The 108467-nt window shown below is 71.7% G+C and carries 108 protein-coding genes, 3 tRNA genes and 1 riboswitch (1 of these 112 running past the window's edge); of the genes, 61 read left to right on the top strand and 50 right to left on the bottom strand.

Features of this window, described 5'->3' with window-relative positions; translation table 11 throughout:
* Positions 1-171: 171 nt before the first annotated feature.
* On the bottom strand, positions 172-765 hold the full coding sequence (locus tag HNQ09_RS04870) for a hypothetical protein (RefSeq protein ID WP_246363159.1): 594 nt from the start codon (positions 763-765) through the stop codon (positions 172-174).
* Positions 766-798: 33 nt separating this feature from the next.
* Here HNQ09_RS04870 and HNQ09_RS04875 point away from each other — a divergent pair, with 33 nt between their 5' ends.
* A complete protein-coding gene (locus tag HNQ09_RS04875) occupies positions 799-1176 on the top strand; it encodes a VOC family protein (protein ID WP_184026273.1) in 378 nt (125 codons plus the stop codon).
* Between the two features lie 89 nt (positions 1177-1265).
* On the opposite strand, the gene HNQ09_RS04880 is transcribed toward HNQ09_RS04875, so the two are convergent.
* Positions 1266-2381 carry an AI-2E family transporter gene (locus HNQ09_RS04880; RefSeq protein ID WP_184026276.1) on the bottom strand — a complete coding sequence of 372 codons (1116 nt, stop codon included), beginning with the start codon at positions 2379-2381 and terminating at the stop codon, positions 1266-1268.
* 271 nt (positions 2382-2652) lie between these two features.
* Here HNQ09_RS04880 and cysS point away from each other — a divergent pair, with 271 nt between their 5' ends.
* From cysS to HNQ09_RS04895, 3 genes are all read left to right on the top strand, one after another.
* Positions 2653-4134 carry a cysteine--tRNA ligase gene (cysS, locus tag HNQ09_RS04885; protein ID WP_184026279.1) on the top strand — a complete coding sequence of 494 codons (1482 nt, stop codon included), beginning with the start codon at positions 2653-2655 and terminating at the stop codon, positions 4132-4134.
* 117 nt (positions 4135-4251) lie between these two features.
* Entirely contained in the window at positions 4252-4833 is a 582-nt protein-coding gene (locus tag HNQ09_RS04890; protein ID WP_184026282.1) for a YcjF family protein, read from the top strand.
* 411 nt (positions 4834-5244) lie between these two features.
* The gene (locus HNQ09_RS04895) at positions 5245-6759 is read left to right on the top strand and encodes a glycine--tRNA ligase (protein WP_184026285.1); all 1515 of its coding nucleotides are present in this window, start codon (positions 5245-5247) and stop codon (positions 6757-6759) included.
* Between the two features lie 95 nt (positions 6760-6854).
* Here HNQ09_RS04895 and HNQ09_RS04900 read toward each other — a convergent pair whose 3' ends face one another.
* The 4 genes from HNQ09_RS04900 to HNQ09_RS04915 all read right to left on the bottom strand — a co-directional run bounded on the left by HNQ09_RS04900 (position 6855) and on the right by HNQ09_RS04915 (position 10305).
* Positions 6855-8273: an alpha/beta hydrolase gene (locus HNQ09_RS04900; RefSeq protein WP_184026287.1), complete on the bottom strand. Its 1419-nt coding sequence runs from the start codon at positions 8271-8273 to the stop codon at positions 6855-6857.
* A 140-nt stretch (positions 8274-8413) separates the two neighbouring features.
* Positions 8414-9121 (bottom strand): phage holin family protein, encoded by a 708-nt coding sequence (locus HNQ09_RS04905; RefSeq protein ID WP_184026290.1) that lies wholly within the window; start codon positions 9119-9121, stop codon positions 8414-8416.
* Positions 9122-9125: 4 nt separating this feature from the next.
* Entirely contained in the window at positions 9126-9716 is a 591-nt protein-coding gene (locus HNQ09_RS04910) for a mismatch-specific DNA-glycosylase (protein ID WP_184026293.1), read from the bottom strand.
* Positions 9709-10305, bottom strand: a complete 597-nt coding sequence (locus tag HNQ09_RS04915) for a sulfite oxidase-like oxidoreductase (RefSeq protein WP_184026295.1) — start codon at positions 10303-10305, stop codon at positions 9709-9711. Before HNQ09_RS04915 ends, HNQ09_RS04910 begins: the two co-directional genes overlap by 8 nt.
* Before the next feature lie 232 nt (positions 10306-10537).
* On the opposite strand from HNQ09_RS04915, the gene HNQ09_RS04920 reads away from it, so the two are divergent.
* Positions 10538-11467: a DUF4032 domain-containing protein gene (locus HNQ09_RS04920; protein ID WP_184026897.1), complete on the top strand. Its 930-nt coding sequence runs from the start codon at positions 10538-10540 to the stop codon at positions 11465-11467.
* A gap of 56 nt (positions 11468-11523) precedes the next feature.
* On the opposite strand, the gene HNQ09_RS04925 is transcribed toward HNQ09_RS04920, so the two are convergent.
* Positions 11524-12882, bottom strand: a complete 1359-nt coding sequence (locus HNQ09_RS04925) for a M17 family metallopeptidase (protein ID WP_184026298.1) — start codon at positions 12880-12882, stop codon at positions 11524-11526.
* 99 nt (positions 12883-12981) lie between these two features.
* Between HNQ09_RS04925 and HNQ09_RS04930 the strand changes: the two genes are divergently transcribed.
* The 4 genes from HNQ09_RS04930 (at position 12982) to HNQ09_RS04945 (ending at position 17754) form a co-directional block, all read left to right on the top strand.
* Positions 12982-13434 (top strand): MarR family winged helix-turn-helix transcriptional regulator, encoded by a 453-nt coding sequence (locus HNQ09_RS04930; RefSeq protein ID WP_343057617.1) that lies wholly within the window; start codon positions 12982-12984, stop codon positions 13432-13434.
* Positions 13431-15503 (top strand): MDR family MFS transporter, encoded by a 2073-nt coding sequence (locus tag HNQ09_RS04935; protein WP_184026301.1) that lies wholly within the window; start codon positions 13431-13433, stop codon positions 15501-15503. The genes HNQ09_RS04930 and HNQ09_RS04935 overlap by 4 nt, the downstream gene beginning before the upstream one ends.
* A gap of 294 nt (positions 15504-15797) precedes the next feature.
* Complete coding sequence (locus HNQ09_RS04940) at positions 15798-16130, top strand: Asp23/Gls24 family envelope stress response protein (protein ID WP_184026303.1); 333 nt, start codon at positions 15798-15800, stop codon at positions 16128-16130.
* A gap of 52 nt (positions 16131-16182) precedes the next feature.
* Positions 16183-17754 carry a DAK2 domain-containing protein gene (locus tag HNQ09_RS04945; protein ID WP_184026901.1) on the top strand — a complete coding sequence of 524 codons (1572 nt, stop codon included), beginning with the start codon at positions 16183-16185 and terminating at the stop codon, positions 17752-17754.
* A 129-nt stretch (positions 17755-17883) separates the two neighbouring features.
* Here the strand turns inward: HNQ09_RS04945 and HNQ09_RS04950 are convergent, their stop codons facing one another.
* Together HNQ09_RS04950 and HNQ09_RS04955 are read right to left on the bottom strand one after the other, a co-directional pair.
* Complete coding sequence (locus HNQ09_RS04950) at positions 17884-18069, bottom strand: hypothetical protein (RefSeq protein ID WP_184026306.1); 186 nt, start codon at positions 18067-18069, stop codon at positions 17884-17886.
* A gap of 30 nt (positions 18070-18099) precedes the next feature.
* Positions 18100-19113 (bottom strand): acetamidase/formamidase family protein, encoded by a 1014-nt coding sequence (locus tag HNQ09_RS04955; protein ID WP_184026309.1) that lies wholly within the window; start codon positions 19111-19113, stop codon positions 18100-18102.
* Between the two features lie 44 nt (positions 19114-19157).
* On the opposite strand from HNQ09_RS04955, the gene murF reads away from it, so the two are divergent.
* The gene (murF, locus tag HNQ09_RS04960; protein ID WP_184026312.1) at positions 19158-20462 is read left to right on the top strand and encodes a UDP-N-acetylmuramoyl-tripeptide--D-alanyl-D-alanine ligase; all 1305 of its coding nucleotides are present in this window, start codon (positions 19158-19160) and stop codon (positions 20460-20462) included.
* Here murF and HNQ09_RS04965 read toward each other — a convergent pair.
* Positions 20417-20875 carry a hypothetical protein gene (locus HNQ09_RS04965; RefSeq protein WP_184026314.1) on the bottom strand — a complete coding sequence of 153 codons (459 nt, stop codon included), beginning with the start codon at positions 20873-20875 and terminating at the stop codon, positions 20417-20419. The two genes, murF and HNQ09_RS04965, sit on opposite strands and share 46 nt — an antisense overlap.
* 33 nt (positions 20876-20908) lie before the next feature.
* Here HNQ09_RS04965 and HNQ09_RS04970 point away from each other — a divergent pair, with 33 nt between their 5' ends.
* From HNQ09_RS04970 to rpsI, 14 genes are all read left to right on the top strand, one after another.
* Positions 20909-21643: a hypothetical protein gene (locus tag HNQ09_RS04970; protein WP_184026316.1), complete on the top strand. Its 735-nt coding sequence runs from the start codon at positions 20909-20911 to the stop codon at positions 21641-21643.
* A 266-nt stretch (positions 21644-21909) separates the two neighbouring features.
* Complete coding sequence (gene pilM / locus HNQ09_RS04975; RefSeq protein WP_184026319.1) at positions 21910-23085, top strand: type IV pilus assembly protein PilM; 1176 nt, start codon at positions 21910-21912, stop codon at positions 23083-23085.
* Positions 23078-23791: a fimbrial assembly protein gene (locus HNQ09_RS04980; protein WP_184026322.1), complete on the top strand. Its 714-nt coding sequence runs from the start codon at positions 23078-23080 to the stop codon at positions 23789-23791. Before pilM ends, HNQ09_RS04980 begins: the two co-directional genes overlap by 8 nt.
* Positions 23781-24428, top strand: a complete 648-nt coding sequence (locus HNQ09_RS04985) for a type IV pilus inner membrane component PilO (protein ID WP_184026324.1) — start codon at positions 23781-23783, stop codon at positions 24426-24428. The genes HNQ09_RS04980 and HNQ09_RS04985 overlap by 11 nt, the downstream gene beginning before the upstream one ends.
* On the top strand, positions 24425-25774 hold the full coding sequence (locus HNQ09_RS04990; protein ID WP_184026327.1) for a hypothetical protein: 1350 nt from the start codon (positions 24425-24427) through the stop codon (positions 25772-25774). The genes HNQ09_RS04985 and HNQ09_RS04990 overlap by 4 nt, the downstream gene beginning before the upstream one ends.
* Positions 25771-27996, top strand: coding sequence for a type II secretion system protein GspD (locus HNQ09_RS18780; RefSeq protein ID WP_246363160.1), 2226 nt, complete (start codon positions 25771-25773; stop codon positions 27994-27996). Before HNQ09_RS04990 ends, HNQ09_RS18780 begins: the two co-directional genes overlap by 4 nt.
* A gap of 162 nt (positions 27997-28158) precedes the next feature.
* On the top strand, positions 28159-29307 hold the full coding sequence (gene aroC / locus HNQ09_RS05005; RefSeq protein WP_184026329.1) for a chorismate synthase: 1149 nt from the start codon (positions 28159-28161) through the stop codon (positions 29305-29307).
* A 76-nt stretch (positions 29308-29383) separates the two neighbouring features.
* Positions 29384-30037 carry a shikimate kinase gene (locus HNQ09_RS05010; protein WP_380002793.1) on the top strand — a complete coding sequence of 218 codons (654 nt, stop codon included), beginning with the start codon at positions 29384-29386 and terminating at the stop codon, positions 30035-30037.
* A complete protein-coding gene (gene aroB, locus HNQ09_RS05015) occupies positions 30024-31079 on the top strand; it encodes a 3-dehydroquinate synthase (RefSeq protein ID WP_184026334.1) in 1056 nt (351 codons plus the stop codon). The genes HNQ09_RS05010 and aroB overlap by 14 nt, the downstream gene beginning before the upstream one ends.
* A 25-nt stretch (positions 31080-31104) precedes the next feature.
* The gene (gene aroQ, locus HNQ09_RS05020; RefSeq protein ID WP_184026337.1) at positions 31105-31536 is read left to right on the top strand and encodes a type II 3-dehydroquinate dehydratase; all 432 of its coding nucleotides are present in this window, start codon (positions 31105-31107) and stop codon (positions 31534-31536) included.
* Complete coding sequence (locus HNQ09_RS05025; protein WP_184026339.1) at positions 31533-32348, top strand: alpha/beta hydrolase-fold protein; 816 nt, start codon at positions 31533-31535, stop codon at positions 32346-32348. The genes aroQ and HNQ09_RS05025 overlap by 4 nt, the downstream gene beginning before the upstream one ends.
* Before the next feature lie 13 nt (positions 32349-32361).
* Positions 32362-32700: a PDDEXK-like family protein gene (locus HNQ09_RS05030; protein ID WP_184026342.1), complete on the top strand. Its 339-nt coding sequence runs from the start codon at positions 32362-32364 to the stop codon at positions 32698-32700.
* 242 nt (positions 32701-32942) lie between these two features.
* Positions 32943-33368 carry a 50S ribosomal protein L13 gene (gene rplM / locus HNQ09_RS05035; RefSeq protein ID WP_184026345.1) on the top strand — a complete coding sequence of 142 codons (426 nt, stop codon included), beginning with the start codon at positions 32943-32945 and terminating at the stop codon, positions 33366-33368.
* A gap of 2 nt (positions 33369-33370) precedes the next feature.
* Positions 33371-33772, top strand: coding sequence for a 30S ribosomal protein S9 (gene rpsI, locus HNQ09_RS05040; protein ID WP_221269636.1), 402 nt, complete (start codon positions 33371-33373; stop codon positions 33770-33772).
* 69 nt (positions 33773-33841) lie between these two features.
* On the opposite strand, the gene HNQ09_RS05045 is transcribed toward rpsI, so the two are convergent.
* The gene (locus HNQ09_RS05045; RefSeq protein WP_184026348.1) at positions 33842-34318 is read right to left on the bottom strand and encodes an NfeD family protein; all 477 of its coding nucleotides are present in this window, start codon (positions 34316-34318) and stop codon (positions 33842-33844) included.
* Positions 34319-34324: 6 nt separating this feature from the next.
* Entirely contained in the window at positions 34325-35302 is a 978-nt protein-coding gene (locus HNQ09_RS05050; RefSeq protein ID WP_184026351.1) for an SPFH domain-containing protein, read from the bottom strand.
* 284 nt (positions 35303-35586) lie between these two features.
* Between HNQ09_RS05050 and HNQ09_RS05055 the strand changes: the two genes are divergently transcribed.
* On the top strand, positions 35587-37020 hold the full coding sequence (locus HNQ09_RS05055; RefSeq protein WP_184026354.1) for an ATP-binding cassette domain-containing protein: 1434 nt from the start codon (positions 35587-35589) through the stop codon (positions 37018-37020).
* Here the strand turns inward: HNQ09_RS05055 and HNQ09_RS05060 are convergent.
* On the bottom strand, positions 36998-37807 hold the full coding sequence (locus HNQ09_RS05060; RefSeq protein ID WP_343057618.1) for an HAD-IIB family hydrolase: 810 nt from the start codon (positions 37805-37807) through the stop codon (positions 36998-37000). The two genes, HNQ09_RS05055 and HNQ09_RS05060, sit on opposite strands and share 23 nt — an antisense overlap.
* A gap of 101 nt (positions 37808-37908) precedes the next feature.
* Positions 37909-38391, bottom strand: a complete 483-nt coding sequence (gene rplS, locus HNQ09_RS05065) for a 50S ribosomal protein L19 (RefSeq protein ID WP_184026357.1) — start codon at positions 38389-38391, stop codon at positions 37909-37911.
* Positions 38392-38680: 289 nt separating this feature from the next.
* Between rplS and HNQ09_RS05070 the strand changes: the two genes are divergently transcribed.
* The 3 genes from HNQ09_RS05070 (at position 38681) to lipA (ending at position 41319) form a co-directional block, all read left to right on the top strand.
* Positions 38681-39463 (top strand): hypothetical protein, encoded by a 783-nt coding sequence (locus HNQ09_RS05070; RefSeq protein ID WP_380002787.1) that lies wholly within the window; start codon positions 38681-38683, stop codon positions 39461-39463.
* A gap of 140 nt (positions 39464-39603) precedes the next feature.
* Positions 39604-40320 (top strand): lipoyl(octanoyl) transferase LipB, encoded by a 717-nt coding sequence (gene lipB, locus HNQ09_RS05075; protein WP_184026363.1) that lies wholly within the window; start codon positions 39604-39606, stop codon positions 40318-40320.
* Between the two features lie 3 nt (positions 40321-40323).
* Positions 40324-41319, top strand: coding sequence for a lipoyl synthase (lipA, locus tag HNQ09_RS05080; protein ID WP_184026366.1), 996 nt, complete (start codon positions 40324-40326; stop codon positions 41317-41319).
* Positions 41320-41474: 155 nt separating this feature from the next.
* On the opposite strand, the gene HNQ09_RS05085 is transcribed toward lipA, so the two are convergent.
* Entirely contained in the window at positions 41475-44588 is a 3114-nt protein-coding gene (locus tag HNQ09_RS05085; RefSeq protein WP_221269637.1) for a DUF11 domain-containing protein, read from the bottom strand.
* 633 nt (positions 44589-45221) lie between these two features.
* Positions 45222-45298 (bottom strand) — tRNA-Ile (locus tag HNQ09_RS05090).
* Between the two features lie 178 nt (positions 45299-45476).
* Here HNQ09_RS05090 and HNQ09_RS05095 point away from each other — a divergent pair.
* The gene (locus tag HNQ09_RS05095) at positions 45477-46622 is read left to right on the top strand and encodes a sensor domain-containing diguanylate cyclase (protein WP_184026370.1); all 1146 of its coding nucleotides are present in this window, start codon (positions 45477-45479) and stop codon (positions 46620-46622) included.
* 48 nt (positions 46623-46670) lie between these two features.
* Here the strand turns inward: HNQ09_RS05095 and HNQ09_RS05100 are convergent, their stop codons facing one another.
* Positions 46671-46958: a DUF427 domain-containing protein gene (locus tag HNQ09_RS05100; RefSeq protein ID WP_184026373.1), complete on the bottom strand. Its 288-nt coding sequence runs from the start codon at positions 46956-46958 to the stop codon at positions 46671-46673.
* A gap of 83 nt (positions 46959-47041) precedes the next feature.
* On the opposite strand from HNQ09_RS05100, the gene HNQ09_RS05105 reads away from it, so the two are divergent.
* The 3 genes from HNQ09_RS05105 to HNQ09_RS05115 all read left to right on the top strand — a co-directional run bounded on the left by HNQ09_RS05105 (position 47042) and on the right by HNQ09_RS05115 (position 51898).
* Positions 47042-50128, top strand: coding sequence for an alpha-amylase family glycosyl hydrolase (locus HNQ09_RS05105; RefSeq protein WP_184026377.1), 3087 nt, complete (start codon positions 47042-47044; stop codon positions 50126-50128).
* 110 nt (positions 50129-50238) lie between these two features.
* Positions 50239-50877: a DUF47 domain-containing protein gene (locus HNQ09_RS05110; RefSeq protein ID WP_184026380.1), complete on the top strand. Its 639-nt coding sequence runs from the start codon at positions 50239-50241 to the stop codon at positions 50875-50877.
* Positions 50878-50899: 22 nt separating this feature from the next.
* The gene (locus tag HNQ09_RS05115; RefSeq protein ID WP_184026383.1) at positions 50900-51898 is read left to right on the top strand and encodes an inorganic phosphate transporter; all 999 of its coding nucleotides are present in this window, start codon (positions 50900-50902) and stop codon (positions 51896-51898) included.
* A gap of 85 nt (positions 51899-51983) precedes the next feature.
* Here the strand turns inward: HNQ09_RS05115 and HNQ09_RS05120 are convergent, their stop codons facing one another.
* The 6 genes from HNQ09_RS05120 to HNQ09_RS05145 form a co-directional block, all read right to left on the bottom strand.
* Positions 51984-53231, bottom strand: a complete 1248-nt coding sequence (locus HNQ09_RS05120; protein ID WP_184026386.1) for an acetyl-CoA hydrolase/transferase family protein — start codon at positions 53229-53231, stop codon at positions 51984-51986.
* 84 nt (positions 53232-53315) lie between these two features.
* Entirely contained in the window at positions 53316-54140 is an 825-nt protein-coding gene (locus HNQ09_RS05125; RefSeq protein WP_184026389.1) for a type III pantothenate kinase, read from the bottom strand.
* A 39-nt stretch (positions 54141-54179) separates the two neighbouring features.
* On the bottom strand, positions 54180-55313 hold the full coding sequence (locus tag HNQ09_RS05130; RefSeq protein WP_184026912.1) for a cysteine desulfurase family protein: 1134 nt from the start codon (positions 55311-55313) through the stop codon (positions 54180-54182).
* A gap of 124 nt (positions 55314-55437) precedes the next feature.
* Positions 55438-57171: a PASTA domain-containing protein gene (locus HNQ09_RS05135; protein WP_184026392.1), complete on the bottom strand. Its 1734-nt coding sequence runs from the start codon at positions 57169-57171 to the stop codon at positions 55438-55440.
* Between the two features lie 74 nt (positions 57172-57245).
* Positions 57246-57542: an AzlD domain-containing protein gene (locus HNQ09_RS05140; RefSeq protein WP_184026395.1), complete on the bottom strand. Its 297-nt coding sequence runs from the start codon at positions 57540-57542 to the stop codon at positions 57246-57248.
* Entirely contained in the window at positions 57539-58294 is a 756-nt protein-coding gene (locus HNQ09_RS05145) for an AzlC family ABC transporter permease (protein ID WP_343057619.1), read from the bottom strand. The genes HNQ09_RS05140 and HNQ09_RS05145 overlap by 4 nt, the downstream gene beginning before the upstream one ends.
* A 40-nt stretch (positions 58295-58334) precedes the next feature.
* On the opposite strand from HNQ09_RS05145, the gene HNQ09_RS05150 reads away from it, so the two are divergent.
* On the top strand, positions 58335-58808 hold the full coding sequence (locus tag HNQ09_RS05150; protein WP_184026400.1) for a TlpA family protein disulfide reductase: 474 nt from the start codon (positions 58335-58337) through the stop codon (positions 58806-58808).
* Here the strand turns inward: HNQ09_RS05150 and HNQ09_RS05155 are convergent.
* The gene (locus tag HNQ09_RS05155) at positions 58805-59959 is read right to left on the bottom strand and encodes a permease prefix domain 1-containing protein (protein WP_184026402.1); all 1155 of its coding nucleotides are present in this window, start codon (positions 59957-59959) and stop codon (positions 58805-58807) included. The genes HNQ09_RS05150 and HNQ09_RS05155 overlap by 4 nt on opposite strands.
* Entirely contained in the window at positions 59956-60285 is a 330-nt protein-coding gene (locus tag HNQ09_RS05160) for a PadR family transcriptional regulator (protein ID WP_184026404.1), read from the bottom strand. The genes HNQ09_RS05155 and HNQ09_RS05160 overlap by 4 nt, the downstream gene beginning before the upstream one ends.
* Positions 60286-60512: 227 nt before the next feature.
* Here HNQ09_RS05160 and HNQ09_RS05165 point away from each other — a divergent pair, with 227 nt between their 5' ends.
* From HNQ09_RS05165 to HNQ09_RS05180, 4 genes are all read left to right on the top strand, one after another.
* Positions 60513-61178 carry a hypothetical protein gene (locus tag HNQ09_RS05165; protein ID WP_184026407.1) on the top strand — a complete coding sequence of 222 codons (666 nt, stop codon included), beginning with the start codon at positions 60513-60515 and terminating at the stop codon, positions 61176-61178.
* Positions 61175-62173 (top strand): ADP-ribosylglycohydrolase family protein, encoded by a 999-nt coding sequence (locus HNQ09_RS05170; protein ID WP_184026409.1) that lies wholly within the window; start codon positions 61175-61177, stop codon positions 62171-62173. Before HNQ09_RS05165 ends, HNQ09_RS05170 begins: the two co-directional genes overlap by 4 nt.
* The gene (locus tag HNQ09_RS05175; protein ID WP_343057620.1) at positions 62160-62777 is read left to right on the top strand and encodes a nucleotidyltransferase family protein; all 618 of its coding nucleotides are present in this window, start codon (positions 62160-62162) and stop codon (positions 62775-62777) included. The genes HNQ09_RS05170 and HNQ09_RS05175 overlap by 14 nt, the downstream gene beginning before the upstream one ends.
* Before the next feature lie 73 nt (positions 62778-62850).
* Positions 62851-64299: an NAD-dependent succinate-semialdehyde dehydrogenase gene (locus HNQ09_RS05180; RefSeq protein ID WP_184026411.1), complete on the top strand. Its 1449-nt coding sequence runs from the start codon at positions 62851-62853 to the stop codon at positions 64297-64299.
* Positions 64300-64372: 73 nt separating this feature from the next.
* Here the strand turns inward: HNQ09_RS05180 and HNQ09_RS05185 are convergent, their stop codons facing one another.
* The 5 genes from HNQ09_RS05185 to HNQ09_RS05205 form a co-directional block, all read right to left on the bottom strand.
* The gene (locus HNQ09_RS05185) at positions 64373-65173 is read right to left on the bottom strand and encodes a MetQ/NlpA family ABC transporter substrate-binding protein (RefSeq protein WP_184026413.1); all 801 of its coding nucleotides are present in this window, start codon (positions 65171-65173) and stop codon (positions 64373-64375) included.
* Positions 65174-65244: 71 nt separating this feature from the next.
* Entirely contained in the window at positions 65245-65901 is a 657-nt protein-coding gene (locus HNQ09_RS05190; protein ID WP_184026415.1) for a methionine ABC transporter permease, read from the bottom strand.
* Positions 65898-66875, bottom strand: coding sequence for an ATP-binding cassette domain-containing protein (locus tag HNQ09_RS05195; protein WP_184026417.1), 978 nt, complete (start codon positions 66873-66875; stop codon positions 65898-65900). Before HNQ09_RS05195 ends, HNQ09_RS05190 begins: the two co-directional genes overlap by 4 nt.
* Positions 66876-66984: 109 nt before the next feature.
* Positions 66985-67116, bottom strand: a riboswitch (SAM riboswitch).
* Between the two features lie 100 nt (positions 67117-67216).
* Positions 67217-67612, bottom strand: coding sequence for a hypothetical protein (locus HNQ09_RS05200; RefSeq protein ID WP_343057621.1), 396 nt, complete (start codon positions 67610-67612; stop codon positions 67217-67219).
* A 5-nt stretch (positions 67613-67617) separates the two neighbouring features.
* Positions 67618-68118 (bottom strand): hypothetical protein, encoded by a 501-nt coding sequence (locus HNQ09_RS05205; protein ID WP_184026419.1) that lies wholly within the window; start codon positions 68116-68118, stop codon positions 67618-67620.
* Positions 68119-68253: 135 nt separating this feature from the next.
* Between HNQ09_RS05205 and HNQ09_RS05210 the strand changes: the two genes are divergently transcribed.
* Positions 68254-68982, top strand: coding sequence for an SDR family oxidoreductase (locus HNQ09_RS05210; protein ID WP_184026421.1), 729 nt, complete (start codon positions 68254-68256; stop codon positions 68980-68982).
* A gap of 71 nt (positions 68983-69053) precedes the next feature.
* Here HNQ09_RS05210 and HNQ09_RS05215 read toward each other — a convergent pair whose 3' ends face one another.
* The 4 genes from HNQ09_RS05215 to HNQ09_RS05230 all read right to left on the bottom strand — a co-directional run bounded on the left by HNQ09_RS05215 (position 69054) and on the right by HNQ09_RS05230 (position 71850).
* Positions 69054-70034, bottom strand: a complete 981-nt coding sequence (locus HNQ09_RS05215; RefSeq protein ID WP_184026423.1) for a ferritin-like domain-containing protein — start codon at positions 70032-70034, stop codon at positions 69054-69056.
* 228 nt (positions 70035-70262) lie between these two features.
* Positions 70263-70967 (bottom strand): anti-sigma factor, encoded by a 705-nt coding sequence (locus tag HNQ09_RS05220; RefSeq protein WP_184026425.1) that lies wholly within the window; start codon positions 70965-70967, stop codon positions 70263-70265.
* The gene (locus HNQ09_RS05225) at positions 70964-71560 is read right to left on the bottom strand and encodes an RNA polymerase sigma factor (RefSeq protein WP_246363161.1); all 597 of its coding nucleotides are present in this window, start codon (positions 71558-71560) and stop codon (positions 70964-70966) included. The genes HNQ09_RS05220 and HNQ09_RS05225 overlap by 4 nt, the downstream gene beginning before the upstream one ends.
* Before the next feature lie 83 nt (positions 71561-71643).
* Positions 71644-71850 carry a Sec-independent protein translocase subunit TatA/TatB gene (locus HNQ09_RS05230; RefSeq protein ID WP_184026427.1) on the bottom strand — a complete coding sequence of 69 codons (207 nt, stop codon included), beginning with the start codon at positions 71848-71850 and terminating at the stop codon, positions 71644-71646.
* 348 nt (positions 71851-72198) lie between these two features.
* Between HNQ09_RS05230 and HNQ09_RS05235 the strand changes: the two genes are divergently transcribed.
* From HNQ09_RS05235 to glmU, 5 genes are all read left to right on the top strand, one after another.
* Positions 72199-72513, top strand: coding sequence for a twin-arginine translocase TatA/TatE family subunit (locus HNQ09_RS05235; RefSeq protein WP_184026429.1), 315 nt, complete (start codon positions 72199-72201; stop codon positions 72511-72513).
* Positions 72514-72533: 20 nt separating this feature from the next.
* Entirely contained in the window at positions 72534-73310 is a 777-nt protein-coding gene (tatC, locus tag HNQ09_RS05240; RefSeq protein ID WP_184026431.1) for a twin-arginine translocase subunit TatC, read from the top strand.
* A 100-nt stretch (positions 73311-73410) separates the two neighbouring features.
* Positions 73411-74304: a prolipoprotein diacylglyceryl transferase gene (gene lgt / locus HNQ09_RS05245; protein WP_184026433.1), complete on the top strand. Its 894-nt coding sequence runs from the start codon at positions 73411-73413 to the stop codon at positions 74302-74304.
* Between the two features lie 313 nt (positions 74305-74617).
* Positions 74618-75100: a hypothetical protein gene (locus HNQ09_RS05250; RefSeq protein ID WP_184026435.1), complete on the top strand. Its 483-nt coding sequence runs from the start codon at positions 74618-74620 to the stop codon at positions 75098-75100.
* Between the two features lie 122 nt (positions 75101-75222).
* Positions 75223-76671: a bifunctional UDP-N-acetylglucosamine diphosphorylase/glucosamine-1-phosphate N-acetyltransferase GlmU gene (gene glmU / locus HNQ09_RS05255; RefSeq protein WP_184026437.1), complete on the top strand. Its 1449-nt coding sequence runs from the start codon at positions 75223-75225 to the stop codon at positions 76669-76671.
* Between the two features lie 444 nt (positions 76672-77115).
* Here the strand turns inward: glmU and HNQ09_RS05260 are convergent, their stop codons facing one another.
* From HNQ09_RS05260 to HNQ09_RS05265, 3 genes are all read right to left on the bottom strand, one after another.
* Entirely contained in the window at positions 77116-78489 is a 1374-nt protein-coding gene (locus HNQ09_RS05260; protein WP_184026440.1) for an MFS transporter, read from the bottom strand.
* Positions 78490-78595: 106 nt separating this feature from the next.
* Positions 78596-79036 carry an MFS transporter gene (locus HNQ09_RS18785; protein WP_246363162.1) on the bottom strand — a complete coding sequence of 147 codons (441 nt, stop codon included), beginning with the start codon at positions 79034-79036 and terminating at the stop codon, positions 78596-78598.
* Entirely contained in the window at positions 79000-79980 is a 981-nt protein-coding gene (locus HNQ09_RS05265) for an MFS transporter (protein ID WP_246363163.1), read from the bottom strand. Before HNQ09_RS05265 ends, HNQ09_RS18785 begins: the two co-directional genes overlap by 37 nt.
* A 118-nt stretch (positions 79981-80098) precedes the next feature.
* Between HNQ09_RS05265 and HNQ09_RS05270 the strand changes: the two genes are divergently transcribed.
* Positions 80099-80620 carry a stalk domain-containing protein gene (locus HNQ09_RS05270; protein ID WP_184026442.1) on the top strand — a complete coding sequence of 174 codons (522 nt, stop codon included), beginning with the start codon at positions 80099-80101 and terminating at the stop codon, positions 80618-80620.
* Between the two features lie 242 nt (positions 80621-80862).
* Here the strand turns inward: HNQ09_RS05270 and rnhA are convergent, their stop codons facing one another.
* Positions 80863-81423, bottom strand: a complete 561-nt coding sequence (gene rnhA / locus HNQ09_RS05275; RefSeq protein ID WP_184026444.1) for a ribonuclease HI — start codon at positions 81421-81423, stop codon at positions 80863-80865.
* A gap of 40 nt (positions 81424-81463) precedes the next feature.
* Between rnhA and HNQ09_RS05280 the strand changes: the two genes are divergently transcribed.
* The 10 genes from HNQ09_RS05280 (at position 81464) to HNQ09_RS05325 (ending at position 90334) form a co-directional block, all read left to right on the top strand.
* Positions 81464-81970 (top strand): DUF4870 domain-containing protein, encoded by a 507-nt coding sequence (locus HNQ09_RS05280; protein WP_184026446.1) that lies wholly within the window; start codon positions 81464-81466, stop codon positions 81968-81970.
* Positions 81971-82069: 99 nt separating this feature from the next.
* Positions 82070-82825 carry a PIG-L deacetylase family protein gene (locus tag HNQ09_RS05285; protein ID WP_184026448.1) on the top strand — a complete coding sequence of 252 codons (756 nt, stop codon included), beginning with the start codon at positions 82070-82072 and terminating at the stop codon, positions 82823-82825.
* Between the two features lie 74 nt (positions 82826-82899).
* Positions 82900-83451 (top strand): SRPBCC family protein, encoded by a 552-nt coding sequence (locus HNQ09_RS05290; RefSeq protein ID WP_184026450.1) that lies wholly within the window; start codon positions 82900-82902, stop codon positions 83449-83451.
* Positions 83452-83465: 14 nt separating this feature from the next.
* Positions 83466-83726, top strand: coding sequence for a hypothetical protein (locus HNQ09_RS05295; protein ID WP_184026452.1), 261 nt, complete (start codon positions 83466-83468; stop codon positions 83724-83726).
* Positions 83727-83878: 152 nt separating this feature from the next.
* Complete coding sequence (gene gnd, locus HNQ09_RS05300; protein WP_184026454.1) at positions 83879-84958, top strand: phosphogluconate dehydrogenase (NAD(+)-dependent, decarboxylating); 1080 nt, start codon at positions 83879-83881, stop codon at positions 84956-84958.
* Positions 84955-86586, top strand: a complete 1632-nt coding sequence (zwf, locus tag HNQ09_RS05305; protein WP_184026458.1) for a glucose-6-phosphate dehydrogenase — start codon at positions 84955-84957, stop codon at positions 86584-86586. Before gnd ends, zwf begins: the two co-directional genes overlap by 4 nt.
* An 87-nt stretch (positions 86587-86673) precedes the next feature.
* The gene (locus HNQ09_RS05310; RefSeq protein ID WP_184026460.1) at positions 86674-87636 is read left to right on the top strand and encodes a glucose-6-phosphate dehydrogenase assembly protein OpcA; all 963 of its coding nucleotides are present in this window, start codon (positions 86674-86676) and stop codon (positions 87634-87636) included.
* 97 nt (positions 87637-87733) lie between these two features.
* Positions 87734-88852 (top strand): tRNA epoxyqueuosine(34) reductase QueG, encoded by a 1119-nt coding sequence (queG, locus tag HNQ09_RS05315; RefSeq protein ID WP_184026463.1) that lies wholly within the window; start codon positions 87734-87736, stop codon positions 88850-88852.
* 60 nt (positions 88853-88912) lie between these two features.
* Complete coding sequence (locus HNQ09_RS05320; RefSeq protein ID WP_184026465.1) at positions 88913-89296, top strand: nuclear transport factor 2 family protein; 384 nt, start codon at positions 88913-88915, stop codon at positions 89294-89296.
* 165 nt (positions 89297-89461) lie between these two features.
* The gene (locus HNQ09_RS05325) at positions 89462-90334 is read left to right on the top strand and encodes a glutaminyl-peptide cyclotransferase (RefSeq protein WP_184026467.1); all 873 of its coding nucleotides are present in this window, start codon (positions 89462-89464) and stop codon (positions 90332-90334) included.
* A 102-nt stretch (positions 90335-90436) separates the two neighbouring features.
* Here the strand turns inward: HNQ09_RS05325 and HNQ09_RS05330 are convergent, their stop codons facing one another.
* The 5 genes from HNQ09_RS05330 to HNQ09_RS05350 all read right to left on the bottom strand — a co-directional run bounded on the left by HNQ09_RS05330 (position 90437) and on the right by HNQ09_RS05350 (position 95990).
* Entirely contained in the window at positions 90437-91762 is a 1326-nt protein-coding gene (locus HNQ09_RS05330) for a right-handed parallel beta-helix repeat-containing protein (RefSeq protein WP_246363164.1), read from the bottom strand.
* A gap of 151 nt (positions 91763-91913) precedes the next feature.
* Entirely contained in the window at positions 91914-92531 is a 618-nt protein-coding gene (gene tmk, locus HNQ09_RS05335) for a dTMP kinase (protein WP_184026469.1), read from the bottom strand.
* A gap of 97 nt (positions 92532-92628) precedes the next feature.
* Positions 92629-93489 carry a Nif3-like dinuclear metal center hexameric protein gene (locus tag HNQ09_RS05340; protein ID WP_184026483.1) on the bottom strand — a complete coding sequence of 287 codons (861 nt, stop codon included), beginning with the start codon at positions 93487-93489 and terminating at the stop codon, positions 92629-92631.
* A 24-nt stretch (positions 93490-93513) separates the two neighbouring features.
* The gene (locus HNQ09_RS05345) at positions 93514-93912 is read right to left on the bottom strand and encodes a VOC family protein (RefSeq protein ID WP_184026486.1); all 399 of its coding nucleotides are present in this window, start codon (positions 93910-93912) and stop codon (positions 93514-93516) included.
* 158 nt (positions 93913-94070) lie between these two features.
* Positions 94071-95990, bottom strand: coding sequence for an EAL domain-containing protein (locus tag HNQ09_RS05350; RefSeq protein WP_184026489.1), 1920 nt, complete (start codon positions 95988-95990; stop codon positions 94071-94073).
* A gap of 343 nt (positions 95991-96333) precedes the next feature.
* Between HNQ09_RS05350 and HNQ09_RS05355 the strand changes: the two genes are divergently transcribed.
* From HNQ09_RS05355 to HNQ09_RS05375, 5 genes are read left to right on the top strand one after another with little or no spacing between them, the layout of a single operon-like run.
* On the top strand, positions 96334-96855 hold the full coding sequence (locus HNQ09_RS05355; protein ID WP_184026491.1) for a hypothetical protein: 522 nt from the start codon (positions 96334-96336) through the stop codon (positions 96853-96855).
* On the top strand, positions 96855-97913 hold the full coding sequence (locus HNQ09_RS05360) for an AAA family ATPase (RefSeq protein WP_184026494.1): 1059 nt from the start codon (positions 96855-96857) through the stop codon (positions 97911-97913). The genes HNQ09_RS05355 and HNQ09_RS05360 overlap by 1 nt, the downstream gene beginning before the upstream one ends.
* Positions 97900-98886, top strand: a complete 987-nt coding sequence (locus tag HNQ09_RS05365) for a DUF58 domain-containing protein (RefSeq protein ID WP_184026496.1) — start codon at positions 97900-97902, stop codon at positions 98884-98886. The genes HNQ09_RS05360 and HNQ09_RS05365 overlap by 14 nt, the downstream gene beginning before the upstream one ends.
* Entirely contained in the window at positions 98883-99899 is a 1017-nt protein-coding gene (locus HNQ09_RS05370; RefSeq protein ID WP_184026499.1) for a VWA domain-containing protein, read from the top strand. Before HNQ09_RS05365 ends, HNQ09_RS05370 begins: the two co-directional genes overlap by 4 nt.
* Before the next feature lie 40 nt (positions 99900-99939).
* Positions 99940-100899 carry a VWA domain-containing protein gene (locus HNQ09_RS05375; RefSeq protein ID WP_184026502.1) on the top strand — a complete coding sequence of 320 codons (960 nt, stop codon included), beginning with the start codon at positions 99940-99942 and terminating at the stop codon, positions 100897-100899.
* 71 nt (positions 100900-100970) lie between these two features.
* Here HNQ09_RS05375 and HNQ09_RS05380 read toward each other — a convergent pair.
* From HNQ09_RS05380 to HNQ09_RS05390, 3 genes are all read right to left on the bottom strand, one after another.
* Positions 100971-101047 (bottom strand) — tRNA-Met (locus tag HNQ09_RS05380).
* 35 nt (positions 101048-101082) lie between these two features.
* Positions 101083-101158, bottom strand: a tRNA-Ala gene (locus tag HNQ09_RS05385).
* Between the two features lie 29 nt (positions 101159-101187).
* Entirely contained in the window at positions 101188-101877 is a 690-nt protein-coding gene (locus HNQ09_RS05390; RefSeq protein WP_184026506.1) for a TrmB family transcriptional regulator, read from the bottom strand.
* A 234-nt stretch (positions 101878-102111) separates the two neighbouring features.
* Between HNQ09_RS05390 and HNQ09_RS05395 the strand changes: the two genes are divergently transcribed.
* A complete protein-coding gene (locus HNQ09_RS05395; RefSeq protein ID WP_184026509.1) occupies positions 102112-102930 on the top strand; it encodes a transporter substrate-binding domain-containing protein in 819 nt (272 codons plus the stop codon).
* 98 nt (positions 102931-103028) lie between these two features.
* Positions 103029-103700, top strand: a complete 672-nt coding sequence (locus HNQ09_RS05400; protein ID WP_184026512.1) for an amino acid ABC transporter permease — start codon at positions 103029-103031, stop codon at positions 103698-103700.
* A gap of 11 nt (positions 103701-103711) precedes the next feature.
* Here HNQ09_RS05400 and HNQ09_RS05405 read toward each other — a convergent pair whose 3' ends face one another.
* The 4 genes from HNQ09_RS05405 to HNQ09_RS05420 all read right to left on the bottom strand — a co-directional run.
* Positions 103712-104614, bottom strand: a complete 903-nt coding sequence (locus tag HNQ09_RS05405; protein WP_184026515.1) for a hypothetical protein — start codon at positions 104612-104614, stop codon at positions 103712-103714.
* Positions 104615-104694: 80 nt separating this feature from the next.
* Positions 104695-106068, bottom strand: coding sequence for an MFS transporter (locus tag HNQ09_RS05410; protein WP_184026518.1), 1374 nt, complete (start codon positions 106066-106068; stop codon positions 104695-104697).
* Positions 106069-106297: 229 nt separating this feature from the next.
* Entirely contained in the window at positions 106298-107251 is a 954-nt protein-coding gene (locus HNQ09_RS05415) for a glycosyltransferase (RefSeq protein WP_184026521.1), read from the bottom strand.
* Between the two features lie 276 nt (positions 107252-107527).
* A protein-coding gene (locus HNQ09_RS05420) for a hypothetical protein (protein WP_184026523.1) crosses the window boundary here: on the bottom strand, positions 107528-108467 show its final stretch. The gene runs 1784 nt beyond the window's last position; only the last 940 of its 2724 coding nucleotides appear in the window; the start codon falls outside the window, past its right edge — the gene reads right to left on this strand; the stop codon is at positions 107528-107530.

Here is a 108467-nt window from a genome sequence, read left to right on the forward strand (position 1 = left end):
TGGCCATTCTTGACGGTGGAGACGCCACCGCACGCGGGGCAGGGTGGAGCGTTCATACTCCATTGAACTCCTGTCATGCCTCGAAATCCACCACCATTCGCCTGCATACCTTGACTTCCCCTGCATCCCGCGCTATCTTCTTCTCATCACCGCCCGAAGTGGCGGCTTTTTTTATGTCTCGTCCGGCAGCGGGAACACCAGCCGGAAGGCGGGCGCGGCCAGCGTCAGTGCCGGGCGGGCGTGGCGTAAGAAGGGGTGCAGGCCGTCCGCGTGCTCCACGGTCAGGCGAGCGGGCGTGACCTGCCCGGCGGCGCCCACACGCGTCAGCAACCAGCGGCCGCCGGGGGCCAGCGGCGGCTGCGCCAGCGTCCGCAGCGGCGCGGGGATCAGGGCGGTCGTGACAGGCAGGCGCGGGCGGCCGACCTCGAAGGCGAGCCGGGCGACCTCCGCGCCGTTTTCTCCTGTCACGTGCACCGCGCCGCGCCGGGCGCTGCCACTCCACCCGAAGCGGGCGAGGCGCTTGGGCAGGCCCCAGTTGCGCTGGCCCCCTACAGCGCTCTCGCGGGTGCTGACCCAGATCGCCTGCACCTGTGGCCGCGTGCCCGCCGGACTCGCGGCCGGGGTGAGCCACAGCAGCTCGTCGTAGGGGCCGACCGGCGACCCGGCGTAGCGCACCAGCATCAGCGCGCCGGGGGGCGTGTGGGGGCCGGGCGGGTAGAGGGCGATCAGGCCGTGTCCGGTAAGCGACCAGGGAGGCGGCGTCATGGGACGCAGGCTACGCGCTAGCCTCTCCTGGCGATGCTCAAACACGTTTCCTTCGTGACCCGCGACCTCGCGGCCACCCTCGCCTTTTACGTGCGGCTGGGCGGCGTGGTGGAAAAGGACCTGACCACCGCCGAGGGCTACCGCCGGGGCGTGGTGCGGCTGGGCCAGGACGGCGCGGGCGCGGGCCGCCTGCAATTCTTCGAGGTGCCCGGCGAGTCTCCCGCCCCGCGCGCCCACTGGGCCGAACACGTCGCCGTACACGTGCGGGGGCTGCGCGGGCTGCTGCCCACACTGCGGGAGGCGGGCGTGACCGTCTCTCGGGACCTTCAGCCCAGCCCCGGCGGGCGCGACATGGCGTTCGTACTCGACCCCGACGGGCGACAGGTGGAACTGTTGGAGCAAGGCCCGTAGCGGGTGACCTGTGGCGGGTGGAAAAAGAGAAAAAGAGGAGGTGGGAGACGCATGGAACGTCTCCCACCTCGGCTAAGCGCCGCGCGCCCCTATGGCCCCTCGGTGTAGACGCGGCTGGAGTAGTAGTACTTGTCCAGCAGCAGTTTGCCCAGCGCCACGGCGGGCACGGCCAGCAACGCGCCGGTAAAGCCCAGCAGCGCCACGCCCACCAGGATGGCGAGCAGCACCGTGACCGGGTGCAGGTCGGTGGTGCGGCCCAGCACGTAGGGACTGAGCAGGTTGCTCTCGATCTGGTTGGCCGCCACGAACACCACCACGACCAGCACCATCGGCACCCAGCCGCCGGGCAGCGCCAGCAGCAGCGCGGGCGTCGCGCCGATGATCGGTCCCAGGTACGGCACGATGTTGAAGGCTCCCGCCAGAAAGCCGATGGCGGCCGCACTCGGAATGCCGATCAGGGTGAGGCCCAAAAAGACGAACATGCCGATAAACAGCGCGATCACCAGCTGTCCACGCACGTAGCCGCCCACCGCCGTGCCGACCAGGGTGCTCAGCTCCAGCACGCGCGGCTGCCAGGGACGCGGAAAGGCCCGCAGCAGCGAGGTGTTCACCCGGCTGTAGTCCAGCATCAGGTACACGCTCAGCAGCAAGATCAAGAGAATCTGCCCCACGACCCCGCCGATGGACACCAGCCGGGTAAAGATGGTTCCAGTGGAACTCAGGGCGTTTTGCAGGATCGGGATGATGTTGGTGCCCAGGTTGCGCAGGTAGGTCTGGGCCGCTTCCGTCAGCCGCTCGCGGGCGTTGTCCAGCCCGGTCACGCCCCGCTCCTGCAACCAGCCCCCCAGGCGGTCGAGCAGCTCGCCCAGCCGCCCCACCTGCTCGGGCAGGCTTTGCAGCAGCTCGATCAGCTGCGCGGCCACCGTGACGAGCAAAGCGCCCGCCAGCGTGAAGATGCCGATAAACGCCAGCAGCACGAAAAACACGCCCAGGCCACGCTTGACCCGCCCGCGCTCCAGCCAGTTGAGCAGCGGGTTGGCGAGGTAAGCGATCAGGTACGCCACCGCCGCCGCCACGACCACCGTCCGCACCTCCGCCAGAAAGCGGTAGGCCAGGTAAAAGGCCAGCAGGAAGGCGGCCGCCCGGACCCAGGGACTGCGCCAGACGTACTGAAAGGCGTTGGGAGCTTTCGGGGGGGAAATCACCCGTGCATGATACGGAGCCGGGCGCGGGCGCAGCGGCATGGCCCCCCGGCAGGGACCCCCGCCCTTGCTTTTGCGCCCCGCCCTGTTCAGCGCCCGCGCCCCTGCTACAGTGGGGCCATGACGCCCGTGTGTTGCCTTCCCCTGCGGTAAGCAGCGCGCCCCCGCCCTGCCGCCGCGCCCCCTTTCCAAGTGGCGCGGCGGCTTTCTTGTTTCCTGCCCGGCTTGTTTCCTGCCCGGTTCCTTCCTCCCCCCGAACGTTTCAGGAGTCCCCATGACGCAGCCTCCCGCCGACCCCGCCCGCACGCCCGACCCGGGCATCCTGCTGTACGACACCCTCCAGCGCCAGAAGGTCCGCTTCGTGCCCACGGTGCCCGGAAAGGTGGGCATGTACCTGTGCGGGCCGACCGTGTACTCGGACGCGCACCTCGGGCACGCCAAGAAGGAGGTCGCCTTCGACGTGATTCGCCGCGCGCTGCTGCATTTCGGCTATCAGGTGCGTTACGTGACCAACGTGACCGACGTGGGCCACCTGCAAAACGACGCCGACGAGGGCGAGGACAAGTTGCAGGCCCGCGCCCGGCTGGAACAGCTCGAACCCATGGAGGTGGCCGACAAGTATTTCTGGTCCTTCGTGCGCGATATGGACGCCCTGAACGTCCTGAAGCCCTCCATCAACCCCCGCGCGACCGGGCACATCCCCGAACAGATCGCCCTCATCGAGGAACTGATCGAGAAGGGCCACGCCTACGAGTCGGCGGGCAGCGTGTATTTCGACGTGCGCTCGTGGCCCGAGTACGGCAAGCTCTCGGGCCGCAAGCTCGACGACCAGGAAGAAGGCACCCGCGAGGCCGTGCGCGAGGAAAAGCGTGACCCGCGCGACTTCGCCCTCTGGAAGCGGGCCGAACCCGAACACCTGATGCGCTGGGAGTCGCCCTGGAGCGTGGGCTTTCCAGGCTGGCACATCGAATGCAGCGCGATGAGCCTCAAGTACCTGGGCGAGGGCTTCGACATCCACGGCGGCGGCCTCGACCTCCAGTTCCCGCACCACGAGGCCGAGATCGCGCAGTCGGAGGCGGCGGGGCACCCCTTCGCCCGCTACTGGATGCACAACAACATGCTGACCATCGGCGGCGAGAAGATGTCCAAGAGCAAGGGCAACTTCACGACCATCCGCGACCTCCTGGAACACCACGACCCGATGGTGGTGCGCTTCTTGCTGGTGGGCAGCCACTACCGGTCGGTCACCGAGTTCTCGGAGGAAGCCTTTCAGAGCGCCCGCAGCGGCTACCGCCGCCTGACCGAGGCGCTGCATGAAGTCGAGCGCCGCCTGCCCACGGCTCCTGACCGCGACGACCCGGCGCTGCGGGAAAAGATCGCCGCGCACGTCCGCGAGTTCGAGGACGCCCTGCGCGACGACTTCAACACGCCCCGGGCGGTGGCGGCCCTTTTCGGCATGACGACCGACGTGAACGCGGCGCTGGGCGGCGGCCCGGTCGGGCGGGAGGCGCTGGCAGCGGCGCAGCGGGCCTACCGCACGCTGGGCGGGGACGTGCTGGGCCTCTTCGCGGAGGGCGGCGCCCGGCAGGACGATGAGGGCGAGGTCGTAGACGCGCTGATGGACCTGGTCCTGAGGGCCAGGCAGAACTACCGCCTGCAAAAGCAGTACGCCGAGGCCGACGAGTTGCGCGCCACACTGACCCGCGTGGGCGTGACCGTCGAGGACACCAAAGACGGGCCGCGCTGGCGGAGGTAGAGCGGGTCACCAGTCACCAGTGACCCGTCGCCAGGAAAACAGAACTTTGTGCCTGGGCTGAGGCCTTCCTCACCGGCGACTGGCGACTGGTCACTTCCCCGGCGCTACACTTCCTCCATGCTCCCCCTCGTCAAGCAGGTGCTCGACAACTTCAACTTCGACGTGGACCCGGACCTCTCCGACGGGGAAAACGTCGAGGAGGTCATCAAGAGCGCGGCGCTGCTGTCGGGCGCGATCGCGGTCGAGCCGATTCCCTTCGCGGACATGCTGCTGATCACCCCGGTGCAGGCCAAGATGGTGCTGCATATCGGCAAGATCTACGGCTTCGAGATCACGCCCGAGCGCTCGCGCGAGATCGCGCAGGAACTCGGCGCCACCGTCGCCTACGGCCTGCTGGCCCGGCAGGTCATGCGCGGCCTCGCCAAGATCGCCCTCCCGGTGATCGGCGGGTTGATCACCGCGCCCGCCGTGTACGGCTGGACCTTCGCGCTTGGCCGGGTCGCGCAAAATTACTTCGAGCGCAAACGCCAGGGCCTGCCGGCCACCCGGCGCGAGCAGGTCAAGGTCATTCAGGAGGCCAAGGCCCAGACCCGCCGGGTGCTGCCCAGCGCCCAGGATTTCAGCGACCTCGCCAGTGAACTGCGCCGCCGCGCCGACGAGAAAGGCAAGGGCGGGGGAGGACCGCGCGACCTGAACTGAAGGCTTGACCCTCGCGGCCCCTCTGCGCCACACTCTTCCCAGGCGTTGATCCGCAGGAGTACCGCGCCACGCGCCCACGAGCGAGCCTGAGACGGTGAGAGTCAGGCGGGGCCAGCAGCGACGGGAAGGGCGGCGGGGAGCTGCACAACCCACGACAAAAGTGCCCGCACCTCGGCAGACCGCCGGGCGGGAACTGGGGTGGAACCGCGTGGACTTCTCCGCGTCCCCAGACGAGCCGGAACAAGGGCCGTCTGGGGACGTTCTTTTTTCGGCCTGGACGGAGTTGCTCTGATTCCCAAAGCTCTGGGAGAGCACCAGAGCTTCGTCCATCGCCGCAACCCCGTCCTCTTTGCTTCTCGCTTCGCTCGGATGATTCGTAGGAATCATCGCTATCAAGAAAGGAGACGGAACATGCCCGCACACTCGATGGAAGAACTCGTATCCCTCTGCAAGCGCCGGGGCTTCATCTTTCAGGGGTCGGAGATCTACGGTGGCCTGCAAGGCTTTTACGACTACGGCCCCCTCGGCGTGGAGCTGAAGAACAACCTCAAGGCCGCGTGGTGGCGCACCAACGTCTACGAACGCGACGACATGGAGGGCCTCGACGCCTCCATCATCATGCACCGCATGGTGCTGCGCCACTCGGGCCACGAGGCGACCTTCAGCGACCCGATGGTGGACAACCGCAAGACCAAGAAGCGCTATCGGCTGGACCACCTGGTCAAGGACCAGAAGGCGGACGTGATCGCGCGGGTGGCCGAAGGCATCGGCGAGAGCGTGGACAACTTCCCGGCGGTGGTGGCGGCGCTGGTGGCGCAACCCGCCCGGGCCGCAGAAGTGCTGGTCGCGGCGGGCGTGCGCGACCCCTTCTCGGGCGAGGTGGGCGACTGGACCGAGCCGAAGCCTTTCAACATGATGTTCAGGACCACCATCGGCCCGACCGCCGACGAGGATTCCTTCGGCTACCTGCGCCCGGAAACCGCGCAGGGCATCTTCACCAACTTCAAGAACGTGGTGGACTCGACTTCGCGCCGCCTCCCCTTCGGCATCGCGCAGATCGGCAAGGCCTTTCGCAACGAGATCACACCGCGCAACTTCATCTTCCGGGTGCGCGAACTCGAGCAGATGGAAATCGAGTTCTTCTGCGCGCCCGGCACCGACGAGGACTGGCACCAGCACTGGCTCGACGCCCGCCTCGCGTGGTGGGAGGCCCAGGGGGTGCCGCGCGAGAAGATCCAGATTCTCGACGTGCCGAAAGAGGACCTCGCCCACTACTCCAAGCGCACCTATGACCTGATGTACGACTACCCCACGCTGGGCTACGAGGAGATCGAGGGGATCGCCAACCGCAGCGACTACGACCTCGGCTCGCACACCAAGTCGCAGGGGGAACTGGGCCTGGTCGCCCGCGTGGAGGAGAACACGGACTCTATCGCCAAACTGACCATCCCGCACCCCGAGACGAACAAGCCGGTCGTGCCCTTCGTGATCGAGCCGTCCGCCGGGGTGGACCGCGCGATGCTGGCGGTGCTGAGCGAGGCCTTCACCAAGGAGACGCTGGAGAACGGCTCCGAGCGGATTGTGCTGAAGCTCAGGCCCCACCTCGCGCCCATCAAGGTGGCGGTGATTCCGCTGGCCCGCAACCGCGAGGAGATCACGGGCGTGGCGAGGGCGATCAAGGCCGACCTCCAGAAACTGGGCCTGGGCCGCGTGCTGTACGAGGACTCGGGCAACATCGGCAAGGCCTACCGCCGCCACGACGAGGTGGGCACCCCCTACTGCGTGACCGTGGACTTCGACACCGTGGGCAAGGGCGAGGACCCCAACCTGACCGACACCGTGACCGTCCGCGACCGCGACACGCTCGCGCAGGAGCGGGTGAAGATCAGCGAGCTGGCGGGGTGGATTCGGGAACGGCTGAGGTAAGCCTTCAGCTTTCAGCGATCAGCCAGGACCCCCGTCTGCGTGTGGGGGTCTCTGGCTGTTGGGATGGTCACGCCCCGCGCGGGAAGGCCCACCTGTCAGGGCCGGGCAAGCCTCCCCAGCCACTCCAGAATCCAGCGGGCCACAGTGTCGCCCCGGGCGGCGGTGATGTCGAGGTGCGCGGCGCCGGGCAGGGTGTGGGTGGTCAAGGCGCCCAGGGTGGTCGCGGCGTAGCGGGTGTAGTCCTCGGGGCGGGTCAGGCCGCCTTCCGCCGCGAGACCCAGGATAGGGAGGGGCACTTCCGCCCCGTGCCACACGCGCAACTCCTGCTCGAAGGGGCTGCCGCGCGTGCCCAGGTTCGCCGCGTTCACGTCGAGGGTGAGGCGTTGGGGAAAGTACCACTCGGCGTAGTCGGCCAGCGGAGTCCAGTAGCGCCGCACGAAGTCGAGGGGATCGGTGGGTGCCGCCGGATCGGCCTGCCAGCCCACCGGCCGCGCGGGGTCGCGGGCCCCCAGGATGAACTCGCCCGCCCGCGCGGCGCCCAGCAAGCGGGGCAGCGGGTTGGGCAGGGTCCGGGCGTTGGTGGCCTGCCCGGTCCGCACGGCCAGAAAGGGCAGGAGGCTGTAGCGGCCCTCAAGCTGGGTCAGCCCCGCTGCCAGCGCGGTGGCCGGATAGCGGGTCAGCCCCCCGGCCGGAGCGGGGGCGCCGGGGTCCGAGGCTGCCAGCCGGGCCTGGGCGGCGGCGCGGCTGGCGAGCGTCGGGCCGAAGAAAAAAGAGTCCACGTAGGGCTGCCGGGCCAGCGCGTTCAGCCCCGGCGCCCGCACGGGCAGGGCGCGGTTGAAATACCCCTCCTCGTACTGCTGGCGGGTCAGCGGCTGGAAGGCGGCCTGTCCCGGCACCCCGTCGAGCAGCACCAGGCCGCGCAGGTCCTGCCAACCGGGCGTGCCCCCGAAGTCGTAGGCGGCGTACAGGCCCGCGAGCACCCCGCCCAGCGAGTGCCCGCCCAGGAACACGTCCGGGGTCAGCGCGCGGGCTTCGAGCACGGCGGCCCGCCAGTCGCGCAGGGTGAGGTCCAGCCCCCACCCCTGCAAAAAGCCCAGGCTGGCCGGAGTCCGGACAGGCAGGCCCCGCTGCACGATCCGGGCCAACTCCGCCGGGTCGGCCGCCGCGAGCTGGGCCTGCGGTTCGAGCAAGTTGGCGCGGCGGTCCACCGCCCACACCGCCAGCCCGGGGTCCAGCGCCGCGAGCTGCCGCGCCAGCCGGTCGAAGCTGCCCGCGCCCCCCAGAAAGCCGGGCATCAGCAGCAGCACCGCGCGGGGCCGGGCCGGGCCGTAGCGCACGGTGATGCTGGCGTTGAGGTCGGGGGGCGTGCCTGGGGCCGTCGCGCCGGGGCGCACCACCCGCTCGGCGGGCACGCGGTCCAGGGCCACTTCGGTGGCGGGAGCGGGCGGCAGACCCTGGGCACTGCCCAGCTCCAGGGCGGCACTCAGCAGGGCGAAGCGGAGACGGCGCGTCATGGCCCGCATCATCGCGCCGGAGAGGGGGCCGGGGCTATCCCGCCGCCCGGCGGGTCCAGCCGCTGGGGAGGGGGGCGGCGGCCACTCCGGCCGGGCGCGCGGCTCAGCGGCCACACCACCCACCCCCGCAGGCAGGCGGGTCAGCCGCGTTCGTCGCCGTACTTGCTTTCCAGGTAGCGGCGCTGGGCCTCCAGCGTGCGGGTGTGCTGGCCCCGGCGCTCGTGGACGACCTCGCCCATCCGGCGGCCGATCAGGTCGAGTTGCGAGACGAGCAGGCGCTCGGCCTCGGGGGTGCGGGGGGTGGCCCGGTAGGTGTGCAGCAGCTCGGGCAGGTCCTCGCGGGCGGCCTGCCGGGCGTCGAAGGCGTCGCGGCCCAGCGCCTCGTCCCCGGAGGTCAGGCGCAGGGCGTCACGGGTGGAGATGACCGCCGCGTGGAAGGCAGGCCGGGCCGCCGGGGGCAGGGCACGCTCGCCGGAACGCAGCAGCCGCAGCAAGCGGGCCTCGTCGTCGTCGGGGGTGGCCTGCGCGAGCGGCACCTCGGGGGCGGGGGCCAGCAGGCGGCGGCCCTGGACGGCGGTGCGGACCACCCCCAGGAGGGCCAGGAGCAAGGTGATCCCGATCAGCCACGCCGCCGGAGGCCAGTCCAGCGCGAGCAGGACGATAAACAGGGCCAACAGCGTCGTGACGAGGATGAAGCCGAAGAAGCCCTGCACGGCCAGCCAGCCCAGGCCCTTGGCGCGGCGGCCCAGGTCAGGCGGCAGCGTGGGGCGCGGCAGGGCGGGCCGGGTGGAGGGCCGCCAGGGATCGTCTCCGGGACGGGGAAGACGGGGGGGCACACGCGCCGACATATGGTCAGGGTACGGGGGAAGGGGCGTCGCGGTTCCCGCGCAGCTCACGGACCCGGTCCGCCAGCGCCTGCCACGGCTCCAGCCGGAAGTGGGTGTGGCCCAGCGGACTGGTCGAGGGCAGCACCCACACCTCCGCCCCCTCCAGCGGCAGGAGTTGCGGGCCGTAGGGCAGCTTGCCCGTGGGCAGGCCCAGCGTCTCGGAAGCGCCGCGCTTGGAGGTAAAGGCGACCAGAGCGGGGCGGTAGGTCCGCAGCTTGTGCCGCAGCTCGTCCGGTGCCCAGGCGCCTGCGGGCAGGGCGGCGTCCACCCCGCTGTGGCGCTTGGCGACGTCGGTCAGGCCGATCCCGTACTCCGGCACAGATGGGTACTCGCGGGGGGCAAGCTGCCGGGGCGTCAGGCCGACCTCGGCCAGCACCCGCCAGAACTTGTTCTCGGGGTTGGCGTAGTAGGCCTTCGCGCGGGCGCTGATGCGGCTGGGCGCCGTGCCGACCAGCACCAGCGTCAGCCCCGGCGCTAGCACGTCGGGCACCAGATAGTCGGCGCCCAGCGCGGCGAGGTCGGGCGCGGTGGGGTCAGTCGTCGCCGGGTCAGTCATCGTCGTAGCGCTGCTCCGCAAAGGGGTCGCCGCGCATGTGGTAGCCGTTGCGTTCCCAGAACCCAGGCGCGTCGCGGTCCATGAACTCCAGGCCGGTCAGCCACTTCGCGCTTTTCCAGAAGTACAGGTGAGGCACGACCAGCCGCAGCGGGCCGCCGTGCTCGGGCGTCAGGGCTTCGCCGCCGAAGGTGTGCGCCAGCAGGTTCTCGGGCCGGGTGAAGTCCTCCAGCGAGAGGTTGGTGGTGTACCCGCCCACCGAGTGCTGCATGACGTGGGTCGCGCCCGGCTTGAGCTGGAGGCGCGCCATCAGGTCCACCACCCGCACGCCCGTCCAGGTCGTGTCGAGCTTGCTCCAGTGGGTCACGCAGTGGATGTCGTAGGTCAGGGTGGTCTGCGGCAGAGCCAGCAGGTCGGCCCAGGTGAAGGTCTGCTCCTCGGCCAGCCCAAAGACGCGCACGACCACCTCCTCGGGGGCGTAGTGCTGCGAGGGGCCGTAGGTCAGCACCGGAAAGCGGCTGGTCAGCGTCTGCCCCGGCGGAATGCGGCCGTCCAGATCATCCGCCGGTTTCTTGAAGAATTTGCCGAGCATGGGGCATTTCAGCGCCCGGACAGGGCCGCGCGGTATGGGTGCGGGCACCTTTGGCGCCCCCCGGCCACGTTGCTAAAGAATCGCGCTAGGCCACCGGAACCCTCACCCGGTTGTCAGACCCGGGCAAGACTGGAGGTGTACTATGGACACCAAGACCGGGCGCTTCCCCACGGCGACCCGGACCTTTCTGCCCCGGCGTCCCGAGCGGCGCGAGGAGCTGGTGTCCATGAGCATGAACGAGCAAAGCAACCGCACCCGGGCCAGGCACGAGGTCGAGCGCGCCCGCTTTCTGGGGGACGTGCGCGACCTGCTGGCGATCTTGCGGCGCGAACCCAACGAACTGCTGCCCTTCGAGTGGGTGCGCCACCTCGCGCCCGAGGGCGAGCACACGCTGGGGGTGCGGGCCATTCCGGTCGAGCAGATCGCGGGGTCGGTGGACCGCTACCGTGAGTTCGACCGCCACTACCTGCCGCGCGAGCGCCACCTCGACGAGCGCTGGATCGGCGTGAGAAGCGCGCAGCTTCAGGGCAAGGAGCTGCCGCCCATTCAGGTGTACAAGGTGGGTGAGCTGTACTTCGTCAAGGACGGCAACCACCGCGTCTCGGTCGCCCGGCGCCAGGGCCAGAAGTACATCGACGCCCACGTGATCGAGCTGCACGTCACGGTCCCGCCCGACGAGGACGACACCCTGCGCGACCTGATCATCAAGGGCGAGTACGCCCGGTTTCTCAAGGAAACCAACCTCGACCGGGTCGTGCCGGGCCACCGGGAGATCCTCTTTACCACGCCGGGGCGCTACGACCGATTGATCGAGCACATCCGCACCCGCCAGTATTTCCTCGACCGCAAGCCGGGGCGCGCGGACCAGCCGCCCGTGACCTGGGAGGAGGCGGTGGAAAGCTGGTACCGCCGCCTGTACAGCCGGGTCGTCGAGAACCTGGAAAAGCACGACGTGATGTTCCGCTTTCCGGGCCGCACCGAGGCCGACCTCTACCTCTGGATCATGGACCACCGCTACTTCCTGACCCAGAAGTACGGCCACGACGTGGGCAGCGAGGAAGCCACCCGCGACTTTCGCGCCCACTACGCCCCGCCGCTGTACAAGCGCCTGCGGCAGCGGATGCGGCTGCTGCTGAAAGGCGACCTGGGTCCGGCGGGGTAGAGGGGGTGTGGGTCGCCGGGGAAAGATAGCTCTCCCCACGGCCCACACCCCGCCGCCTACATCCTTCCCAGCACGTAGCCCACCAGCGTCCCTACCCCCCAGCCGGTCGCCTGGCCGTCTTTCAGGGCGTTGCCGGCGATGTCGAGGTGTGCCCAGGGCCGGGTGACGAACTCGCGCAGGAAGAGGGCCGCCTTGATGCTGCCGCCCGCCGGGACCAGGTCGGCATTGCGCAGGTCGGCCAGCGTCTCTTTCTGAAAGGCCTTCAGGTACGGCGCGTGCAGCGGCAATTCCCAGACGAACTCGCCGCAGGCCTCGGCGCTGGCCTTCAGGCACGCCGCGAGGGAGGGGTCGGTGCTAAAGAGGCCCGCGATGTCGGTCCCCAGGGCAACCAGCTTGGCGCCGGTCAGGGTCGCCACGTCCACGATCTCGGTGGCCCCCTCGTCACAGGCGACCGCCAGCGCGTCGGCCAGGATCAGGCGGCCCTCGGCGTCGGTGTTCACGACCTCGACCGTCTTGCCGTTCGCCGCGCGGTAGATGTCGCCGGGGCGCATGGCGTGGGGGCCGACCATGTTCTCGGCGGCGGGAACGTAGGCGCGGACCTCGACCCCCTCCGGCAGCCGGTCGCGGAGCTGCGCGAGTGCGCGCATCGCGCCCAGCACGGTCGCGGCGCCCCCCATGTCCCCCTTCATGGTGGTCATCCCGGCGGCGGGCTTGATCGAGTAGCCGCCCGTGTCGAAGGTCACGCCCTTGCCGACCAGCGCGATCACCCGGCTCACCTCGCCCCGCGCCGGGAGGGTGACCCGGATCAGCCGGGGGCCGGCCTCGCTGCCCGCCGCCACCGCCGCCAGCAGGCCCATGCCGCGCGCCTCGATCTCCGCGCCGTCCCACACGGCCACGTCGGCGCCGTATGCCCCCAGCGTGCGGGCCTCGCGGGCCAGGGTGGCGGGATTGAGCAGGTTCGCCGGAGCGTTCACCAGCTCGCGGGCAAAACCCACCCCTGCCTGGAGGGCCTGCACCGAGGCGCGCTCCGGGTCGCTCAGGCCCTCCACCACGAGTTCGGCGGGACCGGGCCTCGCCTCGGCGCGGTAACGGGCGTCGCGGGAGCCTGCGGCCAGGGCGGCGAGGGTCAGCGCCTGCGCGTGGGCCGCCGCCTCTGGCGGCAGGGCCTCCACCTCCACGCTCCGGGCGCCCAGCTCGGTCGCCACCTTCACCAGCGCCGCTCCCAGCTCGCGGGCCTGGGCGGCGTCCGCCGGAGCCAGCGCCACGGCCACGTCCCCCTCTGCCCCGCGCGAGAGCAGCCGCACGGCCCCGGGCTTCAGGTCGCGGGTGACCTGCGCGGGCAGCGCCGCCTCCTCTGCCTCCCCGAGAAACTTCAGCGTGAGGTCCGCCCGGCCCAGCCCGTTGGTGAGTTGCATGGGGGGCAGTAGACCACGCGCCGCCGGGCTGGGCCAGCGCCGCAGGCAGGCCGCCGCTAGGTACTTGACTCGGGTGAACTATTCACCTAGGGTAACGCGGTGACTTCGCCTCCCTCCTCTCCCCCCACCCAGGAGCAGGTCGGGCGGTTTCTGGCGAGCATGTGGCGCTTTCACCGCAGGCTCAAGCAGGAACTCGACCCCCTCCTGACCGCCCGGCACGGCATCGACGCGCGCAAGTTCCTGATCCTGCGCGCCATCCAGGCCGGGCAGCAGTACCCGACCCTGCTGTCCGAGCACCTCCAGATTCCGGCCACGCTGCTCAGCCGCTACCTCGACCAGCTCACCAAGGGGGGCCTGATCGAGCGCCGCCTGGACGCGCAGGACTCGCGCCGCACCTGCCTGAGCCTGACCCCGGCCGGGCAGGAGGTCGTTCGCGACACCCTGGACACCGTCTACAGCCTCACGGGCGCGCGGCTGACCCAACTCGACCCCCAGATCCTGCCCGCCTTGCTGGGCGCCCTGGAACTTCTGACGCACGAGGACCCCGCATGACCGACTCCGTCCACCCGGCTCCCCCCTCGGCCGCCCCCGTTCCCGCAGCGGACACGCCGCCCACCTTTTCCGATCAGGAAAGGAAGATCACCCTGATCGGCCTGCTGGTGGTCTTCTTGCTCGCGGCGCTGAGCCAGACCATCGTCAGCACGGCCATGCCGCGCATCATCGAGGACCTGCGGGGCTTCAACCTGTATTCCTGGGTCACCACCGCCTACCTGCTCGCGAGCACCGTGATGGTGCCGATCTACGGCAAGCTGTCGGACCTGTACGGGCGCAAGCCGGTCCTGGTGTTCGGGATCGTGGTCTTTTTGATCGGCTCGGCGCTCAGCGGCCTGGCGGGCGAGCCGTTTTTCGGCAACTTCCTGGGCGGCGGCATGAACCAGCTGATCGCCTTCCGGGCGGTGGCGGGCTTCGGCGGCGCGGCGCTCTTCACGATGGCCTTCGCGATTCTGGCCGACATGTTTGCGCCCGCCGAGCGCGCCCGGTTCGGCGGTCTGTTCGGGGCCGTGTTCGGCCTCGCCAGCGTGATCGGCCCGGCGGTGGGGGGCTTTTTGACCGACCAGCTCTCCTGGCGCTGGACTTTTTACGTGAACCTGCCGCTGGGGCTGCTGGCGCTCTTTTTGATCATCGCCCGGATGCCCAAGCTGACGCACCGCATGGCGGGCAAGATCGACTACCCCGGCGCGGCCCTGATTCTCACGACCACCATTCCGCTGCTGCTGGCCCTGACCTGGGGCGGCACGACCTATCCCTGGGACAGCGCCCGCATCCTGACGCTGTTCGGGGTCAGCGCCGTCAGCCTGGTCGCCTTCTTGCTGGTCGAGGCGCGCACCCGGGACGCGATCATTCCGCTGAGCCTCTTCCGCATCCCGATGTTCTCGCTGGGCAACCTGGCTTCTTTCATCATGGGGATGGCGTTTCTGGGCGTGATTTTGTTTTTGCCGCTGTACATGCAGCTGGTGCTGGGGGTCAGCGCGACCAACAGCGGATTTTCGATGCTGCCCCTGATGGGCGGCCTGATCCTGTCGAGCATCGTGAGCGGCAGCGTCGTGGGGCGCACCGGGAAGTACAAGCCGTGGATGATCGGCGGCGGCTTGGTGCTGATGCTGGGCATCTTTTTCCTGACCCAGATCACCACGCACACCACCCTGGCCGACCTGGGCTGGCGCATGTTCATCGTGGGGCTGGGGCTGGGACCCTCCCAGAGCCTGTTCACGCTCGCCATCCAGAACGCGGTGCCGGTGGGCCAGCTGGGCATCGCCACCTCCAGTTCGCAGTTTTTCCGCCAGATCGGCTCGACCATCGGCGCGGCGGTGTTCGGCACGCTGCTGCTGAACAACCTGCACACCGAACTGCCCAAACACCTGCCCCAGGTGCCCGGCGTGCAGATGAACGCCAGCTCCTTCGACCTGGGCGCGCTGCGGGCCAGCGGCAACGGCAGCGGCCCCGAGGCGAAGATCCGGGAGGCGTTCGGCGCCCAGTACGCGCAGATAGAAAAGGCGCTGAACGGGGACCGGGCCGCCGCACAGGCCCTGGCGCACAATCCGCAACTTCCCGCCGACCTGCGGGCGCTGGTCACGGGCGGCGGCCTTCAGGCGCAGGTGCACCAGCAGCTGACGGCGCAGGCCCAGACCGTCGGCACCGTGCTGAAAACCGGCGAGCCGGGCCGCCAGGCGCTGCTGGGCAGTGACCAGACCCCGGAGGCCCTCAAGGCGCAGCTGCGCGCCCTGCCCCCCCAGGCCCTCGCCACCCCGCAGGCCGCGCAGGCCACCGCCCGGCAGGTCGAGCGGGGCATCCTCGCGCAGGAACCTGCCGCCGTGCAGCAGGCCACCCGCTCGGCGCTGGCCGAGATCAAGGCCACGCTGGAGGAGCAGGCCAGGGCGCTCGCGGCGAGGCTCACGGGCGGCATGAAAGAAGGCTTTACCGCCGCCATGACCCACATGTTCGGCACGAGCATCTGGATCATCCTGCTGGGGTTCGTGGTCACGCTGTTCGTTCCGGCGATCCCGCTGCGGGGCCGCGCCGAGCCGGTACAGGCGGCCCCGCAGGCCCAGTCCGGCAGCTGACCCCCCCGCTTGCCCCCCCAGCCCTCTCCCCGGTGGAGGGGGCTTTGTCCTATCCGCCGGAACTTGCCCGGACTTCCCGCCGTAACTGGGGCATGACCAAGCGAACGCGGAGGGGACAACGGCCAGCGGGACTTGCTCTGGGACTGGGGCTGGCTGTTGGGGTAGGCGCCGGCGTGGCGACGGCGAATCCCGTGATCGGTCTGGGGGTGGGTCTGGCCCTCGCAGTCGCGCTGGGGCGGCGGGGGCGCCAGGGCTGAGACGGCTTCCCCGACCCGCCGTATACTCGCCCTTACTGTGACTGGCTCCATCGTTGTGACTGAGGCGGCGCTCGCCTCGCTGATCGGGCTGACCGCCCACGAGATTCCGGGGGTGGTCGGCATGGCTCCCGCCAACCTCAAAGAAGGCCTCTCGCGTGTGCTGGGGCGCGCCAACGCCCGCGAAGGCGTGGTGGTGGGCCGCGAAGGCGAGGGCTACACCGCCGACCTGTACGTGGTCGTGGCCTACGGGGTGAGCATCCCGACCGTCGCGCGCAACATCACCGAGCGGGTGGAGCACGTCGCCCGCACCCAGGCGGGCATCGACCTCAAAGCCACGCGCGTCCACGCGGTGGGGGTGCAGCGTGTCTGACCTCTCCCCCACCGGGCGCGTGCGGGCACTTCAACCGCCGGACCTCGCCCGGATGCTGCGGGTGGCGACCGACTGGCTGGGGGTGTACCGCGAGCAGGTCAACGCCCTGAACGTGTACCCGGTGCCCGACGGCGACACCGGCACCAACATGCACCTCACCATGCAGTCGGTGCGGCGCGAACTCGACACCTGCGACGAATCGAGCATGGCCTCGGTCGCCCGCGCGATCAGCTACGGGGCGCTGCTGGGGGCGCGCGGCAACTCGGGCGTGATCCTCTCGCAGCTGCTCAAGGGCTTTGCCGAGGTCGTGCGCGAGAAGCAGGCGGTGGACGCCGACACCCTTGCCGCCGCCTTCCGCGCCGCCCAGAAGGCCGGGTACGGCGCGGTGATGAAGCCGGTCGAGGGCACCATCCTGACCGTCGCGCGGGGCGTGGCCGACGGGGCCAACGGCCCCCACGACCGCGACACGGTGGACTCGGTGCTGGAAGCCGCGCTGTTCGAGGGCCAGAAGTTGCTCGACCAGACGCCCGAGATGCTCCCGGCGCTCAAGCAGGCGGGCGTGATCGACTCGGGTGGGCAGGGCTACCTCTACGTGGTGCAGGGGATGCTCGCGGCCCTGCGCGGCGACGCGCTGCCCGAGGCGCCGGAAATCACCGCCTACGCCCAGCAGCAGTTCGAGACCGAGGAATTCGGCTACTGCACCGAGTTCCTGATGAGCGAGGCGAGCAAACCCATCGAGGAGATCCGCGACCTGGTGACGCCGTTTGGAGACAGCCTGCTGGTCGTCGGCGCCGAGGGCTACGTCAAGGGACACATCCACACCAACGACCCCGACGGGCTGCTGGCGACGGTGGGCCGCTACGGCCGGATGCTCAAGACCAAGGTCGAGGACATGGCCGAGCAGCACACCGAGATCCTGGGCATGGCGGGCGCCGCCGCGCGGGCCGAGGAGGAGGTGCCGCCCTCCGGGCTGGTCGCGGTGGCGAGCGGCTACGGGCTGGTCAAGCTGTTCCGCTCGCTGGGCGCGCGCATCGTCTCGGGCGGGCAGACCGCCAACCCCAGCGTGCAGGACATCGTGGACGCGGTGCGCTCGGTCAGCGCCGAGCAGGTGCTGATCCTGCCCAACAACAAGAACGTGCTGATGGCCGCCGAAAAGGCGATGGAACTGATGGAGGGCCGCGCGGTGGTCGTGCCCACCCGCACGCTGGGGCAGGGCATCGGGGCGGCGCTGGCCTTCCAGCCCGAGGGAGACGCCGAGAGCCTGCGCGCCGAGATGGAGCAGGCCGCCGCCCGCGTGACCACCTTCGAGGTGACCCGCGCGAGCCGCACGACGAACATCACGACCAAAGACGGGGTAACCCTGGACATCGCCGAAGGCGACGTGATCGGCCTGCGAGACGACGAACTGATGCAGGCGGGCGGCTCGCCGGAAGACAGCGTGCTGTTCATGCTGAACCGCAGCTACGAGGGCCAGGAGGTCGTCACCGTGTTCGGCGGGCCGCAAAGCACCCCCGAGAGCCTGGAGGCGCTGGCCGCGCGCATCCGCCAGGAGTTCCCGATGGTGGAGGCCGAGGCGCACGCGGGGGGGCCGGACCTGTACGACTATCTGGTGACGCTGGAGTAGGCAGAAGGCAAACTGCGGAGGGCAGAAGGCCAGGAGCGTCTCGGCGCCCTTGGCCTTCTGTTTTCTGCCCTCAGCGACTTCCGTAAGTGGTCCATTCTCTCAACCAGTCCATGACGGGCCTCTGGAAGGTCACCCTATACGGCCCAGTATGTAAATCAATGCCATCAGGCCGAGCATCGCCAGAACGCTCAAGACGATCAAAGTTTTTCCAATAACTTTTTGCCTATGTCCCCGTTCCTGACGCCCGAAGGTCCAGAGGACCGCCCCCAGAATCAGGGAGACGAGGCCGAATACCACCAGGATCGTAATACCCATAAATGATTTAAGATAGAGCACCGTCTTGAATCAAGTCGCGGCGCTTTCAGCGTCTGTGAACACGTCCAAAGGCAAAAAAGCGCTCACCGTGTAGTTCGGCGCGTCCACGATCTGGCTGATCTTGAGGTCCACGCAGGCGCTCGACAGGACGTAAGCCTCCTCCAGCGTCAGGCCGCGCGCCTCCAGCCGCCGCAACATGGGGCGCAGGGCAAGCCGGGCCGCCTCCATCAGGTCGGGGTGGTGGCCGGTCGTGGCGTGCCAGCGGGTGCTGCTGCCGCCGTGGGTCGGCGTGAGGAACTCGGGGGTGGAGATATTAGCTCCGCGCTCCAGCCCGAAGCGCAGCGTGACCTCTCCCGCGCACTCGATTCCGGTGCCGCTCAGCTCGCCGTCGCCCTGCGCCGCGTGCAGGTCGCCCACCGAGAACAGGGCGCCCGCGACCTCGACCGGCAGCCAGAGCGTGCTCCCCGCCACGAGTTGCCGGATGTCCATGTTGCCGCCCACCGAGCGGGGTGGGGCGGTAGGGTGCGGCCCCAGGGCGGCGGGGGCGACCCCCAGCACGCCGGGAAAGGGCGCCAGCGGCACCCGGAGGCCGGGGCGAAAGTCGGCGTGCGTTCCGGCCCGCAGGTCCCACAGGTGGGTGTAGGGCTGAAGACCCTCGGCCGCCAGCGCGGCGTCGAGCAGGCCGATCCCGTTCGGCCGGCAGCCGGTCCAGCCCCAGTCGGCCGTCCGCACCTCCCGCAGCTCGACCCGCAGGGCGTCGCCCGGCTCGGCGCCCTCCACATACACCGGGCCGGTCAGCGGGTGCCCGCGCGGGGCCTCACGCTGGGGGTAGGCGTCGGCAGCGGCGAGGGCGACGAGGGCAGCGGGGCCAGGCAGCTCGCCCGCCGCCGCCCGCCGGGCCACGTTGCCGTCGGAGGCGTCGAGGGTCCCGAAGGTGACGGTCTCGCCAGGGCGCACGTGCAGCGCCGGGGGCAGGTCGCGGTTCCAGACGGTGTGGATGGCCGCGCTGCGGGAAGCAGGGGTGCCGAGGTGGTGGTCGCTCACGCCCTCCAGGGTACGGTGCCCCACGCGGCAGGTATCCTCCGCCCATGCTCGACCCGCACGCTGCCCTGCCCTTCGCCGCCGCCGTCCACCCGGGGGCGCGCCCCGCCCGGCGCCTGACCTGGGACTCGCGCGAGGCCGGTCCCGAGGTCGCCTTCGTGGCCCTGCCCGGCGAGCGGATGCACGGCAACCGCTTCGTGGAAGCGGCGCTGGCGGCGGGCGCCCCCTTCGTGCTGACCGACCTGGACGTGGAGCGGGCGGTGCGGGTCGGTGATGCGCGGGAAGCCCTCTTTGCCTGGGCACGCTCGCAGCGGGCGCACAACCGGCTGGTCGTGGGCATCACCGGCAGCGTGGGCAAGACGACCGCCAAGAGCTACGCCGCCGCCGCCCTGGACGCCGAGTTCATGCCCGTCTACAACACCTTGCCCGCCATCGCCTGCTTCCTGATCGAGCTGGGCAGCGGCGACCGGCCCCTGGTCGTGGAGATGGGCATCGACCGCGTGGGCGAGATGGCCGAGCTGGTGGACCTCGTGCAGCCCGACGTGGGCGTGGTGACCAGCATCGGGGCGGCGCACCTGGAGCAGCTGGGCAGCCTGGAGGGGGTCGCCCGCGAGAAGGGCGTGATTCTGGAAGGAAGGCGGGGGCTGGTGGGCACCCAGGCCGCCCCCTGGTATCCCGGCCTGGACACCTACGGCTTCGGGGAGGGGGTGACCCACGCCGGGGAAGGGCTGGAGGTGACCCCACAGGGCGCCCGCTTCACCTTCCGGGGCGTGCCGGTCACGCTGCCGCTCGCCTCCCGGGTACAGGCGGAGGCGGCGGTGCTGGGGCTGGCGCTGGCGGCGGAGGCGGGGCTGCCGCTGGCCGAGGCCGCCGGGCGGCTCGCCGGGGTGCAGGTGCCGGGAGGCCGCTACCGGGTCCATCCGGGCCGCTTCACCGTGATCGACGACGCATACAACGCCTCGCCGCTGGCCGTCACCGCCGCGCTGGACGCGCTGGCCGCCTTTCCGGGCCGCCGGGTCAGCGTGCTGGGGCGAATGCTGGAACTGGGCGAGACCGAGCGCGAGCTGCACGCGCAGGTCGGTGCCCACGCGCGGGAACAGGCCGACCTGACCTACGGGGTGGGCGCCTTTGCCGCCGAACTGGGTGACCGCGCCTTTTCCACCGTTCCCGAGCTGCTCGCCGACCTGCTCGCGGAGGTGCGGGACGGGGACGTGGTGCTCGTCAAGGCCAGCCGGGGCATCTCGTGGACCTCCGAGCGGCGGGCGCAGGAGGGCGTGGGGCTGGACGTGGTGGTGGAGGCTTTGCTTCAGGCGCGTGAGGCCGAAGCGGGCGCCGGAAACGTACCCAGATAAAGGTGCGCCCGTTCCCAGACCCCGGGCGGAAAGTTCCAGGGGGCGCGGTGATCATTCGCCGCGCAGAACTCGGCCAGGGGGACCTCCAGGTCGAGCACCTCGGCCCGCCACCCGGCGTCCAGGGCCAGATAGGCGGCCCGGTGCCCGGCCAGCAACTCCGCCTCGGGCACGTAGCCCTGCGCATCAAAGGCGGTGAGACCATCCGTGACGTAGACGTGGCTCCCGCCGCAGCCTGGTGCCGGACGGATGAACCGGGGCCGGAAACCCGAGCGCGGATAGGCGTCCAGAAACGCGAAGGCGAGCACATGACACGCGCCCGCCGCGAAGAAGGGGAGGTCCGGGCGGCGCCAGCTCAGGGCCACGTCGCGCTTCTCCTCGGGGGTCCGCCGCAACGCGGTGATGGGGAACCTCATGCCCCACAGCATACTTTCCTGAACAATCGGCCCATGCGCCCCCTGCTGCTGACCCCCCTGCTGCTCCTCGCCGCCTGCGCCCCCGCGACCACCTCCCGCACGCCCGCTCCGGCCTTCAGCGCCGCCTTCGCGCCGGAGGGGGTGGCCTGGGTCTGGGTGGACGCGGGCAAAGCCTGCGTGGCCCGCGCGCCCTCGTACCGCGCGGTCTGTCCCCGGCTGCCGGGGGCGGCGGTCGGGGTCGGCTGGAACGGGGGGGACGCCTGGGCCGCGTTGCCGGGTGCGGGGCTGCTCGTCACGCTCGACCGGGCGGCGCGCTCGGTGCCCGCAGGCCGGGTGGTGGCCCTGTCGAACACCCGCGCCTACCGCGAGGACGGCAGCGCGGTGACCTTTGCCGGAGCGCCCGCGACCGGCGTCCCCGGCGCCCCCTCGGCCGCGATCACGGGCGGCGACGGCCAGGACTACGTCCTCCTGGCCGGGGCGCTGCGGCGGGTGGCGGACGGCGCGGTGATCGAGACGGCGGCCGGGCCGCTGCTTCAGGCCACGCCGGGCGGCGCGCGGTCGGCGGACGTGGCGGGCGTGGTCACCCCGAGCGGCACCTACCGCCTGACGGGCGGCACGTTGCAGCGCCTCGACGCGGCGGGGCGGGTGCTGGCGAGCGTGCCGCATGGCCCGGGGCGCGTCGGGGTGGTGGGGGGCGACGTGGTGACCGTCTCGCCGGGAGGCGCAGTGGGCATCTTCGGCGTGGACCTGACCCCGGTCCGCCGTTAGCGCGGGGCGCTTCCCGCTGCGCCGACCCGTCTTCATCTTCCGGGGGCATCTCCACCCAACGGGCCGCCGGGCCGCGCCACCCAGAAAGGCGCGTGTCAGGCGGCGTTGTGGCGTTGTCAGAGTTCGGTGACGGGGGGGGTGGTTGCATGAGCCGTTCATGCGGCCCGAACCTTTTCTTTGTCCTGTCCAGCCCGCCGTCCACGCTGTCAGGCAAGTGTTGGCCTCGATGAGAAGAAGTTAACATCCGCCGGACGCCTGGAGGGAGAATGTCAAGCCTGCTACAACGCCTCACGCGCCCACGCCAGAGTGCCATCGGCGTGGAGATCGGCACCAGCGCCATCAAGGTGGTGGCGCTGCGCCCCGGCTCGCCCCCGGTGCTTCAGCACGCGGTCATGGTGCCGACGCCCATCGGCAGCATGCGCGACGGCCTGGTGATCGAACCGCAGGCCGTCGCCAGCGAACTGCGCAAACTGCTGGCCGAGCACCAGATCACCGTTCGTCAGGCGGTCACCGCCGTGCCCAACCAGTCGGCGGTCACGCGCAACATCATGGTGCCGCGCATGGAGCGCAAGGACCTTCAGGAGGCCATCAAGTGGGAGGCCGAGCGTTACCTCCCCTACCCCATCGACGAGGTCAACCTCGATTTCGACCTGCTCGACGATCCCGCCCAGGTGCCCGAAGACGGCCAGATGGAGGCCGTGATCGCGGCGGCGCCCAGCGAGGCGGTCGCGCGGCAGGTCGAGGTGCTGCGGCTGGCGGGGCTGGAGCCGACCGTGGTGGACCTCAAGAGCTTTGCCACGCTGCGGGCGCTGCGCGGCAACCTGCTGGGCGAGCACCTCAACAAGACCACCCTCTCGGGCCTGAACTACACCGAGGCGGGCGAGGTCGCGCTGGTGCTGGAGATCGGCGCGAGCAGCAGCGTGATCAGCCTGGTGCGCGGCGACCGCATCCTGATGGCGCGCAACATCTCGGTGGCCGCCGACGACTTCACCACCGCGCTGCAAAAGGCCTTCGACCTGGATTTCGCCGCCGCCGAGGAGATCAAGCTGGGCTACGCGGCGGCCGGGCTGCCGACCGAGAACGAAGAAGACCTGCTGAATTTCGACCTCGCCCGCGAGCAGTACAGCCCCGCGCGCGTGTTCGAGGTCGTGCGCCCGGTGCTGGCCGACCTGGTCACCGAGGTGCGGAGATCGCTGGAGTTCTACCGGGTGCAGTCGGGCGACGTGGTCATCGACCGGACCTTTATCGCGGGGGGCGGGGCCAAACTGCGCGGCCTGGAGGGGGCCATCAGCGACGCGCTGGGCTTCCGGGTGGAGGTCGCCAGCCCCTGGCTGACCGTGCAGACCGACCAGGCCAACGCCGACCCCGGCTACCTCCAGACCCACGCCGCCGAGTTCACGGTGCCGCTGGGGCTGGCGCTGCGGGGGGTGCCGCATGGTTGAGATCAACCTGCTGCCGCAGGCGGACCGCCGCCGCAGCGGCTCCGGCGGGGACGGCTGGAAGCTCGCGGCCCTGGCGCTGCTGCCGCTGACCGCCGCCGCCATCCTGGTTCCCGAGTGGCTGGTCAGTCACCAGATCGGCAAGTTGCGCGACGAGCAGGCGCTGCTTCAGGGCGAGATCGCCGCGCTGACCCCCACCAAGCAGAAACACGACGAGCTGCTGGCGACCCGCCGCACCCTGGAGGGCGTCACGGCGGTCGCCCAGACGCTGCGGGACGCCAAGACCTACTGGACCAACGACGTGGCGGCCTTTTCGGCGCAGCTCCCCAGTGGGGGCGGCGTGGCCGTGACCTCCATGAACGTCAAGCCGCTCGACGCGGGCGCGCTGACCAGCCTGCAACAGGGCGGCGTCTACGCCGGAAAGAACGTGGTGCGCGAGTTCGACCTCTCGGGCACCGCCCGCAGCCAGCAGTCGGTGGTGAATTTCCTGAACGCCTTCGAGAACAGCCCCAACTTCGCCGTGAACTTCCGCAGCCTGCAAGAGGAGGGCGAGACGGGCCGCTACACCTTCGCCGCCTCGGTCGGGCTGGTGGGCGCGGCCCCGGCCCCCGCTGCCGGGACCCCGGCCGGGACCCCAGCAGGGACCGCAGACGCCGCAGCGGCCCCCGCCCCCGCCACCCCCGCCGACGGAGGCAGCGATGTCCGTTAAGCTCGCGCCCCGGTCACTCTTTTTCGCGGTGCTGGCCGCCTGCGTGCTGGGGCTGCTGGGCTGGTACCTGCTGCGCTTCCAGGCCCGTCAGCAGGAGATCACCCAGATTCAGGGCGAGCTGGACACCACCCGCCTGACCGCTGCGGCCTACCGCGCCGCGCAGCGCGACCTGCCCGAGCTGGAGGCGACGGTCGCCCGGCTGGAGGTCGAACGCGACGCCTTCTTGCGCGCCCTGCCCGCCACCGCGCAATTCGGCACCGTGCTGGATGAGGTGCGGCGCAACGTCAGCGCGGCGGGGGCGGAACTGACCACCTTCACCGTGCAGAGCGGGGCGGGCGAGGGCCTGCCGGGCGGCGTGCGGCCCATCAACCTGAACCTGGGCGTGAGCGGCCAGTTTGCCCAGGTGTTCCGGGCGCTGCGGTCGCTGGAAACCATGAACCGCTTTGCCAATGTCGGCGGCGTGGGGCTGCAACTGCCCCAGGCCACGTCCTACAACCCCACGCTGGAGGGCACCCTGAACCTCACGGTCTATACCTTCGATCCGCAGGCGGCCCAGGGCGGCACCCCGGGGACGGGCGGCGCGGCCCCCGAGGCCCCCGCCGCTCCTCCCGCCGCGCCCGAGGGAGGCGTCCAGTGACCGGCGATTCCGCCGCCCGCCCGCCCAGCAAGGGCGCGGGCCTGAAGCTCTCGCGCGAGATGAAGCTGGCGCTGGCGACCCTGCTGCTGCTGGCCCTGCTGGGCGCCTGGTTCGTGTGGACCGGCAACCGCTCCGCAGACGACCTGGCCGGGGCCGCGACCCCGCAGAGCGACCCGGCCCAGACGGAAGGTGCCCAGTCGGGGGCAGCCCCGACGCCTGCCGCCGAGGCTTCTGCGACTCCCGAGGCCACGGCGGACAGCGCTGCCCCCGCCAGCGGCGCCCCCGTCGAGGTGGCCCCCAGCGGCCAGGGCGAGGTGCCGGTCATCCCCGCCTTCGGCACGCTGGACGGCCCGGACGCCGAAGGCCCGCAGCCTGAAGCTCTCCCCGCCCCCGGCGGCATCAATCCCGACACCGCCCTGGCGGCGCTGCCCGGCGTCAACCCCTTCCGGCCCCTGGCGCTGGAAGGCGAAGGTCAAACTCCGGACGGCCAGAGCGCCGCCGCGCCCGTCACGCCCCCCGCCGCGCCCGTGGCCCAGACCCCGGCCGTTTCCGCCGCGCCCGCTACGACCAGCAGCGACCGTGCCAGCACGTCCAGCGGCCCGCTGGCCCTCTCTCCCCTGCCGGGCACCGGGGTCTCCGGTGCCGCGGCGCCCGGGCCGGTGGCCGTCCCCTCGCCGCGCGTGACGGGCGGCGCCTTCCCCACCCCCACCCTGCCGGGCGCGAATGTTCCGGCCCCGGTCGCGGTGAGACCCAGCTCCCGCCCAGCGAGCGCGGCCAAGCCCAGCAGCGTCCGGGTGACCCGTCCGGCAGCGGTCCCGCCTGCCTCCCGGCCCACGGCCCCGGCCCCGGTCCGCGTCCTGCCCGCCCCCACCCCGGTGCGGCCCCCGGCGGCCCCCGCCGCGCTCCCGGCTCCGGCCCGGCCTCCGGTCGCGGGGGTCAGCGTGCCGCCCAGCCCCGATCTGAACGGCACGTTGGCGGCCGCCCCCGAGCAGCCGGGAACCGCCGCCAGCGCGGGCGGCGCGGCCCCCACGGCCCTGCCGACGCCCGGCACCCCTCAGCCCATCACCCAACTCGGCGCTGGTGGGGTGGAGAGCGGCGCGGCTGGCCCGCTGGCCACGCTGGTGCAGACCCGCGAGCTGGCCTTCGACGCCGTGGTGCTCGGCCCGGTGAACACCGCGATTCTGCGCTCCAAGGGCGGCTTCGTGGTCGTCGCCCAGGGCCAGACCCTCCCCGACTCGGACGTGGTCGTGCGTGAGATCAGCGCCGAGCGCGTCACGCTGGAACTCGGCCCCGAAACCCAGATCCTCGACCTCAACTCCCCGACCTCCACCCAAGGTGAGCCATGAAGAGATACGCCCTCCTGCTGACCGCCGCGCTCGGCATGGCCGCCGCGCAGACTTCCGTGCAGCCCTCCGCCCCCGTCCAGGGGACGGCCGCCCTTCCCGCGCGCACCGCCGACCCACAGCTCTCGGGCGCCGCCGTCACCTTTGACCTGCGGCGCGCAGGCAGCGACCTGACCTCCATGCTGCTGGCCCTCGCCAAAAGCGCCGGGTACGAGATTGTGCTGGAACCCGGCGTGGAGGCCATCTTGCAGGCGGGCAGCTCCGGCGCCGCAGCGGCCCCGGCAGGCGGCCAGCCGGGAGCCGGCGCCGCCCCCATGCTCGTGACCTACAGCGTGGTCAACAAGCCCTTCAACGAGGTGTGGCCGCTGGTCCTCGACCTCTATGGCCTGAGCTACGAGACGCTGCGTATCGGCGGGAGGCCCGTGCTGCGCGTCACCGCCCGGCCCGTGCAGAAGATCGTCCAGCTTCCGGCGAGCCTCAGCTCGGCGCTAGTGGAGCGGCAGCTCAAGCTCTCCTTCGGAAGCCTGAGGATGATCAGCAACAGCCAGAGCAACCAGAACGCCGCGCCGGGCACGGCCAGCACCTCCACGACCACCCGTGAGGAGACGCGCGAGGAGATCATTCTCGACTCTGCCACCCTGCGGATCATCGCGGAGCCTGCCTCCAACAGCGTCATCATCCGGGGGACCAATCAGGAGGTCGCGCAGGTCGAGCGGCTGCTCGCCGAGATCGTGGCCGTCCAGCCTGCGGGCGTCCGGGCCGCTCTCCAGACAGAGGTGCAGCGCATCTACACCGTCCGGGGAGCGCAGGCCGACGCCGTGGCGCTGCTGGGCGCGCAGTACCCGGGTCTCAGGGTCACGTCCGTGGGGCAGACCGGACAACTCGTGATCACCGGGCCGCAAAACCAGCTCGACGCCGCCCTGGCCCTGCTGGGACAGGTGGACCGCGCCCCCGCGACCCCCGCCCCGGCCGAGACCGCCGCCATCCAGCGCGTCTACGCCGTCAAGGGCCAGCAGGCCGACATTGTGACCCTCCTGGGCGCGCAGTTCTCTGGCCTCAAGGTCACGCCGGTCGGGCAGACCGGGCAACTGGTCCTAACGGGGCCGCCGACCCAGCTCGACACGGCCCTGGCCTTGCTGGGACAGGTGGACCGGGCGGCGCCCAACCCTGCCCAGACCGTGCAGCGCGTCTTCCAGCTGGTGAACGCCAGTGCCGAGGAGGTCAAGGCGACGCTGGAGGGCACGCTCGCCCGCGAGGTCACGCCCGAGAAGCCGCTGGCCAACGTGCCCGTCAACGCGACCGACGCGAACGGCAACGCGATCACCGTGACGGTGCCGACCACGAACACCAGTGCGGCGCAGGCGCCCCAGGAGGCCCCGGCGGCCGCCCCCGCCGCCGCGAACGCGGCGACGATCATCGCGGACAAGCGCACCAACACCCTGATCGTGCGCGGCACCGCCCCGCAGGTCGATCAGATTGCCGACCTGATTCCCCGGCTCGATCAGGTCGTGCCCCAGATCAACGTGCAGGTCCGGATTCAGGAGATCAACGAGACGGCGGCGCGCACGCTCGGCATGGACTGGAAGGTCAATTTCGGGGGCTTCAACGTGTCGCTGGGCGGCGGCGGGCTGGGCGCCACCTTCGACCCCACCCGCAGCCTGGTCGGCTTCAACGTGTTCCCCACCTTGCAGGCGCTGGAAACCCAGGGCTTTACCAAGCGCGTCTACGACGGCAACATCACCATGCAGAGCGGGCAGCGCTCGCTGGGCACCGGGACCAACTCGCAAAACGCCTCGGCGGGGGCGGCCGCCTCGATCAAGAGCGGCGGGCGGCTGGAGATCAACATCCCGTCGAGCGCGGGCAACATCGAAAAGCAGATCGACTACGGCCTGAACCTCGACTTCTTCGAGCCGCAGGTCGCGCCCGACGGCACGGTCACGCTGCGGGTGCGCGGGCAGGTCAACAACATCGCGGGCGCGCTGCCCACGACCGCCCTGCCCAACCTGCTGAACTTCACCAACAGTGAGGCCCAGAGCACCATCACCTTCAAGAGCGGCCAGACGGTCCTGATGAGCGGCCTGCTGGGCACCTCCGAGACCAAGTCGAACGACGGCGTGCCCTTCCTCAGAAGCCTGCCCATCATCGGCCCGGCCTTCAGCAAGCAGTCGACCAACCGCAGCCAGACACAACTGCTGGTCATCATCACCGGCAACGTCGTCAAGTAACGCGCCGCCGTTCGCCTCGCCTCTCACGCGCCCCCCACTCCGGGGGCGTGTTTGTTTGGGCAGGCCCCGCCAGGGCCGCCCGGTGCGGCGCTACAGTCGCCCCATGACCCCCACGCCGCTCCAGGCCGCCCGCCTCCTCCCCCGCCCCCGTCCGGCGGCCGCATGAGGTACCTCACCGCCGGGGAATCGCACGGGCCGCAGCTCACGGCGATCATCGAGGGGTTGCCGTCACAGCTGCCGCTGGGCAAGGGCGACATCGACCCCTGGCTGCGGCGGCGGCAGGGCGGCTACGGGCGTGGGCGCCGGATGGTGATCGAGACCGACGAGGCGCAGATTCTCAGCGGCGTGCGCGCGGGCCGCACGACGGGCGCTCCCGTCACGCTGGTGATCGAAAACCGCGACCACCGCAACTGGACCGAGATCATGTCCCCGGAGCCAGGGGGGGAGCCGCGCAAGAAGGCCCTGACCGACGCCCGCCCCGGCCACGCCGACCTGACCGGCGGCATCAAGTACCGCCACCGTGACCTGCGGGACGTGCTGGAGCGGGCCTCCGCGCGCGAGACGGCGGCGCGGGTGGCGGTCGGCTCGGTGGCGCTGCGGCTGCTCGCGGAACTGGGCGTGGAGGGCGCGAACTACGTTTCCAGCCTGGGCGGGGTCGAGACGCGCCAGCCCTTCGCCTGGGACGCGCTGGACGCCATCGAGGACAGCGACCTGCGGACCCCCGACGCGGACGCGGCCGAGCGGATGCGCGAGCGGATCGACCAGGCCAAGAAGGACGGGGACACCCTGGGCGGCATCCTGGAGGTGCGCTTCCGGGGCCTGCCGGTGGGCCTGGGCAGCTTCGCGCACTGGGACCGCAAGCTCGACGGGCGCATCGCGCAGGCGTGCCTCAGCGTGCAGGCGATGAAGGGCGTGGAGATCGGGCGGGCCTTCGAGAACGCCGCCCGGCCCGGCAGCGGGGTTCACGACGCGGTGTACTACCGGGAGGGCACGTATGCCCGCGACACCAACGCGGCGGGCGGCCTGGAAGCGGGCATGACCAACGGTGAGGAACTGATCGTGCGGGTCGCCATGAAGCCCATCGCCACGCTGATGAAGCCCCTCCCGACCGTCAATGTGGTCAGCCACGAGCCGTCGGACGCCGCCCGCGAGCGCAGCGACACGACCGCCGTGCCCGCCGCCGGGGTGATCTTGCAATGCGTGATCGGGTGGGTGCTGGCCGACGCGCTGCTGGAGAAGTTCGGGGGCGACACCCTGCCGGAACTTCAGGAGCGCTTGGAGGCGGCGCGGGCCTACGCGCGGGCCTACTGACCTGGCCCTTCCCCTCGCCCCCAGGATCGAGGCGGCGCTGGAGGCCGCCTTGCGATAGCCCGACGTGCCGGAGGGTGTGCCCGTCACGCTGCCCGGGGGGCTTTCCTCTAGACTGTCCCCCATGAACGGGTCCGGCCTGATCGAGCGTCCCGTCACCTGGGTGGCGCTGGCGGGCTTTATGGGCACCGGCAAGAGCCGCGTGGGCTGGGAACTCTCGCGGGCGCTGGCGCTGCATTTCGTGGACACCGACAAGCTGATCACCCGGGTCGTCGGCAAGACCATCCCGGAAGTCTTTGCGCAGGAGGGCGAGGGCTACTTCCGCGCCTGCGAGTCGGAGGTGGTCGAGCGGGTGACCCGGCTGGACCACGCGGTCGTGAGCCTGGGGGGCGGCACCTTCATCCACGAGGCCAACCGCCGCCGGTTGCTGGAACGTGGCCCCGTCGTGGTGCTGTGGGCCACCCCCGAGACCGTCTACCAGCGCACCCGCCACTCCGAGCGCCCGCTGCTCAAGACCCCCGATCCCCTCGCGCGGATCCGCACCCTGATGGATGAACGCGAGCCGCTCTACCGCCAGGGTACGATCCACGTCCACAGCGACGGCCGCCCCGCCGAGGAGATCGTGGCGGAGGTCGTCGAGCGCCTGTGGGCCTGGGCCGACGCGGACGCCGCCTGGGAGGGCGAGACGGACCCCGGGCGGGTGCCCGAACTGGCGGACCGTGCGTCGGATTGAGGTCGGCGGCCAGCGAGCCTACCCGGTGACGGTCGGCCCCGGCCTGCTCGCGGGGGTGCGGGTGCCCGAATCACAGGTCGCGCTGATCCACCCGGCGGACCTGCCCCCGGCGTTCGTGGCGGCGGCGCAGGCGGCCCTGTCTCCCCTGGTGACCGTCGAGGTGCCGGCCCGGGACGATTGCAAGACGCTGGCGGTGTATGCGGACGTGCTCTCGCGGCTGGCGGCGGCGAACCTCCCCCGGGACGGGGCGGTGGTCGGGCTGGGCGGCGGCGCGGCGACCGACCTCGCGGGCTTCGTGGCGGCAAGCCACCTGCGCGGGGTCGCCTTTTACACCCTGCCCACCACCTTGCTGGGCATGGTGGACGCGGCGGTGGGCGGCAAGACGGGCGTGAACCTGCCCGAGGGCAAGAATCTGGTCGGCGCCTTCTGGCCGCCGCGCGCCGTGTGGTGCGACACCGACACCCTGGGCACCCTGCCCCCCGAAGTCTTCCGCGAGGGCGCCGCCGAGGTGTACAAACACGGATTGATCGCGGACCCCAGCCTGCTGGCCCGCGTCCTCTCGCCCGACTTCCGGCCCGGTGGCCCCCATCTGGAACCCACCCTCGCGGACGCCGTCCGGGTCAAGGCGGACGTGGTGACCCGCGACCCGACCGAGCAGGGCGAGCGTGCCTTTCTCAACTTCGGCCACACGCTGGCGCACGCGCTGGAGGCCGCGACCCTTCACGCGGTCCCGCACGGCGAGGCGGTCGGGTACGGGATGCACTACGCGGCGCGGCTCAGCCGGGCGCTGGGCGGCGCGGACCTGACCGGGCACACCCTGGCCTTCTTGCGCTGGCAGCGGCCCCGGCCCCTTCCGGCCCTCGCGTTCGACGACGTGTGGCCCTACATGGCCCGCGACAAAAAGGCCGATTCGGAAGGCGTGCGCTTTGTGCTGCTGCATGACCTCGCGCGGCCCTACCTGAGCCGGGTGCCGGAGGACGTGCTGCGGCGGGAGTACGGCGGCTGGCAGGCCGACCTCTCGCCCCTTCTCATGGCCCCCTGAGCACCCACCCTGTTACGCTGCCCGCATGATTCTCGTCCTGAACGGCCCGAATCTGAACCGCCTCGGCCTGCGCGAACCCGGCGTGTACGGCTCGCAGACGCTCGAAGACCTGGAGCGGCTGTGTGAGGAATGGGGCGCGGAACTCGGCGTGCCCGTCACCTGCCGTCAGAACAATTACGAGGGGCAATTGCTGGAGTGGATTCAGGACGCGGAAGCCCACGGCTTCAGCGGCATCGTGCTCAATCCCGGTGCGCTGACCCACTATTCCTACGCCCTGCGCGACGCGATCGCCGGGCAGCCCCTCCCGGTGGTCGAGGTCCACATCTCCAACGTGGACGCCCGCGAGGAGTTCCGGCACCGGTCCGTGACAGCGGCGGTCTGCAAGGGGAAAATCAGCGGCCTGGGCTTGCTGGGCTACCGGCTGGCGCTGGAAGCCCTGACCGAGGGGACCGCGTGAGCTGGCAGCCCTACGCGGCGAGGCCGGACAGCACCGTGACGGGCACGCTCCTCCAGTGGGAGGGGGTGGCAGACGAACACCACGCCGCCCGCACCCTGCTTGCCTGGCTGCCGCCCTCGTACGCCGCTGAGCCAGGGCGCCGTTACCCGGCCGTCTACTTCCACGACGGCCAGAACGTCTTCGACGCGGCGACGGGCTTCAGCGGCGAGTGGGGCGCGGACGAGACGCTGACCCGGCTCGCGCAGGAGGGCCTGGAGGCCGTCGCGGTCGGCATCCCCAACGGCGGCGAGCGGAGATTCCACGAGTACAGCGCCGCCCCCACTCCCGAGTTGCCGGACCTGGGCGGGGGCGGCGCGGACGACTACGTCGCCTTTTTGTCGGAAACGGTCAAGCCGCTGGTGGACGGCAGCCTGCGGACCCTTCCCGGCCCGGACAGCACGGTCGTGATCGGCTCCAGCATGGGCGGCCTGGTGAGCCTGCACGCCCTGCTGACCCGCCCGGACGTGTTCGGGCACGCCGGGGTGATGAGTCCGGCCTTCTGGACGGCGCCCGTCGAAGCCTTTACCCGCGTGCAGACCAGCCCCACCCCCACGGGGCGAATCTGGCTCGACATCGGCGGGCGGGAAGGCCCCGGCGAGCCTGAGCGCCAGCGCGCCTACTGGCAAGACGCCCACGCCATGCGCGACCTGCTGCTGGACAAGGGGATGGGCGAGCGGTTGCGCTTCGTGGCCGACCCCCAGGGGACGCACCACGAATCGGCGTGGGCGGAGCGGTTGCCGGGGGCGCTCAGGTTTTTGCTGGGGGAGGAGTGAAATGGCGGGTGGAATGAGCAACAAACTCACCGGGCAAATCGGGGAGTTCCTGGTGTGTGCCGAGCTGGGGCGGCAACTGGACCTTGTTGCGACACCCTTTGCCGGAAACGTGCCCGCTTTCGACCTGCTGGTGGCGGATGAGCAGTGCCGTTCCATCCCGATTCAGGTCAAGGCAGCCAGGGGCCTTCAGTGGCTGTCTCCCGCGAACAACTGGATTAATCTGGAGGTCGTCGGTACCCGTCAGGTGGACAAGGGCGACCGACAAGTTGCCCACCCCAACCTGATCTACGTGAGGGCCGCAAAGTCCCCTGGTCCCGTCCACGCAATCCCGACTCCTTTGACGCACGCCTGAACGCTTCTCAAATGAAGCACTTCGAGAACAACTGGGACCTTGTTCAGCGCCAGCTTGAGGCGCAGTCCCCGCCCCAAGTGCCCTTGCCCCTCCCCCCTGCCCTCTGATACCTTGACCTTTAGTGTTTCGCGCTTGGTAGGGCCGGAACGACCGGGAGGCACCCGGAGGCGCACGCCTGAAGCTTTCCCCCGAGCGGGGCGGGGCGCACTCGCAGCCAAATCCCACATTGACGGAGTTCTACGGTGAAAACCTTTGTTCCCAAAAACGACGAGCAGAACTGGATCGTGGTGGACGCGGCGAACGTGCCGCTCGGCCGCCTGGCGACCCTGATCGCCAGCCGCATTCGTGGCAAGCACCGCCCCGACTTTACGCCCAACATCATCCAGGGCGACTTCGTGGTCGTGCTCAACGCCGCGCAGGTCGCGCTGACCGGCGGCAAGCTCGACGGCAAGGTGTACACCCGCTACACCGGCTACCAGGGCGGCCTCAAGACCGAAACCGCCCGCGAGGCGCTGAAAAAGCACCCCGAGCGCGTGATCGAGCACGCCGTGTTCGGCATGCTGCCCAAGGGCCGCCAGGGCCGCGCGATGCACAGCCGCCTGAAGGTCTACGCGGGCGAGACGCACCCCCACGCAGCCCAGAAGCCCCAGAAGCTCGAGGTCCGGTAATCATGGCGATTCAGCAAGTTGAGCAGTTCTACGGCACCGGCCGCCGCAAGGCCGCCATCGCGCGCGTGTTCCTGCGCCCCGGCGAGGGCAAGATCATCGTGAACGGCAAGGAGTTCCAGACCTACTTCCGGGGCCTGCTGCGCGCCGTCCACGCCCTTCAGGCGTTCCGCGAGACCGGCACTGCCGGGCGCTACGACGCCGTCATCACCGTGACCGGCGGCGGCCCCAGCGGCCAGGCCGACGCGATCAAGCTGGGCATCGCCCGCGCGCTGCTGAAGGTCAACCCCGACTTCCGCGCCCAGATGAAGCCCAAGGGCCTGCTGACCCGCGACCCCCGCGAGGTCGAGCGCAAGAAGTACGGCCTGAAAAAGGCCCGCCGCGCGCCCCAGTTCAGCAAGCGCTGAGCAGCGCTCCCCGCAAAGCCCCCTCCCAGCGCGGAAGGGGGCTTTTTGCGCTGTCTGCCGGGGCGCAGGTCAGCGCCCGCGCTCCAGCGCCTGTTCCAGCGCCGTCTTCTCCACCTGCAAGGTCGCCCCGTCGGCGCCGATCACCCGCACGGTCGCCCCGGCGGGGAGGTCGGGGCCAGTCGCGCGCCAGTCGCTGTCACCCACCCGCACGCGGCCCACGCCGTTCTCGATGGCGCTGGTCACGGTGACGGTGCGGCCCACGAAGCGCGAGGCCCCCTGGTTGAGATCCCCGCCCTCCTCACCGCCGACCGGCAGCCGGGCGACGTAGTGGCGACCGATCAGCACGGCGGCCAGGCTCAGGCCCGCGAACAGCAGCAGCTGCACCGCCACCGGCAGCGGCACCACGAACACGACCAGCCCCAGGCTGAAGGCGGCCAGCGCCAGCCACACGAAGAAGATGCCGGGCGCGGCCACCTCCAGAATCAGCAGGACGGCGCCCAGCACCCACCAGTGCCACGGCTGCACGGACTCGAAGCTGGGGAGCATAGCCGCCTACCCCCGGCGCGTGCCGACCGGAACGGCCGACGAGGACATGGAGGGGGCCGCCGTGCGCGCGCTGCCGCTGCCAAACGCCTCGCGCGCCACCTCCGCGATGCCCTGGAGGCTGCCCAGCATGGCGGTCGCCTCCAGCGGCAGGATCAAGGTCTTCTGGTTGGGGGCGCTGGCGATTTCCTTGAGGGCGTCCACGTAGCGCTGCGCGACGAAGTAGTTGATCGCCTGCACATTGCCCGCCGCGATGGCCTCGCTGACCATGCGGGTGGCCTCGGCCTCGGCCTGGGCGCTGCGCTCTCTGGCTTCGGCCTCCAGAAAGGCGGCCTGGCGGCGGCCCTCGGCGTTGAGGATCTCGGCCTGCTTCTCGCCGTCGGCCTTGAGGATCGCGGCCTGCCGGAAGCCCTCGGCGTCGAGGATATTGGCGCGCTTCTCGCGCTCGGCCTTCATCTGGCGGGCCATCGAGGCGACCAGGTCGGCGGGCGGCCGGATGTCCTTGACCTCGATGCGGGTGGCCTTGATGCCCCAGGGTGCGGTCGCCTCGTCCACCACCAGCAGCAGCCGGGCATTGATCTGGTCGCGGTTCGAGAGCAGCTCGTCGAGGTCCATGCCGCCCATCACGGTGCGGATGTTGGTCATGGTGAGGTTGAGGGTCGCCACCTCCAGGTTGCGGACCTCGTAGCTGGCCTTGGCCGCGTCGAGCACCTGGTAGAAGACCACCGCGTCCACCGTCACCAGCGCGTTGTCCTTGGTGATGACCTCCTGCGAGGGCACGTCGAGGACCTGCTCCATCATGTTCATCTTGCGCCCGATGCGGTCGATGTAGGGAATGATCAGGTTGAGGCCCGGCTTGAGGGTGCGCTGGAACTTGCCGAACCTCTCCTGGGTCCATTCGTAGCCCTGCGGCACGCTTTTGACCCCGGCGAGCAACGTGACGACCACCAGCAGCAGCAAAACGACGACGAAGATCGTGAATCCCATGTTGCCTCCTGTACTGCCGGGTACGCCGCGCTCAGGGGGAAGGTTCCCGCCGCCGCCGCGCGGACCCGTCCAGCGGCAGGAGTTGTTCAGCAGCTTGAGCACGCGCCGCACAGGTGCTCGGGTGCCCGTGCAAGCCAGCACTGGCTGGACCGGCCGCGAGGGGAGCGCCCAGCACCGGGAGGGCCGCCCAGCTCCCAGTCGTGGGCGGAGAAAAGCACGGCCCGCCCTGCGGCCTCGCCTCTCCCCCACCGCTGCACTCGCCCTGCCCGCTACACTCGTGGGCGATGCTCCTCCCGCCGCGCCCCCCGCCGCTGATCGAACTCAGGGACGTGACGGTGCGCGCGGGGGGCCAGACCCTGCTGGGCGGCGTCTGGCTGCGGCTGCGGCCCGGCGAGGCGCTGCGGCTGCTGGGACCCAACGGCGGCGGCAAGACCAGCCTGCTGCGGCTGCTGGCGGGCGAGCTGGCCCCGGTCTCCGGCGAGCGGATCTACGGTCTGGGCGGCGGGGTGCAGCGTTCGGCGGTGCGGGCGCGGCGCACCCTCTCGGTGGTGGGGCCGGACGCCGAGGCCTTTTACCTCACGCGCGACTGGCTCCAGACCGCGCGGGACGTGCTGCTGGCCGGATACGAGGGGGACACCCTGAGGCGCTGGGAGCCGGGGCCAGAGGCGCTGGCGCGGCTGGAGACGGTCGCGGCCTTGACCGGCGTGGGGGCGCTGCTGGCGCGGGATTTCCGCACGCTCAGCCACGGGCAGCGCCGCCGGGTGATCCTGGCGCGGGCGCTGATGCCCGCTCCCGAAGCGCTGCTGCTGGACGAATTCACCGACGGCCTGAGCGCCGGAGCGCGGGCCGAGCTGGGCGGCGTGCTCGCGCGGGTCCACGCCTCGGGCACCGCCGTGGTCCTCGCCACCCACCGCCCGGAGGAGGTGCCGGGGCTGCCCTGGCGCACCCTGCGGGTGGTGGGCGGGCAGCTGGAGCAGGAGAGACCCACCGGAAGAGCGCCAGCGCCCCGCCCGCAGGTCGTGTTGCCCCGGCCCCCGGGGTCCGGCGACCTGATCCGGCTGCGCGAGGTGGAGGTCTACCGCAATGGGCGGCGCGCCCTGGGGCCGCTCTCGTGGACCTGGGAGGCCGGGCAGCACTGGCTGGTGACGGGCGAGAACGGCAGCGGCAAAAGCACCCTGACCCGCCTGATCGCCGGAGAGCTGCACCCCGCGCTGGGGGGCCACATCGAGCGGCCCCTGCTCGCCCGCGACCGGCTGACCGAGCGGCGGCGCAGCGCCGGGCTGGTGGGCGCCGAGGTGGGCATCCGCCAGCGCCGGGACTGGACCGGCCGCGAGCTGCTGGCAAGCGCCTGGAGCGGCGCGGAAGGCTTCGCGCCGGAGCTGACCCCCGAGCAGGCGGCGGCGCTGGAGGTCCTCGCCACGCGGCTGGACCTGACCGGGCTGCTGGACCGCCGTGCCCCGACGCTCTCGCAGGGGCAACTGCGCCGCCTGCTGCTGGCCCGGGCCGTGCTGCACGCGCCCCGCCTGCTGCTGCTGGACGAGGGGCTGGATTTCCTCGACCCCGCCGCCCGCACCCGCTTCCTGGCGCTGCTGCCGGAACTGGCGCGGGCCGGGACGCACCTCTTGGTGGTGGCGCACCGGGCAGAAGACGCGCCGCCGGGCCTGACGCACCGGCTGGAACTCAGGGGCGGGCAGATCAGCCGCGTGGAGCCGCTGTAGCCTGCAACTGGTCGGCCAGCCTGTGCAGGTACTCACCCAGGGCGTCGGGGCCCGCGACCTGCTCGTGGGCGTGGGGGGCGAGCAGCGGCAGGTGGCCGAGCTGCACCGCGTGCCCGGCGAGTTCCAGCATCGCCACATCGTTGTCGCTGTCGCCAAAGGCGACCGTGCGCTCCAGCGGCACGCCCAGCGCGTCCGCGATCAGGGTCAGGGCCGCGCCCTTGTGCGCGCCGGTCGGGGTGACGGTCAAGAACTGCTCGTAGGGGGGCTGCGCGCCGGTCAGGACCAGCTGAGGGTGCAGGTCGCGCAGCCGCGCGGCGAAGTCGGCCACGCCGGGATGGTAAAAGCCCACCTTGAGCACCCCGTCGGCGGGGGCCTCCGCGAGTGGCCGGACCTGGCGCGCGCGCATCCACCCTTCCGGCTGGGTGCCGGGCGGCAGGTCCACGTACAGGGCGTCCGGGGTGAACACGACCACCCGGGCGTCTTCCAGCTCGTGGGCCAGCACCGCCTCCAGCTCGTGGGCCGAAAAGCGGGCCTCGGCGTGGACCTGCCCGCCGATCTCGATGCGCCCGCCGTTGTTGGTGGCGACCGCGTCGGGCTGCGCGGCCTCCCACACCGGGCCGGGGGCCGCGTCCCGCCCGGTGATGATCGCCAGCCGCGCCCCCAGCCCCCGCAGGCGGGCCAGGGCCTGCACGGTGGCCGGGGGCACCTCGCGGCCTTGCTCGGGAATCAGGGTGCCGTCGAGATCGAAGGCGAGCAGCAGCGGCAGGTCGGCGGGCGAGCGGGTCACGCGAGCCAGCCTAGCAGCCCAGGCGGCCCGCCGCAGGCCAGCCACGGCAAACCGCCCACCCCGGCAAGGGGGCAGGCGGCGTGCGGCGCAGCGGAAAGGCTTTACTCGCCCAGCGTCTCGGCGGGCGTGTCCTGCACAGGGGCGTCTTGCACGGCGGCGGTCTGGGCCTGGGCGTCCGCCCGGGCCTGCCCGGCGCGCGCGGCGTCTTTCATCACGCGGCTGCGGTCGTTCTTGATGCGGGCGGCCTTGCCGCGCAGCTCGCGCAGGTAATACAGCTTGGCGCGGCGGACCTTGCCGCGCTCCAGCACGCTGACCTTGGCAAGCAGCGGGCTGCTGAAGGGAAAGACGCGCTCCACGCCCTCGCCGAAGGAGATCTTGCGGACCGTGAAGCTCTTGCGGCTGCCCGAGCCGTTGATGGCGATGACCACGCCCTCAAAGGCCTGGTTGCGGGTGCGGTTGCCTTCCACGACCTTGGTCTCCACGCGGACGGTGTCGCCCGGCTGGAAGTCGGGGTGGTCCTGCTTGATGTGGCCCTGCTCGACCGAGCGCAGGATGGCGCCACGGTTCACCTTGATGTTCTGCATGACTGTCTCTCCTTTGCCAGCGGACCGCCCCACCTTCCCGGCCTTTGCCGGGCAGAGACGTTCTTGGCCCTGCTGTACGCGCCCACGCCTAGAGCGCGGGGCAGACCTTGGGAGTATACGCGGCCGCAGCGGGCGCGCTCAAGGGGGCCGGGGCGGGGAACCGGACGTTCGGGGCACGGCCCGCCCCGGACCAGGGGCCGCAGGCAGCCCTGGAAGAGCTGCCCGCGCGTCCAGACCTCAAGGCCAGGCGACACTTTTCTCACGTTCCTCTGGGCGCAGCATGGAACGCGTGAAGGATGCCGAGAAGAGGGACGCCCTGCTGGCCGCCGCGCAGCGGGCCGTGGGCGAGCACCGCCGCCGGGTGCGGGAGGCGCGCGCGCGCGAGCATGTGGGGGCGGCAGGCTGGGCACAGAGCAGCACGCTGGAAAGCATCATCCGGGCGGGCCGCGAGGGGCTGGCCGCGACCGACACCCTGCGCGAGGTCGTGCGGCTGACGACCGAGCAGTTGCGGACCCTGCCGCTGGCCGCCGCCCCCGGGGAGCGCGAGGCCCACGCGCACGCCCTGGCCGAGATCGTCCACAGCGGTGAGACGCAGCTCACGGCGGCCGAGGCGCTGGACGCCCTGGTCTGCCGCGCGCTGGACGACGTGGCGCAGACGCCCGTGGGGGAAGTCAGCGTCACGGCCCTGCGCCGCATTCACGAGCGGGTGCAGGCCCAGGTCGGGGCGCTGAACACCATCGTGGCCTCGGCGCGGGCGCAGGCCAGCACGCTGGAGGAGGTCGCGCGGCTGGAGCGCGTCAGCGCCGAGCACCAGGGGCGGGTCAACGCCATCCGGCAGTTCAGCGCCACCGAGGAGGTGCAGGCGCTGGCCGAGGCCGGGGAGCAGCTTGTGGAGCGCATCGCGGACCTCGACGAGGCTTCCGGCGAGCAGCTCGGCGCCCTGACCCGCATCGGGGAAGCGGTCACCGAGCAGGTCAGCGAGACGGCGGCCTCCCCTGCCCAGCAGGCCGAGGCGCTGCAAGACCTCGCCCAGACCGCGCAGCGCCGGGCCGAGGAACTGCGCGAGGGCTAGGCCCCCCCCGGCCCCGGCCCCGCCGCCTCCAGACGGACCAGCGCAAGCACGAGGATTGACCAGCCGCGCGCGTCAATCTGTCCCGCAATGTCGTCCTCCGGCACGGTGGGGCCGGGCGGGAGCGGCGTACAATCCGGGGCGTGAGAGACGCACCTTTTCGCGTGCTGGACCTGGGAGCCGTGCCCTACCGCGAGGCGTGGACCCGGCAAAAGGAGCACCACGCGCAGGTCGCGGCGGGGGGCCAGCCCACGCTGCTGCTGGCCCAGCACCCGCCCGTGCTGACGCTGGGGCGCAAGGCGCGCGAGGGCCAGAACATCGTCGTGACGCGCGAGTACCTCGCCGCCCAGGACATCGAGGTACTGGAAGTCGAGCGCGGCGGCGACGTGACCTACCACGGCCCCGGCCAGCTGGTCGCCTACGCGATCTTTCCGGTCGGGCGGCGGGTGCAGGATTTCTTGCGGCTGCTGGAGGCGGCGACCATCCGGGCGCTGGGGGACCTCGGCCTCCCGGACGCCCGGCCCAATCCCGGTTACGCGGGCGTGTACGTGGACCCGAGAACGGTCAACGGCCGCGAGTACGAACAGAAGATCGCGTCGTTCGGGGTGGCGGTGCAAAAGCACGTCGCGCTGCATGGCCTGGCCCTGAACGTCACCACCCATCTCCAGCATTTCGACCTGATCGTGCCGTGCGGCCTCTCGGGCACCCAGATGACCAGCGTCGAGCGCGAATACGCTCTGCGGGGCCTGAACCGGACTGCGGGCGTCGGGGAGGCCCAGGACGCCCTCACCCGCGCCTTTCACACCACCTTTGAAGCCTACGACTGGACGCTGCCGCAACTCGCCGCAGCGGGGAGTTAAGCCATGACCCAGCCTGAATCCAACCCCCAAGAAGCGCGCTTTGTCAAGAACGGCATCTACCGCAAGGATTCGGTGCCGGTGCGCGACAAGAAGCCCGAGTGGCTCAAGGTCACCATCCCGACCGGGCAGGTGTTCGGCGAGGTCCGCAAGATCGTCAAGGAACACCGCCTGCACACCGTCTGCGAGGAAGCGATGTGCCCCAACATCGGGGAGTGCTGGAGCCGGGGCACGGCGACGTTCATGCTGATGGGCCACATCTGCACCCGTGCCTGCCGCTTTTGCGCGGTGGACACCGGCAACCCCATGGGCAAGCTCGACCTGGGCGAACCCGCGCAGGTGGCCGACTCGGTGCGGCTGATGGGCCTGAAATACGTCGTGCTGACCTCGGTGGACCGCGACGACCTACCCGACGGCGGCGCCTACCACTTCGCCAAGACGGTGACGGCGATCAAGAAGGTCAATCCCGAAACGCGCGTCGAGGCGCTGACACCCGACTTCGGCGGCAACGCGGCCTGCGTGGACCTGGTGCTGGAAAGCGGCGTGGACACCTACGCGCAGAACCTCGAAACGGTGCGGCGCCTGACCCACCCGGTGCGTGACATCCGCGCGAGCTACGACCGCACGCTCTCGGTGCTGGCCCACGCCAAGCGGGCACGCCCCGACGTGATCACCAAGACCTCGATCATGCTGGGCCTGGGCGAGACGCGGGAGGAACTGCGGGAAGCGATGGCCGACTGCCGCGCCGCCGGGGTGGACGTGCTGACCTTTGGCCAGTACCTGCGCCCCACCATGCACCACCTGCCCGTCGAGCGCTACGTCTCTCCGGCCGAGTTCGGGGACATCCGCGAGGAGGCGATGGGCCTGGGGTTCCTGGAGGTCGTGTCGGGGCCCCTCGTCCGCTCCTCGTACAAGGCCGAGCAGATCGTGATGGACAAGCCCGGCAGCCTGCCCGAGCACCTCGCGCACCTGGAAGAGGGCGCGCAGCTCAGCCTGATCTGAGACCCCCAACAGGCGAGCGCAGCCCCGGTCCACAGCGGGCCGGGGTTGTTCGCCGCCTGGTGCGGGCAGGTGCGGCCCAGGGGGTCGGGCGGGGAATCAGGCAGGGAAAAACCCCCGCCCGCAGGCAGGGGTCTTCCCGTGAAGCCGGGGGGCTTTCAGTCGGTGATGAAGGTGTGCTCGCTGTCTTCGAGCTTGCGCCCGTTGCCCTGATCCCAGGTCATCGAGGAGCGGAAGAGGTCGTCGCCCTTCTGGCTCGCCACGACCTGGAATTCCAGCCACAGGCGGTCTCCGGGGTCCATGCGGTCGACGTGGAAGCGGAAGCTGCGCTGGTCGTCGGCGGGAAGGGCCGTCACCGCCGAGCCGGAAACCGTGAAGCTCCAGGTGGACGGATCGCGCAGATCGAGCACGCGGGTCGTGGTGGCGCCGTCGCTGTTGCGGAAGCGCACCAGGATCGAGCGGCTGCTGATGAAGTTCGCCATCCTGGGCAGGGCCGCGTCGATAAAGACGTTGGTCGCCGCGCTCTCGCCCTCGTTCTCGTAGTACAGGTCGTAGACGTACTGCGAGCCGACCGGGTAGGCGTCGGTGCCGCGGTCCTGGTTGAACTCGCTAAAGGCGATGCTGTTGTCCCACAGGTCGCGGCCCCAGGCGGGCTTGCCGACGATGTCCACGTAGGCGCAGTCTTCCAGGAAGTTGCGGCCCCGGTCGAGCGTGTAGCGCTGCAAGGGATCGAGGTTCGGGACCTCACCGAACGGCCCCTCGTATTGCAGGTACTCGGGCGTCTCGAGGCGGGCGACCTGGTTGAGGTTCCAGCCGAACAGCCGCACGCAGTTCTCGTTCTCGTCGCCCACGACCTCGCCGCGCAGGGTCATGCGGATGGTGCGCGAGGCGCCCACCGGCAGCGTTCCGAGGTTCAGGCCCACCCGGCGGTCGCCCGCGTTGGCCTGGTCGAAGCGTTCGAGCGCCAGGATGTTGCCCTGCTCGTCGCGGGCGACCGGGCCGCTGAAGGCCGGGCCGTAGGTGTCCTCGATGCGGGCGTTGAAGAGGAAGCCCTCCTGGCCGTACTCGTTCGGGAAGCGGCTCTTGAGCTGCCCGTAGGCGGTGCGGATGCGCGGGTCGACTTCCAGCACCGTCGAGCGGTCGATGTTCAAGACGCCGATCTCGAACTCGGCCTGCTGGTTGGTCACGACCTCGGGGTCCAGCGCGTCCTTGTCGATCAGGGCGACCGGGCGCACCACGTGGATGTACTTGTAGGCGTCGACCTCGGCGGCGTTGCTGGCGGTGACCTTGGCGCGGTTCTTGATGTCGTAGGGGTCCTCGTACTCGGCGTCGAGGTTGGCGCTCGTCTCGGGCGGCGTGATGCCGTAGGCGCCCTGGAGGGCCGAGACCGGGTCGCTGTCTCCGTCGCGGTCGTTGTCGTTCCAGGCGTAGCCGGGCTTCTGGCGCGCGTACACGTCAATGGCGATTCTCAGTTCGGCCCCGGCAGCCAGGTCACCGATCTCGTTGAAATCGATGGTGTGGGTGTTCAGGTCGTAGTCCGAAGCGATGGTGCCTGCGCTCGCGCCGCCCGCGTCCACCAGGCGGGCGCTGCCCAGCACGTAGCCCAGCTCGGCAGGCAGCTCGTCGCGGACCGTGACGTTGCGCGCGACCGTGCCCGAGGTGTTGCGCACCCGGATCTGGTAGGTGTAGGTCTTGCCGACCGTGAAGTTGTCCTCGGTGGTCGCCGTGCGGTTGGCGTTGTCGAGCCTCGGGGGCAGGTTCACGTCGGTGGGCGCCAGGGGGTTTTGCGCGGGCGTGGTGCGGGCAAAGCCGGTCCAGGTGATGATGTTGGGGCCGGTCTTCTCGATCTCCAGGGCCGCGCCGCTGAAGGTCTTGCCAAAGGTGTAGCTCTTGAGCAAGAAGTCGTAGGGCACGCCGCCGAACACGACCCGGTAGTAGTAGTCGGCGCGCACGTTGGCCGTCAGGGGCAGTTCCTGGGCGGTCAGGTCGAGCGCCGGGCGCAGGTAGACGTTCTGGGCGCCCGAGGCGTCCACGCTGCCGGAGCCGCTGATCGCGCTGGCGTTGGTGGTCAGGAAGAGGCGCTGGAGGTCGCCTTCCTGTCCGGCCACGGGTTCGAGGGTGTAGCGCACGAAGCCGGGGAACTGCTCGCCGCCCACCGGGAAGGGTCCCGACTGCGGCTGCTTGGTGTAGGCGACCGTGCCGAAGGTGTGCAGGCGCTGGGCCGCGTTGAACCAGTTGTTCTCGAACGAGCCGACGTTCTTCCCGAGGCGCTGACCGGTGGGAATGGTCGCGCTGGCGCCGAAGCTGGTGTCGCCCCGGTAATACAGGTGGCTCATGTTCGTGAAGAACATCTTGAACTCGGCGAGCGCGGCGCTGGTGGGCGCGTCGGAAGCGTCGCTGGCGCTCACCACCAGTTTCACCGGGGTGCCGTAGGCGGGCGCGCTGGTCGCGTAGACCGTGAAACGCACCACGCCCTGCGCGTCGGAGAAGGCGGTGGCGTTCAGGGCCTGCGCGCTCAGCGCCGGCGCGGGCGCCGCACCCATCTGGACGTGCCCCGCGATGATGCTCACCGACGGGCTGTCCGCCGTGACGCTCACCCGGGCGCCGGGCACCGGCGCGCCCGCCGCGTCACGCACGACCATCTGCACCAGGACGGCTTCCTCGGTCTGCGAGGCGTACAGCATCACGTCCTTGTTGGCGTTGGCTTCCTGAAGCCCCGGCAGGGCCGCCCCGCCCGCGTCGGTGACCGGGGTGTCGCCGTTAAAGGCGATGCTGGCGACCTGCTGCTGGGCGACCTGGGCCGTGCGGTATTCCAGCGAGACCGAGGCGTCCTTGTTGGCGGCGCAGTCGAGGCTCACGCTCTGGGGCGTGTTGGGGGCCTCGTAGCCCTGCATCTGGTGGCCGACCACCGTGTAGCGGCCTGCCGCAAAGGTGGCCGAGAGCTTTTGCCCCGCCACCGCCGTGCCGGAAAAGACCGTGTCTCCCGCCTCGTTCTTCACGCTGATGGGCGCCACGACCATCCCGTTGATCGGGGCGACATTCAGCAGATTGACCGTCAGGGTGGCGCAGCCGGGGGCGGGAGGCGTGACCGGCGGCGTCACGGGCGGGGTGACGGGCGGCGTCACCGGGGGCGTCACGGGCGGCGTCACCGGCGGCTGAACGATGGGGGGCTGCACGGCAGGCGGCTGCGCCGTTTGCGGCGCCGTGCTGCCGCACGCGGAGAGAATCAGGGCACCGGTCAAGGCCAAACCGAGATACTTGAATCCCTGCATGGTGGCTCTCCCTTTCGGCTGCGCGTACCGCCAAGCGGCGCACGCCACCGCCGCGAAGGCCCGGGCCTGGGCCGCCGCGTCCTGCATGAGTGAAAGTCGCACGAAACGTCCCTGAGAACGGGTCTTACGTCTGTTCCTCATCCCGCGTTCAGGGTGCTTGAAGGATCGACCGCACGGCTATCCGGAAGTGGACTTCATGGTCACCCCCTGCGCATATGTCGGTTTTCTAACAAAACTGTAGTTCCTGAAGAATGCCTCATGGTGAGAAAACTTAATCCTTTCAAAATCCAGCGATCAATACGGACTTTTCAAGGAAGCGCCTCATGACTTTCAATGTGTAAAATAAAGTACCTGAGAGATCTGAGTATCGCCTCAACATCTAAAATGATGTATACAGTGGGCGCCATACGAAAATTAAGACCAAAGTGAGTAAGGTCGGGTCGTGTCGACCTCCATAGAAACGCAAGAAATGTTCCAATTCGGCGTGTCGGCTATGCCCTAAACCTATGCCAGAAGCGGCAACTCACTCAAGATTCATAGTTTCTCAGGCGGTTTTGGGCAGATTGTGGGTATTCGCCTGAGCGCAGGAAGTCAGGCAAAGGCACAAAAAAAGTCCCCCTGGCAGGGGGAAAGTGGTGCGGATGCCCAGACTTGAACTGGGGACCTCACGCTTATCAGGCGTGCGCTCTAACCAGCTGAGCTACACCCGCGCACCGGGAGGAGAAAGAAGCGACCAGTCCTTGCGGACGAGCGGGTGACAATCTAGCAGGGCGGCCCGGAGGTGTCAACGCCCCGGCGGGCGGCGGGCGCTGGGGGAAGCGGCGCCCCCAGCGGCAGGGGGGCAGATGTCAGGTTCCAGTGAGGCGGAGCGTGTTTTCCTGCCCGGGTATGCGAGATCCGTTCCTGCCGCTCTCAGACGCCCTGCCCCTGACCAGACCCTGGTCCGGGCGGCGGCTGGGGGGCGGGGTGGACCGGCAGCGGGGCACCTACCAGAGCGTGCTGCCCCTCGCACTGGTGGGCAGCCTGCTGACGCTCACGCTGAGCTGGCCCGCGCCTCCCGCCGCGCTGGGCCTGGGCCTGGGCGTGTCGGGGCTGCTGGCGGCGGCCCTGGTGCTCTCGGCGACGCCGCGCTGCCCGCTGTGGGTGCTGGACGCGCTGCTGCTGGCAGGCGGCTGGGCCTTTTTGCTGGGGCAACTGGCGCTGACCCTGTTCCGGCCGGACGCGGCGGCGGACGTGACGGCCCTGGGGGGCCTGCTGCCCTGGTTTCTGGTGCTGCTGCTGGCACCCGGCTGGCTGCTGGGGCAGACCCAGGGCCGGGTGGTCAGCCTGGGCGCGCTGGGCCTGACGCTGGGCCTGACCGTCGCCGCCCTGACCGGGCCGCTTTCCAGCTGGGGTCCGGCGGGGGGGGCGGTACTGGGCTGGCTGGCCCAGCTGCTGCTGGCAAGCGCCGCCGCCATGCTGGGCCAGGAGACGGCCGCCTGGCGCTCCCGCGATCTGGCGCGGCAGGGCGCCTGGGCGGGCCTGGCCGAAGAGGAGCGGGACGCCCTGACGGGTTTGCCGCACCGCCGGGCACTGACGCGGCTGCTCACGGCCCACCTGAGGCGCCAGGGGCCGGGGCTGGCGGTTATGGCGCTGCGTATCGACGGCCTGGAACGCATCGAGGAGGAACGTGGGGTGGCGTTTGCCGAGGCCCTGCGCGCCCACCTCGCGCGGACGCTGAGCGCGGCGGTGCGTCACGGCGACGTGGTGGGCTGCCTGGAGCGCGGCAGCTTCGCGGTGCTGATGCGTGTGCCGGACGCCCGCACGGCCCGCATCAGCGGCGAGCGGCTGCGGCTGCGGGTCGCCTCGCGCCCGCTGGGCGGCGTGCTGACCACCGTGAGCGTCGGCGTGGCGCTGTGGCGCGGCCACAGCGCGGGCCGCGCCCTGCTGGCCGACGCCGAGGAAGCGCTGGAACGCGCCCACACGGCCGGGGGCAACTGTGTGGCGCTGGCCCTGGCCGCGCCGCCGACCTCCCCGGCCACGGCCGCCGCCTGACTCCCCATTCTGCTTCTCCGCTCTCCCCTCCCCGCCCGCCTTCCCCGCTCAGTCCCCGGGCACGACCTGCACCCCGCGCCAGAAGGCGACCCGGCCCGCCACCTGGCGCGCGGCGTCTTTGGGTTCGGGGTAGTACCACGCGGCGTCGGGGTTTTGCTGGCCGCCGACCTCCAGCGTGAAATACGACGCCGTGCCCTTCCAGGGGCAGACCGTGTGGGTGCTCGACGGGCGCAGGTACTCGTCTCGCACGCTGGCGCGCGGAAAGTAGTGGTTGCCCTCCACGACCACCGTGTCCTGCGACTCGGCGATCACCTCGCCCTGCCAGATCGCTTGCATGGTTCAGGTTAAGCCTTCCCCCACCCAGCAGACCGTCAGCAGATTGACAGCCAGCGGGAGCGCAGCGTCCAATAGGTTCACCTATGAAACGCTTCCAGAAGGTGGGGCGCCTCAGTGCCCTGGCGGCCCTCACGTTGTCGCTGTCGGCCTGCGGCGTCTTTCAAGCCCCCGGCCGGGCGCCCGGACCCGGCACCGACGTCCGCGACTGGCGTGACGAGGTCATCTACTTCGCCATGACCGACCGCTTTGCCAACGGTGACCCCAGCAACGACAACGGCGCGGCGCGCGGGGCGGGCGACCACGCCGACCGCTCCAATCCGCTGGGCTGGCACGGCGGCGACTTCGCGGGCCTGAAGGCCAAGATCGAGGAAGGCTACTTCAAGAAGATGGGCTTCACGGCGCTGTGGATCAGTCCGGTGGTCCTCCAGGTTCCGGCCATCGTGGCGCAGGACAAGGTCAACAAGGGCCAGCTGTTTGCCGGGTACCACGGCTACTGGGCCGAGGACTTCTTCCAGACCGATCCCCACTTCGGCACGCTGGCGGAATACAAGGCGCTGGTGAACGTGGCGCACAAAAACGGCCTCAAGATCATCCAGGACATCGTGGTGAACCACGCGGGCTACGGCGCGACCCTCACGAAGACCAATCCCGAGTGGTTCCACACCGAGGCCGAGTGCCAGGCCAGCCCCAACCCGGTCGTGGACTGCCCGCTGGCGGGCCTCCCCGACTTCAAGCAGGAAGTGCCCGAGGTCACCCAGTACCTCAACCGGTTCGTGAACCACTGGCGCAGCGAGACTGGCATCGACGGCCTGCGGATCGACACCATGAAACACGTGCCGGACAGCTACTGGCGGCAGTTTTTCGCGGCGGGCGGCGCGGGCGATCCCCGCAAGATCTGGTCGGTGGGCGAGGTCTTTGACGGCAACCCGGCCTACCTCGCGCGCTTCATGGACGAGCTGGGATCGCCCAGCGTGTTCGACTTCGCGCTGTATTTCGCCCTCAAGGACCAGGTGAGCAGCGCAGGCGGCGACCTGGGGCGCGTGGCGGACGTGTTCGCGCAAGACGGCGCCTACCGCGACCCCACCCGCCTGACCACCTTCGTGGACAACCACGACGTGCGGCGCTTTGTCAGCGAGGTCACCGAGCGCGGCGGCAGCGCCGAGCAGGCCCGCGAGCGCCTGGACCTCGCGCTGAGCCTGATCTACACCTCGCGCGGCACGCCCAGCGTGTACCAGGGCAGCGAGATCGCGCAGCCGGGCCTGGGCGATCCCTATGACTACGAACTGGGCAAGGGCAACCGCGAGGACATGAACTTCGCCGCGCTGGCGCAGAGCACGCTGGACGAGCGGCTGGCGGCCCTGGCCGCTGCCCGCGCGAAATACCGGGTGCTGACGCGCGGGGCGCAGCAGGAGCTGTGGCGGCCGAATGGAGGCGCCCCGATCCTCGCCTACCGCCGGGTGGCGACCGACAACCGGGGCGGGCAGCCGGTGGTCGTGGTGATCAACAACGGGGACGCGCCCGTGGACCTCGCCACGCTGACGGGCGGCGGCATTCCGCTGCTGGGCACCTTCGCTAACACGCCGATCCAGGAAATCACGGGGAGGGTCACCAACCTCGGCCTCAGCGACGGCAAGCTCGTGGGCATGGTCCCCGCCCGCACGGCTCTTGCCATCACGGCCCAAGCGGGCAGCGCGGCGGGCACGGTCAACCCCCGCCTGCCGGAGGTGAGCGGGCTGACCGCGCGGGCCGGGGACGGCGCCGCCGAGCTGCGCTGGACGGCCAGCACGGACGCGGCCGTGACCGGCTACCGCATCTACGCGCGCACCGCGGGCGGTCAGGAACGGCTGCTGAACTTCGCGCCGCTGCCCAAAACCCAGACCACCTTCCTGGCGCGCGGCCTGCCCAACGACGCCGAGACGACCTTCCGGGTGGTCACGGTGGACGCGCAGGGCGCCGAGAGCCGGGGCGCCAGCGTGAAGGCCACGCCCAGCGCGAGGAACACGGTCAAGGTGAGCTTCACGGTGGACGCCCGCAGCCAGGGCAACGGCCCCATCGAGCTGCGGCGCTTCGACACGGGTTCGCAGGTCGAGTACCCCATGACCCAGGCTTCTCGCGGCCTCTGGAAGACGGACATCGAGCTGCCCCTCTTCCGCGAGATCAAGTTCAAGTTCGGCAACGACGGCCCCGGGGCGAAGAACAGCGGCTACGAGGGACCGGGTCAGGGCGACCGCTCCTACGTGGTGGGCAGCGGGGACGGCAGCTACAGCGGCACCTACGACTTCATCGACAAGCCGGTGCCGGGCGCGACGGTCGAAGGCCGGGTCACCGGAGCCGGGACCCCGCTGGGCGGCGCGCTGGTCGAGGCGACGACCGCCGACCCCGCGCTGAACTACGCCCTGACCTTTGCGGACGGGACCTACACCCTCTTTGCCCCGGCGGGGGCGCACACCCTGAAGGCGTCGGCGGAGGGCTACGCTCCCGGTACCCGGCAGGCCACCGCCCCGGCGACGGGCGTGGACTTCGACCTCACGCGCGCCGCCTCCGGGGGCACGGTGGTCGGGAAGTACCGCGTGGACGGCGATCTGGGCGACTGGACCGCCCCCAAGGTGAGCGTTCAGAGTCCCGCCGAGGGCGTCTTCGGGGCCGACAACAACTGGCTGACCCTGCGGGCCGACAGCGACGCGCAGTATCTGTACCTCGCCTACACCTACCGGGTGTCGGGCAACAAGGCGGTCGTGTACCTCGACTTCAAAGACGGCGGCGCCGCGCAGGCCGACCGCTTCGAGGCGTGGCGGCAGGCGGCGACCTTCAGCGGCGGCATGGGCGGCGTGGACGCTTTCATTCCCCGCTACGAGAACCAGAACGCCGAGCTGCGGCTGGTGCAGAGCGACACCGCCACGCCTGCCGTGGACGCGGGCCGCTACACCGTCGCCACGGCGGGCACCCTCCCGGCCCAGACCGTCGAGCTGGCGGTTCCCTGGTCGGCGCTGGGCCTGAGCGGCGCCCCGGCAGGCGGCGTCAACGTGGTGGGCGGCATTTTCGGCGGCGACGGCTACGGCGCGGGCGACATCATCCCCGACGCGGGCAGCACCCCGCCCGGCGCCAACACCATCGGCAGCGACGCCGAGCAGCGCCGCGCGACCTTCACCCAGCCCCTGAACGTGAAGTAACCGCTAGACTCGGCCCTGCGCGGGAGGCCTCCACTCCGGGGCCTCCCGCTTTGCCCTGCCCGCGCCCTGACGCCGAGCTGACAAAGTCGCGGAGAATCGAGAGGATTGTCATGGTGCTGTCAAAATTCATGCCCAAGAACCCCCAATTCAGCGCGAAATTTGCTGAAGCCGCCCGCAACGCGCACGTCACCGCCCAGGCGCTGGTGGACCTGCTGGAGAACTACACCGACGTGGAGGTCAAGGTGCAGCGCGTCCGCGACCTGGAGCATGAGGGCGACCGCATCACCCGCGAGATCACCAACATGCTGGCCGAGTCCTTTATCGTGCCGTTTGACCGCGAGGACATCATCGCGCTGAACAACGAACTCGACGACCTGGTGGACGACATGGAGGACGCCGCGCGCAAGCTCAGCCTCTACGGGGTCGAAAAGCCCCTGCCGCAGATGGCGCGGCTGGCCCGGGTGGTCGAGCAGCAGTGCGCGCTGCTGGCGCAGGGGATGCCCCTGATCGAGAGCAAGGACCGTATCCGCGACCTTGCCGCGCTGGCGCAGCAGATTCGCCAGCTCGAAGACGAGGGTGACCTGATCAGCGACGAGGTGCAGCGCCAGCTGTACGACGGCGTCCACGACGTTCCCGGCATGATCCGGGCGATGCGCGGCGGCGAGATCGTGGACCTGATCGAGGACGCCTCCGACCAGGCGCAGCGCGTCGCCAAGACCGTCGAGAGCATCCTGCTCAAAAACGCCTGAGCCGGGAGACTCCTCACGACGCATGGATACGCTGCTTATCGGTTTTCTGGTCATCATTGCGCTGGCCCTCGCCTTTGACTTCATCAACGGCTTTCACGACACCGCCAACGCCATCGCCACCTCGGTCGCCACCAAGGTCCTCACGCCCGCCCAGGCCATCGCCATGGCCGCCATCCTCAACGTGGTGGGGGCACTCTCGGGCACGGCGGTCGCCAAGACCATCGCCACCGACATCGTGCCGCAGGATTTCGCCACCCTGGAGCTGACGGGGGCAGCGCTCCTGAGCGCGATCCTCTGGAACCTCTTCACCTGGTGGAAAGGGCTGCCCAGCAGTTCCAGCCACGCGCTGATCTTCAGTCTGGTGGGGGCGGGCGTCGCGTCGGGCGGCTGGGGCATCATCATTCCCCGGGGGGTGCAAAAAACGCTGACGGGGTTGGTCAGCAGCCCGGCGCTGGGCTTCCTCGTGCCCATCGTCTTCATGGCGCTGCTGTCATGGCTGGTGCTCAGGTGGATGCGCCCGCGCACGGTCACCCGCACCTTCCGCTGGCTCCAGATCGTCTCGGCGGCCTTTATGGCCTTTTCGCACGGCAGCAACGACGCGCAAAAGGCGATGGGCATCATGACGTTCGCCCTGAGCGCCTACCTGGGCACCCAGATCGGGGAAGTGCCGCTGTGGATCATCCTCTCGGCGGCCCTGGCGATGGGCCTGGGCACCAGCGTGGGCGGCTGGCGCATCATCAAGACGATGGGCTTCAAGGTGGTGGACCTCAAGCCTGTGGACGGCTTCGTGGCCGAGGCCAGCGCCGCCGCCGTCATCACCGCCGCGACCCACCTGGGGATTCCGGTGAGCACCACCCACACCATCTCCAGCTCGATCATGGGCGTGGGCACGACCAAGGGCTTTCGCAAGGTCAAGTGGCAGGTCGCCGGGCGCATCGCCCAGGCCTGGGTCTTCACCATCCCGGTGTGCATCGCGCTGGGCTGGGCGATTCACAAACTGATCCTGCTGACGGGCGTGTAGCGCGCGGCACGCCGCTGGTGGAGCGCCGAAGCAGGTGGGCGACGGGAGTTCCGGTCGCCCACCTTCTCCTTTTCTGTTCTCCTGCCTACGTCAGGCCCAGCCGCCGCGCCTCGTACCACAGGTGCTCGCGGGCGTGGGGGTGGGCGGCCTGCTCGATCAAGGCCGCCGCCTGCGCCTTCTCGTCGTGGCCGAGAATCTCCGCGACGCCCTGCTCGGTGACCACGGCGGTGGGCTGAAAGGACGTGGTGGGTTCCTGCAAGGTGGGGACGATGGTGGAGACCTGCGCCTTGGGGTGCCAGGAGCGCAGCGCCATCAGGGCCTGGCCGCCGGGCGAGTGCAGCGCCCCCACGATGAAGTCGGTCTGTCCGCCGAAGCCCGAGTGGATGCGCGCCCCGATGCGGCTGGCGTTGGCCTGGGCGAACAGGTCCACCTGGAGCGCGGTGTTCACGCTGGTCATCTGCGGTTGCTGGGCGATCTGGGCGGGGTCGTTGGTGACCTCGGTGCGGCGCATGACCACCCGCTCGTTGCCGTCCAGCCAGCGGTACAGCTCTGGCGACCCGAAGGCGAAGGAACTGACCACCGGGCGATCCGGGTCCAGCGCCCCCGCCGCATCCAGGTGCAGCAGGCCGTCACTGAACATCTCCGACCAGACGCCCAGACGGCGGCGGCGGCTCAGGCCCGGCAGGGTGGCGTCGGGCACCTCCCCGATGCCGAGTTGCAGGGTCGCGCCGTCCCGCACCCGCGCCGCCACGAGGTCACCGATGCGCGCCGCCGCCCCGGCCGCCCCCGGCGTCTGCCCCGCCCGCGCGGGGGGCGAGGCGAGCGCCTCGTCCACCTCCAGCAGGCCGTCGAAAAGCGCCAGCGGATACTCCCCGTCCCCGAAGGTGTAGGGCATCTGGGGGTTGAGCTGCGCGAGGATCAGCCCGCCGCGTGCCTGGCACGCCTCGATGGCCGCCGGGAGGATGTAGACCTCGGTGCCCAGCGACACCCGCCCGCCCCGGGGGGCAGACACGTGCAGCAGCAGCACGTCGGGCGGCCGGGTGGTGGAAAACAGCAGCGGCACCTGCGAGAGCCGCGCGGGGGTGTAACTCAGCCGGGCGCTGCCGCGCATCCCCGGTCCCACGAAGGAGGTCTCGTAGCTCACGCCGTCCCGGCGCGGCAGGCCCTGCGGGGCGTTCAGGGCGCTGAGGCGGTAGCCGGGCAGGGTGCGGTCGAGCAGTTCCAGCAGCCGCCAGGGCACCGCGTGGTTGCCGCTGACGACCACGCGGGCGTCCGGGGGCAGGCGCCGGTCTTCCAGCAGGGCCTGAAGCGGCGCGGCGGACATGGTGTTCATGGTTTCATTCTGCGCCGGGGTGTGCAGACCGGGGCAGGCGCCGTCCCGCCTCGCGGATCGCGGGGCGCCGGGAGGGTCAGCCGGTCAGAAGGTGCCCGCCGAGGAGGGTGGCCCCGCGGCGGCCACTCCGGGGCGGCTGGCCCACAGCTCGACCAGGCCGCGCAGGGTCAGGGTCTCGTCGTAGTGGTCGATCTCGCGGCACAGGCCCTCGACGGTGCGGGCAAAGCCCCCGGTGGCGACCGCCACGGCGTCTCCGGGCAGCTCGGCGCGGATGCGGCGCAGCAGCCCGTCCACCATCTCGGCGTACCCGAAGACCAGCCCGGATTGCAGGGCGTGGGTGGTGTTCTTGCCGATGGCGCTGGCCGGCGCCTGGAGGGTGATGCGCGGCAGCTTGGCGGCGCGGGCAAAGAGGGCGTCGGCGCTGACCTGCGCGCCCGTCGCCAGCACCCCGCCCAGAAAGCGCCGCCCGCGCCCGATCACGTCGAAGTTGGTGGAGGTGCCGAAATCCACCACGACCCCGTACTCGTGGGCGCCCAGGTACCGCTCCACCCCGAAGAGGTTGGCGAGGCGGTCGGCCCCCACGCTGCCCGGCTGGTCGAGGTCCACCGTCACGTCGGGCAGGGCCTCGGCGCTGACCTCCAGGGCCTCGACCCGGAAATGCCGCCGCAGGGCCAGCGCGTAGTTCTGCCCGACGGGAGGCGCCACGCTGCTCAGCACGGCGGCGCGCGGCACCCCGGCGCCCGCCAGCGCGAACAGGCCATGCAGTTGCAGGGCGAGGTCGTCGGGCAACATCTCGCGGTTGGTCCGCACCCGCCAGGAATGGGTGAGGCTCAGGTCGGCGTCCGCGAGGCCCAGCACCGTGCTGGTGTTGCCGATGTCCACGGCAAGCAGGGGAAAGGAGACGGCCACGGGGGAGATTCTAAGCCCAGCCCGGCCCCCGGACCGCCCTCAGGCCCGGCTGAACTCGGCCGCCTGCCGCAGGGCCGCCGCCGCCGCGTCCACCTCGGCGGGGGTGGTCGCCGCCCCGAAGCTGAAGCGCAGCGAGGCGCGGGCCTCGGCCTCCGAGAGGCCCAGGGCGGTCAGCACGTGGCTGGGCTGCATCGTCCCGGCGGCGCAGGCGCTGCCCGCGCTGGCGCAGACGCCCAGCAGGTCGAGGTTCATCAGCAGGGCTTCGCCGTCCGCACCGGGAACCGTCACCGAGGCGACCTTGGGGCTGCCCCCGGGCGGATGGTTGACCCGCAGACCCGGAATGCAGGCCACCCCCTCCAGAAAGCGGTCACGCAGGGCGGCCAGGTGCGCGTGGGTCGCCTCCCGCGCCGCCTGGGCGTGGGTGAGGGCCACCCCCGCCGCGTAGACGCCCGCCGTGTTCTGGGTGCCGGGGCGCACGCCGCCCTCCTGCCCGCCCCCCAGGGTGACCGGGGGCAGCGCCGCGCCGCGCCGCAGGTACAAGAAGCCCACCCCGCGCGGCCCGCCCCACTTGTGCGCGCTGAAGGTGGCAAAACGGACCCCCCAGCCGGTGAGGTCGAGTGCCAAGACGCCGGGCGCCTGCACCGCGTCGGTGTGGTACGGCACCCCCCGCGCGGCGGCGACCGCCGCCAGCGCAGGCGTGTCCTGCACGGTGCCGGTCTCGTTGTTGGCGTGGTGGATGGACACCAGCGCGGTGTCGGCCCGCAAGACCTCCGCGAGCTGGTCCGGGGCGTAGCGGCCCTCCCGGTCGGGCGGCAGGAAGGTCACGTCCCAGCCCTGGGCCGCCAGCCAGCGCGCGGGCGCCAGCACGGCGGAATGCTCGGTGAGCGTGGTGACGAGGTGGCCGGGCCGCCCGTGGGCCTCCCGCCAGGCCTGGGCCACCCCCAGCAGCACGTGGTTGTCTCCCTCGGTGCCGCCCGCATTGGCGATCAGGGTCCGGGGGTCCACCCCCAGCGCGGCGGCAACCTGGGCGCGGCCTTCTTCCAGCCGCTCACGGGCGGCCTGCCCCGCCGCGTGAACGGAAGCCGGATTGCCGGGCAAGGCGGCGGCCCGCGCGTAGGCGGTCAGCGCCTCGGGCGTCATGGGATGGGTGGCGGCGTAGTCGAGGTAGATCATGGGAAGTGCGAACACGGCACAGGCCAGGGCCGTGGGAGACCCAGGCTACCAGCCAAGGGGACGTCGAAAGGTCACCTCGTGCCGTGAGGGAGGCGGGGAAGCCGAACCGCTTCCCGAGCAGCCTCTACGGCGTGACGGTGGCATACTCCTGGCCGTCACGGCGGATGATGAACACGGCGTCGCCGCGCACCTGCTCGTCACCCTCGGCCAGCGCACCCGCGAACTGGCTGCTGTCGGTGGCCCCGTACAGCTCGCGCTCGCCGTCGGCGTCGCGCACCGAGATGGTGTAGTTGCCCGCTGGCAGGTCGGCGGGAAACTCGTAGCGGAAATTCACGGTGCGCGGGGGGGCCTCCGGGGGAGCCGCCGCGTCGTCGGCGGGGGGAGCCGCAGGCAACTGCTCGGGCGCGGCGGGGGCCTCGGGCAGGCTCTCGGGCGGGGGCGCAGGCGTCGTGGACCCGGCGGCGGGCGTCTCCGGGGTCAGCGTCTCTGGCGTCGGCGTCTGGGCCGGGGGCGTGACCGCAGGCGCGCCGCCGTCCCCTTCGCTGGGAACGCCCAGTTCTGGCTCGGGGGTCTCGGGCACCGGGGGCGGGGGCAGCGGCAGGCTCTCGGTGGGCTGGCTGGGCGCGCTGGCGCGGGCGGTGGCGACCGTCAGCACGACCGGGCTGCCGACCGGAACCCGCACGTAGTTGGCCGGCGTCTGGTCCAGCACGGTGTTCTCGGGGGCGTCACTGGGCTGCTGAATGACGCGGGTCACGACCAGACCGGCAACGCGGACCTGCTGGAGAGCGGCCGCGTAAGGCAGGCCCGTCAGGTTGCCCAGCCAGGTCTCCTTGCCGCGTACGCCGGTCGAGACCATCAGCTGCACCGACTGGCCGCGCTCCAGGGTGGCCCCCGCCTCGGGCACCTGCGCGATCACGCGGCCCTGGGGCGTCTTGGTGAGGGTACCGTCGGCGCGGATGACCTTGCCCAGCGCGAGCGCCCCGTCCCGCAGCGCGGTGCGGGCCTGGTCCACCGTGAGTTCCTCCAGCCGGGGCACCGGCACCGAGGGCGGGTTATTGACGGTCAGCGTGACCAGTCGGCCCACCGGGAGGTTGGTCCCGGCGGCGGGGTCCTGGCGAATCACGGCGCCGATAGGGACGCCCTGCGCGTCCCCCAGCGCGTACTCGACCCGGAAGCCCGCCCGGGTGAGGCTGCGGGCCGCGTCCTGGCCGGGTTTCCCGGTTACGGCGGCCACCTCGCGCACGGGGGGGTTGAGGTAGACCCGCGCGGCCTGGGTCCCCAGGTACACGGCGCCGCCCAGCAGCAGCAGGCCCGGCACGAAGCTCAGCCACGCGCCCGGCTCGCGCCGGCGCTGGCGGCGCACCCGGCCGCCGCTCAGCGCGGCCAGCGCCTGGGCGTTGAGGCGGGCGACCTCCTCGGGGGTGCGTTCTGGCGGCGCGGGGCGCAGGTAGGCCACCCGCACGTCGCGGCCCTCGACGACCACGTCGGCGTCGGGCAGGGCGTAGCCGTGCTCGGCCAGCGCGGCGGCCAAGGCGCTCACCGCCTGCACCGTCTCCTCGTGCTTGACCGGCTGGGCGGCGACCTCGGACAGGGGCGTGCCCGTCACCGGCTGCCACACCGCGTAGTAGGCGCCGGGGCGCGCCACCACGTCGGTCAGGCCCGCCGGGGCCACGGCGCGCAGGGCCGCGCGGTAGGCGTGAAAGCCCTGCCGCGCGGCGGGCGAGGTCACGTCGAACCACGCGACCTGCCGGGTCACGCCCTCGCCCGCCCGGACCTCGCTGAGGGTCACGTGCCCCTCGCGCGACACCTCCCGCACGATCTCGTATTTTCCGTCGATCACCGCCGCCTGCCCCGTCATGCGCCGCCAGCATAGCGCGGCGGGGACCCCCAGGGGCCACGGCCTCCCCTGGCGCCCCGGTCCGGCCCCGCCACTCAGAGGCCCAGCAGCCGCGCCGCCCAGTACGCCGCGAAACCGCCCAGAATCCCCAGCGCGAGGTGGCGGGTGCGCCACATCAGCCCCGCGCCGACCAGGCAGGCGACCAGCCGCCGGGGCCACTCGGGGCTGCCCAGGATGTCGGGCACGATCAGGGCCGCGAACACGCTGACCGGCACGAAGCGCAGGAAAGCCAGCCAGAAGGGCGGCAGCCGCAGCCGCCCCAGGCTGAGGCCCAGCAGCCGCACCGGGTAGGTCGCCAGCCACATCAGCCCTATGACGGCCAGAACGCTCACGGCTGCACCTCTGACGGCTGAGCCTCCGGCACTTGGCCCTCGGCTCCCGCCCCTGAACCCCGGGTGACCAGCCAGGCCCCCAACAGCGCCCCGCCCACCCCGGCGAGCAGCACCACCAGGCCGCCGGGCAGCGCGCGCGCGAGGCCCCAGGCCCCCAGGCCCGACGCGAGGGCGACCAGCACGGCTTTGCGGTCTCTCAGCAGCGGCACCAGCAGCCCCAGGAAGGCCAGCGGGAAAATCACGCCCACCCCCAGCGCGGCGGGGTCGGGGAGCACGGCGCCGGCCAGCGCGCCCGCCAGCGTGGCGGCGTTCCACACGGCGTACAGGCTGAGTTCGGCCCCCAGCAGAAAGGCAAAACTCAGGCCCCCCGGCTCGCGCGGGCCGTGGACCACCGCCACCCCATACGCCTCGTCGGTCAGGAACTGTGCGGCCAGGGTGCGCTGCGGCCGGCTCAGCGGCACCTGCCGCGCCAGGCTCAGGCCGTACAGGACGTGCCGGGCGTTGAGCAAGAAGGTGGTGGCGACGATCCCCCACGCCGAGGCCCCGCCCGCGAACAGCCCGGCGGCGGCGAACTGCGAGGCGCCCGCGAACACGGTCAGGCTCATCAGTTGCGTCTCCCACAGGCCCAGACCCGCCGCCCGCGCGGTGACCGCGTAGGCCACCGCAAAAGGAATCAGGCCCAACCACAGCGGCGTCAGGGCACGGAAGCCGCGCCAGAACGGGGGCCAGAAAGCACCAGCGGAAGCACTCACGCCCCGCACGATAGCGGGGGGACCGGGGTACGCTCGCTCCATGCTTTCTTCCCTGCCCTGGCCCGCACCCGAGGACTTCGTGCATGGCGAAGCCCTGCCCCCGCCCGCTGCCTGGGACCGCCCCGGCCTGGTGATGGTCTTTAACCTGGAATGCGCGGGGTGCGTGTCGCGCGGCCTTCCCTTTCTGAAGCGGCTGCACGCCGAACACGGCGAGCGGGTGCGGCTGCTGGCGCTGCACACCAGCCGGGGCCACCGCCCCCTGGCGCGGGAGGATGTGGAGCCGACGCTGGTGAAGTTCGCCCGCGACTTCGCCCGGCTGCCTTTCCCGGTCGCGCTCGACGTGTCCGGGGACCTCGCCCGCGCCTGGGAGACGGAGGGCACGCCCCACTGGCTGGCCTTTGCGCCCGGCGGTAAGCTCCTGCGCAGCGTGTACGGCAGCCAGGACAACGCCCAGACCCGCCTCGCGTACCTGCTGGAAGAACAGGTCGGAGGCGGGCCGGGGGAGGAGGGTTAGTTGGCGTCGGAGGCGAGCTGGGCGGGGGTGAAGATGCCCGCTTTGAGGTTATTCAGGGGGACGTTGGTAACCCGGACGAGGAGGGCCGGAATGCGCCCACCGCTGGGGTAGGGGGAGAGCTGGTCCACGCTGGAGACGAAGCGGAGCTTGCCCCGGCCGCTGCGAAGCCCGACCGAGCCGTCCGGCTGCACTTCGGCCGTATCTGTCTCATAGTCGTTTCCGGCGCTCCGACGGGTCACCATCAGCACCACTTCGCCCGCAGGCAGGCCCGTCTGAACGCGGTGGAGGGAGCCTCCGGTCAGGTTGTAGCTCACCGACAGGTCTGGAGGCGTGTTTGACGGTAGGGGTGGCAGCAGTCGCCCGACCAGCGCAATTACCACCTCTCCGTAAAAGTCCCGTCCCACCGTCTGCGATTCACCGCTGCCGAAGCGCAACTGCACCCCCCCTAGCCGCATCAGAGGAGCCGCGTAGCCGCTGAGGGTCAGGGCAGCGGGACCGCCGGCCGCGACATTCACCAGCGCGCTAGCAGGGATATACCCTTGGCCGTTCGTGGTGAACAAGGCGTTCAAGCGCCCGCCGCCACCCCCCGGCAGCCGAAAGTCGAGCGACCGTCCATCCACAATGTTCGCCTGCGCGCCCTGCGTGTTCAGGGCGTCGCGCACCGCAGCGAGGCTCAGGAAGGCGCCCCGGTAGGAGAGCGAATCATTGGACGTGTAGCACGTGACGTTCCCTTGCCGACTCACGACAGTGACATCCTGGGGAACCGTACCGCGTACACAACTGGGCTTGGCGGGCCGCTGCGTCAGCACGGGCAGGGTGATGACCTCTCCCCCACCCCCCGCTCCTGCATACAGCGCGGCGCTAAGAGCCAGGGCGGCGGCCGCCGCCGACAGCATCAATTTGGGCATCAGATACACCTGGGTCATTCCGGCGCTCACGCGGCTCGGCGGGCCGAGTTCGCCCAGCGCCTGGGAGAGGGCTTCGGCGGGGCCTGCGCCCAGCGCGCACAGCTGGTCTACCCGCGTCAGCACGTGGTCTTCGAGTTCGTCCCACAGTTCCTGACCGCGGGCGCGGGGTAGGCCCCAGGTCGCGCGGCGCAGGTAGGCGGCCAGCGGCGCGGGGGTGGGCTGGGCCACCACACCGCGGGTCATGTCCCGCCTCCGGCCAGCCGGGTCACGGCGCCGGAAAAGGCGCGAAATTCCTCGCGCTTCTCGCGCAGCGTCTCGCGGCCCCGGTCGGTCAGGGCGTAGTACTTGCGCGGCTTGCCGTTGCGCCCCACCTCGCCGGGTTCGGCGCGCAGCAGCCCGGCCTGCTCCAGCCGGTGCAGCGCCGGATACAGGCTGCCTTCCTTGAAGTCGAAGTAGCCCTCCGTCCGCTCGCGCGCCTGCTGGATGATGGCGAAGCCGTAGAGGGGCCGCGTCTCCAGCAGCGAGAGCAGAATCAGGTCGAGGTTGCCGCGCAGCAGGTCGGGGTTCATGGGGGCCTCCGGTGACAGGGTGGGCCGTGAGCCGCGCGGCGTCCCGTGCGGTCGCTGGCCCGGCAAACGAGCCTGGCAAAGCTTTGCCTGACTACATAGTTTGCCTGGGTAGAGAGTTTGTCAAGCCCAGTCTGTCTGGGTATTCGGAGGCTGCGCCCGGGTTCTGGGGCAAGGAAGCCGCGGCGAACGCCCCCCACCGTCTGCCATGCTGGCCCATGCGGCCCTGGATGGTCACAACCCCGCCGGTCGAGCGGTCACAGGAAGTGCTCAACGCTTTGCACGCCGTGCTGGAGACGAAAGACCCGGCGCGGTGGCGGGCGGGCGCGCCGCGCTGGCTCCTGCTGGACGGGCTGGCGGGAAAAGGCCACCTGCTGCACGGCTCGTCGCGGGGCGATCTGAGCGCGTTCGCCCCGCGCACGCCCCACGACCTCAGCCCGGATGAGTTCAGCAAACGCACGGGCGTCTTTGCGGCTTCGGACGGCCTGTGGGCGATGATGTACGCCCTGCGCGACCGCTCCCGCGCGGCGCGGATGCTGAATATGGCGCTCCAGGTGCAGCAGCCGGGCGGGGAGTGGTCCTCCATGCGCTATTTCCTGTCGCTGGCGCCGCGTGACCCGGCGGTCACGGACGGGCGCTCGCTGCTCTCGCCCGGCTTCGTCTACGTGCTGCCGCGCGCAGGCTTCGAGCAGATGCCGCCTTACGACTGGCCGGGTCTGGGCACGGTGCGCGAGCCGCACTGGGTCAGTCCGGACGGGGTACGGCCCTTGCTGTGCGTGCCGGTCACGCCTGCCGACTTTCCGCTGCCGGTCAGGCGACATGACGCGGCGCGGGTGGATGCGCTGTGCGCGGCAGACCCCTGGGGCTTTCCGTGGCTGAGCGAGAATGGGGCGTGACCACCCACCCACACCTGCACACGCTGCTCTCGCTGACCGCCGCCGACGCGCTGGGAGCGGCAACCGAGTTCAAGACGCCGGAGGCGATCCGTGCCCAGTACGGCGCAGAGTTCCGCGACTACCAGCCGGGCAGCGTGTTCGGCTTTGCTCCTGGCGAGGGCACCGACGACAGCCAGATGACGGTGGCGACCCTGCTGGGCTACGCGCGGGGTGGGGGGCTGGAGGGTGTCCTCGCCGCGCTGCGCGAGTGGCTGGGGGCCGGGCCGCCCGACGTGGGCAGCCTGACCCGCGCGGCGCTGTCCCACGGCAGGCTGGACGGGGGCGCGCGGGCCTGGACGCAGAGCGGCCACCAGAGCGCCGGGAATGGCGGCCTGATGCGGGTGGCCGCCGTATGGATCGCGGGCTTCCGGGAGGGGGACCTGGCGCGCGAGTCGGCCACGGTCACGGCCCTGACGCACACGGACCCGCGCTGCGTGGCCGCCAGCGTCTTTCTGACCGCCTTTCTGGAGGCGCTGGCGGGCGGCCTGCCCTACCGCCCCGCCGCCGAGGCCGCCCTGGGGGTGATGGACGGCCTCGACAGCCGCGCGGTGCTGGTCGAGGCCGGGCTGCTGGGGCTGGACACCCGCGCCGCGCACGACGCCTTCCGTGCCGGGGACCGCGCGGCCCACACCCAGGTGCGCGCCCGCGTCCGCGCCGCACTGGACGGCCACGTCACCTCGCAAAGCGGCTTTGTGCTCGACACGCTGGAGGCGGCGGTCGCCCACGCGCGGGCCGAGACCTGGCAGGCGGGCGTGGAGCGGGCCGTGCTGGGCGGCGACGACAGCGACACGGTGGCCTGCGTGGTGGGCGCCGTCGTGGGGGCGCGCGGGCTGGCGCTTCCGGCGCACCTGCTCCCGCCCCTGCGCCTGGGCCACAGCTGGCCGGGCTGGGAGCGCGGTTGGCGCTGCGTGGAACGTTTTCCGGCGCTGGTCGAGGGGGCGCGTGCGCGGGCCTGAGCTGGGGGTGCCGGAGCTGACCGCGCCGCAGTTCCTCGAAGTGATCCGGCGCAACCCGGTCAACGCGGCGATTCTGGACCGGCTCCCCGCGCTGGGGGCGCCGCAGGCCCACCTCGTCGCGGGGGCGCTGTTTCAGACGGTCTGGAACGTGCGCAGCGGGCGGCCCCCGGGAGAGGGCATCCGCGACTACGACCTGTTCTACTGGGACGCCGACCCCAGCTACGAGGCCGAGGACGCCGTGATTCGCCGCGCCGCCCTGCTCTTCGGGGACCTGGACGTCCGCATCGAAGTCCGCAACCAGGCCCGCGTTCACCTGTGGTTTCCCCAGAAACACGGGGTCACGCGCCCGCCGATCCGCAGCGCCCGCGAGGGCATCCGGCAGTTTCTGGTCGAATGCACCTGCGTCGGGGTGGACGCACGGGGCGAGCTGTACGCCCCCTGCGGGCTGGCCGACCTGGCCGCCGGAATCCTGCGGCCCAACGGGCACAACCATACGCCGGGCCTCTACGCCGCCAAGGTCGCGGACTACCGCGCCCGCTGGCCCTGGCTGCGGGAGGGCAGGGGCAGCCCGCAGGAGGAACCGTCACGCCCTCCGGCACCCTGAGTCGCCCCGGCTGTCCGGGCACCGCCCGGGGAAACGCGCGCCTGCTCTAAGCTGTCCCCAAAGGAGCGTTCCCATGACCCTGGACACCCCCCACCCCGGCAAGACCGCCAGCGACTCCGCCGAGCGGACCTACGCGACCGTCAATCCCTACACCGGCGAGACCCTGCGCGAGTTTCCTGCCCTGGATTCGGCGGAGGTGATTCCCACCGTCGAGCGCGCCCATCAGGCTTACCTCGCGTGGCGCGAGCGGCCGGTGGCCGAGCGGGCGGCGGTCGTGCGCCGGGCGGGGGAGCTGATGCTCGAGCGCACCGACGAGCTGGCCGCGCTGATCACCCTGGAGATGGGCAAGCTGCGGCGCGAGGCGCGCGGCGAGGTGGCCCTGGCCGCCAGCATCCTGGCGTACTACGGGGAGCAGGGGCCGGGCTTTCTGGAGCCGGAAGCCCTGCCCGTCGAGCGGGGCGAGGCGGCGGTGGTTCACGCGCCGCTGGGCGTGCTGCTGGGCATCCAGCCCTGGAACTTCCCGCTGTACCAGGTCGCGCGCTTCGCGGGGCCGAATCTGGTGGTGGGCAACACGGTGCTGCTCAAGCACGCCGAGATCTGCCCGCAGTCGGCGCTGGCGCTGGAGACGCTGTTCCGCGACGCCGGAGCGCCCGAGGGCGTCTACACCAACCTGTTTCTGAAGATCAGCGACGTGGAGACGGTGATCGCCCACCCGGCGGTGCAGGGCGTGTCCCTCACCGGCAGCGAGCGGGCGGGGGCCAGCGTGGCCGAGATCGCGGGCCGCCACCTGAAAAAGTGCGTGCTGGAACTGGGCGGCAGCGATCCCTTTATCGTCCTCGACGCGCCGGACCTGGACCGCACGGTCAAGGCGGCGGCGGCCGGGCGGCTGGGCAACACCGGACAAAGCTGCATCGCGGCCAAGCGGCTGATGGTGGTGGACGGGCTGTACGACGCCTTTGTCGAGAAGCTGGGGCAGGCATTTGCCGCGCTGCATCCCGGCGACCCCGCCGACCCCGCCACCCGCCTGGGGCCGCTGTCCTCGGAGCGGGCCGCGCGGGACCTGCACGCCCAGGTGCAGGACGCTGTTCAGCAGGGCGCCACCGTGGTCACGGGCGGCGGGCGGCCCGACTTGCCCGGCGCCTTCGTGGACGCGACGGTGCTCACCGGGGTCCGGCCCGGCATGCGCGCCTACTCGGAAGAGCTGTTCGGCCCAGTCGCGGTCGTCTACCGGGTCGCGGACGAAGACGAGGCGGTGGCGCTCGCCAACGCGTCCGCCTACGGCCTGGGGGGCGCGGTGTTTTGCAGCGATCCCGAGCGGGCGCGGCGGGTGGCCGACCGGCTCGACAGCGGCATGGTCTGGATCAACCACCCCACCTCCTCGCAGGCGGACCTCCCCTTCGGCGGAGTCAAGAACTCCGGCTACGGGCGCGAGCTGTCGCGGATGGGCATGTTCGAGTTCACCAACCGCAAGCTGGTGCGGACCCTCCCGGCGGGTGGGGGCGTGGGCCGGGTCGCGGGCTGAGCGGGGCGGCAGGGCAGCAGGAGGCCGGGGAGGCTTAGCTTGAGCCTCCCCGGCCTCCTGCCGCGTCCTGCCCTCAGAAGGCCGGAACGACCGCCCCGCCGTACTTCTTCAGCAGGAAGGCCTTGACCTCCGGACTCTGGAGCGCCCGCACCAGCTTGAGGTAGTCGGGATTTTTCAGGGTGGCGGGCCGGGCCACGAGCAGGTTGGCGTAGGGGCTGCGGCGGTCTTCGAGCAGCAGGGCGTCCCTTTGGGGGTTCAGGCCCGCGTCGAGCGCGTAGTTGGTGTTGATGACGGCGGCGTCCACGTCGCCCAGCGCGCGCGGGAGCTGCGCGGCTTCCAGCTCGCGGAACTTCAGGCGCTTGACGTTGCTGGTGATGTCCAGCACGGTCGCCTGCACCCCCGCGCCCTTCTTGAGGCGAATCAGGCCCGAGCGCTCCAGCAACTTCAGGGCGCGGCCGCTGTTGCTGGGGTCGTTGGGGAGGGCGATGGTGGCCCCGGTCTTCAGGCTCTTCAGGCTGGTCACCCGGCGGCTGTAGACCCCGATGGGTTCGACGTGGATCTTGGCCCCGGGCACCAGCCCCAGGGGGCGGTTCTTCTGGAAGCCCGTCAGGTACGGCAGGTGCTGAAAGAAGTTCACGTCAATGCTGCCGTCGGCCAGGGCCAGGTTGGGCTGCACGTAGTCCGAGAACTCGCGCACGACCAGATTCACCCCCTGCTTGGCCAGGGCGGGCTTGACGAAATTCAGGATCTCGGCGTGGGGCACCGGGGTCGCGCCGACGCGCAGGGTTCCGGCCGAGGCGCCGGAGCTGAGACCGAAGGAGGCCAGAGCGAGGGCGGCGAGGGGCAGGGCAGTCAGGGGGGCAGTGGGGCGCATGGCAGTCTCCAGGGGCGTGAGAGATCGGGACCGGGCGGGCAGGGCCGCCGGGCAGAGGAAGGGCAACAGCTTCAGCGGTGGTCGGCGCGGCGGGCGGCGCGGTCACCGAGCCACTGCACGCCCTGCACGAGCAGGAGCAGCACGGCGACGGTGGCGAGCATCACGCCCGTCTCGAAGCGCTGGTAGCCGTAGCGGATGGCGAGGTCGCCCAGGCCGCCGCCGCCGACCGCTCCGGCCATCGCGCTGAAGCCGATCACGCTGACCAGCAGCACCGTGAAGCTGTGCAGCAGCGCGGGACGGGCTTCGGGCAGCAGCACCTTGCCGACGATCTGGGCGGTGGTGGTCCCCAGCGCGCGGGCGGCTTCGGCCACGCCGGAGGGCACGTCGCGCAGCGCCCCGTCCACCAGCCGGGCCACGAAGGGGATCGCGGCGACCGTCAGCGGCACCGTGGCGGCCGCCGGGCCGATGCTGGTCCCGGTCACCAGCCGGGTGAAGGGGATCAGCAGCACCAGCAGGATGATGAAAGGCAGGCTGCGGCCCACGTTCACCAAGGCGTCCAGCAGGCGGTGCAGCGCCCGGTTCGGCTTCAGACCGCCGGGGCGGGTCAGCGTCAGGGCCACCCCCAGCGCCGTGCCCAGCAGCTGGGCGATCAGGGCGGCGGGCAGCACCATCAGGACCGTTTCCAGGGTGGCTTGCCCCAGCAGCGGCAGCAGCACATCCGGCGTCATGCGCCCACCCCGGCGGGGCGGCGGGCCAGAGAGGCGGTGAGGTCGGGGGTGCTTGCCGGAAGCGTCAGCCAGGCGTCCACCCCCTGAGGGTGAGGCTCGGCCTGCACCAGCCGGGCGCCCAGCGCGGCCAGGGCACCCAGGGTGGAGGCGTCCAGGCCCGGCAGGGTCACGCGGCGCAGCGTCTCGCCGGGAGCCAGCGTCACCTGCGGGCGGTGCGCCTCCAGCAGGGCGCGGGTGACCGGGTGCCCCGGCGCGGCGAGCACCGGGCGCGTCTCGCCGCTCTCGACGAGCTGCCCGGCGTCCAGCACGGCGACGTGGGTGCAGGCGGCGCGGACGACCTCCAGCTGGTGGGTGACGACCACCAGGGTCAGGTCGCGTTCGCGCTGCAATTCGGTCAGCAGGGCCAGGATTCCGGCGCTCGTCTCGGGGTCCAGGGCACTGGTGGCCTCGTCCGCCAGCAGGAGGTCGGGGTCCAGCGCCAGGGCGCGGGCGATGCCGACCCGCTGTTTCTGGCCGCCCGAGAGCTGCGCCGGGTAGCGCCCCGCCAGGTCGGCCAACCCCACCTGCGCGAGCAGGTCGCGCGCGCGGGCCTCGCGGCGGACGCGCGGCACCCCGGCGAGTTCCAGCGGCAGGGTCACGTTGCCCAGGGCGGTGCGCTGCGCGAGCAGGTTGAACTGCTGAAACACCAGCCCGGTGCGCGCCTGCCGCGCCCGGCGTTCCGGCGCGCCCAGCGCGGCGAGGTCCTGGCCCTGCACCCGCACGCGGCCCGCGTCGGGCGTGTCCAGACCGCTGACGAGCCGGACCAGCGTGCTTTTGCCCGCGCCGCTGCGGCCGATGATGCCGGTGCGGCTGCCGCGCGGCACCGTGAGGGTCAGCTCGCGCAGCGCCGGGGCGGGCTGGCCGGGGTAGGTCTTGCTCACCGCCTCGAAGGCGAGGGCGGGAGGAGAAAAAATAGGGGCGGGGGAAGCGGTCATGAACAGTCCTCCGGGCGAGGAGCCGGAGGGGGCCATGACAGCCGAGACGAAACGTCCCCCTCCTGGGCGAAAACCGGAGAAGGGGGACGCCCAAGCGTGACAGACCCTTCCCTTATCGTTCCCGACGCGTGGGTGGGGCCATCGTTGGCGCGTGCGGGCTGGCGGAGCACCGAATGCCGTGATGAGGGCCGGTTGCTGCGGCGATGTTCGGGCCAGATCCCTACGCCGCTCTGGATAAAGGTGGCTCCCTGAGAGCCGACGCGCAGGCTACGGGAGGGCGGGCAGAGGTGTCAACCGCGACCGTGCCGGGTTGTCTGAGCAGGGACCCGCGGCGCGGCGGCTCAGGCCAGCCGCACCCGGCCCGCGTGCGCTGCGATCTGCCCGGCCGTCCACAGCGTCTCGCGCACATGCTCCAGCAGCCCGTCGGCCACCGTGCGGCCGTCGAGCCGCAGGGCGAGGTCCCCCGGCCGCAGCGCCCGCGCCGCCTCCTGCTCCCAGGCGGCCAGCCGGGTCAGGCCCGCGTCGTCGGGGGGCGGCGGCGTGCCCGTGACCCCCGCCACGGCGGTCCACAGCGTCCGCTTGCGCGCGGTCAGGCCCGCGACAAGGGCGGCGATGCGCGGCGGCGGCTGACCGTCGGCCAGCGCCAGCGCGGCGCGCACACTGTAGTGCGGTCCCTCGTGCGCCTCGCCCAGCAGCCGGGCGAGGTCGGCGGGCGTCAGGGTCAGGGGGGTCGGCACCGCGCTCACCGCACCAGACGGAAGCTGTCGCCGTCACGGGTCAGGCGGCCCGAGTCCAGCATCCGCCGGGTCACGGCCCGCCCCTGCTCGTCGGAGAGGGGCGAGTCGGCGCGCAGGTCCTCGAGGGTAAAGCGCCCGCCCCGGCGGTAGGCCAGCCGCAGCACCATCCTTTCTTGCACGTCCCCCGCCCCCACCCGCCCGGCCCGCGAGCCGAACAGGCGCCAGACCAGCGCGCCTACCAGCAGGCCGATCAGGGCAGCGACCGGCAGCATCCGCAGGGCGAACGCGGGGTCGGCGATCTGCGCCCCCAGCGCGGCGAGGCTCTGGTGGGCGGCTTCCAGCGTGGCCGCGTCCGCGCCGCCCGCCGCGAGGTCGCGCACGTCGCCGCGCTCGCGCAGGTAGCGCATCACGCCCGCCGTGTCGCCCCGCACATAAAAGGCGCTGTAGGCGATCAGAAGTGCCCCCAGACCCGAGACGGCGGTGACGAGGAGGCGCGGCGCGTTCATGGGGCCATGGTAGCGGGAGGCTGCCCCGCACACGGCGCCTCAGGCGACAGTGCGGGACGATGCTGCCCATGGGCAGGGCCAGAGAACGCAACGGGGGCCAGGCGATGCGGGAGCCGCCCGCGTTACCCTGCCCGCATGACTCTCTTCAGGCTGGACGGCAAACGCGCCCTGGTAACGGGCGGCAGCAAGGGCATCGGGCTGGCGGCGGCGACCGCCCTCGCGGAGCTGGGGGCCGAGATCACGCTCGCAGCGCGCGGCGAGGCGGCGCTGCGGGACGCGGCGCGGACCCTGGGCGCCCGCGCGGTCGTCGCGGACGTGGGCACCCTGGCAGGCGTGCAGGCGGCGGTCGAGGCCGCCGGAGAGGTGGACATCCTGGTGAGCAACGCGGGCGGGCCGCCTCCTGCGCTGCCCAGCGAGGTGGACGAGGAAGGCTGGCGCCGGGGCTTCGAGACGACCTTTCTCTCCACCGTGCGGCTGGCCGCCGCCGTGCTGCCGGGTATGCGGGGGCGCGGCTGGGGCCGCATCATCGCGGTGACCAGCCTGACGGTGGGGCGGCCTGCGCTGACCCTGCCCGTCAGCAACGCCATGCGCGCCGCCGTGACCAACCACCTGCGGACCCTGGCGCTGGAGGTCGCCGCCGACGGGGTGACCTGCAACACCGTCGCCCCCGGCTACACCGCCACCGACCGCCTCCAGGCGCTGCACGCCGACCCCGCCGAGGCCGCCCGGCTGCGTGGGCGCATCCCCGCGCGGCGCTTCGGGGACCCCGGCGAGGTGGGCGCGGCGGCCGCCTTTCTCGCCACCCGCGAGGCCGGGTACATCACCGGGCAGGAGGTGCTGGTGGACGGCGGCTGGAGCATCTGAGGGCAGGCGCGCCCCGGGACGGCGGCGGGAAAGGCCACGCACAGGCGGCCTTCCCTGGGGAGGGTGAGCGCCTAGAGCGCGAGCAGCTTGGCCAGGTTGCCGTCGTCGGTCAGGCCGCCCGGGAAGAACCCGCCCTTGGTCGCGCCGGGAGCCAGGAAAACGATGTTGCCCACCTGACGGGGCGTGCGGCTGAAGGCGACGCCGCCCGCGTCGGTGGGGACGATATTGGCGTGGCGGGTCAATACGCCGGGGTTCTGGGCATTGGCCGTGAGGCCCTGGTCGCGGTCGTCGGAGCCGTCCACCGAGTCGCGCAGGTTGCTGATCGCCTGCACGATCTGCTCGACCGTCAGGCCCGCGGCGGCCACCTCGGCGCGGCGCTGGTACAGCAGCGTGCGGACCGCGCCCGCGTGGTACGCCTCGGCCGCCAGGATTCCGGCCGCGTTTTCCAGGTTGCCGCCCGCCTTGTCGTCCACGAGCAGCCGCGCGGCGCCCTTGTAGGCCGTCACGCCCACGTCCTCGAAGATGAAGGCGCCGTGCAAGAAGAACAGCTCGTTCGCGTAGGGGTTGAAGCCCTTGATCGCGCCCCCCGACGCCGCCTGCCCCGCCGCGTCGAAGGCCGGGCCGAGGTCAAGCTGGGGCTGGGCGACGGCGGCACCTTTCAGCGTGGCGCGGATCACCTTGACGTGGGCCAACTCGTCGTCGGCGATTTCCTCGGCCATGGCGCGCACGTTGGCGCTCAGGCCGGAGATGCCCACGCCGTTCGTGGCGCCCGTGAACCCGGCGGGGAGCGTCACGCGGGCGCTGCTGCCGCCCACCGCGTCGAGTTCGCCCAGGCGGCCCACGGCGGCCAGGTAGAAGGCGGCTTCCAGGTATTCCAGGTTCAGCGCGAAGTTGAAAATCGCGGCGTCGAGGTTCACCTTGCCCGGCTGCGTGGCGATCACGCTGGTGCAGCCGGAGAGGACGGCACCCGCGCCCAGCATGCCTGCCATGCCCAGGAACTTGCGGCGGGTGCTGATGCCCGGGGTGTCGGTGCGGTGCGTGTCGTTGCTCATGTGTCCTCCGGTGGACGGGAGTGGGAAAAAAGGGGGGAGGGCCGCCGAAAGGCACAAGCGACCGGCGGGACAGGCCCCGTGCGGCCAGTCCGGGCGTCTTGTTCCTTCGCAGAGTGGGTATCCGGCCGCGCCCCGCTTGGATCAGCGCCGCCACCGTGGGTGAAGGACACATGAAGAGGCCGGGCGGCCCCAGCCCCCTCCGTGCGCCGCCCTGCGCGCCTGCGAAGCCTAGATCTGCTGGACGAACAGCGGCTGGGTGGTGGGCTGCGGGCTGCCGCCGGGCGGCTCGACACTCACGGCGACCGTAGCCCCGGCGGGCAGCGTGACCAGCAGGCCGCCTTCCCCGAAGGTGCCCAGCGAGACGGGCGTCTGGCCCTGGAGCTGCCACAGCTGGTAGGTGCGGCCCGGCGGCAGTGGGCGGGTGAGCCGCACGTAGACCCCGCCATCCGGCAGGCGCACCAGCGTGCCCAGCGTCTCGCCGTTCACCTCGATGGCCCGCTGAACCGCGCCGGGCTGCCCCGCGTAGCGCGCAGCGGGGTCGGCGTCCGGGCGCGAGAACAGCGCGAAGGCGAGGGCCAGAGCGGCCACCAGCCCCAGCACGGCGGGCAGGCGCCAGGCGGGGCGGCGGGGCGCGGGGGGGGTCGGCGGCGGGGCGGAGGACGCCGCAGCGGGCGGCGGGGTCGGCTGTATCCGGGCCGGGCCAGCCGCCTCTTCGGCCTGAACGCGGGCGAGCAGGCGCGCCCCGGCATCCAGCGGCACCTCCACCCCGCCGAGATCGAGGTCCTCGGCCAGCAGGCTCAGGGCGTCCAGATCGGCGCGCAGGTCGGCGCGCAGGGCCGGGTCGGCGTCCAGCGCGGCCTCGACCTGCGCCGCCTCGGCCGCCGGGAGCTGACCCAGGGCGTAGGCGAGGAGCTGATCACGGTCGGGCTTCATGGCTGCTCCCCTCCTTTCGGGGCGTCCGGCGGGCCGGGCCGGGCGGGCGCGGTCCCGGTGGGCGTGCCCAGCGCCCCGCGCATCCGGTCCAGCGCCGCGCGCAGCCGGGATTTTACGGTGCCCAGCGGCAATCCGGTCAAGGCCGCCAGTTCGGCGTGCGAGTGGCCCCGGTAGTAGGCCAGCTCGATCAGCTCGCGCTGCGCGGGGTCCAGCACCTGCAAGGCGCGGCCCACCAGCAGCCGGTCGGTGGGGTCCGCAGCGGGGGTGGGCTGGTCCCAGTCGCCAAGCTCCAGGGCCGTGGCGGGGCGGTCACGCAGCTGCTGCAAGAAGCGGTGGTGCGCGATGCTGACCAGCCAGGTCTTGGCGCGCGCGCGGGAGGGATCAAAGCGCGCCGCGTGCCGCCAGGCATTCATGAAGGCGTCTTGCACGCAGCCCTCCACATCCTCGCGCTGGCGCAGCATCCGGTAGCCCAGCCCGTAAAGCAGCCGCGAGTGGCGGCGGTGCAGCTCCAGCAGCGCGTCCTGCTGGCCCTGGGCCATCCGCTCGATCAGCGTCTCGTCGGTGGGGTCGGGCGGCGGGGAGGCGGCGGTCATGGGGGTCGCCGGGCAGCCTACCACTCTCCTGCTCTCCTGCCGGGCACGGCCGGCGCGCCTTGTGAAGAGCGCCGCGACGGTTCCTAGGGGCCTTGCCGGGGAGGCGGCGGGGGCGGGGGGGGGGCTTTCAGCTCGGCGCGCAGCTCGTCGGTGACGCGGCCGGTGGTGCGGCGAAACTCGCGCAGGGCGTGGCCGACGTTCTTGCCGAGTTCGGGCAGGTTGCGCGGCCCGAACACGACCAGCGCGATCACCAGAATGGCCAGGATCTCGGAGGCACCGAGGTTGGGCATACGTTCACTCCTCGGGCCGCTCCGGGAAGTCTGCTGCGGGTCAGGGTGCAGTGGGGCGGCCCAACACTCCATATGCCCGCGCGGCCTTTGTGGATGACCCGGCACCGGTCTTCTCCCGCGCCTTCAGGTTCGCTCAAGGGGGGCAGAGGCGTCCCGCAACCATCCAATCCGGCCTGACCTGCATAAGACTGGGAGAGGAGAGCCTGAGCCGCTGGGCCGCGCCGTTCCCCGGCCTACACCGCTTCCCTCCACACCGCCGGCCTTCATCTTCCCGCGTTAGGCTGAAGGGGCGGAGGCCCGCCCGGCCCCGACCCCTGCCCTGCATTCCCGACCCCTGGAGGTCTGCCTATGCCGTTTGGTCCCCTGGAAATTATTCTGCTGCTCGTCGTCGTCGCCCTGATCTTCGGGGCCAAGAAGCTGCCTGAACTCGGCAAGGGCCTGGGCCTGGGCATCAAGGAGTTCAGGAAAGAAACCCGCGAGCCGCTTCCCCCGCCTCAGGCGACCACCCCGCTGAGCGACGTGACGGTCACCGATGTGCAGGCGCGCCCGCTGGAACCGGCGACCCAGGTTCCCGTGACCCAGGTCGCCGTGACCCCGACGCCCGTGGCCGCCGCCGAAGGACGCGCCGCCGAGACGGCTCCCGAGCGCGACCCCCGCGCCTGAGCCGGGCGAGACCTTCCCGTATGAGTCAGGGACAGCCTCTCCCGAGCGCCCCGCTGCTCGACCACCTCGACGAGCTGCGCCGGCGGCTGATCTACAGCCTGATCTTTCTGGCGTTGGGCATGGTCGCCGCCTTCCAGTACCGGCTGCAACTGATCGAGCTGATCAAGGGGCCGCTGCGCTACTCCGAGCAGTACCAGGCGAACAACGTCCAGCTCGTCACCGTGAATCTGGCCGACCAGTTCCTGCTGAGCCTGCAACTCTCCTTTTGGGCCGGGCTGGCGCTGGCGCTGCCCCTGATCCTGTGGCAGGTCTGGGCCTTTATCGCGCCGGGGCTGTACCCCCACGAACGGCGCTGGGGGCTGCCCTTCATCGTGGGGGCGGGGCTGTCCTTTCTGGCCGGGGCGGCTTTCGGGTACGCGTTTGTGCTGCCCGCGATGGTGCGCTTTTTGCTCGATTTCCTGGGCGGCACGGTGCAGCAGATGCAGAGCCTCGCGAACTACATCGGCACGATTACCAGTTTTCTGATCGCCTTCGGCCTCGCCTTTGAGCTGCCGATCCTGGCCGTGATCCTGACGCGGATCGGGCTGATCAACCACGTCCTGCTGCGCCGGGGCTGGCGCATCGCGCTGGTGGGGGTGCTGCTCTTTGCCGCCTTTATCACGCCCACGCCGGACCCTTTCAACATGCTGATGGTCGGCGTGCCGCTTTACGCGCTCTACGAACTGGGCATCTTGCTCTCGCGCCTCTTCCGGGTGGTTCCCGCCGAGGACAGCCACGTGATCGGCACCGGCACCTGACCTCCCATCTGCCCTGGCCCCATTCCCCCGGCTCCCGCAGGCTGGGGGCTTTGCTTGCCGGGTGCCCGGGGCCACAATCGGCTTAGACTGCGCGGGACTTATGGATCCCGTCTTCTTGCAGATCGGCAATTTCACGGTTGCCTGGTACGGCGTGCTGATCACGCTGGGCATCGTTCTGGGCGTGTGGGTGGGCACCCGGCTGGCCCGCGAGCGCGGCCTGAACGTGGACCTGTTCAGCGACATGGTGCTGTGGGCCATCGTGTGGGGGCTGGTCGGCGCCCGCATCGTGTTCGTGGCGACCTCGTGGGAGCAGTTCGCCAACATTCCCTTTCCGCGCGTCTTGCTCGACATCATCAATCTGAGGCAGGGCGGCATCTCGATTCACGGGGGGCTGATCGGCGGCATCCTGGTGCTGATCTACTACACCCGGCGCTACAAGCTCAATTTCTACGAGTACGCCGACCTGTTCGTGCCGGGCGTGGCCTTCGGGATCATCGGCGGGCGCATCGGCAACATCATGAACGGCACCGATACGGTGGGCCGGGTGACCGGATGGCCGGTCGGTTACCGCTGGCCGGACAGCGCCCGCGCCTTTCACGAGGGCATGTGCATCCCCAACCCCAACCCCGACATGGACCTCTCGCGCTACTGCCAGGAGATCGGCGGGCAACTGGTGATGACCGCGCCCGTCCACTTCACGCAGCTGTACGGCGTCTTCATCGGCATCATCCTGAGCGTCGCGGCGTACTTCTGGCTGCGGTCGCGCAAGGCGGGCTGGGCCTTCTGGCAGTTCTGGCTGTGGTACTCCATCCTGCGCGCCGGCGCCGAGGAGACCTTCCGCCTCAACCCCCTCGCCATCAAGACCTACCTCAACCAGGGCCTGGACGCCCCCGGCATCGGCCTGTGGACCGACACCCACCTCATCAGCGTGCCCCTGATTCTCGTCAGCATCCTGATGCTGCTGCGGCTGCGCAACCGGCCCGACACGCGCTGAAGGCGGCGCAGCCTGGGCGGGCGACAGGCAGGGGGCGGCGACAGGCAGGGGGCGGCGACACGCGAGGGTGCGCCGCCCCCTGCCTGTCGGCTCTCCCGGGGCCGTCTTCCGGAGGAAACTCCCTCTGCGCCGCCGGGCGCCCAAGCGCGTCCTTGAGCACTTCTTGGGTGGGGCGGCTTGGTGAGGGGGTGTTCATCCGGCTCGCAAACAGCGGCCCGCCTTGACCCGGCACACTTGCCGGGATGCCCGCAGATTGCGGCGGCCAGGTGCCCCGCCTGCCGGGCCAGAACTTCGCCACACAGGAGGCCACCGCATGCACACCGAAATGGAGATGGACCACGGCAAGCCCGGCAAGCCGCTCAAGCTGGAGCGCGAGGTGACCAAGGCGGTCATGAAGCAGCACGCCGAGACGGCGGCCCTGATCGCCCGCCAGCAGATGGACATCCGCAAGCTTCAGGGCGAGGTCACGGCCCTGCGGATGCAGAAGAAGGGGGGCGGCGGCTTTCCCTGGACGCTGCTGCTGCTGGGCGGCGCGGGCTACGGCGCCTACACCCTCTACCAGAAAAATCCCAAGCTGCAAGAGCAGGTGCAGGGCCTGCTCAAGCGCGTGAACCCCGGCCCCGAGGGCAACCTCGCCCGCGCCGGAGACGCGGTAAAGACGGCGGTGTCCAGTGTCGCCCAGGGAAACTCCCCCGGCGATTCCCTGCATACGGCGGGCGGCGAGCTGCGCCGCGCCGGGGAAAAGACCGCCGACCGCCTGGGTGACGAGCTGCGCGACGGCCCTCCCGGGCGCTGAACTGCCCCTTCTGCCGACCGCCCTGCCCGGCCGCAGCCCCCGCGCTGCGGCCCTTTGCTGTCTGCCGGGGGCGGCAGGCAGGGCGCTTTCCCTTACACTGCTCCCCGGACAGGTGACTTTGAATGACAGAACTTGAGCGTCCGCTGGACGTGGTGATTCTCGCGGCGGGGCAGGGCACCCGCATGAAATCGGCCCTGCCGAAGGTGCTGCATCCCGTGGCCGGGCGGCCGATGGTCGCGTGGGCCGTCAAGGCCGCGCAGGAGCTGGGCGCGCGCAGGGTGGTCGTGGTGACCGGGCACGGAGCCGAGCAGGTGGAAGCGGCGCTGCAAGCGCCCGGGGTGGCCTTTGCGCGCCAGCACGGGCAACTGGGAACCGGACACGCCTTCCTGGCCGGAGCCGAGGCGCTGGACGCGGACGGCGAGGCCGACGTGCTGGTGCTGTACGGCGACACGCCGCTGCTGCGCCCGGAAACGCTGCGCGAGCTGCTGGCCGACCACCGCGCGCACGCCTCGGCCTTCACGATCCTGACGGGCGAACTGCCCGACGCGACCGGGTATGGCCGGATCATCCGCGACGCCTCGGGCAACGTCGAGCGCATCGTGGAGCAGAAGGCCGCGACCCCCCAGGAACAGGCCGTGCGCGAGTTCAACTCCGGCGTGTACGTGATGGACGCCCGCGCGCCCGAACTGGCCCGGCGCATCACCAACGACAACGCGGCGGGCGAGTACTACCTCACCGACCTGCTGGCGCTGTACCGCCGGGAGGGCGCCGCCGTGCGCGCCTTCAAGCTGGCCGACCCCGACGAGGTGATGGGCGCCAACGACCGCCCCGGACTGGCCGAGGCCGAGGCGATCTTGCGCCGCCGCATCAACCTGGCCCACATGCGCGCCGGGGTGACCCTGCCCGCGCCCGACACCGTGTATATCGAGGACACGGTGGTGCTGGGCCGCGACGTGACCCTGGAACCCGGCGTGATCCTGCGCGGCCAGACCCGCGTCGCGGACGGGGTGACGGTCGGCGCCTACAGCCTGCTCAGCGACACGGTGCTGGAGAGCGGCGTGACCGTGAGGGCACACAGCGTGCTGGAGGGCGCCCAGGTCGGCGAGGGCAGCGACGTGGGGCCGTTCGCCCGCCTGCGCCCCGGCACCGTGCTGGAGGAGGGCGTGCATATCGGCAACTTCGTGGAGACGAAGAACGCGCAGCTCGCCGCCGGGGTCAAGGCCGGGCACCTCGCCTACCTCGGCGACGTGGAGATCGGCGCGGAGACGAATGTCGGGGCCGGGACCATCGTCGCCAACTATGACGGGGTGAACAAGCACCGCAGCCGCGTGGGCGCCGGGGTCTTTATCGGCTCGAACTCCACCCTGATCGCCCCGCGCGTGGTGGGCGACGCGGCCTTTGTCGCGGCGGGCAGCGCCGTCCACGAGGACGTGCCCGAAGGCGCGATGGCCGTTGCCCGCGGCAAGCAGCGCACCCTGGAAGGCTGGTCGCGGCGCTACTGGGGCGGCATGCGCGAGCAGGTGGGCCGCAAGCTGCCGTGGCTGGCGGGCTGGCTGGAGCGGCAGGGGTAAGGACGGGGAAGGGTACGCGGTTCATGGGAATGCCTCCTGTGAACCGCGTCCTCTTTGATGCAGCAAAAACCGCCCGGTGTGGGCGGATGGCAAAACCAGCTTGTTAAGGGTGCCACCGGGCGGCGAGAGGCTTAGCTCAGGGCATTGAGGAGCGCCGCGAGGCCCGTCAGCAGGGTTCCAACCGCTGTCAGGACGACAGCGACCTCACCCGGCTTCCATTCCTGCGCGAACGCTGGGGTGCATCCTTACGACGGTTACTCATAAGGACCCACCTCCTTTCTGCACCCGGAACGCAACTCCGGGTGCTTCGCATTCCCGTGCTGCGCCTCTTCCCTCCCAGTTGTCATGCACCCCGTCCCACAAGGGGACAGGGCCAATGTCCCTCACGAATCAGACGAGAGGCCAGGACCTTCCACCGCGTCCTGGCCTCTTTCCGCTGTGGCTCTACCCCCCCCGCGCCGCCGCCAGCCCCTCCACGTACTCCCGGTCCTCCACCCGCTGCACGGTGGGATTCAGCAGCTGCGCCCCGCAGATCACGATGACCAGCAGGCCCATCGCGGCGATCACGGGTCCGGGGGGCAGCACGGTCGAGAGGCCGCTGACAAAGGCCATGCCCAGCGGCACCGTGAAGCGGGCGACCACCCGGCGCACCGCGAAGACCCGGCCCTGAAGTTCGCGCGGCACCTGCGCCTGCCAGATGCCCCCGCTGTGGGCGTTGGTGATGGGCATCACGAAGACCGTGAGGGCAAAGGCGGCGGCCGTGAGGTACAGGTTGCCCGACAGGCCCATCAGGATCAGGCCCGCGCCGGACACCAGGGCGGGGACCAGGATGCCCAGCACCCGCCGCTGTTTCAGGCCGCCCCAGGTGCTGATGGCGAGGCCACCCAGGACCATCCCGGCGCTGGTCACGGTCTGGATGATCGCCAGCGTCGCGGCGAAGCTCAGGCCCCGGGCGGCGCGGTCAGGCTCCAGGGTGAAGGTGGTCAGCAGCGTCTGGTAGACCGGAATCGCGGCCGTGGCGAAGTTCAGCGCGGCGGCCACGACCAGCAGTTGCAGCAGGGGCGGGCGGCGCAGCAGGTAGGTCCAGCCCAGGCGGGTGTCGGCCCTGAGGTTCGCGCCCGCGCTGCCGTGGGGCTGGGCAGGGGGCGGGCTGGGAATGGCGAGCCGCGAGAGGATCAGGCCAGCGACCAGAAAGCTCACCCCGTCCACCAGCAAGGCGAAAGGCACGCCGTCGCGCAGGCCCGAAAGCCAGCCTCCCGACCCGGAGGAGGCCCCCAGCAGGGCGGGCAGACCGACCAGCAGCGTGGCGAGCGCCGGGCCGAGCAGGCTGCTGAACTGCCGGGTGGTCTGCATCATGCCGTTGGCGCGGGTCAGCTGCGCTTCCGGCACGATCATCGCGTAGCTGCTTTCCAGCGCGGCCTCGTGGATGTTGGTCAGGACCTGGGTGGCGACCACAAAGGCGATCAGCAGCCACAAGGGCGCCACCGTCCCGACCATCAGCGCCGCCAGCCCCAGCGTCAGCCCCCCCGACAAGACGTTGCACAGCAGCATCACCCGTTTGCGGTCGAAGCGGTCGGCGACCGACCCCGCGACGGGCGCGATCAGCACCGCGATCAAGGTCACGGCGATGGCAAAAGCCCCCAGCGCCAGCGCCAGCGGCGCTTTCTGAGCGGGGTCCGGGTAGAGGGTCTGCGCCACGTACACGTTCAGCGCGAACCACGCGATGTAGGAACCGACCTGGCTGACCGACTGCGACCCCCACAGGGCCAGAAAGGTCCGCCAGCCGCCCGCCGGGGCGCCCTGAGACGTTGGAACCATGATGGCCGAAGTCTAGAACGGTACCTGTGATGGGGTGGCGGCACATGTGGACCCGCCGGGGGGAGAGCTGGAGGCCACCCTCTCCCCGCTCCGCTCCCCACCCCACTCAGTCGCTCGCTCCCGCAGCCGGGAGAGGCGCGAGCGGGGCCTCGACCCGGCGCAGGGCGGGGTTGAGCAGCTGCGCCCCGGCGATCAGCACCAGCAGGCCGCCCGACCAGACCAGGACGCTGCCGGGCGCGAGGCGGGCGGCCAGCAGCCCCGCCAGCGCGGTGCTGAGGGGCGCGGTGAACTGCGCGATCAGGCGCCGGACGCTGAAGACCCGGCCCTGCATGCCGGGCGGCACCTGCGCCTGCCAGATCGCCTGCGAGTGCGCGTTCATGACCGGGGTCATCATTCCGAAGACCGCGACCGCGAGGCATACCGCCACCAGCCCCGAAAAGGCCCCGCTTGCGGCGTGGGCCGCGCCCGCCAGCACCATCGGCACCAGCACGCCCAGGACCCGCTGGCGCTTCAGCCCGCCCCAGGTGCTGACCAGCAGGCCGCCCACGAGGCCCCGGCGCTGAAGGCCGTCCAGAGGGTCGCCAGCGCCGCCCCCTGCGAGAGGCCGCGCGCCGCCGCGTCGGGCAGCAGGGCGAAGCGCACCAGGAGGGGGTGTAGCACGCCCACCCCGCTGGTCAGCAGGTTCACGGCGGCAAAGGTCAGCAGCAGGTGCAGCAGCGGCGCCCGCGCGAAGATGAAGCGCCAGCCAAAACGCATGTCCTCGCCCAGGCTGGGGCGCGGGCGGCTCGCCCCGGCTCCGGCCAGATCGGCGCGCGGCGGGGTGGGAATCCGCAGCCGCCCGAGCACCGCCGCCGCCAGCACAAAGGTCAGCCCGTCGAGCGCCAGCGCGAGCGGCACGCCGTCCCGAATGCCGGCCAGCCACGCCGGGCCGCCGCTCCCCCGCGCCAGCGCGGGCAGGCCGATCAGCAGCGCCGCCAGCGCCGGACTCAGCAGCCCCGACAGGCTCCAGATGGTCTGCATCATGCCGTTGGCGCGCGGAAGTTGCGCCCGGGGCACCAGCACGCTGTAACTGGCGTCGAAGGCCGAACCGTGGAAGGTGCCGATCAACCCCAGCCCCGCCGTGAGCAGCACCAGCGCCCAGACGGGGGGCGTACCCAGCGTGACGAGCGCCACGGCTCCCGCGAGCAGCAGCGCCCCCAGCAGGTCGCAGGTCAGCATGATGCGGCGGCGGTCCAGGCGGTCGGCCAGCGCCCCCGCCAGCGGCCCCCCAAAGATCGCCGCAAAGGTCCACCCCAGCGCCGTCAGCGAGAGGGCCGCCGCGAGGTCGCCGCGCTGGGTGTCCAGCGGAAAGCGGGTCTGGGTCAGGTAGATGTTCAGCGCGAAGCCGCTCAGCCCACCGCCCAGCACGCTCAGCGCCTGCGATCCCCACAGCCACAGAAAGGTTCGCCAGCCGTCCTGGGGGGCGTCCGGGGAGGCAGGCTCAGCGCTCATCGCGTGCAGCGTAAGCCGCGCGCAGGTTCAGCGAACATACGCCGGATGGCGGGGAGACGGCCCCACCGGCCCGTCCGGTCACGCCCTGGTCAGCCGCGCCGCCGAGAATGGGGCACCCATGACCCGGCTCGTCCGCTTCGGCCTGATCGCCAGCGTCCTGTGGCTGGGCCTGACCCCCGCCCCGCCGCGCGCCCAGAGTGCCGACATGCCTCAGGTGAGGGTGCTGCTGAACAGCCGCGAACTGGGCGCGTTCCCCGCCGCCATCTCCGGCGGTCGGCTGCTGCTGCCGCTTCCGGCCTTCGCCTCGCTGGGCTGGCGCCCGCTGCTCGATCCCCACAACGGGGTGGTGGACCTCGCGGGCTGCCTGCGCGTGCGGACCACGGGGCGGGAGGTCTTTTTGATCGGCGGCCCCGGCGTGATCGGCGTGAGGACCGCCTCGGCGCTGGAGCCGCTGCCAGTCGCCGCGCAGTCGCGCGGGGGCCGCACCTTTCTCCCGGCGGGAGCGCTGGCCGCTTTTCTGGGGTATGCGGTGACCTTCGACAGGGGGGCCGCCCGGGTGCGGTTCACGCTGCCGGGCGACCCCGCCAAGCTCGATCCGGTCAGCGAGGCGTGCCTGCGGAACATCGGGGCGGTTCCCTGAGGTCGGCGCGGGCACGGGAGCGCCGTATCCTCCCCCTGCTGACCGGGGCCAACCCCCCCCTCTTCCCCACCGCCGAGGCCCCGCTGCTCCACGCCCCCGCACAGCGGCCGAACGCGACGCGGCCGCTGTGCGGGCTGGTGGTGGTGGGCGGGACCGGCGAGGGGCACGCCGTGGGGGGGCCGCACCCACGCCCGCCGCCCCGCGCGGAGGGCCGACTCCGCTTCCTCTGTCCCCCTTCCCCGTTACCCGGCCCGCAGCTTCTTGCGTTCCTGCACGGCCAGCACGTCTACCCGCTCGTTCTCGCCGTGGCCGTCGTGGCCCTTGACCCACACGAAGGTCAGGGCGTGGGTTTTGGCCTGCGCGATCAGCTCCTCCCAGAGGTCCTGATTTTTCACCGGATCGCCGCCCGCCGTCTTCCAGCCGTTGCGCTGCCATTTCAGAATCCAGCCGTCGGTAAAGGCCTTGCGCAGATACTGGCTGTCGGTCACCACCCGCACCTGGCAGGGGCGCTTGAGGGTCCGGAGGCCTTCGAGCAGGCCGCGCAGCTCCATGCGGTTGTTGGTGGTCTCCCGCTCGTTGCCGCTGAGGACAAGTTCCTGGCCCCGGTACTTCAGGATGGTCGCCCAACCGCCGTGCCCGGCCCCGGTGTCGCAGGCGCCGTCGCTGTACAGCTCGACCTGTTCGCCCGCCACCGGCACGGCCGGCTGGATTCCGGCCTGGAGGGGCAGCCGGTCGCGGGCGGCGTCCTGGGCTTTTCGAGCGGGCGATTTCCTGAAGTGGGGCTTGGCCCCCGAGGGCGTCATAACCCCGGAACTGTAGGGAAGCGGCGCGCGTACTGTCAATATGCTTCCCGGACCCCCTCCTTCCTCCCCCGACCTGAGCCGGGGCCGCGCGCCGGACGCGGACTTTATCCCCGAGGCCGAGCGCACGCCTGCGTTGACCGTGCATCTCTCGCCGCTGCTGGGGCTGGTGCTGCCGGGCCTCGGCAACGTGCTGGGGCCGCTGGCCGCCTGGCTGGCCTACCGCGACCGCAGCCGGTTGCTCGACGCGCAGGGCAAGGAGGCGCTCAACTTTCAGCTCAGCGTGTGGCTGTATTCCTTTCTGACGGGGCTGCTGTTTTTCGCACTGTTCAGCCTGGGGTTGATCGGCGGGGCGGTGGGCGCGGCCTCGGGGGCGCCCGACCTGGGGGCCTTTGCCCTCTTCGGCAGCCTGACCGCCTTTTTCGCGGTGGTGCTGCCCGTCAGCCTGGTGCTGTGGGCCTTTCCGCTGGTCGTGATGCTGCTGGCCGTGATCCGGGTCAACCAGGGGCGGGCGTACCACTACCCGCTGAGCATCCGCTTCCTGCGGTAAGTGGGCCGGTGGCGCGTGGCGGGACGACGGGCCTGGACCTGGGCCGCTGCGCTCTCCGGCCGCTCCGGGCGGCGGGCCACAGGCCCTATCCTCTCTTCCATGCGAATCATGGCGGTCTTTGCCCATCCGGACGACGAGATCGGGTGCATCGGTACCCTGGCCAAACACGCGGCGCGCGGCGACGAGGTCTTGCTGGTCTGGACCACGCTGGGCGAACTCGCCTCGCAGTTCGGGGACGCTTCCCACGAGGAGGTCACGCGGGTCAGGCGCGAACACGGGGCCTGGGTGGCGGGGCGCATCGGGGCCGCCTCCCACTTCTTCGACATGGGCGACAGCCGCATGACGGGCGGGCGCCCGGAAGCCCTGCAACTCGCGCGGCTCTATGCCCGTTTCCGGCCCAACGCCGTGATCACCTGGAGTGACGACCACCCCCACCCCGACCACCGCATGACCGCCAAGATCGCCTTCGACGCGGTGACGCTGGCGCGCATTCCCAAGATCGTCAACGAGTCGGGCGGCGGCGTGGCGATGCCCCCGGCGCCCGACCTCAGCGGCGACGAGGCGGTCGAGAGCGGCGAGGACGTGACCCGGCTGGACGCCTGGCGCGAGCCGGTGCGGCTGTACCAGTACTACGCGCCCGCCAGCCCCTACCCGGAGGTTTTCGTGGACACCACCGAGACCTTTCAGGCGTCCGAGGATGTGGCGGGCTACTACCGCGACTTTTACAAGTGGGCCTGGACCGCCGAGCAGTTCCGCGAGGGCCGCGCGGGGACCGGGCGGCTCGCGGGCGTGAAGTACGCCGAGCGCTTCAACCTGCGCGCCTCGCACCTGCGGGCGCGGGACTATCTGGACTGAGGGGAGGACGTGGGTGGTGGGGGTTTCCTGCCGCCCACACCGCCCTGCCCACATCCTCTAGATTGACCCCCGACATGTCCCAAGCCATCAACATCAAGCAGAGCATCGTGGTCAGGGCGCGCCCGGACGTGCTGTACCGCCTCGCGCTGGAACCCAAGCGGCGGGTGCGCTGGGACCCCAATCTGGTGCGGGCCGAGTATGAAGGCGGTGAGGGACGGCTCGCCAACAACGTGCCGGTGCGCTTCAAGTTCTCGCGGCGGCTGCTGGGCCTGAGCTTCACGGCCCGCTACGGCCAGCTTCAAGCCCCCCTGCGCGGCGGCTGGGAGAGCGTGCGCCACGTCGGCCCGCTGGAAAAGCTGACCCAGGGCTGGACCTTCAAGGCCGTGCCGGGCGGCACCGAAGTGACCCTCAGCGTGAACGGGCGGGTGCGCTACGGCTGGATTCAGAAGCCGGTCGAACGGATGCTGCACAACCTGGTCGTGACGACGCTGGTCGAACTCCAGCGCCAGGTGGACGCCCAGGGCGCGCAACTGCTGGAAGACATGGGCCGCGAGATGCAGCGCAAGCAGAAAGAGGAGCAGAAGGCGGCAAAGGAAGCGGCCAAAGCGGCGCGGCGGCGCAAGTAGGAGGCCAGGCGCTCATGGACCTCTGGGACCTGCGGGACGCGGTCGTCTTCCGGGACCCGGAGCTGCGCCTCACGTTGGGGCGGCGCCCGGAGACCGGCCAGCCCTATCTGCTGTTCATGGTGCAGCGGGGCATCGGGGAATACCCGGCCCGGCTCCCCATCAGCGAGGAAGACTTCCGGCGGTTCCTGGCCGACCCCCTCCTGACCCTGCCCCTGACCGACCCGTATCAAGGACTGGACCGGGAAGAGGTGCGGGCAGCGGGGGCGGAGTGCTGAAGCGCGCCCCGCCCCCGGCCGCCCTTGAGCCAGCCCTGAGACAACGCCCCCGCCGGGGCCGCCCCCGCCAGGCCCGCGCGTATGATGCCCCCTAGATGAGCCAGGGGGCTGGAACCGCTTCCGCATTCCTCCCCCGCGCCGGGAGGTCAGGTATGAAACTCGGAATGATCGGGCTGGGCAAGATGGGCGGCAACATGGTGCTGCGCCTCACGCAGGGCGGGCAGGGGGTCGTCGGCTACGACCGCAGCGAGGAGAATGTCGCGCTGATCGAGGCGGGCGGGGCCGAGGGTGCCCGCACGATGGACGAGCTGATCGCCGCGCTCGGCGAGCCGGGCCAGCGGGCGGTGTGGGTGATGGTGCCGTCGGGGCAGGTCACGCAGTCGGTGATCGAGGACCTGGCAACCCGGCTCGCGCCGGGCGACATCGTGGTGGACGGGGGCAACTCCAACTACAAGGACTCCATGCGCCGCGCCGAGGCGCTCGCCGAGAAGGGCATTGGGTTCGTGGACGTGGGCACGTCGGGCGGTATCTGGGGCCTGGCGGAGGGCTACGCGATGATGGTCGGCGGTACCCAGGAGGCCGTCGAGCGGCTGCGGCCCTTTCTGGAGGTGCTGGCGCCAGCAGCAGACCGGGGCTGGGGCCGGATGGGGCCTGCCGGGTCGGGGCACTACGTCAAGATGGTCCACAACGGCATCGAGTACGGGATGATGCAGGCCTACGCCGAGGGCTTCGAGCTGCTGCACGCCCGCGAAGACTACGGGCTGGACATGGCCCAGATCGCGGAGTTGTGGCGCCACGGCAGCGTGATCCGCTCCTGGCTGCTGGACCTGACCGCCGAGGCCCTGAAAAACCAGGCCGACTTCTCGCAGCTTTCCGACTACGTGGCCGACTCGGGGGAAGGGCGCTGGACGGTGATCGACTCCATCGAGCTGGGGGTGCCCACCCCGGTGATCACCCTCTCCACCCAGATGCGCTTTCGCAGCCAGCAGGAGGTCAGCTACGCCGGGCAGATGCTCTCGGCCATGCGCCGGGCCTTTGGCGGGCACGCGGTCAAGGTGCTGGAGCAGACGCGGCAGGAGGCGGTCGTGCCCGAGGTGCAGCCCGGCGAGCACCCCAAGGTCGCCGCGCCCGAGAACATCCCGGTCGAGGCCGCCCAGCAGGAGACCGGCGGGCAGGGCCAGGCCGAGCAACTGGGTGAGGCTGGCCAGCGGCGCGTGACGGGCGAGGCATGACGCACGGAAAAAAGACGGCCAAAGACGCCTCTGCCCGGGGGGAGGCCGCCACGCGCAAGCCGCGCAAGACCCGCGCCCGCGTGCCCGCCTCCGCGCCGGGAGCCGACGGACACAACCCCTTCCGTACCCTGATGCGCCGCAGCCGCGCGCCCGAACCCGCCACGCTGGTGATTTTCGGCGTGACGGGCGACCTCGCCAAGCGCAAGCTGCTGCCCGCCGTGTTCGGGCTGTGGCAAGACGGGCTGCTGGGCAGCGCCTTTAACATCGTCGGGGTGGGCCGTCAGGAGATGACCGACGAGGCCTTCAAGGACTTTGCCATCGAGGCGCTGAGGAGCAGCAAGGAGACGGACACGCCGCAGCCCGGCGCGCTGGAGAAGTTCCGCGAGCTGCTGTACTACGAGTTCGGGGACTTTGCCGGAGACGAGGTGTACGACCTGGTCGGGCGCGAACTCGACCGGGCGGAAGAAGCGCACGGCGGGCGCAAGAACGCGCTCTTTTACCTCTCGACCCCGCCCAGCCTCTTCGAGCCGATCTCGGCGGGACTGGGGCGGCTGGGGCTGGCCGACGAGTCCGAAGGCTGGCGGCGCATCGTGATCGAGAAGCCCTTCGGCCACGACCTGAAAAGTGCGCGCGAGCTGAACGACGCCCTGCACCGGGTCTGGGACGAGTCGCAGGTGTACCGCATCGACCACTACCTGGGCAAGGAGACGGTGCAGAACCTGATGGCCATCCGCTTCGGCAACGCCATTTTCGAGCCGCTGTGGAACCGGGGGTACGTGGACCACGTGCAGATCACGGCCGCCGAGGACCTGGGCCTGGAGGGCCGCGCCGGGTACTACGAGGAGGCCGGGGTGGTGCGCGACATGCTGCAAAACCACCTGATGCAGCTGTTTGCCCTCACCGCGATGGAGGCCCCCGCCGCCTTCGACGCCGACGCGATCCGCGACGAGAAGGTCAAGGTGCTGCGGGCGGTCAAGCCCATTCCGCGCGGGCGCGTGAAGGGCGTCGCCGTGCGCGGGCAGTACGGCCCCGGCACCCTCTACGGCGACCGGGTGCCCGGCTACCAGGAGGAACCCAACGTCAAGCCCGGGAGCGCGACCCCCACCTACGTGGCCGTCAAGCTGGAGGTGGACAACTGGCGCTGGCAGGGGGTGCCCTTTTTCCTGCGGACCGGCAAGCGGCTGCCCAAAAAGGTCACCGAGATCGCGGTGGTGTTCAAGCGCCCGCCGCTGGGCATCTTTCCGGGCGGGCTGGAGCGCAACGTGCTGGCCTTCCGCATCCAGCCCGACGAGGGCGTGAGCCTGAAATTCTCCTCCAAGTCGCCGGGGCAGGAGATGGTGCTGCGGGAAGTCGTGATGGACTTCCGCTACGACGCTTTCGGGGCGCAGCTCGAAAGCCCGTATTCGCGGCTGCTGCTCGACGCCATGCTGGGCGACGCGACCCTTTTTCCCCGTGAGGACGAGGTGGACCACGCCTGGCAGATCGTCATGGGCATCCTGAGCGCCTGGGAGGGCGACTCGCCGGCAGACAGCCCCACGGCCGACTTTCCCAACTACCCCGCCGGCACCTGGGGTCCCGACGAGGCCGACGAATTGATCGGGCCGGACCGGCGCTGGAGGCGGCTGTGAGGGGCATGTTCAGCCTCCAGCCAGGGCTTCTGTGCTGGCCGCTGGCCGCTCCCTGGGACTCGCAGAGCCGCAAAGCAGAGGTGCCCCATGACCTACGCCACTGACCTGCGTCCCCTCGGCCCCGTCCAGAGCACTGTGCGGGGGGCGCAGGACACGCTGGACGAGCTGTGGTCGCAAACGGACGTGGAAACGCGGGCCTACACCGGCAACATCGTGGCGCTGACGGTGCGGCGCCACCGGGCGCGGGTAGAAGAGGCGCTCTCGGGGCTGGAGGGAAGATACGCCGGGCGGCAGATTATCGGCGTGATGGACGGCACCGACGACGTGCAGGTGCAGGTCAGCCTGGTGCCGCAACGCGGCGGGCTGTACGTCGAGCGCCTGACGCTGGACGCCAGCCCCGAGCAGCTTCAGGGGGCGATCCTGCCGCTGCTGCGCCCGGCGACCGTCAACCACGTGTGGTGGGGCGCCGACACCCAGCCTGCCGGGGTGCTGCTCTCCGAACTCACCGATATCGCCGATCAGGTGATCGCGGACAGCCTCACGCTGGACATCCCACCCGCGCGGCACTACGCCCTGGCCGACCTGAACTGGTCGCGCACGGCAGGCTGGAGAGAAGCGCTCGCGCAGCTGTTCGACAGCCCCGACGCGGCGCGGCAGCTGCCCGGGGTGAACCGCATGACCGTCCGCCACGCGGGCAGGAACGAGCTTCCAGCGCGGCTCTTCGCGGGCTTCGTGGCGAGCACGCTGGGCTGGCCGGACCTGGACGGCGTGACCTTCCGCCCTGCCCGCTGCGGACGCGAGAACGGTGACCTGTGCGGGGTGGACCTCGCGGGGGAAGGCGGCGTGCGCTTTACCCTCAGCGCTGGGGACGGCGGCGAACTGGCCCGGACCCACTGCCGCTGGCCGGGCATGGACCGCCAGACCGAACTCAACGTGCCGCGCATGAGCCTCGCCGAGGGCCTGGCCCGCGTGATGGCCCGCCCCGAACGCCGTGAGATCTTCGAGCGCGCCTGGACGCTGGCGAAAGCGAGCCTGACCGCCAGGGGCTGAACGCGGGAGGTCAGGGGGGAGGCGGCGCCGTGGCTCCGTCTCCCCTTCCCCGTCCCGGTTTCTTTTTCCGACCCCCCGGCGCGGCATACTCCCCCCCATGAGCGCCGCCGAGACCCTCGCTGACCTCGCCGTGTCCCTGGGCGCGGACGCCGTGGGCTGGGCGCCCGCGCAGGTCCCGGCCCCGGCGGTGGACGAGTACGCCGGGTGGCTGGCAGCGGGACGGCACGCGGGGATGGGCTACCTGGAACGCCAGCTTCCGGCCCGCGCCGACCCGGCCAGCCGCCTGGAAGGCGCGGGCAGCGTCCTGGTGCTGGGCGTGTCGCACGCCTTCGCGGACCCCGGCGTGCCCCCGGGCGGGGTGCGGGTCGGCCGGGTGGCCCGCTACGCCTGGACCCCCGACTACCACGACCAGCTTCAACCTGTGCTGACCCGGCTGGAGGCGGAGGCCGCGCGGTTGGGTGTGCGGGCGCGCGGCTACGTGGACCACGGCCCCGTAATGGAGCGCCTCTTCGCCTCGGGCGGCTTTCTGGGCTGGCGCGGCAAGTCGGGCATGACGGTCAGCACGCGGCTGGGCGCCTTCGTGACGCTGGCGGTGCTGCTCACCGACCTGCCGTTCGGGGGCGCGGCGGCGGTCCACCCCGACCGCTGTGGCCGCTGCCTGCGCTGCGTGGCCGCCTGCCCGACCAGCGCCATCGGGGACGACCGCACGATCGACGCGCGGCGCTGCATCAGCTACCTGACCATCGAGCACCGGGGGCCGGTGGCGCCCGAGTTGCGGGCCGGGATGGGCGACTGGCTCTTCGGCTGCGACGTGTGCTCGGAGGTCTGCCCGTGGTCGGTGCGGGCAGGGCCGCTCGCCCGGCTCTTCCGGCCCGACCCGGAACTGGCGCACCCGGACCTCTCGGCCTTTTTCGGCGTCAGCGAGCGGGGGTTCGAGCGCCGCTTTGCGGGCACCGCCTTTCTGCGTCCCCGCCGCAAGGGCATGGCCCGCAACGCCCTGACCGTGCTGGGCAACCTGTCCCCCGAGCAGGGCCGCGCCGCCCAGGGCTGGCCCCTTCTGCTGGCCGGCGCCGAGGACCCCGCCTGGGAGGTCCGCGAGGCGGCGGCCTGGGCGCTGGGGCGCTGGGAGGAGGAAAGCCGGGTGCGCCCGTTGCTGGACGACCCCCACCCAGCGGTGCGGGAGACGGCGGCGCGGGCCTTGACCCTGGCTTCATGAGGGCAACTCTGAGGCTTTTCCCACTCGTCAGCGCCCGGCGGACATGATGAGGTGGGGGGCATGGCGACCCTGACCGAACAGTTCATGCAGGCCCTGCGGACCACCGAGGACACCCGCGACCCCACGCCGCTGGTCGATCTTTTTGCCGAGGGCTGCACCCTGCGCAACCTGACCACCCAGGAGTGGAGCGGCAAGGACGGGGCGCAGGACTTCTGGACGCGCTACCTGGAGAATTTCGACACCATCCACAGCGAGTTTTTCCACCACGCCGACGACGGGCACACCGGCCTGATGGAATGGGAGGCGACCGGGCAGCTCGCGGGCGGGCACGACATCGCCTACCGGGGCAGCAGCGTGATCGAGCACGACGGCCAGAAGGTGCAGGCCTTCCGCACCTACTACGACTCGGCCGCCTTCGTGAAGCCCAACGCGCAGGTGGACTGACCTCCACCTCGCCTGCCCCGGTCCGGTTTCCCCCAGTGGAGCCGGACCCCTTTTCTGGCTCCCTTTGCCGGGGCCTCCTGCCGGAACTAAACCTGCCCTCCACCTGGACGGGGGTAAAGGTGACGTGAACCCGCGCCCCTCACGCCGTCCCGCTACCATGACCCCATGCGCGCCCGCCTGCTGCCTGCCGCCCTGCTCACCGCCGCCCTGCTCGCCCCGGGTTCCGCCGGAGGAGCGCCCGGTCAGGCGGCCGCGCCGCAGGGCACGCCGGTGCTGCGGCCCAGCGTCACGGCCCGCTACCCGCACGACCGCGCGGCCTTTACCCAGGGGCTGCAATACCTGGGCGGCGGCCTCCTGATCGAGAGCACCGGGCAGGTGGGTGAGTCGGGCGTGCGGCGGGTGGACCTGAGAACAGGCCGGGTGCAGGCGCAGGTGCCCACGCCCCTGGCCACGGCGTTTGGCGAGGGCGTGACCGTGCTGGGGGGCGTGGCCTACCACCTGACCTGGCAAAGCGGGCTGGCCTTTGCGCTGGACGCCGCGACCCTGCGCGAGGAGGGCCGCTACCGCTACCGGGGCGAGGGCTGGGGCCTGACCCACGACGGCCGCTCGCTGATCATGAGTGACGGGTCGAGCAGCCTCTTTTGGCGCGACCCCAAGACCTTTGCCGTGACCCGCACCTTGCGCGTGACCGACGGCGGGCAACCGGTCAAGAACCTCAACGAGCTGGAATACGTGCAGGGCAGCGTGTACGCCAACGTCTGGCTGACCGACCGCGTCGCCCGGATCGACCCCCGCACGGGCCGGGTCACCGCCTGGCTGGACGTGGGCGCGCTGATGCAGGAGGCCAGCGCCGCCGCCGCCCGCGCCGGGCGCCCCCTGACCTTCGACGACGTGCCCAACGGCATCGCCTACGTGCCCGAGCGCGGCACCCTGCTGCTGACCGGCAAGCGCTGGCCCACCCTGTTCGAGGTCAGGGTGCCGGGCGTGCGGGCCGAACCCGGCACCGCCGGCAAGGGCGCGGGCAACCGCCAGCCGTAGCCCTGCTGACCACAGACCGCCGCAGACCGGCCGCGCTTGAGCCTCTGCGGACGGCGGCGAGGGGGGGAGGGGCGCGGCGGGGCCGCCGGGGGGGAAAGCCCCTTACAGCCCGATCTTCAGGCCTGCCTTTTTCACGCGGGCGAGCCAGTTGGCCCGCTCCTGGCGCTCCATGGTCTGGGTGACGCGGCCGGGCACGCTGCGGTTGCCGCTGCATCCGGGCGAGGTCTTGCCGCCCTGCCGCCACACGGCGGGGCAGTCGGGGAGCCAGTAGTTGTTGGTGGCGTTGCGGCCCTTCAGGGGTGTGCTCCAGCCCACCAGGTTGTTGCGGGCGGAATTGTTGAAGAACGTCCCCCGCCCCCGGTCCCCGTTCATGTCCCAGATGTAGATGCCCACGTTCTGCGAGGGCACGATGCGGGCGTCGGGCATGTAACCGCTGGACATCACCCGGTTTTCGAAGACCTCGATGTCGTGGCCCGCCGAGACGGCGATGCCCTGGTTGGAGGTGCCGATAATCACGTTGCGGTAGGCGCGCACATGCCCCGCCGCGTAGCTGAGGTCCTTGGCGCCGCCGTCGCCCAGCATCATGCCGCCGCCGCTGTATTCCTTGGCGGAGGGATTGGCGGGGTAGGCGCCCTGAATGTAGTTGTTGTGAATCAGGATCGGGGAGGTGGGCGTGCCGTGCGAGAGGTAGATGCTGATGTTCTCCTCGGGGCGGCTCTTGCCCGGCTCGTTGATGATCTCGTTCCAGGCGATCTCGGCTCCCGGAATCTTGAACACCCCGTTGAACTGCACGAACTGCACCAGCCGCACCTTGTCGCGCGAGAAGGTGTTCGGCCCGGTGCTGTAGCGCCCGTCGATGTTGCGGGCGCGGTTGCGGCGGATCTTGACCGTGTCGCCCCGCGCCGGGACACCCCGGTAGTCGCGGAAGTACATGCCCGAGGTGCCGACCAGCTCGTTGTTCTCGACGACCGCGCTGCTGAATTCCTCCAGGTGCAGGAAGCGGCCCGGGTAGCGGTGCTCCTTGAGGGGCCGCCCGGGATTGAGCGCCACCCCGCGCGTGCGCCGCACCGTCACCCGCGCTTTTTGAAAGGCGCTGAGAATCAGGGTCCCCTTGCTGCGGATGTTCGAATTCTCGATGATGACCCGCTCGGAGGTCTTGATGGTCACGGCAGGCACCTTGGGGTCGAGGCTCTGCCAGTTGCCCCGGTAGGTGCCGCCCTTGCGGATGGTGACCGGGCCACGGTACTTGATCGCCGGGCTGACCGCCGCCTTGGCGGGTGCCTTTTGAGCAGGTGCCTTTTGAGCGGGCGCCGCCTTGGCAGGCGTCTGGCCCGGCTTCTGCTGCGCCAAGGCCGCGCTCCCCGGCAGGGGAAGGACCAGGGGCAGCAGCGCCGCCCACAGGGGCACTCGCCGGATTGTCGGGGCCATGCGGGAGTCTAGCATCGCCCGCCGCAGACGGTCAGAAGGCTGCACCAGGGCAGCCTACGGGGGCGCCCGCCACGTCCACAAGCGCCGCCAGCTTCACGCAGCAGGGGGCAGAGGGGGCCGGGTCCCTGTGCCTCACCCCCCTTCTGCCCCCTCACGCCAGCCGGGGTTCCAGCACCCGCCAGAGGTCTTCTTCCAGCGCGTGCGGTTCGCGGGCGGCGTCGAGCACCAAGAAGCGCTCCGGCTCGCGGGCGGCCAGCGCCAGAAACCCGGCACGCACGCGGGCGTGAAAGGCCAGGTCGGCCTGTTCCAGACGGTCGGGCTGGCCGCGCCGCGCCGCCCGCGCCAGCCCCACGGCGGGGTCGAGGTCGAGCAGCACCGTGAGGTCGGGCGTGAGGCCCCCCGTCGCCTCGCGGGTCAGGGCCGCGAGCAGCCCCGCGTCCAGCCCCCGACCGGCGCCCTGGTAGGCCAGGCTGGAGTCGGCGTAGCGGTCGCACAGCACGACCTCGCCCCGGGCGAGCGCCGGACGCAGCACCTCGCGCACCAGCTGGGCGCGGCTGGCCGAGTACAGCAGGAATTCGGGCAGGGGATCAATGTGGAGCGCCGGGTCGAGCAGCACCTCGCGCACCCGGGTGCCCAGCGGCGTGCCCCCCGGCTCGCGGGTGACCGTGTGCGCGACCCCCCGCGCCGCGAGCCGCGAGGCCAGCCGCGCGAGCAGCGTGCTCTTGCCCGCGCCCTCGGGTCCCTCGAAGGTGAGAAACAGGGGCGTCATGGGACTGCGGCCGCGCCGCCACCTGTCGCCTGTGGCTGCGGGCGGGCAGCGGAAAGCCGCCTTCTCGGCGCCACAGGCCAGGCCCCAGACGCCCCGGTCACAGCCCGGTCGGGTGATGCAGGAACTGCCAGGGCAGGCCGAACTCCTCTTCCAGCCGGGCGGCCAGGGCGCGGACCCCGAAGACCTCGGTCTCGTAGTGCCCGGCAAAGACCACGTTGACCCCGTACTCGAAGGCGTCGTGAAAGTGCTTGTGCTCGGGTTCGCCGGTCAAGAGGGTGTCGAGGCCCAGGGCGGCGGCCTCGGCCACGGCGCCCGCGCCGCTGCCGCTGAGCACGCCGAGGCGCTGCACCTGCGGAATACCGCCGCCGTGGACCAGGCAGATCTCGCCGGTGAGCTTCTGCACCCGGTCGGCGAAGTCCTGGAGCGACTGCGCGAAGGGCAACTCGCCCGCCAGCCCGATCTGGCGCCCCGCCGCCTCCCCGAACGGCTGGAGATTCCCCAGGCTCAGCGCGCGGGCGATCATCGCGTTGTTGCCCACCTCGGGGTGCGCGTCGAGCGGCAGGTGCGCGGCGTAGAGGTTGAGGTCGGCCATCAGCGCGGTGCGGACGCGGGTGCGGTGCGGCCCGCGCAGCGCCAGCGGCTGCCCCCAGAAGAGGCCGTGGTGGACCAGCAGCAGGTCGGCCCCGCTGTCAGCGGCGCTTTGCAGGGTCTTGACGCTGGTGTCCACGCTGGCCGCCACCCGCCGGATCACGCCGGTCCCCTCGATCTGGAGGCCGTTGAGGCTGAGGTCGGCGTAGCTGCCCGTGCCGAGGTACTCGTCCAGCCAGCGCACCAGCGTGTCGCGGTCCACCTCGCCGCGGGGCTGGGCGTCTCGGGGCTGGGCATCTCGGGGTTGGGCGTCTCGGGACTGAGCATCTCGGGGCTGCGGCGCCGGGTGCTGCGACAGGGGGTCGGTCATGGGGGGCATTCTAGGCGGCCCGGCTCAGCGCAGATCGGCGGCAGGCACGCTTTGGTGCGCTCCCGCCACGACCTCCAGCCGGTTGCCGAAGGGGTCGCGCAGAAAGACGCGCGGCACCCCGGCTTCCGCGTCGGCGCGGTAGGGCACGCCCTGGGCCTCGCAGTGCGCCCCGAAGGCGGCGAGGTCGGCGCAGCGCAGCGCCGGATGGCCCTTCTCGCGCGGCACGAAGTCGGGCGTCACGCCCACGTGCAGCTGCCGCCCGTCGGGCAGGCCGAACCACACGCCGCCCCGCGCCCGTAAGGCTTCCGGCTTGCGCAACTCCGGCAGCCCCAGAAAGGTTCCGAAAAAGGCCCGCGCCTGCGCCTCGCACCCGGCAGGCGCCTCGACCTGCACGTGGTCCAGCCCGGTGATCAGGGTCGTCATGGGACCGAGCATAGGTCCGGCCCCGGCTCCCGCGCCGCGTTCCCGGGCGGGGAACAAGGAGAAAAGGGCGCGCTGGCCCCGGTTTCCCGCTTCTTTCCCCCCAGAGGGCGCTCCCCCGGACGTTTCAGGGCCGGTGGGGTCCACTCCGGCTCAGCGGCTCAGGCGAGCGCGACCTCCGCCGCGCGTTCCTGGGACGCGCCGCCGGGTGCGTCCCAGGGGGTGCTCAGCAACCGGTCCAGCGGCACCGGGCGCCCCAGCAAGTAGCCCTGGCCGACGTGGCAGCCCAGGGCGTGCAGCGCGCGCAGCTGGGCGTCGTCTTCCAGGCCCTCGGCGACGACCTCGAGGTCCAGCACTTCGGCCACCTGGAGCAGCGCGCCCAGCAGCGTCTGGGTAAAAGGCTGGCCCTGACCGCCGCGCAGGTCCGCCACAAAGGAGCGGTCGATCTTGACCGTGTCGAGCGGCAGGTCGCGCAGCGAGGAGAGGGAGGTGTGCCCGGTGCCGAAATCGTCGAGGGCGACGCGCACCCCCAGGGCGCGCAGCTCCCCCAGCGTGTGGCTCGCGCGCGCCACGTCGCGCATCAGGGCCGTCTCGGTAAGTTCGAGTTCCAGCCGCCCGGGCGCCAGGCCGCAGTCGCGCAGCACGGCGCGCACCGTCTGCGGAAAGTCGGGGTCCTCCAGCTGGACCGGCGAGACGTTCACGGCCACCACCAGCGTGCCGGGCAGGTGCCGGGCGTCGGTGCAGGCGCGGCACATCACCCACTCGCCCAGCGGCACGATGAGGCCGGTCGCCTCGGCCAGCGGAATGAACTCGGCGGGACTGACCTCGCCCAGCTGGGGATGGGTCCAGCGCAGCAGGGCCTCGACCTTGACCGCCTGCCGGGTGCGCAGGTCAAAGAGCGGCTGGTAGTGCAGGGTCAGTTCGCCGCGCGTGGCCGCGTGCTGCACGTCGCGCTCCAGCGTGGCCCGGCGCGCCTCGGCTTCCCCCAGCGCGCTGGCGTAGCGGTACGCGGCGTTCTTGCCGGTGCGTTTGGCGCGGTACATCGCCAGGTCGGCGGCGCGCAGCAGGGTCTCGGGGTCGGCCCCGTCGTGCGGCGAGACGCTGACCCCCACCGACGCGGTGACGAGTTCGCTGCGGCCCCCCAGATCGTAGGACGCCTGGAGGACCGCGCACACCCGTTCGCCCAGGGCCTGCGCGTCGGCGGCGCCGTGAACCGGCAAGAACAGCGCGAACTCGTCGCCCCCCAGCCGCGCGACGGCGCCCCCGGCCCCGGCGGCCAGGCGGTGCAGGCGTTCGCCCGCTTCTCTGAGCAGGGCGTCCCCGGTTTCGTGGCCGCGCTCGTCGTTGACCCGCTTGAAGCCGTCGAGATCGATAAACAGCACGGCGTGGGCCTGCCCCGGTCCGCCGCGTAGCGCCCGCTCCAGCGCCGCCGCCCAGCCCCGGCGGTTGAGGCGCCCGGTGGGCAGGTCCGTGTGTGCCAGGCGCTTTTGCTCGCGGGCCTGCTCCTGAAGGCGGGCGGCAAAAGCGCGGATCAGCGCCAGCAGCGTGACGGTGCTGAGGCCCAGTTGCAGCAGCGCGGCGCTGAGCGCGGCCGACTCCGGGTCGCGCAGGTGCGCGGCGACGTAGCCCACGCTGACCGCCGCCATGCCCGCTCCCGAGGCGAGGGCGACCCGCCGGGCGACCCGGTCCGGACCTCCCGGCATCAGAAAGGTCACGACGTACAGCGCGGGCACCCACCAGTACGTTTCGGTCAGTTCACGCAGGGTCTCCGCGCCCCCGGTGAAGTGCAGCAGGTAAGCCAGCCGCAGCACGAAAAAGGCCCCCGCCGCCGTGACCAGCGTGTTCACGACCCCGCGCAGCGCGCCGGGCCGCCACAGCAGCGCGCCTTCCAGCAGCAGCAGCAGCGCGGCGATCAGCGGATAGCTCACCCGGTCAAAGGCGGTCGTGCGCGGCGCGGCGGAGTCCAGCAGCACGCCCACCCCCGCCGCCAGCGCCGTGACCGGCAGCGCGAGCAGCAGCTTGCGGCGCCAGGCCCGCTCTTCGGAGGTCAGGGAACGGGCGGCGGCCGCAGCATCGAACACGCCCCAGCCTAGAGGGCAGGCCGCACCAGAACTCTTACAGGGTCTGCCCCGGCAGGCGCGCCAGCAACGGCCCCCACACGGGGCGAACCGGCCCGGCCGCGAGGTCCGGGGGAAGCCATTTCTGACAACACTCTTTCAGGCCGGAGCCGCCCGCCGCCCGGGCGGGGCGGCGGCGGGCAAGCACTTTAGGTATTTCCCAGAATGGAGGCGTAAGGTGAAGGCATTCTTTTCACCCACTCGGGGGGGTTGACGTGACTGTTTCAGACTGTCCGGCCCAGGCGCTTACTCCACCTCGCCCCATCTGGCCTCGCTGCCCCAGCTGGCCCTGCTGCGGGGCGGCCCGGTGAGGGGCCTCTCTCTCCTGCTGGCGCTGGGAGCGCTGCTGGGGGCGCTGGGTGCGGGCTTTCTGGCGGGGCGCGCCACTCTGCCGCCCGGGCCGGGAGACGCGGCCGCGCGGGTGAGCCAGGCCGCGGCCCAGCCGCTCACGGCGACCCTGCCCGGCGATCCGCGCGAACTGATTCCGCTGGTTCCGGGTCCCGGCGAGGGGCCGGGGCAAACGCCGCCGGGCCTCCCGCAGCCTGGCCCCCAGCCGCCCCCCGGCCAGGCGCCGGGGGAAGGAGAGTGCACCGTGCTGCTGCACCGAGACGGACAGTTCTACCGCCTGCAACCCGGCCAGCCGGGGACAGGACAACCCGGACAGGGGCAGCCGCAGCCCGGCCCGGGCCAGCGCGGGGACGGCCAGCCGGGCGCCGACAGCGACGAACTGTTTCCGCTGGAACCGTTCGGCCCTGGCCCCGGTCTCCCGGACCTGCCCGGCCTGCCGCCCACCCAGCCTGACCAGCCGGGGCTGGACCTGAGGGTCTGATGACGGCCCCGACGCCTCTCACCCCGCTCTCGCCGCAGGCCGTGATGGACGCCGCCGCGCGGCTGCGCACCCTGCTGTTCGAGGTCAAAAAGGTCATCGTGGGGCAAGACCTCTTGCTCGAACGCCTGCTGGTGGCGCTGCTGGCGCGCGGGCACGTGCTGGTCGAGGGCGTGCCGGGCCTCGCCAAGACGCTGGCGATCCACACGACCGCCGACGCCATCGGAGCGACCTTCCGGCGCATCCAGTTCACGCCCGATCTGGTGCCCGCCGACCTGATCGGCACCCGCATCTACAACCAGAAGACCGGCAGCTTCGAGGTCGAACTCGGCCCGGTGTTCGCCAACCTGATCCTGGCCGACGAGATCAACCGCGCCCCCGCCAAGATCCAGTCGGCGCTGCTCGAGGCCATGCAGGAGCGGCAGGTCACCATCGGCCTCCAGACCTTCCGGCTGCCCGACCCCTTCCTGGTGCTGGCGACCCAGAACCCCATCGAGTCCGAGGGCACCTATTTCCTCCCCGAAGCGCAGGTGGACCGCTTCATGTTCAAGGTCGTGGTGAGCTATCCGGGCTTCCACGAGGAGATGACGGTGGTCGAGCGCGTCTCGCAGACGCTTTCCAGGGTCAGCGTGCAGCTTTCGGGCGACGAATTGCGGGCGCTTCAGGGCATGGCCGACCAGGTGTATGTGCACCCGTCGGTGATGGAATACGCCGTGACGCTGGCGCGGGCCACCCGCGACCCCGGGGCCGTCGGCCTGCCCGAGCTGGGGCGGGCGGTCACCTACGGGGCCAGCCCGCGCGCCAGCGTGAACCTGATCGTGGGCGCCAAGGCCCTGGCCATCGTGCGCGGGCGCGAGTTCGCGCTCCCCGAAGACGTGCGCGACCTCGCTCCCGAGGTGCTGCGCCACCGCATCCTGCTCTCCTACGAGGGGCTGGCCGAGGAGGTCCGGCTGGAGGAGCTGGTGGCCCGGCTGATCGCGGCGGTGCCGCTGCCGCGCGTCCACCTGGGCGATCCGCACGGGACCTCCTCTCCGGGCGTGACCCGCGATGAGCCTGCTTAGGCGCCGCCCCCGGCCGCCGGTCCCACCGCCCGCGCCCGCCGTCCACGCCCCGCCTTCACCGCGTCCCCCCGAGCTGCCCGCGCAGCTGCTGAGGCGGCTGGAGTTCAAGGTGGTGCGGCGGCTCGACGGGTTTCTCTTCGGCGACTACCGGGGGTTGTTCTACGGTCCCAGCCTCGACCTGGCCGAGGTCCGCGAGTACCAGCCGGGCGACGAGGTGCGGCGCATCGACTGGAACGTGACCGCCCGCTCGGGCCGCCTGCACGTCCGCCAGTACCGCGAGGAACGCGAGCTGACCGCCTGGCTTTTAATCGACACCTCCGCCTCCATGAACTTCGGCACCCGCCGCACCCTCAAACGCGACCTGGCGCGCGACTTCGCGGGGGTCGCGGCGCTGGTGGTCACCCGCCACGGGGACAAGGTCGGCGCGGTCGCCTTCGGGCCGCTGGCGGGCACGCTGCCGCCGCGCGGCGGGCGCTTTCAGGCCCTGAACGTGCTGCGGCTGCTGTGCGGGGAGGGCGCGGCCCTCCGGCCTCCGGCTGTCCAGCCCGGAGGCAGCCCCCTGGAAGAAGCCCTGGACGCCGCCCACCGCACGCTGCGGCGCCGCTCGCTGGTGTTCGTGGTGTCGGACTTTCTGGAGGGGACCGGCAGCGGGAGCGGCTGGACGCGGGCGCTGGGGCGGCTGGCGCAGCGGCACGACGTGGTGGCCGTGCGGGTCTCGGACCCCGCCGAGCGGGTGCTGCCCGACGTGGGCGGCCTGCGGCTGCGCGACCCCGAGACGGGCCAGGAACTGTGGCTGGACACCTCCGACCCGGGGGTGCGCGCCGCCCACGCCCGGCTGGTGGCGGGGCGTGACCGGGCGCTGCGCGGAGCGCTGGGGGCCGCAGGGGTGGACCTGCTCGACCTGGGCACCGAGCGGGAGCTGGTCGGCCCGCTGCTGCGCTTCGCGGCGGCCCGGCGGGGGAGGCGCGCATGACCTTCGGCTTTCCCGCGCTGCTGTGGCTGCTGGCGCTGCTGCCGCTGACCGGCTGGCTGCTGTGGTCGGCGGCGCGGCGGCGGGGGCGGCGGGCGCAGGCCTACGCCGACCCGCACCTGCTGGGCGCCGTGCTGCCCGCCGGGGGGGGCCGCCGCCGCCGCCTGCCGCTGGCGCTGCAACTCGGGGCGTTGGCGCTGCTGCTGTTCGGCGCCGCGCAGCCGGTCGCCCAGCCCCGGCTGCCGGTCAACCAGGCCTCGGTGATGATCGCGCTGGACGCCTCGCGCTCGATGCTGGCCGACGACGTTCTTCCCACCCGGCTGGAGGCGGCGCGCACGGTGGCCCGCGAGTTTCTGGCGCTGGCGCCCACCTCCACCCGCATCGGCTTTCTGACCTTTTCCGACAATGCCTCGGTGCTGGTGCCGCCCACCACCGACCGCCAGGAGGTGCTCGCCGCGCTGGAGCGGGTGAGGCCCGCCCAGGCGACCTCCTTCGCGGGGGCGCTGGTAAGCGGGGTGCGCGCCCTGCCCGAGCGCGCCGGGGCCGCGCCGCCGCCCGAACTGCTCGACGGTCCTCCCCCGGCGGCGCCCCAGGCGAACACGCCGCGCCCCGACCCCGCCACGCTGCCGCCCGGCGCGATTCTGCTGCTCTCGGACGGCATCTCGAACCGGGGGGCGAACCCGGCGGTCGCCGCGCGCTTCGCCTCCGACCACGCGGTCAAGCTCTACGCGGTTGCCCTGGGGCGCGAGGGCGGCGCGGTGACCCGGGTGGGCGGCGAACTGGTGTTCGTGCCTTTCGACACCCGCGAACTGACCCGCCTGACCGCGCTGACGGGCGGCCAGTTCCTGTACCCGCCCGACGCCGAGCGCCTGCGCGGGCTGTACCGCGAACTCGGCACCGCGATCCGCTGGCAACCCAGCGACCTGGGGCTGGGCGCCCCGCTGGCCGGGCTGGCGGCGCTGCTGCTGGTGCTGGGCGGCGGGCTGGCGCTGGCCTGGCACCGGAGGGTGCCGTGAACCCCTGGCCCAGCCGCCCCCAGCACGGGGAGGTGCCCTCATGAGTTTTCTGTGGCCCTGGGCGCTGCTGGGCCTGCTGGCGTTGCCGCTGCTGGTATGGGGCTACCTGCGTGCCTTACCCCGGCCCGCCCGCACGGCGGCGCTGCATCCCGACCTCGCGTTGCTCGCGCAGGCCAGCCGCCGCCCACGTCCGCTGCGGCGGCACCTGCCCGCGCTGCTGTACCTCGGCGCACTTACGCTGGCGCTGCTGGCGCTGGCCCGGCCCACCGCCCCGTTGCCGCTCCCCGACAACCGCACCGCCGTGATGCTGGTCATCGACGTGTCGCGCTCGATGGAAGCCGAGGACATCGCGCCCAGCCGCTTCGTGGCCGCGCAGGAGGCGGCGCGCAACTTCGTGAAGTCGCTCCCCGAAGGCGCCCGGGTGGGCTTGGCCTCCTTTGCCGGGTACGCCGTGCTCAACACCCCGCCCACCGCCCGGCACGAGCGGGTGCTGGCGGCCATCGACGGCCTGGGGCTGGCCCGGCGCACCGCCATCGGCGACGGCCTGCTCGAAGGGCTGAACGCCCTGCCCGAACGCGGCCCCGACGCGCCTGCTGCGGGCGGCGAGCGCCCCCAGGCCGCCATCGTGCTGCTCTCGGACGGGCGCAACAACAGCGGCTCCGAACCGCTCGACGCCGCCGCCCGCGCCCGGCAACTGGCGGTCAAGGTCTACACCGTCGGGCTGGGCACCGAGAACGGCGATCCTGGCGGCGTGCCCTGGGGCGGCTTCCTGGGCGGCTTCGACGCCGAGACCCTGCGGCAGATCGCCACGACCACCGGGGGCCGCTACTTCGAGGCCCGCTCGGCCGATCAGCTCAGCTCCATCTACCGCAGCCTGGGCCGCTCGCTGGGCTGGACCGTGCAGCCGCGCGAGGTCTCGGGACTGCTCGCCGCCCTGGCGGGCCTGCTGCTGCTGGCGAGTCTAGCCGTCTCCGAACTGCTGGTGCGGCGCATCCTGTGAGAGGGCGCAAGCCGCAAGGGTGGGCAGGCACGGCAGAAACGAAAGAACCCCGCGCTTGACGGGGTTTTCTCTGGTGGCGATGCCCGGACTTGAACCGGGGACCTAACGATTATGAGTCGTTCGCTCTAACCAGCTGAGCTACATCGCCTTAAAAAGTTGCCCCGCTGCTTCAGCGGGGGCTTTTGGTGGAGCTGAGGGGATTCGAACCCCTGACCTTCTGAATGCCATTCAGACGCGCTCCCAACTGCGCCACAGCCCCGAAGGCCCGGTTAGATTAGCAACGGACCCTCAGCTTGTCAACGCCCCACCCGGGCCGCTCCCCTGCTGCGCAGCCAGCCCCACGTAGCCCTCGATCAGGTGAATCACGACCGGGTTGTGGGTGTGGACCCCGTGCGCCTCGCCGTGGCCGCCCTCGTCGATGAAATGGGCGATCACGGCCGCCTCGCCGTCGCGGGCGAGCAAAAAGGCGCGCTGGCCCACCGCCGCGATGGAGGGCAGCCCGGTCAGCGCGGCGCGGTGCAGCGCCACCCCCCGGGGCGTCAAGCGCTCCAGACGGTCGGCCAGGCTGCTCTCGCCCGCCATATACACGCTGCGGCGGGCGTTCAGGGTCAGGTCCTCGCAGAGGCTGCGGATCGCGGCCTCGCCGTAGAGGTGGTAGACGGCCTCGGGGGCAGGGTCGGGCGCCAGCCGCGAGAGGTCACGGTCGAGCGCGCCCAGGCGGTCGTCAAAGGAGCGCCGGGCGCGCGCCAGGTACTCGCGGGCGCTGAGCGGCGCGTATTCCAGCGGGTTTTGCCCCATCCGCGCCGCCAGGCCCCGGCCTTCGAGGCGTTCGAGCGTCTCGTAGATCTTGGGCCGGGGAATGCCCGCCTGCCGGGCCACCCGGGCCGGCACGGCGCGGCCCAGCGCCAGCAGCGCGGTGTACGCGCGGGCCTCGTATTCGGTCAGCCCGAGCGCTTGCAGGTGGATCACGGCACTCATCTGCGCCCAGCATACGGGAAAAAGCCCCGGCGCCCGGCCGCGGCCCGCGCCGCTGGCCCCTCCACCCGCCCGCCCTTCATGCGCCCTTGCAAAAGGGACACCCTCCCCGCTCCAGCCCCCGCCGCACCACATTCGGGCCGGGAGAGGCCCTTTAAGTTCTAAGCCTCGGCGGCCCGGCCCCCGGCCCCCGGCCCCCGCGCCGGACTTTCCCCCTGACCCAGAGAGGTGTCTTCCATGCGTTCCCTGCTGCTCCTGACCACCCTGGCGCTGGCCCTGACGGCCTGCAAGAACGAGACGCAGTCGTCCACGACCACGGCCTCTCCCTCCTCCACGGCGTCCTCCACAGCGGCGGGCGTGCCGACCCTGGAACCGGGCGTGCTGAAAGTCGCCATGGAGGGCACCTACCCGCCCTTTACCTTCCGGGACGAGGCGGGCGAGCTGACCGGCTTCGACGTGGACATCGCGCGGGCGCTGGCCGGGCGGCTGGGGCTGGAGACCGAGTTCGTGCTCACCGAGTGGAGCGGCATCCTGGGGGGCCTTCAGGCCGACAAGTACGACGTGATTCTCAACCAGGTCGGCATCACGCCCGAGCGGCAGGAAAGCATCGGGTTCAGCCAGCCGTACGCCTACAGCCAGCCGCAGATCATCGTGCCGCAGGCGGGCAGCTTCGATCCGCAGTCGCTGGCGGACCTGAAGGGCAAGCGCGTCGGCGTGGGTCTGGGCAGCAACTTCGAGCAGCAACTGCGCGGGGCGGGCGGGATCGAGGTGGTGACCTACCCCGGCGCTCCCGAGTACCTCGCGGACCTGGCGGCGGGCCGCATCGACGCCGCCTACAACGACCGCCTGCTGGTGGGCTACCTCATTCGGCGCGACAACCTGCCGGTGCGCGGCGCGGGCGTGGTGGGCGATCCCGAACCGGTCGGCGTGGCCTTCAAGAAGACGAACACCGGGCTGGGCGAGGCCATCGACCGCGCGCTGAGTGAACTGCGGGGCAGCGGCGAATACACCGAGATCAGCGAGAAGTGGTTCGGGCAGGACGTGGGGCAGCCCTGAGCCTGGCTTGAGGGGCCAGCCGTGAGGTGCGGGCCTCGTCTCCGGCCCGGTGCCCGGGATGAGGGCCTGGCCGGGCGCGCTCTGAGACAATGGCCGCCATGATTCCCGAGCCGCTGCAAGCCGTCGGGCGGAGTGCCTGGGAGGCGCTGCCCACCCTGCTCGCCGCCGCGCCCATCACGTTGGGGTACGCGCTGGCCGCGATGCTGTTCGGGCTGCCGCTGGCGCTGCTGGTCGCGCTGGCGCGGCTCTCGCGCGCGCGGCCGCTGCGGTGGGTCAGCGGCGTGTACGTCTCCTTTATGCGCGGCACGCCGCTGCTGGTGCAGATTTTCATGCTGTATTACGGGCTGCCCGCCTTTGGCATCAGCGTGAGTCCGCTGGTGGGCGGCGTGCTGGCGCTGACGCTCAACGCCGCCGCCTACCTCTCGGAGACGATGCGCGCCTCGATCCTGAGCGTGCCGCGGGGCCAGCGGGAAGCGGCGCTGAGCCTGGGGTTGACCCCCCGGCAGACCCTGCGGCTGATCGTGCTGCCGCAAGCGGCGCGGGTGGCGCTGCCCAGCCTGGGCAACACCCTGATCGGGCTGGTCAAGGACACGTCGCTGGTGTCGGTGATCACGGTGGTCGAGCTGCTCAGGAGCGCCCAGCTGGTGATCGCGCGGACCTTCGAGCCGTTCGGGCCGTACCTGGCCGCGGCGCTGATCTACTGGGCGATCAGCAGCGCGCTGGCCTGGGTGCAGCGGCGGCTGGAAGTCCGGCTGTCGCGCCCGGGCTAGTTCAGGGCAGGCTAGGGCTTGAACCCCTGCACACTGACGGTCAGGACGTACCCGCCGCCCTCCTTTTCCCAGGGGCGGATGCCCAGGGTGCCCAGTGCCTCGCGGCCGTTAAGGTCCCGGAGGCTGTAGGTCACCACCCGCAGCGGGCCGTCGCGAGTGTCGGTCCTGGCTTTCCAGCCGGCTGCCTTGAGTTGCGCGGAGTAGAAGGCCAGCACCTCGTTGGCGCTGCGCTCCGTCTGCACATGCACGCTGCTGAGCGCGCCGTTGACGGTGGTCACCACCGACCCGCCCTTGACGGTCGCCTCCGGGAACGCCTTGAGCAGCGGCAGGCTCGAATACGGGCGGGAGGTGGGCGCCTTCTTGATGGACGCGATCTGCTGGTCCCCCACGGGGTTGAGGTTCAGGTCGAGGTCGGTCCGGCCCTCACGCCCGGACAGGTTGGCGTTGAGAATGAAGTTGGTCTCGCCCTCGCGGTAAAACCCGGCATTGCGGAGGGTCTGCCCGGTCACGAAGCCGACCGGCTGCCCGTAATTGGGCAGCGGCTTCCAGCCGGTCGCGGCCAGGCTCTGCGTCAGCGCGGCGAGGGCCTGCTCGGCGGACAGGGCGCTGGACAGCAGGACGCGGTGCTGCACGAACTGGCCGCCATTGCCGCTGGTCCGCAGGCTGGCGATCACACCCAGGCGCGGGTCGAGGCGCAGGGGCAGCGTGGCGGGCACGGCGCCGTAGGTCAGCTGCGTGTCGGCGCCCGGCCCGTACATGCTGCCGAACAGCCGCTCGATGACCTGCGCGGCCTGCTCGGGTGTGGGCGGGGTCGTGGCCTGGACTGTGGGCCGCAACGTGGAAGGGGCGGACTGCGCGAAAACGGGAGCGGACGTGGCGGTGAGCAGCGCGGCCAGCAGCAGACGTTTGGGCATGGGGTCAGCGTAGTGAACGGCGCCGCCGCGCTCCTCCTTCTTTGGGTGGAGGCGGGCCGCGCGGAATCTTGGGCGGGGCCTCATCGCTCGGTCAGGTCAGCCCCTTTCCCCAGCCGCGCCGCCGCCCCCCAGGTCAGCAGCGCCCCCAGCAGCGTGAGGCCGAACGCCAGCGTGAAGGCCGTCTCCAGGGAGGCCACCCGCGCGATCAAGGCCCCGCCCGCCCCCGCCGCCAGCGCGACCATCAGCACCTCGATGTTGGCGAGCTGCCCCGAGAGCCGCCCCGCCGCGCCGGGCGCCACGCTCGACAGCGCGAAGAGGGTGTTGCTGTTGTACCCGGCGCCCATGCTCAGGCAGGCCAGGAACCAGCCCGGATAGACGCCCCACAGCGGCAAGAACCCCAGCACCGCCGCCGCCGTGAGGGCCAGCCCCAGCGCGACCCCCACCATCCCGGCGCGGATGCGCGCGGGCCGCGACGCCGCGCCGAAACGCCGCTCCAGCCGGGCCTGCACCCACGACCCCAGCGTCCAGGTTGCTCCGCCCAGACTCAGCACGCCCCCCGCCTGGGTGAGCGTCAGGCCGCGCAGCTCGTGCAGCGCGAGCGGCAGGAAAGAATTGGCTCCCAGCAGCGCGAAGGCCGCCCACCCCCGCACGACCAGGGCGGCGGGCAGCCCGGGGCGCAGCCGCCACAGCCCGGCCGGAAAGAGGCGGCGCGAGGCGAGCACGATGCCCACCAGCCCCAGCGCGACCAGCCCCGCGCCGGGCAGGTCGGGGCGGCGCAGGCCCTCGACCAGCGCGCCCGCCGAGACCGCCAGCGCCAGGGCGGGCCACAGCAGGCGGCGGCCTTCTGGCCCGGCCACCTGCTCTGCCACCTCCGCCCGCCGCCCCCCCCGCAGCGGCAGCACGCACAGCGGCGCGCCCAGCGCCAGCACTGGCAGCAGGCCCCAGAACACCGCGCGCCACGACCAGGCGTCCGCGATCAGGCTGGCGATCACCGGTCCCAGCAGCGCGGGCAGCAGCCAGGCGCTCGACACCGCCGCGAGCATCCGGGCGCGGGCGGCTTCCGGGTAACGGGCCGTGATCACCGCGAAGGGCAGCGCGCCCAGTCCCCCGGCCCCCAGCCCCTGAATCAGCCGCCCCAGCACGAAGACGGGCATGGTGGGGGCCAGGCCGCCCACCAGCAGCCCGGCGGCGAACACCCCCAGCGAGACGGCCGCCCCGAAGGCCAGCCCCCGGCGGTCCGAGAGCAGGCCCGTGAGCACCGCCCCGAACAGGCTGGCAAGCAAGAACGCACTCGACGCCCAGCCGTACAGTGCCAGCCCCCGCAACTCGTCCGCCACCCGGGGCAGCACCGTGCCCACCGCCATCGACTCGAAGGCGACGATCAGGACCACCAGCAGCAGGCCCGCCCCCAGGGTCCGGGGCGGGGCGGCCTCGGGCGGGGCTGCGGGGACCATGGTCGCGGGAGCCGGCGCTGGCGGAGCAGGGGCCGGAGAGGATGTCGGAGCGGCGCGCACGGCGGGTATCCTCGCACATCCGGCGTCCGGCTCCGGCGACCACGGCGGCCCGGCCCAGGAACCAGGCCCCTTCCGCTTCCGCGGGCAAGCGGACCCAGGGGGCCGCCGGTTGCGGGTCCCTCTCGCCAGGTGGGGGCGTTTCCGGCCTCACCCGGCCTGGGCGCCGCCGTCAGCCTGGCCCGAAGTCCTTGACGTAGGCGCGGCCCAGCAGGGCGTCGCGCAGGGCCTCGGTCGTCAGGGCGGCCGAGCGCCAGGTGAGTTCGCCGTGGCGGGCCAGGCCCCCGTAACCGCGCAGGGCGTAGGCGGCGAAACTCAGGGCCAGCCACAGGGGCGACGTGGCGTAGCGCCGCCGGATCAGCAGGCTGTTGCGGATGTTGTAGTAGTGCCGCTTGGGTTCGAACTTGCCGCGCGGTGCGTGGCCGGGCACGCTGCCATGGTGCCAGATGCGGCTGGCGGGAATCAGGTGCGTCCGCAGGCCGTGCGACTTGAGCCGCAGGGCATACTCCGTGTCGTCTCCCATGAAAAAGAAGTTGTCCACCGGCACGCCGACCTGGCGCACCACCTCCAGCGGGATCAGCACGCCCACGAAGGTGAACATGTCGATGGGCGTGCAGGCCTGGGCGTAGATCTCCGGGCCGAGGGCCGTATCGGCCAGGGTGATCATGTTGAAGCTGCGCCGGTGGCCCAGATCGTAGGTCCCGTCGCGAGCGAGCACGGCGGTGCAGAGGGCCTCGGCGGTGCCTTCCCACTTCAGCAGCTGCTCGTGGGCGTCGTCTTCGGCAAAGCAGTCGTCGTCCATCAGCCACACGTGCCGGAAGTCGCCCTCCAGCACCTTGCGGACCCCGTAGGCAAAGCCGTAGGCCCCCCCCAGATTCCGGTCCAGCCGCAGGTAAGTGACGCGCTCGTCGGCCGGAATCACCTCGGGCGTCCCGTCGGTCGAGGCGTTGTCGATCACGTAGATGCGCGCCAGCGGCGCAGTCTGGTTCAGCAGGCTGCGCAGACACTTGACCAGCAAGGCCTTGCGGTTGTAGGTCACGACCACGGCCGCCGTGCCCACGCCCTCCAGCGGGCGGCGGGCAGGCGCCTGGGCCGGGTAGGGCGGCAGGGGGAAAACGTCGCTCATGGGGTCTCCTGGCCTGCCGGGGACAGGCGCCGCCGGGGAGGCGCGGGAGGAAGTCGGCCGCTCGCTGGGCCGCGCACCCGGCGGGAGCGGGCGCGGTCACGCACGTCGCGCTCACGGGGGCCACGAAGCGGGGGCTGGGAAGAAGACGGGAGCATGGTCTTGCCCAGCCTATCGCCTGCCGGCGGTGCCGCCTGCCTCATTTCTGCCTGCCTCACCTTTGCCTGCCTCACCTTTGCCCGGCGCCGCTGGCCTGAAGAAGACCCGGCGCCTCCCCGGTCAGGCGGCTCCGCCCTCTTGCCCCTCTGCCTCATCCTGCGGGCGCGGGGCCTGCGGGTGCTGGGTCTCCGGGCGTGGGGCAAGCTGGCCGATCCCCAGCAGCAGCAAGCCGATCAATACGGTCGCCGCGCCGCGCGCCATGCCGCCCAGGCCGTCCAGATCCACGAAGACCAGCTTGCCCGCCGCCAGCCCAAAGGCCAGCAGCGCGGTCCACCACCGCAGCGGCCTGCCCGCGCGCCGCGCGAGCACCAGCAGCGCGACCGAGGCGGCCAGCCCCACCGCCGTGGAGGTCAGGGTGGGGGCCAGGGGCAGCCGCGCGTCCGGGCCGCGCCACAGCAGTTCGGCGGTGCGGCCCATCAGGGCCAGCAGGGTCAGGCCCAGCGCGGGCAGCAGCGCGTCGCGCCACAGCGGGTCCCCGGTGCGCCGCACCGCCTGCGCGGTGACCCGGCGCTGGCGCAGGGAAGCAGCTGGGGGCAGCCGGCGCAACCCGGCCGGAGTGGTCAAGCCCCCCAAGGCAGCCAGCGCCGCACACGCCCCCAGCAGCGTGAGCGCGCCCTCTCCGGCCGTGCCCGGCCCGCCCAGCATGGCCCCGGCGCTGGCGAGCGCGGCCAGCCCCAGCGCCGGCCAGGCCCGCCACGGCCAGCGGCTCTGGCCGGGCACCCGGGCCAGCAGGGCGGCCAGCACGGCGAGCGCCAGCCCCAGCCCGGCAAAGGTCAGGCCGGCGGCGCCTTCGCCCAGGCCCCAGGCCAGCAGACCCAGGACCGCCGAGGCCGCCCCCAGCAACTCCAGGGCGACGAGCAGGCGGCGCGGACCGCCGCGCAGCATTTCTCCCGCCTGCCGTCCGCCCGGCCCCCACCCCAGCAGCGCGCCGGCCAGCAGCGCGTGAACGGCGGCCTGCGTGGGCGACCCGGCCAGGAGCAGCGCGAGCGCCACCAGCAGC

It is taken from the genome of Deinococcus budaensis (assembly GCF_014201885.1).
Taxonomy (GTDB): domain Bacteria; phylum Deinococcota; class Deinococci; order Deinococcales; family Deinococcaceae; genus Deinococcus; species Deinococcus budaensis.

Excerpts from the sequence above, each read along its gene's own strand:
- HNQ09_RS04915 (WP_184026295.1), bottom strand. The coding sequence starts at position 10,305 with ATGCTCGGCAAATTCTTCAAGAAACCGGCGGATGATCTGGACGGCCGC.
- HNQ09_RS05295 (WP_184026452.1), top strand. The coding sequence starts at position 83,466 with ATGGACCTCTGGGACCTGCGGGACGCGGTCGTCTTCCGGGACCCGGAG.
- HNQ09_RS05375 (WP_184026502.1), top strand. The coding sequence starts at position 99,940 with ATGAGTTTTCTGTGGCCCTGGGCGCTGCTGGGCCTGCTGGCGTTGCCG.
- HNQ09_RS05370 (WP_184026499.1), top strand. The coding sequence starts at position 98,883 with ATGACCTTCGGCTTTCCCGCGCTGCTGTGGCTGCTGGCGCTGCTGCCG.
- HNQ09_RS05115 (WP_184026383.1), top strand. The coding sequence starts at position 50,900 with ATGGATACGCTGCTTATCGGTTTTCTGGTCATCATTGCGCTGGCCCTC.
- HNQ09_RS05185 (WP_184026413.1), bottom strand. The coding sequence starts at position 65,173 with ATGCGCCCCACTGCCCCCCTGACTGCCCTGCCCCTCGCCGCCCTCGCT.
- HNQ09_RS04925 (WP_184026298.1), bottom strand. The coding sequence starts at position 12,882 with ATGCAACTCACCAACGGGCTGGGCCGGGCGGACCTCACGCTGAAGTTT.
- HNQ09_RS05085 (WP_221269637.1), bottom strand. The coding sequence starts at position 44,588 with ATGCAGGGATTCAAGTATCTCGGTTTGGCCTTGACCGGTGCCCTGATT.
- HNQ09_RS05400 (WP_184026512.1), top strand. The coding sequence starts at position 103,029 with ATGATTCCCGAGCCGCTGCAAGCCGTCGGGCGGAGTGCCTGGGAGGCG.
- HNQ09_RS05395 (WP_184026509.1), top strand. The coding sequence starts at position 102,112 with ATGCGTTCCCTGCTGCTCCTGACCACCCTGGCGCTGGCCCTGACGGCC.
- cysS (WP_184026279.1), top strand. The coding sequence starts at position 2,653 with ATGACGCAGCCTCCCGCCGACCCCGCCCGCACGCCCGACCCGGGCATC.
- HNQ09_RS05095 (WP_184026370.1), top strand. The coding sequence starts at position 45,477 with ATGCGAGATCCGTTCCTGCCGCTCTCAGACGCCCTGCCCCTGACCAGA.
- HNQ09_RS04890 (WP_184026282.1), top strand. The coding sequence starts at position 4,252 with ATGCTCCCCCTCGTCAAGCAGGTGCTCGACAACTTCAACTTCGACGTG.
- HNQ09_RS05160 (WP_184026404.1), bottom strand. The coding sequence starts at position 60,285 with ATGAACCCCGACCTGCTGCGCGGCAACCTCGACCTGATTCTGCTCTCG.
- HNQ09_RS05345 (WP_184026486.1), bottom strand. The coding sequence starts at position 93,912 with ATGACGACCCTGATCACCGGGCTGGACCACGTGCAGGTCGAGGCGCCT.
- HNQ09_RS04920 (WP_184026897.1), top strand. The coding sequence starts at position 10,538 with ATGAACGAGCAAAGCAACCGCACCCGGGCCAGGCACGAGGTCGAGCGC.
- HNQ09_RS05155 (WP_184026402.1), bottom strand. The coding sequence starts at position 59,959 with ATGACCCGCGGTGTGGTGGCCCAGCCCACCCCCGCGCCGCTGGCCGCC.
- HNQ09_RS05230 (WP_184026427.1), bottom strand. The coding sequence starts at position 71,850 with ATGCCCAACCTCGGTGCCTCCGAGATCCTGGCCATTCTGGTGATCGCG.
- HNQ09_RS05235 (WP_184026429.1), top strand. The coding sequence starts at position 72,199 with ATGCCGTTTGGTCCCCTGGAAATTATTCTGCTGCTCGTCGTCGTCGCC.
- pilM (WP_184026319.1), top strand. The coding sequence starts at position 21,910 with ATGTCAAGCCTGCTACAACGCCTCACGCGCCCACGCCAGAGTGCCATC.
- lipA (WP_184026366.1), top strand. The coding sequence starts at position 40,324 with ATGACCCAGCCTGAATCCAACCCCCAAGAAGCGCGCTTTGTCAAGAAC.
- HNQ09_RS05190 (WP_184026415.1), bottom strand. The coding sequence starts at position 65,901 with ATGACGCCGGATGTGCTGCTGCCGCTGCTGGGGCAAGCCACCCTGGAA.
- HNQ09_RS05105 (WP_184026377.1), top strand. The coding sequence starts at position 47,042 with ATGAAACGCTTCCAGAAGGTGGGGCGCCTCAGTGCCCTGGCGGCCCTC.
- zwf (WP_184026458.1), top strand. The coding sequence starts at position 84,955 with ATGACGCACGGAAAAAAGACGGCCAAAGACGCCTCTGCCCGGGGGGAG.
- tatC (WP_184026431.1), top strand. The coding sequence starts at position 72,534 with ATGAGTCAGGGACAGCCTCTCCCGAGCGCCCCGCTGCTCGACCACCTC.
- HNQ09_RS05270 (WP_184026442.1), top strand. The coding sequence starts at position 80,099 with ATGACCCGGCTCGTCCGCTTCGGCCTGATCGCCAGCGTCCTGTGGCTG.
- HNQ09_RS05150 (WP_184026400.1), top strand. The coding sequence starts at position 58,335 with ATGCTTTCTTCCCTGCCCTGGCCCGCACCCGAGGACTTCGTGCATGGC.
- HNQ09_RS05210 (WP_184026421.1), top strand. The coding sequence starts at position 68,254 with ATGACTCTCTTCAGGCTGGACGGCAAACGCGCCCTGGTAACGGGCGGC.
- HNQ09_RS04985 (WP_184026324.1), top strand. The coding sequence starts at position 23,781 with ATGTCCGTTAAGCTCGCGCCCCGGTCACTCTTTTTCGCGGTGCTGGCC.
- rplS (WP_184026357.1), bottom strand. The coding sequence starts at position 38,391 with ATGCAGAACATCAAGGTGAACCGTGGCGCCATCCTGCGCTCGGTCGAG.
- HNQ09_RS04965 (WP_184026314.1), bottom strand. The coding sequence starts at position 20,875 with ATGAGGTTCCCCATCACCGCGTTGCGGCGGACCCCCGAGGAGAAGCGC.
- aroC (WP_184026329.1), top strand. The coding sequence starts at position 28,159 with ATGAGGTACCTCACCGCCGGGGAATCGCACGGGCCGCAGCTCACGGCG.
- HNQ09_RS04895 (WP_184026285.1), top strand. The coding sequence starts at position 5,245 with ATGCCCGCACACTCGATGGAAGAACTCGTATCCCTCTGCAAGCGCCGG.
- HNQ09_RS04980 (WP_184026322.1), top strand. The coding sequence starts at position 23,078 with ATGGTTGAGATCAACCTGCTGCCGCAGGCGGACCGCCGCCGCAGCGGC.
- HNQ09_RS05415 (WP_184026521.1), bottom strand. The coding sequence starts at position 107,251 with ATGAGCGACGTTTTCCCCCTGCCGCCCTACCCGGCCCAGGCGCCTGCC.
- HNQ09_RS04950 (WP_184026306.1), bottom strand. The coding sequence starts at position 18,069 with ATGGGTATTACGATCCTGGTGGTATTCGGCCTCGTCTCCCTGATTCTG.
- aroQ (WP_184026337.1), top strand. The coding sequence starts at position 31,105 with ATGATTCTCGTCCTGAACGGCCCGAATCTGAACCGCCTCGGCCTGCGC.
- glmU (WP_184026437.1), top strand. The coding sequence starts at position 75,223 with ATGACAGAACTTGAGCGTCCGCTGGACGTGGTGATTCTCGCGGCGGGG.
- HNQ09_RS05165 (WP_184026407.1), top strand. The coding sequence starts at position 60,513 with ATGGTCACAACCCCGCCGGTCGAGCGGTCACAGGAAGTGCTCAACGCT.
- HNQ09_RS05100 (WP_184026373.1), bottom strand. The coding sequence starts at position 46,958 with ATGCAAGCGATCTGGCAGGGCGAGGTGATCGCCGAGTCGCAGGACACG.
- HNQ09_RS05215 (WP_184026423.1), bottom strand. The coding sequence starts at position 70,034 with ATGAGCAACGACACGCACCGCACCGACACCCCGGGCATCAGCACCCGC.
- HNQ09_RS05310 (WP_184026460.1), top strand. The coding sequence starts at position 86,674 with ATGACCTACGCCACTGACCTGCGTCCCCTCGGCCCCGTCCAGAGCACT.
- HNQ09_RS05340 (WP_184026483.1), bottom strand. The coding sequence starts at position 93,489 with ATGACCGACCCCCTGTCGCAGCACCCGGCGCCGCAGCCCCGAGATGCT.
- HNQ09_RS05180 (WP_184026411.1), top strand. The coding sequence starts at position 62,851 with ATGACCCTGGACACCCCCCACCCCGGCAAGACCGCCAGCGACTCCGCC.
- HNQ09_RS04910 (WP_184026293.1), bottom strand. The coding sequence starts at position 9,716 with ATGACTGACCCGGCGACGACTGACCCCACCGCGCCCGACCTCGCCGCG.
- HNQ09_RS05325 (WP_184026467.1), top strand. The coding sequence starts at position 89,462 with ATGCGCGCCCGCCTGCTGCCTGCCGCCCTGCTCACCGCCGCCCTGCTC.
- HNQ09_RS05260 (WP_184026440.1), bottom strand. The coding sequence starts at position 78,489 with ATGGTTCCAACGTCTCAGGGCGCCCCGGCGGGCGGCTGGCGGACCTTT.
- HNQ09_RS05320 (WP_184026465.1), top strand. The coding sequence starts at position 88,913 with ATGGCGACCCTGACCGAACAGTTCATGCAGGCCCTGCGGACCACCGAG.
- HNQ09_RS05250 (WP_184026435.1), top strand. The coding sequence starts at position 74,618 with ATGCACACCGAAATGGAGATGGACCACGGCAAGCCCGGCAAGCCGCTC.
- HNQ09_RS05205 (WP_184026419.1), bottom strand. The coding sequence starts at position 68,118 with ATGAACGCGCCGCGCCTCCTCGTCACCGCCGTCTCGGGTCTGGGGGCA.
- tmk (WP_184026469.1), bottom strand. The coding sequence starts at position 92,531 with ATGACGCCCCTGTTTCTCACCTTCGAGGGACCCGAGGGCGCGGGCAAG.
- HNQ09_RS05330 (WP_246363164.1), bottom strand. The coding sequence starts at position 91,762 with ATGGCCCCGACAATCCGGCGAGTGCCCCTGTGGGCGGCGCTGCTGCCC.
- HNQ09_RS05285 (WP_184026448.1), top strand. The coding sequence starts at position 82,070 with ATGCGAATCATGGCGGTCTTTGCCCATCCGGACGACGAGATCGGGTGC.
- HNQ09_RS18780 (WP_246363160.1), top strand. The coding sequence starts at position 25,771 with ATGAAGAGATACGCCCTCCTGCTGACCGCCGCGCTCGGCATGGCCGCC.
- gnd (WP_184026454.1), top strand. The coding sequence starts at position 83,879 with ATGAAACTCGGAATGATCGGGCTGGGCAAGATGGGCGGCAACATGGTG.
- HNQ09_RS04900 (WP_184026287.1), bottom strand. The coding sequence starts at position 8,273 with ATGACGCGCCGTCTCCGCTTCGCCCTGCTGAGTGCCGCCCTGGAGCTG.
- HNQ09_RS05120 (WP_184026386.1), bottom strand. The coding sequence starts at position 53,231 with ATGAACACCATGTCCGCCGCGCCGCTTCAGGCCCTGCTGGAAGACCGG.
- HNQ09_RS05055 (WP_184026354.1), top strand. The coding sequence starts at position 35,587 with ATGCTCCTCCCGCCGCGCCCCCCGCCGCTGATCGAACTCAGGGACGTG.
- HNQ09_RS05290 (WP_184026450.1), top strand. The coding sequence starts at position 82,900 with ATGTCCCAAGCCATCAACATCAAGCAGAGCATCGTGGTCAGGGCGCGC.
- lgt (WP_184026433.1), top strand. The coding sequence starts at position 73,411 with ATGGATCCCGTCTTCTTGCAGATCGGCAATTTCACGGTTGCCTGGTAC.
- HNQ09_RS04870 (WP_246363159.1), bottom strand. The coding sequence starts at position 765 with ATGACGCCGCCTCCCTGGTCGCTTACCGGACACGGCCTGATCGCCCTC.
- HNQ09_RS04875 (WP_184026273.1), top strand. The coding sequence starts at position 799 with ATGCTCAAACACGTTTCCTTCGTGACCCGCGACCTCGCGGCCACCCTC.
- HNQ09_RS04945 (WP_184026901.1), top strand. The coding sequence starts at position 16,183 with ATGCTGCGGGTGGCGACCGACTGGCTGGGGGTGTACCGCGAGCAGGTC.
- HNQ09_RS04970 (WP_184026316.1), top strand. The coding sequence starts at position 20,909 with ATGCGCCCCCTGCTGCTGACCCCCCTGCTGCTCCTCGCCGCCTGCGCC.
- HNQ09_RS05390 (WP_184026506.1), bottom strand. The coding sequence starts at position 101,877 with ATGAGTGCCGTGATCCACCTGCAAGCGCTCGGGCTGACCGAATACGAG.
- HNQ09_RS05130 (WP_184026912.1), bottom strand. The coding sequence starts at position 55,313 with ATGATCTACCTCGACTACGCCGCCACCCATCCCATGACGCCCGAGGCG.
- HNQ09_RS05030 (WP_184026342.1), top strand. The coding sequence starts at position 32,362 with ATGAGCAACAAACTCACCGGGCAAATCGGGGAGTTCCTGGTGTGTGCC.
- HNQ09_RS05265 (WP_246363163.1), bottom strand. The coding sequence starts at position 79,980 with ATGAGCGCTGAGCCTGCCTCCCCGGACGCCCCCCAGGACGGCTGGCGA.
- rpsI (WP_221269636.1), top strand. The coding sequence starts at position 33,371 with ATGGCGATTCAGCAAGTTGAGCAGTTCTACGGCACCGGCCGCCGCAAG.
- HNQ09_RS05050 (WP_184026351.1), bottom strand. The coding sequence starts at position 35,302 with ATGGGATTCACGATCTTCGTCGTCGTTTTGCTGCTGCTGGTGGTCGTC.
- HNQ09_RS05365 (WP_184026496.1), top strand. The coding sequence starts at position 97,900 with ATGAGCCTGCTTAGGCGCCGCCCCCGGCCGCCGGTCCCACCGCCCGCG.
- HNQ09_RS05410 (WP_184026518.1), bottom strand. The coding sequence starts at position 106,068 with ATGGTCCCCGCAGCCCCGCCCGAGGCCGCCCCGCCCCGGACCCTGGGG.
- queG (WP_184026463.1), top strand. The coding sequence starts at position 87,734 with ATGAGCGCCGCCGAGACCCTCGCTGACCTCGCCGTGTCCCTGGGCGCG.
- HNQ09_RS05220 (WP_184026425.1), bottom strand. The coding sequence starts at position 70,967 with ATGAAGCCCGACCGTGATCAGCTCCTCGCCTACGCCCTGGGTCAGCTC.
- HNQ09_RS04905 (WP_184026290.1), bottom strand. The coding sequence starts at position 9,121 with ATGTCGGCGCGTGTGCCCCCCCGTCTTCCCCGTCCCGGAGACGATCCC.
- HNQ09_RS05195 (WP_184026417.1), bottom strand. The coding sequence starts at position 66,875 with ATGACCGCTTCCCCCGCCCCTATTTTTTCTCCTCCCGCCCTCGCCTTC.
- HNQ09_RS04935 (WP_184026301.1), top strand. The coding sequence starts at position 13,431 with ATGACCGACTCCGTCCACCCGGCTCCCCCCTCGGCCGCCCCCGTTCCC.
- murF (WP_184026312.1), top strand. The coding sequence starts at position 19,158 with ATGCTCGACCCGCACGCTGCCCTGCCCTTCGCCGCCGCCGTCCACCCG.
- HNQ09_RS05405 (WP_184026515.1), bottom strand. The coding sequence starts at position 104,614 with ATGCCCAAACGTCTGCTGCTGGCCGCGCTGCTCACCGCCACGTCCGCT.
- HNQ09_RS05225 (WP_246363161.1), bottom strand. The coding sequence starts at position 71,560 with ATGACCGCCGCCTCCCCGCCGCCCGACCCCACCGACGAGACGCTGATC.
- HNQ09_RS05045 (WP_184026348.1), bottom strand. The coding sequence starts at position 34,318 with ATGCTCCCCAGCTTCGAGTCCGTGCAGCCGTGGCACTGGTGGGTGCTG.
- rnhA (WP_184026444.1), bottom strand. The coding sequence starts at position 81,423 with ATGACGCCCTCGGGGGCCAAGCCCCACTTCAGGAAATCGCCCGCTCGA.
- HNQ09_RS05135 (WP_184026392.1), bottom strand. The coding sequence starts at position 57,171 with ATGACGGGGCAGGCGGCGGTGATCGACGGAAAATACGAGATCGTGCGG.
- HNQ09_RS05360 (WP_184026494.1), top strand. The coding sequence starts at position 96,855 with ATGACGGCCCCGACGCCTCTCACCCCGCTCTCGCCGCAGGCCGTGATG.
- HNQ09_RS05280 (WP_184026446.1), top strand. The coding sequence starts at position 81,464 with ATGCTTCCCGGACCCCCTCCTTCCTCCCCCGACCTGAGCCGGGGCCGC.
- HNQ09_RS05110 (WP_184026380.1), top strand. The coding sequence starts at position 50,239 with ATGGTGCTGTCAAAATTCATGCCCAAGAACCCCCAATTCAGCGCGAAA.